This is a genomic window from Cyclobacterium salsum, assembly GCF_010119245.1.
Lineage (GTDB): Bacteria > Bacteroidota > Bacteroidia > Cytophagales > Cyclobacteriaceae > Cyclobacterium > Cyclobacterium salsum.
In genome coordinates this window covers 1-115,343 of sequence record NZ_WNKG01000009.1, presented here as the reverse complement: position 1 = coordinate 115,343, position 115,343 = coordinate 1, and the positions used below count along the sequence as shown (strand labels likewise).

General features: G+C 44.5%; 90 protein-coding genes and 1 tRNA gene (1 of these 91 running past the window's edge). 50 read left to right on the top strand and 41 right to left on the bottom strand.

The genetic code is table 11. The features are described 5' to 3' along the window. From GJS45_RS16810 to GJS45_RS16795, 4 genes are all read left to right on the top strand, one after another. Positions 1 to 751: the final stretch of a SusC/RagA family TonB-linked outer membrane protein gene (locus GJS45_RS16810; RefSeq protein WP_162343028.1), read on the top strand. It extends 2,420 nt beyond the left edge of the window; 751 of the gene's 3,171 nt are visible here — the last part of the coding sequence; its start codon lies off the left edge, out of view; its stop codon occupies positions 749 to 751. Between the two features lie 13 nt (positions 752 to 764). Further along, positions 765 to 2,534 (top strand): RagB/SusD family nutrient uptake outer membrane protein, encoded by a 1,770-nt coding sequence (locus GJS45_RS16805; RefSeq protein WP_162343027.1) that lies wholly within the window; start codon positions 765 to 767, stop codon positions 2,532 to 2,534. A gap of 249 nt (positions 2,535 to 2,783) precedes the next feature. Further along, positions 2,784 to 4,376, top strand: coding sequence for a neutral/alkaline non-lysosomal ceramidase N-terminal domain-containing protein (locus GJS45_RS16800; RefSeq protein WP_235954822.1), 1,593 nt, complete (start codon positions 2,784 to 2,786; stop codon positions 4,374 to 4,376). Between the two features lie 240 nt (positions 4,377 to 4,616). After that, positions 4,617 to 6,023 carry a neutral/alkaline non-lysosomal ceramidase N-terminal domain-containing protein gene (locus tag GJS45_RS16795; RefSeq protein WP_162343026.1) on the top strand — a complete coding sequence of 469 codons (1,407 nt, stop codon included), beginning with the start codon at positions 4,617 to 4,619 and terminating at the stop codon, positions 6,021 to 6,023. Between the two features lies 1 nt (position 6,024). Here GJS45_RS16795 and GJS45_RS16790 read toward each other — a convergent pair whose 3' ends face one another. After that, positions 6,025 to 7,083 (bottom strand): LacI family DNA-binding transcriptional regulator, encoded by a 1,059-nt coding sequence (locus GJS45_RS16790; RefSeq protein ID WP_162343025.1) that lies wholly within the window; start codon positions 7,081 to 7,083, stop codon positions 6,025 to 6,027. A gap of 282 nt (positions 7,084 to 7,365) precedes the next feature. Here GJS45_RS16790 and GJS45_RS16785 point away from each other — a divergent pair, with 282 nt between their 5' ends. From GJS45_RS16785 to GJS45_RS16775, 3 genes are all read left to right on the top strand, one after another. Then, positions 7,366 to 7,977 carry an RNA polymerase sigma factor gene (locus GJS45_RS16785; protein ID WP_162343024.1) on the top strand — a complete coding sequence of 204 codons (612 nt, stop codon included), beginning with the start codon at positions 7,366 to 7,368 and terminating at the stop codon, positions 7,975 to 7,977. After that, complete coding sequence (locus tag GJS45_RS16780) at positions 7,967 to 8,755, top strand: tetratricopeptide repeat protein (protein ID WP_162343023.1); 789 nt, start codon at positions 7,967 to 7,969, stop codon at positions 8,753 to 8,755. The genes GJS45_RS16785 and GJS45_RS16780 overlap by 11 nt, the downstream gene beginning before the upstream one ends. A 110-nt stretch (positions 8,756 to 8,865) precedes the next feature. Further along, positions 8,866 to 9,654 carry a hypothetical protein gene (locus tag GJS45_RS16775; RefSeq protein ID WP_235954821.1) on the top strand — a complete coding sequence of 263 codons (789 nt, stop codon included), beginning with the start codon at positions 8,866 to 8,868 and terminating at the stop codon, positions 9,652 to 9,654. A 27-nt stretch (positions 9,655 to 9,681) separates the two neighbouring features. On the opposite strand, the gene GJS45_RS16770 is transcribed toward GJS45_RS16775, so the two are convergent. Continuing rightward, complete coding sequence (locus tag GJS45_RS16770) at positions 9,682 to 12,507, bottom strand: CHAT domain-containing protein (protein WP_162343022.1); 2,826 nt, start codon at positions 12,505 to 12,507, stop codon at positions 9,682 to 9,684. Next, positions 12,504 to 13,403, bottom strand: coding sequence for a hypothetical protein (locus GJS45_RS23725; protein WP_202928109.1), 900 nt, complete (start codon positions 13,401 to 13,403; stop codon positions 12,504 to 12,506). The genes GJS45_RS16770 and GJS45_RS23725 overlap by 4 nt, the downstream gene beginning before the upstream one ends. A 203-nt stretch (positions 13,404 to 13,606) precedes the next feature. On the opposite strand from GJS45_RS23725, the gene GJS45_RS16755 reads away from it, so the two are divergent. Further along, positions 13,607 to 14,527: a mechanosensitive ion channel family protein gene (locus GJS45_RS16755; protein WP_162343020.1), complete on the top strand. Its 921-nt coding sequence runs from the start codon at positions 13,607 to 13,609 to the stop codon at positions 14,525 to 14,527. Between the two features lie 116 nt (positions 14,528 to 14,643). Here GJS45_RS16755 and GJS45_RS16750 read toward each other — a convergent pair whose 3' ends face one another. After that, a complete protein-coding gene (locus GJS45_RS16750) occupies positions 14,644 to 14,844 on the bottom strand; it encodes a CsbD family protein (protein WP_162343019.1) in 201 nt (66 codons plus the stop codon). 79 nt (positions 14,845 to 14,923) lie between these two features. On the opposite strand from GJS45_RS16750, the gene GJS45_RS16745 reads away from it, so the two are divergent. Together GJS45_RS16745 and GJS45_RS16740 are read left to right on the top strand one after the other, a co-directional pair. After that, positions 14,924 to 16,000 carry an AI-2E family transporter gene (locus GJS45_RS16745; RefSeq protein WP_162343018.1) on the top strand — a complete coding sequence of 359 codons (1,077 nt, stop codon included), beginning with the start codon at positions 14,924 to 14,926 and terminating at the stop codon, positions 15,998 to 16,000. Then, positions 15,997 to 16,920, top strand: a complete 924-nt coding sequence (locus tag GJS45_RS16740; protein ID WP_162343017.1) for a tetratricopeptide repeat protein — start codon at positions 15,997 to 15,999, stop codon at positions 16,918 to 16,920. The genes GJS45_RS16745 and GJS45_RS16740 overlap by 4 nt, the downstream gene beginning before the upstream one ends. A 59-nt stretch (positions 16,921 to 16,979) precedes the next feature. Here GJS45_RS16740 and GJS45_RS16735 read toward each other — a convergent pair whose 3' ends face one another. After that, the gene (locus tag GJS45_RS16735) at positions 16,980 to 19,244 is read right to left on the bottom strand and encodes an aconitate hydratase (protein WP_162343016.1); all 2,265 of its coding nucleotides are present in this window, start codon (positions 19,242 to 19,244) and stop codon (positions 16,980 to 16,982) included. 157 nt (positions 19,245 to 19,401) lie between these two features. Further along, complete coding sequence (locus tag GJS45_RS16730; protein ID WP_162343015.1) at positions 19,402 to 20,424, bottom strand: acyl-CoA reductase; 1,023 nt, start codon at positions 20,422 to 20,424, stop codon at positions 19,402 to 19,404. Positions 20,425 to 20,626: 202 nt separating this feature from the next. On the opposite strand from GJS45_RS16730, the gene GJS45_RS16725 reads away from it, so the two are divergent. The 5 genes from GJS45_RS16725 (at position 20,627) to cas6 (ending at position 24,838) form a co-directional block, all read left to right on the top strand. Beyond that, positions 20,627 to 20,974: a 4Fe-4S binding protein gene (locus tag GJS45_RS16725; RefSeq protein ID WP_162343014.1), complete on the top strand. Its 348-nt coding sequence runs from the start codon at positions 20,627 to 20,629 to the stop codon at positions 20,972 to 20,974. Positions 20,975 to 21,149: 175 nt separating this feature from the next. Continuing rightward, positions 21,150 to 21,509 (top strand): DUF3276 family protein, encoded by a 360-nt coding sequence (locus GJS45_RS16720; protein WP_162343013.1) that lies wholly within the window; start codon positions 21,150 to 21,152, stop codon positions 21,507 to 21,509. A 118-nt stretch (positions 21,510 to 21,627) separates the two neighbouring features. Continuing rightward, positions 21,628 to 22,719, top strand: a complete 1,092-nt coding sequence (locus tag GJS45_RS16715; RefSeq protein WP_162343012.1) for an AI-2E family transporter — start codon at positions 21,628 to 21,630, stop codon at positions 22,717 to 22,719. 5 nt (positions 22,720 to 22,724) lie between these two features. Continuing rightward, positions 22,725 to 23,822 carry a redox-regulated ATPase YchF gene (gene ychF / locus GJS45_RS16710; protein ID WP_162343011.1) on the top strand — a complete coding sequence of 366 codons (1,098 nt, stop codon included), beginning with the start codon at positions 22,725 to 22,727 and terminating at the stop codon, positions 23,820 to 23,822. A 110-nt stretch (positions 23,823 to 23,932) separates the two neighbouring features. Continuing rightward, positions 23,933 to 24,838 carry a CRISPR-associated endoribonuclease Cas6 gene (cas6, locus tag GJS45_RS16705; RefSeq protein ID WP_162343010.1) on the top strand — a complete coding sequence of 302 codons (906 nt, stop codon included), beginning with the start codon at positions 23,933 to 23,935 and terminating at the stop codon, positions 24,836 to 24,838. A gap of 54 nt (positions 24,839 to 24,892) precedes the next feature. Here the strand turns inward: cas6 and GJS45_RS16700 are convergent, their stop codons facing one another. The 9 genes from GJS45_RS16700 to GJS45_RS16665 all read right to left on the bottom strand — a co-directional run bounded on the left by GJS45_RS16700 (position 24,893) and on the right by GJS45_RS16665 (position 32,219). Then, positions 24,893 to 26,170, bottom strand: coding sequence for a type IX secretion system plug protein (locus GJS45_RS16700; RefSeq protein WP_162343009.1), 1,278 nt, complete (start codon positions 26,168 to 26,170; stop codon positions 24,893 to 24,895). A 23-nt stretch (positions 26,171 to 26,193) separates the two neighbouring features. Next, the gene (locus GJS45_RS16695) at positions 26,194 to 28,119 is read right to left on the bottom strand and encodes an ABC-F family ATP-binding cassette domain-containing protein (RefSeq protein WP_162343008.1); all 1,926 of its coding nucleotides are present in this window, start codon (positions 28,117 to 28,119) and stop codon (positions 26,194 to 26,196) included. A 69-nt stretch (positions 28,120 to 28,188) separates the two neighbouring features. Further along, on the bottom strand, positions 28,189 to 29,082 hold the full coding sequence (locus tag GJS45_RS16690) for an aldose 1-epimerase family protein (RefSeq protein ID WP_162343007.1): 894 nt from the start codon (positions 29,080 to 29,082) through the stop codon (positions 28,189 to 28,191). A gap of 65 nt (positions 29,083 to 29,147) precedes the next feature. Beyond that, positions 29,148 to 29,229 (bottom strand) — tRNA-Leu (locus GJS45_RS16685). 235 nt (positions 29,230 to 29,464) lie between these two features. Next, a complete protein-coding gene (locus GJS45_RS16680) occupies positions 29,465 to 29,806 on the bottom strand; it encodes a hypothetical protein (RefSeq protein ID WP_162343006.1) in 342 nt (113 codons plus the stop codon). Position 29,807: 1 nt separating this feature from the next. After that, positions 29,808 to 29,978, bottom strand: a complete 171-nt coding sequence (locus tag GJS45_RS23720; RefSeq protein ID WP_163386283.1) for a hypothetical protein — start codon at positions 29,976 to 29,978, stop codon at positions 29,808 to 29,810. Positions 29,979 to 30,253: 275 nt separating this feature from the next. After that, positions 30,254 to 30,715 (bottom strand): GNAT family N-acetyltransferase, encoded by a 462-nt coding sequence (locus GJS45_RS16675; RefSeq protein ID WP_162343005.1) that lies wholly within the window; start codon positions 30,713 to 30,715, stop codon positions 30,254 to 30,256. A 53-nt stretch (positions 30,716 to 30,768) separates the two neighbouring features. After that, positions 30,769 to 31,254, bottom strand: coding sequence for a methylated-DNA--[protein]-cysteine S-methyltransferase (locus tag GJS45_RS16670; RefSeq protein ID WP_162343004.1), 486 nt, complete (start codon positions 31,252 to 31,254; stop codon positions 30,769 to 30,771). Positions 31,255 to 31,523: 269 nt separating this feature from the next. Continuing rightward, positions 31,524 to 32,219, bottom strand: coding sequence for an XRE family transcriptional regulator (locus GJS45_RS16665; RefSeq protein ID WP_162343003.1), 696 nt, complete (start codon positions 32,217 to 32,219; stop codon positions 31,524 to 31,526). 88 nt (positions 32,220 to 32,307) lie between these two features. Between GJS45_RS16665 and dinB the strand changes: the two genes are divergently transcribed. Next, positions 32,308 to 33,525 carry a DNA polymerase IV gene (gene dinB / locus GJS45_RS16660; RefSeq protein ID WP_162343002.1) on the top strand — a complete coding sequence of 406 codons (1,218 nt, stop codon included), beginning with the start codon at positions 32,308 to 32,310 and terminating at the stop codon, positions 33,523 to 33,525. A 205-nt stretch (positions 33,526 to 33,730) separates the two neighbouring features. On the opposite strand, the gene GJS45_RS16655 is transcribed toward dinB, so the two are convergent. From GJS45_RS16655 to GJS45_RS16640, 4 genes are all read right to left on the bottom strand, one after another. Continuing rightward, positions 33,731 to 35,164, bottom strand: a complete 1,434-nt coding sequence (locus GJS45_RS16655) for an NADP-dependent isocitrate dehydrogenase (RefSeq protein ID WP_162343001.1) — start codon at positions 35,162 to 35,164, stop codon at positions 33,731 to 33,733. Positions 35,165 to 35,322: 158 nt separating this feature from the next. Then, positions 35,323 to 36,375: a 2-oxoacid:ferredoxin oxidoreductase subunit beta gene (locus GJS45_RS16650; RefSeq protein WP_162343000.1), complete on the bottom strand. Its 1,053-nt coding sequence runs from the start codon at positions 36,373 to 36,375 to the stop codon at positions 35,323 to 35,325. Next, complete coding sequence (locus GJS45_RS16645) at positions 36,350 to 38,215, bottom strand: 2-oxoacid:acceptor oxidoreductase subunit alpha (protein WP_162342999.1); 1,866 nt, start codon at positions 38,213 to 38,215, stop codon at positions 36,350 to 36,352. The genes GJS45_RS16650 and GJS45_RS16645 overlap by 26 nt, the downstream gene beginning before the upstream one ends. Continuing rightward, positions 38,212 to 39,993: an FAD-dependent oxidoreductase gene (locus tag GJS45_RS16640; protein ID WP_162342998.1), complete on the bottom strand. Its 1,782-nt coding sequence runs from the start codon at positions 39,991 to 39,993 to the stop codon at positions 38,212 to 38,214. Before GJS45_RS16640 ends, GJS45_RS16645 begins: the two co-directional genes overlap by 4 nt. Before the next feature lie 180 nt (positions 39,994 to 40,173). Between GJS45_RS16640 and GJS45_RS16635 the strand changes: the two genes are divergently transcribed. Then, positions 40,174 to 40,818 (top strand): SprT-like domain-containing protein, encoded by a 645-nt coding sequence (locus tag GJS45_RS16635; RefSeq protein WP_162342997.1) that lies wholly within the window; start codon positions 40,174 to 40,176, stop codon positions 40,816 to 40,818. On the opposite strand, the gene GJS45_RS16630 is transcribed toward GJS45_RS16635, so the two are convergent. The 3 genes from GJS45_RS16630 to GJS45_RS16620 are packed head-to-tail and all read right to left on the bottom strand — an operon-like array spanning position 40,815 to position 44,056. Further along, on the bottom strand, positions 40,815 to 42,056 hold the full coding sequence (locus GJS45_RS16630) for a DNA recombination protein RmuC (RefSeq protein WP_162342996.1): 1,242 nt from the start codon (positions 42,054 to 42,056) through the stop codon (positions 40,815 to 40,817). The two genes, GJS45_RS16635 and GJS45_RS16630, sit on opposite strands and share 4 nt — an antisense overlap. A gap of 12 nt (positions 42,057 to 42,068) precedes the next feature. Then, complete coding sequence (gene rlmB, locus GJS45_RS16625) at positions 42,069 to 42,860, bottom strand: 23S rRNA (guanosine(2251)-2'-O)-methyltransferase RlmB (RefSeq protein ID WP_162342995.1); 792 nt, start codon at positions 42,858 to 42,860, stop codon at positions 42,069 to 42,071. Then, positions 42,833 to 44,056 carry a GWxTD domain-containing protein gene (locus GJS45_RS16620; RefSeq protein WP_235954820.1) on the bottom strand — a complete coding sequence of 408 codons (1,224 nt, stop codon included), beginning with the start codon at positions 44,054 to 44,056 and terminating at the stop codon, positions 42,833 to 42,835. Before GJS45_RS16620 ends, rlmB begins: the two co-directional genes overlap by 28 nt. A 74-nt stretch (positions 44,057 to 44,130) precedes the next feature. Between GJS45_RS16620 and GJS45_RS16615 the strand changes: the two genes are divergently transcribed. Beyond that, the gene (locus GJS45_RS16615; protein ID WP_162342993.1) at positions 44,131 to 44,922 is read left to right on the top strand and encodes a class I SAM-dependent methyltransferase; all 792 of its coding nucleotides are present in this window, start codon (positions 44,131 to 44,133) and stop codon (positions 44,920 to 44,922) included. Positions 44,923 to 45,105: 183 nt separating this feature from the next. On the opposite strand, the gene GJS45_RS16610 is transcribed toward GJS45_RS16615, so the two are convergent. Next, positions 45,106 to 48,075, bottom strand: coding sequence for a glycosyltransferase family 117 protein (locus GJS45_RS16610; RefSeq protein WP_162342992.1), 2,970 nt, complete (start codon positions 48,073 to 48,075; stop codon positions 45,106 to 45,108). Between the two features lie 386 nt (positions 48,076 to 48,461). Between GJS45_RS16610 and GJS45_RS16605 the strand changes: the two genes are divergently transcribed. The 6 genes from GJS45_RS16605 (at position 48,462) to GJS45_RS16580 (ending at position 54,609) form a co-directional block, all read left to right on the top strand. Continuing rightward, positions 48,462 to 49,643 (top strand): NAD(P)-dependent oxidoreductase, encoded by a 1,182-nt coding sequence (locus tag GJS45_RS16605; RefSeq protein WP_162342991.1) that lies wholly within the window; start codon positions 48,462 to 48,464, stop codon positions 49,641 to 49,643. 404 nt (positions 49,644 to 50,047) lie between these two features. After that, positions 50,048 to 51,175 (top strand): tetratricopeptide repeat protein, encoded by a 1,128-nt coding sequence (locus GJS45_RS16600; RefSeq protein WP_394366599.1) that lies wholly within the window; start codon positions 50,048 to 50,050, stop codon positions 51,173 to 51,175. A gap of 210 nt (positions 51,176 to 51,385) precedes the next feature. Beyond that, the gene (locus GJS45_RS16595) at positions 51,386 to 51,868 is read left to right on the top strand and encodes an Lrp/AsnC family transcriptional regulator (RefSeq protein WP_162342989.1); all 483 of its coding nucleotides are present in this window, start codon (positions 51,386 to 51,388) and stop codon (positions 51,866 to 51,868) included. A gap of 58 nt (positions 51,869 to 51,926) precedes the next feature. Further along, the gene (locus GJS45_RS16590) at positions 51,927 to 52,469 is read left to right on the top strand and encodes an NUDIX domain-containing protein (RefSeq protein ID WP_162342988.1); all 543 of its coding nucleotides are present in this window, start codon (positions 51,927 to 51,929) and stop codon (positions 52,467 to 52,469) included. 9 nt (positions 52,470 to 52,478) lie between these two features. Continuing rightward, positions 52,479 to 53,849, top strand: a complete 1,371-nt coding sequence (locus tag GJS45_RS16585) for an MATE family efflux transporter (RefSeq protein WP_162342987.1) — start codon at positions 52,479 to 52,481, stop codon at positions 53,847 to 53,849. Positions 53,850 to 53,877: 28 nt separating this feature from the next. After that, complete coding sequence (locus tag GJS45_RS16580; RefSeq protein WP_162342986.1) at positions 53,878 to 54,609, top strand: SDR family NAD(P)-dependent oxidoreductase; 732 nt, start codon at positions 53,878 to 53,880, stop codon at positions 54,607 to 54,609. On the opposite strand, the gene GJS45_RS16575 is transcribed toward GJS45_RS16580, so the two are convergent. Further along, positions 54,596 to 55,099, bottom strand: a complete 504-nt coding sequence (locus tag GJS45_RS16575) for a SixA phosphatase family protein (RefSeq protein ID WP_162342985.1) — start codon at positions 55,097 to 55,099, stop codon at positions 54,596 to 54,598. The two genes, GJS45_RS16580 and GJS45_RS16575, sit on opposite strands and share 14 nt — an antisense overlap. Before the next feature lie 91 nt (positions 55,100 to 55,190). On the opposite strand from GJS45_RS16575, the gene GJS45_RS16570 reads away from it, so the two are divergent. Then, the gene (locus GJS45_RS16570) at positions 55,191 to 57,326 is read left to right on the top strand and encodes a pyrroloquinoline quinone-dependent dehydrogenase (protein WP_162342984.1); all 2,136 of its coding nucleotides are present in this window, start codon (positions 55,191 to 55,193) and stop codon (positions 57,324 to 57,326) included. Here GJS45_RS16570 and GJS45_RS16565 read toward each other — a convergent pair. The 5 genes from GJS45_RS16565 to sucD form a co-directional block, all read right to left on the bottom strand. Next, complete coding sequence (locus tag GJS45_RS16565) at positions 57,323 to 58,795, bottom strand: PhoPQ-activated pathogenicity-related family protein (protein WP_162342983.1); 1,473 nt, start codon at positions 58,793 to 58,795, stop codon at positions 57,323 to 57,325. The two genes, GJS45_RS16570 and GJS45_RS16565, sit on opposite strands and share 4 nt — an antisense overlap. A gap of 49 nt (positions 58,796 to 58,844) precedes the next feature. Then, the gene (locus GJS45_RS16560; RefSeq protein WP_235954819.1) at positions 58,845 to 60,344 is read right to left on the bottom strand and encodes a c-type cytochrome domain-containing protein; all 1,500 of its coding nucleotides are present in this window, start codon (positions 60,342 to 60,344) and stop codon (positions 58,845 to 58,847) included. 71 nt (positions 60,345 to 60,415) lie between these two features. Beyond that, positions 60,416 to 61,804: a DUF1552 domain-containing protein gene (locus GJS45_RS16555; protein ID WP_162342982.1), complete on the bottom strand. Its 1,389-nt coding sequence runs from the start codon at positions 61,802 to 61,804 to the stop codon at positions 60,416 to 60,418. 52 nt (positions 61,805 to 61,856) lie between these two features. Continuing rightward, the gene (locus GJS45_RS16550; protein ID WP_162342981.1) at positions 61,857 to 63,815 is read right to left on the bottom strand and encodes a DUF1592 domain-containing protein; all 1,959 of its coding nucleotides are present in this window, start codon (positions 63,813 to 63,815) and stop codon (positions 61,857 to 61,859) included. Between the two features lie 332 nt (positions 63,816 to 64,147). After that, on the bottom strand, positions 64,148 to 65,029 hold the full coding sequence (gene sucD / locus GJS45_RS16545) for a succinate--CoA ligase subunit alpha (protein WP_162342980.1): 882 nt from the start codon (positions 65,027 to 65,029) through the stop codon (positions 64,148 to 64,150). Between the two features lie 130 nt (positions 65,030 to 65,159). Here sucD and GJS45_RS16540 point away from each other — a divergent pair, with 130 nt between their 5' ends. Genes GJS45_RS16540 through GJS45_RS16520 form a run of 5 tightly spaced genes read left to right on the top strand, consistent with a single transcriptional unit; the run spans position 65,160 to position 72,120 of the window. Then, entirely contained in the window at positions 65,160 to 68,591 is a 3,432-nt protein-coding gene (locus GJS45_RS16540) for a sensor histidine kinase (RefSeq protein ID WP_162342979.1), read from the top strand. A 42-nt stretch (positions 68,592 to 68,633) separates the two neighbouring features. After that, entirely contained in the window at positions 68,634 to 69,812 is a 1,179-nt protein-coding gene (locus GJS45_RS16535; RefSeq protein WP_162343155.1) for a hybrid sensor histidine kinase/response regulator, read from the top strand. Positions 69,813 to 69,818: 6 nt separating this feature from the next. Then, the gene (locus GJS45_RS16530; protein WP_162342978.1) at positions 69,819 to 70,457 is read left to right on the top strand and encodes an ABC transporter ATP-binding protein; all 639 of its coding nucleotides are present in this window, start codon (positions 69,819 to 69,821) and stop codon (positions 70,455 to 70,457) included. Continuing rightward, positions 70,454 to 71,680, top strand: a complete 1,227-nt coding sequence (locus GJS45_RS16525; protein WP_162342977.1) for an ABC transporter permease — start codon at positions 70,454 to 70,456, stop codon at positions 71,678 to 71,680. The genes GJS45_RS16530 and GJS45_RS16525 overlap by 4 nt, the downstream gene beginning before the upstream one ends. A 14-nt stretch (positions 71,681 to 71,694) precedes the next feature. After that, a complete protein-coding gene (locus tag GJS45_RS16520) occupies positions 71,695 to 72,120 on the top strand; it encodes a hypothetical protein (RefSeq protein ID WP_162342976.1) in 426 nt (141 codons plus the stop codon). Between the two features lie 7 nt (positions 72,121 to 72,127). Here GJS45_RS16520 and GJS45_RS16515 read toward each other — a convergent pair whose 3' ends face one another. Further along, positions 72,128 to 72,973: an aminotransferase class IV gene (locus tag GJS45_RS16515; RefSeq protein ID WP_317165111.1), complete on the bottom strand. Its 846-nt coding sequence runs from the start codon at positions 72,971 to 72,973 to the stop codon at positions 72,128 to 72,130. A gap of 132 nt (positions 72,974 to 73,105) precedes the next feature. On the opposite strand from GJS45_RS16515, the gene GJS45_RS16510 reads away from it, so the two are divergent. Further along, a complete protein-coding gene (locus GJS45_RS16510; protein ID WP_162342975.1) occupies positions 73,106 to 73,531 on the top strand; it encodes a hypothetical protein in 426 nt (141 codons plus the stop codon). On the opposite strand, the gene GJS45_RS16505 is transcribed toward GJS45_RS16510, so the two are convergent. Genes GJS45_RS16505 through GJS45_RS16495 form a run of 3 tightly spaced genes read right to left on the bottom strand, consistent with a single transcriptional unit; the run spans position 73,511 to position 75,190 of the window. Then, positions 73,511 to 73,972 (bottom strand): c-type cytochrome, encoded by a 462-nt coding sequence (locus tag GJS45_RS16505; protein ID WP_162342974.1) that lies wholly within the window; start codon positions 73,970 to 73,972, stop codon positions 73,511 to 73,513. The two genes, GJS45_RS16510 and GJS45_RS16505, sit on opposite strands and share 21 nt — an antisense overlap. Continuing rightward, a complete protein-coding gene (locus GJS45_RS16500) occupies positions 73,959 to 74,624 on the bottom strand; it encodes an SCO family protein (protein ID WP_162342973.1) in 666 nt (221 codons plus the stop codon). Before GJS45_RS16500 ends, GJS45_RS16505 begins: the two co-directional genes overlap by 14 nt. A 29-nt stretch (positions 74,625 to 74,653) precedes the next feature. After that, complete coding sequence (locus tag GJS45_RS16495) at positions 74,654 to 75,190, bottom strand: CopD family protein (RefSeq protein WP_162342972.1); 537 nt, start codon at positions 75,188 to 75,190, stop codon at positions 74,654 to 74,656. 49 nt (positions 75,191 to 75,239) lie between these two features. Between GJS45_RS16495 and GJS45_RS16490 the strand changes: the two genes are divergently transcribed. Continuing rightward, entirely contained in the window at positions 75,240 to 75,662 is a 423-nt protein-coding gene (locus GJS45_RS16490; RefSeq protein WP_162342971.1) for a hypothetical protein, read from the top strand. A 57-nt stretch (positions 75,663 to 75,719) separates the two neighbouring features. On the opposite strand, the gene GJS45_RS16485 is transcribed toward GJS45_RS16490, so the two are convergent. From GJS45_RS16485 to GJS45_RS16475, 3 genes are all read right to left on the bottom strand, one after another. Beyond that, the gene (locus GJS45_RS16485) at positions 75,720 to 76,190 is read right to left on the bottom strand and encodes a hypothetical protein (protein WP_162342970.1); all 471 of its coding nucleotides are present in this window, start codon (positions 76,188 to 76,190) and stop codon (positions 75,720 to 75,722) included. Between the two features lie 97 nt (positions 76,191 to 76,287). Beyond that, the gene (locus GJS45_RS16480; RefSeq protein ID WP_235954818.1) at positions 76,288 to 77,361 is read right to left on the bottom strand and encodes a zinc-binding alcohol dehydrogenase family protein; all 1,074 of its coding nucleotides are present in this window, start codon (positions 77,359 to 77,361) and stop codon (positions 76,288 to 76,290) included. 29 nt (positions 77,362 to 77,390) lie between these two features. Then, positions 77,391 to 79,370 carry a DUF3857 domain-containing protein gene (locus GJS45_RS16475; protein WP_162342969.1) on the bottom strand — a complete coding sequence of 660 codons (1,980 nt, stop codon included), beginning with the start codon at positions 79,368 to 79,370 and terminating at the stop codon, positions 77,391 to 77,393. A 390-nt stretch (positions 79,371 to 79,760) separates the two neighbouring features. On the opposite strand from GJS45_RS16475, the gene yiaK reads away from it, so the two are divergent. From yiaK to GJS45_RS16460, 3 genes are read left to right on the top strand one after another with little or no spacing between them, the layout of a single operon-like run. Next, entirely contained in the window at positions 79,761 to 80,777 is a 1,017-nt protein-coding gene (gene yiaK, locus GJS45_RS16470; RefSeq protein WP_162342968.1) for a 3-dehydro-L-gulonate 2-dehydrogenase, read from the top strand. A 57-nt stretch (positions 80,778 to 80,834) separates the two neighbouring features. Then, positions 80,835 to 81,338: an AAA family ATPase gene (locus GJS45_RS16465; protein ID WP_162342967.1), complete on the top strand. Its 504-nt coding sequence runs from the start codon at positions 80,835 to 80,837 to the stop codon at positions 81,336 to 81,338. After that, positions 81,328 to 82,302, top strand: a complete 975-nt coding sequence (locus tag GJS45_RS16460; RefSeq protein ID WP_162342966.1) for a phosphotransferase — start codon at positions 81,328 to 81,330, stop codon at positions 82,300 to 82,302. Before GJS45_RS16465 ends, GJS45_RS16460 begins: the two co-directional genes overlap by 11 nt. Positions 82,303 to 82,362: 60 nt before the next feature. Here GJS45_RS16460 and GJS45_RS16455 read toward each other — a convergent pair whose 3' ends face one another. The 3 genes from GJS45_RS16455 to GJS45_RS16445 all read right to left on the bottom strand — a co-directional run bounded on the left by GJS45_RS16455 (position 82,363) and on the right by GJS45_RS16445 (position 84,824). Further along, complete coding sequence (locus GJS45_RS16455; protein WP_162342965.1) at positions 82,363 to 83,829, bottom strand: pyruvate kinase; 1,467 nt, start codon at positions 83,827 to 83,829, stop codon at positions 82,363 to 82,365. Between the two features lie 204 nt (positions 83,830 to 84,033). Beyond that, positions 84,034 to 84,435: a hypothetical protein gene (locus tag GJS45_RS16450; protein WP_162342964.1), complete on the bottom strand. Its 402-nt coding sequence runs from the start codon at positions 84,433 to 84,435 to the stop codon at positions 84,034 to 84,036. Further along, positions 84,432 to 84,824 (bottom strand): hypothetical protein, encoded by a 393-nt coding sequence (locus GJS45_RS16445; protein ID WP_162343152.1) that lies wholly within the window; start codon positions 84,822 to 84,824, stop codon positions 84,432 to 84,434. The genes GJS45_RS16450 and GJS45_RS16445 overlap by 4 nt, the downstream gene beginning before the upstream one ends. Positions 84,825 to 85,294: 470 nt before the next feature. On the opposite strand from GJS45_RS16445, the gene GJS45_RS16440 reads away from it, so the two are divergent. The 3 genes from GJS45_RS16440 to GJS45_RS16430 are packed head-to-tail and all read left to right on the top strand — an operon-like array spanning position 85,295 to position 94,224. Continuing rightward, the gene (locus GJS45_RS16440) at positions 85,295 to 89,767 is read left to right on the top strand and encodes a PAS domain S-box protein (protein ID WP_162342963.1); all 4,473 of its coding nucleotides are present in this window, start codon (positions 85,295 to 85,297) and stop codon (positions 89,765 to 89,767) included. 1 nt (position 89,768) lies between these two features. Beyond that, positions 89,769 to 93,776, top strand: a complete 4,008-nt coding sequence (locus tag GJS45_RS16435; protein WP_162342962.1) for a CheR family methyltransferase — start codon at positions 89,769 to 89,771, stop codon at positions 93,774 to 93,776. A gap of 7 nt (positions 93,777 to 93,783) precedes the next feature. Next, entirely contained in the window at positions 93,784 to 94,224 is a 441-nt protein-coding gene (locus GJS45_RS16430) for a response regulator (protein WP_235954816.1), read from the top strand. Positions 94,225 to 94,358: 134 nt separating this feature from the next. Here the strand turns inward: GJS45_RS16430 and GJS45_RS16425 are convergent, their stop codons facing one another. After that, positions 94,359 to 95,741, bottom strand: coding sequence for an MBL fold metallo-hydrolase (locus GJS45_RS16425; protein WP_162342961.1), 1,383 nt, complete (start codon positions 95,739 to 95,741; stop codon positions 94,359 to 94,361). A gap of 284 nt (positions 95,742 to 96,025) precedes the next feature. On the opposite strand from GJS45_RS16425, the gene GJS45_RS16420 reads away from it, so the two are divergent. The 4 genes from GJS45_RS16420 (at position 96,026) to GJS45_RS16405 (ending at position 99,219) form a co-directional block, all read left to right on the top strand. After that, positions 96,026 to 96,247 carry a FeoA family protein gene (locus GJS45_RS16420; protein WP_162342960.1) on the top strand — a complete coding sequence of 74 codons (222 nt, stop codon included), beginning with the start codon at positions 96,026 to 96,028 and terminating at the stop codon, positions 96,245 to 96,247. 3 nt (positions 96,248 to 96,250) lie between these two features. Further along, positions 96,251 to 98,362: a ferrous iron transport protein B gene (gene feoB, locus GJS45_RS16415; protein WP_162342959.1), complete on the top strand. Its 2,112-nt coding sequence runs from the start codon at positions 96,251 to 96,253 to the stop codon at positions 98,360 to 98,362. Positions 98,363 to 98,364: 2 nt separating this feature from the next. Further along, a complete protein-coding gene (locus GJS45_RS16410; RefSeq protein ID WP_162342958.1) occupies positions 98,365 to 98,487 on the top strand; it encodes a FeoB-associated Cys-rich membrane protein in 123 nt (40 codons plus the stop codon). 102 nt (positions 98,488 to 98,589) lie between these two features. Further along, the gene (locus GJS45_RS16405; protein ID WP_162342957.1) at positions 98,590 to 99,219 is read left to right on the top strand and encodes a hypothetical protein; all 630 of its coding nucleotides are present in this window, start codon (positions 98,590 to 98,592) and stop codon (positions 99,217 to 99,219) included. Between the two features lie 16 nt (positions 99,220 to 99,235). On the opposite strand, the gene GJS45_RS16400 is transcribed toward GJS45_RS16405, so the two are convergent. Beyond that, complete coding sequence (locus tag GJS45_RS16400; protein ID WP_162342956.1) at positions 99,236 to 100,258, bottom strand: LLM class flavin-dependent oxidoreductase; 1,023 nt, start codon at positions 100,256 to 100,258, stop codon at positions 99,236 to 99,238. A gap of 337 nt (positions 100,259 to 100,595) precedes the next feature. Here GJS45_RS16400 and GJS45_RS16395 point away from each other — a divergent pair, with 337 nt between their 5' ends. The 8 genes from GJS45_RS16395 to GJS45_RS16360 all read left to right on the top strand — a co-directional run. After that, positions 100,596 to 101,195, top strand: a complete 600-nt coding sequence (locus GJS45_RS16395) for an RNA polymerase sigma factor (protein ID WP_162342955.1) — start codon at positions 100,596 to 100,598, stop codon at positions 101,193 to 101,195. A gap of 133 nt (positions 101,196 to 101,328) precedes the next feature. Continuing rightward, on the top strand, positions 101,329 to 102,381 hold the full coding sequence (locus GJS45_RS16390) for a FecR family protein (protein WP_162342954.1): 1,053 nt from the start codon (positions 101,329 to 101,331) through the stop codon (positions 102,379 to 102,381). 151 nt (positions 102,382 to 102,532) lie between these two features. Continuing rightward, positions 102,533 to 105,883: a SusC/RagA family TonB-linked outer membrane protein gene (locus tag GJS45_RS16385; protein WP_162342953.1), complete on the top strand. Its 3,351-nt coding sequence runs from the start codon at positions 102,533 to 102,535 to the stop codon at positions 105,881 to 105,883. 10 nt (positions 105,884 to 105,893) lie between these two features. Continuing rightward, entirely contained in the window at positions 105,894 to 107,741 is a 1,848-nt protein-coding gene (locus GJS45_RS16380) for a RagB/SusD family nutrient uptake outer membrane protein (RefSeq protein ID WP_162342952.1), read from the top strand. A 335-nt stretch (positions 107,742 to 108,076) separates the two neighbouring features. Then, positions 108,077 to 111,271, top strand: a complete 3,195-nt coding sequence (locus tag GJS45_RS16375; RefSeq protein WP_202928108.1) for a VCBS repeat-containing protein — start codon at positions 108,077 to 108,079, stop codon at positions 111,269 to 111,271. Positions 111,272 to 111,321: 50 nt separating this feature from the next. Continuing rightward, complete coding sequence (locus tag GJS45_RS16370; RefSeq protein ID WP_162342950.1) at positions 111,322 to 113,433, top strand: thioredoxin domain-containing protein; 2,112 nt, start codon at positions 111,322 to 111,324, stop codon at positions 113,431 to 113,433. Then, a complete protein-coding gene (locus GJS45_RS16365) occupies positions 113,420 to 114,883 on the top strand; it encodes a vanadium-dependent haloperoxidase (RefSeq protein WP_162342949.1) in 1,464 nt (487 codons plus the stop codon). Before GJS45_RS16370 ends, GJS45_RS16365 begins: the two co-directional genes overlap by 14 nt. A 135-nt stretch (positions 114,884 to 115,018) precedes the next feature. Beyond that, on the top strand, positions 115,019 to 115,343 hold a 325-nt coding region (locus GJS45_RS16360; RefSeq protein ID WP_317165110.1), incomplete at its 3' end, for a c-type cytochrome domain-containing protein.

Below are 115,343 nucleotides of genomic sequence, written 5' to 3'. Positions count from 1 at the left end.
GACCAATATCAATTATTCCATGAACCGGAATGAAATCATTTCCCTGTTTGGGGATACCGGTGAATATACGTTACAGGGGCAAACCATCACCGGAGAAATACCCGATTTCGAAAATGAATGGTTTATCGGTCAGCCCATAGATGTGGTGTGGGATTATGATATTCTGGGTACCTGGCAGGTGGAAGAGGCTCAGGAAGCGGCTGAATATAATCTTGACCCTGGTGACATTAAAGCGGACGATTTGGATGATAACGGAGTTTATGAAGCCTTACAGGACAAAAAATTCATTGGGTTCAGCCAGCCCCGTCACAGGATTGGATTCCGAAATGATATTACTTTTTTAAGGGACTTTACGGCTTCTATCTTTATCCGGGCTGACCTGGGCCACATGAGGGCTTTTACTCCTTCGGTAGCCGGGTGGTCAACCTTTGACCGGAGAAGTACCGCCAACTACCCCTACTGGACACCGGATAACCGAACCAACGATTATCCACGGTTAAGTGTGAACGATTCTCCATTTGGTGGCGGGGTGATGCCTTATAAATCTTCCTCTTTTGTAAGAATTCAGGACCTTTCGCTTTCTTATAATTTGCCCACTGCCATGTCTCAAAGGTATAAAATGCAGAATTTTAGGATCTTTGGGTCCGTCAGAAACCTATACACTTTTTCCAGTTGGCCCGGTTGGGACCCCGAATCAGGACTCACGCCAATGCCTAGAATTGTTACTGTTGGTTTCAATTTAACACTTTAAAATTGCCAAAAAGATGAAACGATATATAAATGGATTGCTTTTGTTTTCGCTGCTGTTTTTTGTAACGGCAGCCTGTAATGAAGATTTTCTTGAGCCGCAGCCCTTGTCGTTCTTTACCACGGAGAACGTATTCGTAGACCGCGCAGGTTTTGAAGCACTTTTGGTGACCATGCGAAAGGATCTTACGAGGGAACAAACGGCACAAAAAAACTTCATGGCCCACCAATGGGCAGCCTCTGAAGCCGGAGTGCCCTGGCTCCAAATGGATTATACTGCCCTGACCCCGAATTCGGACAGGTACCAACAATTTGTCACTCAGATCAATGATATTTTTGAAATGGTGAAGAATGCCAATGTGGCCATTACGAGAATTGATGACCTGGAATGGACAGACCAGGAGGATCGAAACGAAGTGCTGGCGGAAGCCTTATGGCACCGGTCTTATTGGTATTACAGGCTAATTGGCAATTATGGCGATTTGCCCTTTTTAAAGGAAGAAGTAAGGGGAGTGCGATTGGATTTTCAGAGCCACAGCAGATGGGCCATCCTGGATCAGATCCAATCGGATATGGAATTTGCTGTACAGCACCTGCCTGTTTCCGCTGCACCCGGTATTCCGACAAAAGGTGCCGGGGATCACTTACTGTCTAAGATCTACCTGGCCAATATGGAATTTGATCAGGCCATTGCCGCAGCCAGCAGAGTGATCGACGGACCCTATGCCCTGATGACCGAACGTTTCGGGGTGGAAGCGGATGATCCTGCCAAAAACGTGATATGGGACCTTCATCGGCATGCCAACAAAAATAGTGGACAGAACACGGAAACCATATTGGCTTTTGTGGATAGATGGGAAGCACCTCCGACCGCCAGAACGCCCGGCTTGTTTACCATGCGGGTGTACAACTGTTCCTGGTGGCACTCCTCGATCGGTAAAGACAAAGACGGCAACCGGGGAACCATCGACAGGGGGCCTCTCTACGATTCGCTGGGAAGGGGCAACCCGGATGTGGCCTTAAGCGATTGGCACAGTTACGAGATTTGGGAAGAGGCCGGTTTCGACTATACCACTACCCCCGATTTGCGAAGGGCCGATATCAATTGGTTTGACCGAGAGGAACTGTATTACAACAATCCCGCTTCCTCCCAATACATGGAACCTTTCGACCCTGAAAATATGGATATTCCCTCCGAATATTGGGCCAGGGTGTATCCGTCTCCTTTTTACAAAACCTATTCGCCAAATGCGCCGGATCAAACCAGTGTTCCCATGGGAAGTAATGGAGATTGGTACATCTATCGATTGGCAGAAACCTACCTTATTAGAGCCGAAGCCTATTATTGGAAGGGAGATCTTGCAAGTGCTGCAGCAGACATCAATATCGTTCGGCAGCGAGCCAACGCTCCCGCAATAGGGCCAAACGACGTTACCATCGATTTCATTTTTGACGAAAGGGCCAGGGAGTTGTTTGCCGAAGAACCCCGGCAAAATGAATTGAACCGCGTGTCTTACATTATGGCTGCAAGGAACGAAGGGGGATACAGCCTGGAAACCCTTCATGAGAACAATTGGTATTACGATCGCGTGAGGAATCTGAATAACTTCTACGACCGGACAGATGAAATCATCCTTTTGGGTCAGCGGCCCAGAATCATGCCGTACCATTTTCAGTGGCCCATAGATGACGACATGGTCAATTCCAATACCTTGGGAAGGATCAATCAGAACCTGGGATATACCGGGTCTGCCAACAATGTCCCTCCGCTGGATGTGATCGAATAAAAAAACGAGGCATCCAAAAGAATACCCCCCCCCGCTGTATCCTGTCCGTTTGATAGGACAGGCAGTGGGGGATTTATTGGGTCTTGACTCGCTGAATTCCAAGCCCGGTTACTACCGGGTGTCATCCAAGACCATTCCAGCGATTGCAAAGGTAAAAAAAGGCTGGCCTATGGAAAGAGTCCCTACCGCTGGGTGAAGGCAATAGCCCCTCGCAGGCACGGTGGGATACACATATGGTTCAAAAAATTGATGCGGGGAGCCATTTTCCGATCGGTATCACTCCCGGATTCCAGCCTGGTAGAAATGAAACGAGCTGCTATCCATCGGAACCGGAGAAGAGGCGGAGGGCAGATTATTCCCTTCGGTTTAAGCGGCAATTTGTCAGACAAACAAACGATACCAGAAACCATAGAGCCTTTTCGGTCAATAAACCCAATGACAAACGAATACTACAACATGATGAAAACAATTACTCAGCTATTATCCCGCTGCCTTATCTGGACCCTCCCTTTTTTGGGAATCAACCAGGCTTCCTTTTCTCAACAGCCTTCTTCCGGCTGGAAAGCAGCCGTGTCGACTGTAGCCATTACTCCGCAGGAATCCATGTGGATGGCGGGTTATGCTGCGCGGGACCACCCCTCGGAAGGAGTACGGCATGCGATTTGGGCCAAGGCCCTGGTATTGGAAGATCGCTCCGGAAATCTGGCCGTACTGGTCACCACTGATCTGGTGGGTATTCGACAGGAACTGTCCCAACGGATACGCGATCGGCTGATGGATCAATATGGGCTATCCAGGGATCAGGTGATTTTGAATAGCTCCCATACCCATACCGGACCTGAAACCGATTACGCAAGGTACCAATTCCAACTCGACCAGGTACAATTGGATAAAATCAAAAGGTATGCGGAAAGCGTGGAGGATAAAATCGTCGATTTGGTCGGCAGTACCATGAAATCCTTGAAACCGGTTCAGCTGTTTGCTGAAAACGGGGTGACGCGTTTTCAAGTAAATCGGAGAAATAACAAAGAAGCCAGTTTGGTGCATCAGGAGAAGCTGAATGGCCCAAATGATTATGCCGTACCGGTACTGAAAATTACGGCGGAGCAGGGGGACATGATTGCCCTGGTTTTTGGCTATGCCTGCCACCCGACGGTACTTTCTGACTATTTCATTTCCGGCGATTACGCAGGATTTGCTCAGTTGGAATTGGAAGAGCGCTATCCTGGAACCGCTGCGCTGTTCTTTCAGGGCGCAGGTGCCGACCAGAATCCCTTGCCACGACGCACGGTTCCCCTGGCCCGGCAATACGGAAAGGAATTGGCCGCTGCGGTGGAACGGGTGCTTCACGAAGAAATGAGGCCATTGGACAGTGAATTGGCCACTGCCTATTCCGAAATTGACCTGAACTTTGCCAAGCCTTCGCCGAGCCGGGAGGAGTTAGTGGAAATTAAGGGAGAGGACTCCGGGTATCCGGACTACCTGAAGCAAAACGCCAAGGTGTTAATCGCCAAACTGGACAAAGGAGAATCGCTGATCACTTCCTATCCCTATCCCGTTCAGGTTTGGAGATTGGGGGACCAGGCCATTTTCTCCTTTGGCGGGGAATTATTGATCGGCTATGCGATCGCATTGAAACAACTATTTGGCCCGGATACCTTTGTGATGGGGTATTCCAACGATGTCATGGCCTACATTCCTACCAGGACCGTGTTGCAGGAAGGAGGTTACGAAGGGAGCCGTTCGCCCATTTTTACGAGTCCCTGGGCGTCTGATATCGAAGAACGCATATTGGCCGAGGCGTTGAAATTGGCAGAAACGGCCGGAATACCGACTCGGTAATACATCCTCATCGAACCATAACCCGGTAGAGAACGACCCCCCTCCGGTTTATTTTACACCGTGAAAAGTGGGTTTTAGGGTAAGAGGATCGTAGCGGTCTGTTTTCCATATAAAATGCGCTATTTGCCCTGTAGGCGAGAATTGGTTGACTTCACCCGGTAAGCAAAAAGAAAGGGAAGGCGATTCGAACCAGTTTCGGTAACGATCGAAGGAAAAAATAAACAGTTAAAAAATGAGACTATGAAAATATCCATTCTTCGTGTATTCACAATTATCATCGCGCTACTACTCCGTTTTACTAGCGGGTACGCCGGGGTAGCCCTGCAGCAGGATTCCATGCAATGGAAAGCTGGTGTATCCAAGATTGAAATCACACCGGAAGACCCAATATGGCTGGCCGGGTACGGCGGAAGGGACCATCCATCCGAACGCGTGCGACACCCCATTTGGATCAAAGCCCTCGCCCTGGAAGACCTTTCCGGAGAGCAAGTCGTTCTGATTACGGCGGACCTTCTGGCCATGCCTAAAGGCCTGTCCGACCAAATCCGATCCGGATTGAATGAAAGGCATGGACTTGAAAAGTCGCAGATCATCATCAATAGTTCCCATACCCACTCCGGACCGGTACTCGAAAATTCCCTCTCTGATATCTATCCCATGGATCCGGAACAGAAGGAGCGGGTAAGCCGCTACTCAGAGGACCTGGTCGCTGACATGTTCCAATTGGTGGCAGCAGCCCTGGCTTCGCTTCAACCGGCCCATTTGTTCGTGGAAAACGGTGTCACCCGGTTTCAGGTAAATCGAAGAAATAATGCAGAGAACAGCCTGCTGGGGCAAACCGAATTGCAGGGGCCAAACGATTACGCCGTACCGGTCATCAAGGTAGCCAATGCAGCGGGTGAGATTTTGGCCATTGCGTTTGGCTATGCCTGTCATCCCACGGTATTGGGGGACTATGCGATTTCAGGAGATTATCCGGGGTTTGCCCAGCTGGAACTAGAGAAAAATTATCCGGGAGCAGTGGCCCTCTTTTTTCAGGGCGCAGGGGCGGACCAAAATCCCCTCCCGCGAAGAACGGTTTTTCTTGCGCAACAATACGGAAAAAGTTTGGCTGCCGCTGTAGAACGGGTGTTGAGTGAGGCCATGAGAGCCTTAGTGCCACGTATCCAAACAGCGTATTCCGAAATTGATTTGGCGTTAACAGCTCCCCCTAGCATGGAGACGCTTACTACCTTTATTTCCACCGCTTCAGGTTATCAGAAACGATGGGCAAGCCGAATGAAGGAAGAGAGAAGCAAAGGTTTGGAAACGATAAAAACATATCCTTTCCCTGTTCAGGTTTGGAAGTTGGGAGACCAGCCCATAATCACTTTAGGAGGCGAAACCGTAGTAGGATACGCTGTTGAGCTGAAAAAGATTTTCGGACAACAGCTATTTGTTATGGGCTATTCTAATGATGTGATGGCTTATATCCCCACTGCTACCATTCTTAGAGAAGGAGGCTATGAGGGCGCTTCTTCCCAAATGGTATATGGCTTGCCCAGTACCTGGGCCTCAAACATCGAAGTTGATATCCTGCACGAGTGTATTCGACTTGCCGGTCAGGTGGGAGTTCCCCGGTTAGAAGCTAGTTTGATACCCGATTAATTCAGCGGTAAAAGTCCTGGTTTTCCTTAGTGACAATATCGATGGGCATGAAATACATTTCGTCCACCGGCAAATTAAGGGCAAGGTGATGGTAAAGACTCATGAGTCCCTTGTATCCTTGTTCTTCTGGCTTGTGGCATATTAGAAAATCTATCAGACCGTTTTTTAGGTAATTTTGGTTTTCTCTCGAAAAATCGTAGCCAACGAGATGAATCTGAGTGTATTTTTTTGATTGTAGAAACTGCGCTACCGAAAAAACCCTGGAATTGGTCACAAAAATGACTTCTATATCCGGATGTTGGATAAAAGCCTTTTCGAGGTTTCGAAACACCGATTCTTTTTCCGTATCTGTGATTGTCAGTTTGATAAGCTGGTGGTCTACATCATTTTCAAAAAAATAGTTTTTAAACCCTTCTTCAATCTTGGAATAGTTATACCTGTTTTTCTCCTTGGAGATGGTGATAAAAAGGATCTTTTTGGTGGTTTTCATGCCGAAGGTGCATAGACGGGCACCGAGAAATCCACTTTCGAAGAGGGGAGGACCGATGTAGGAAAGACTCCCATTTACCTCAATATTGCTATCGATAAAGACAAACGGGATCAATTGTTCCTGGCAATACCGAATAAATTTGATGGATTCTTTTACAAATGATGGTGCCATCAGGACCCCATCAAAGCGGTTTTGTTGTTTTATTCTTTCAGTGGACGCAATAAAGGTGCTTTTGTCGTTCAGGTCAAATAAAAAAGTGGCTACCGAAATTCCGTATTGCTTGATTTCTTCTTCCGCCCGTTTGATTCCATTGAGGGGGGCATCCCAGAAATCGGTCCTTTTTGATCCTCTGGGGATCAATACAGCTAGCCGATACACTTTACCCGAAGCCAGCCTGCTGGCTAAAATATTCGGTTGGTAATTGAGTTGCTTGATGATCGACTCTATTTTGGATCTGGTTTTGGCTGACACACCCGCCCGGTTGTGGATGACACGGTCAACAGTACCAATGGAAACATCAGCCAACCTGGCAATCTCTTTTACCCCAGATAACTTTCTATATTTCTTCATTCCAGATATAACCCAATAAAATAATTTTCTGTTGCAGCTATTAATTCGTTTGATTTAACCACGCTGGATCAAGTTAGGAAAATTAATTCAAAGTCCTCAGATTGAAAATTTGATCGATTCTTTTTTCTTCGTATCGACTAATAACGCTTGCCTTGAATAGGCAAGGGTGGAAAGATTCAAGGTTTCCATTTCTTCACCCTACCTGAAACGGGCCCCTACCCATTTTTTTTCTCAAATCTGGTTACATTGGTTACCTTTGGTTCTACTAACAAATGGTCACGTATGGGAAAAAGTACGGTTTGGACTGACAAGGAAATCCTGGAAGCAATTTCCGGCTCCAATCAGATTAACGAAGCCATACGCCAACTTTACGAAGGATATTATGGTGTATTGGAAAATTACATTCTACAAAACAGTGGTAACGAAGCCGATGCTGCAGATACCATACAGGAAACCATGCTGGTGTTTTTGAACTTAATAGAAACCAATCGGTTTCGGGGAGAGTCAAGTATCAATTCGGTATTGTATGGTATTAATCGTAATATCTGGTTAACGACGCTTAGAAAGCGAAAAAGCACCCTGAATCGGGATCAGCTCTATTCCACACAGCAAGAACGAGAAGTACCGGACATAAGTAAAACGCTGGAAGAAGTAGAAGGATACCAATTGATGATGAGTCTATTTGAGAAGTTAGGAAAGAAATGCAGGCAGTTATTACACTTATTTTATTATGAGAACCTGTCGATGAAAGAAATTGCAGCACAGGAAGGATATACCAACGATCAAATCGCCCGAAATACCAAATTAAAATGTATGAAGGAACTGATGAACCAGATTGAAGGGAATAAACATTTGAAGGATTTGGTAAAAAACGCATTGGGATATGGAAAATAAATACGATGATCGCTTCCTGCTACATTACCTGGACGGGATGTTAGATCCCAGTGAAAAGCAGTTGCTGGAGCAAGAGATGGAGAAAAGTCAGGTGATCCGGGAGAGGTTGTACCTGATGCGTTTTACGATCAGAGCTATTAAATTTAAGGGTTACAAGTCATCTGTAAACGAGATTCAGCACGATTTTTTGCAGCATCGAATTGAGAACAAATCGTTCACTTCTGTTTCTACACCGAAACTGGAAGGCAAGGAGCGTCCCATGCAGTTTTGGACAAAAATTGCGGCCTCATTGCTATTTCTGTGTACGTTGGGCTATGTACTGTGGCTATTCCAGGCTGATGGAGCGCAGTTATATGAATCCAACTTTATTTCCTATGAGATTGCGCTGGAAAGAGGTGCTGGCCTGCAGGAAAATCAATTGGAATCCCTGTATATCAATGGAGAATTTAAACAGATGTTTCAGGTAAGCGCGGAAAAGACGCTGGAGGAATTTGAATCTTTTGAACTTTTGCTTCTGGGTACGGCTGCGCTGGAATTAAATAACCCGGAGGAGGCGATTTGGTATTTGCAACAAATTGACTCGGATAATACCGAGAATCAGACCGATGATTACCAGGATGAGGTTGATTTTTTTATGGCCATGTCATATTTAAAGCAAGGAGCATACGAACAAGCCCTCCGTCTCGTTCAAAAAATGAGGTCCGAGGAGCAACATAAATACCATTCCAATTTTTCCTGGGCGGAGGAGTACTCTATTCGACTACAAAATATGCTTTAAGAAAGAAAAAAAGCGATACCCCACTGGAAATAATTTTTAATTTTCTTTCGCTGATTGGTTACAATTCGTGTCCGGACTTCGACAAAAGAGAAACTAAATAACAATTATTTATGATGCTTAGACAAAAATTAACTGCCGCAGCGACCCTACTCATGTTGGGTATTGGCTTTTCAAGTTGTACTACCGATGAGGACATGGTGCCAGGAACCGGAGAGGGTACTATCGGAATGTTGTTCAAACTTCAAAACGATGCCGGGTCTTCCGCCAGTTCCCGAACTTCTGCTCATGGGTTGAATTTTGTGGATGGGTTTATTCAGATTCAGGAATTAGAAATGGAACTGGAAGGTGATTTTAACCGGGAAGGTTTGAATCCTGCCGGTAGCTTCGACGATGACGATGATGATGGCGACGGAGAAGGAAGCGAGTGGGAATATGAAGTTGAATTTGATGAAGTAAAAAAAGTTACTTTTGACCAGTTCGATACGGACACCGATTTCTTTATTCAGATCCCGGAAGGATCCTATGAGGAAATTGAGATGGAAATCGACTTGATTGACTTCGGAAACGAACCCTCCATACAGTTGAATGGCACCTACTCCAACGATAGTGGAGAGGAAGTTCCATTTCGCTACGAGTATTATGGAGATGAGATTGATTTTGAAGTGGAAATTGAGGCAGATGATGCCCAATTTGTGGTAGACAGGGTAAATAATCCCTTGATCCTATTTGAATTGGTCCCTTCGCGTTGGTTTTCTGGTATCAGTGATATCGAACTGGAAAATGCGGATCTGGATGATGACGGGTTGATGTTAATTAATCAGGATAACAATCAATCGCTTTATCAAAAGATAAGTAATAGGATTGAGATGGATGCTGAAATAGAGATAGACATTGATTGAAAGTTGCTTAATTTAAAAAGGGAAAGCTCAGCCTTTCCCTTTTTTTGTCCACAAGTGCCAAATGGCCAAACTTGTCAAAATAGCCAATAGAAACCAAAATAGAGGAAACCCGAAAAAGGGAGTCGACTTTTTTGTTGGGTTACCTATAAAAACCAAATTAGCCCAAAAATAGGGATGGCGGTATTGTGCCATTTCGGGATCCTTCATAAGGCTATTTTTTGCTCGATGCAAGGCCTCGGGGTAGCCGTACCCCTTAGCGAGCCAGTGGTAGAAATCACGACTGATATAGGCAGTGGCTTTATCATTTGCTTTCCAGATGCTACTGACCACATTAGCGCATCCTGCATAGGAAAAGCCCCGGGAAAGACTTATTAGCCCCTCACTTCTCATCACGCTTCCGGTGTGCGTGTCACAAGCACTTAAAAAAACCAATGAAGTATTGGATAATGATAACTGGTACAACTCCTCATCATGCAGCAAATGATCTGGCTCGGAAGGAGAAAACACAATATAGGCATTGGTAGTGCTGTCCCGGTCCGTTACGGCATGCGTAGCCAGATGAATGAGAGAGGCGTCTTCCGAATGATCCAAAAAAGCTGTTTTGGTAGCGGATTTACCAGTAAAGACCCTTCCCTCCAGGGTTTGCATTTCTGATTCTGAATAGGGAAGCTGATTAAAAGTAATGGTATCTTCCGAAAAGGGGGCCAGGGTAAACGGAGCAAATCCCAGGGCCTGACGAGTACTCCGAACGGGATTCGGGTCCAATTGCAGCAATTTTCCGGAATACTGATAGGTAATCGCATGGTTTTCTACTAAATACGTTCCTTCTGTATCTATCAACATTTCAAAGGGCAAATGTACCAAAAACTGATCCGGTAAAATGACCCAGTTTGAATACGGTTTTAACTGCGGATAGGTATCGGCTACTAGTAGGTCATAGGCTGCCGAGGCCTGTTCTTCAAGTGTTTTCCGGTTTTTTCCTCCGGATTCAAGCAAGTTAGCTTGTATTGCCCTAATGGTCTCCCGGACAGCATTTTTATTCTCGGTGGCAGCGAATTTCAGGCCATCCGGGCTAAGCGTGAAGCAAATAACATTCTCATCAGCGATAAAATAACTAACGATGGCCAGGTTGCCGGAATCTACCAGAGCCTGAAGGCTGGAAAATGCGATTCTTTCTGCCGCCAATTTCTTGTTAAAATAAGTATCAAATCCATTATAAGAGGCATACAGCCTGCTAAGAGCTAATTTCTTATCTCGGACGGCTGTTTCCAGTGCTTCCGTTTTTTCAGGAGCAACGTTATCCATCAGCCTGCGGTTAGCCCGGGTCAGTTGAAACTTTAAGACCTTTTCTTCCTGTAAAAGTTCTTCTGGAATTCCGGCATTGTCTTTTATCCTGGTCTCATTTTTTGCAAGTTCCAGTGCGCTGGCTTTGCTTTCTTCTGCCCAGATAAAACCCTGTATCAAGTGGGCTGGTTGGTTGGTCTGCTCGTATCGGTCGAGGGCAGCCAATACGGCCGATTCATACCCACTACGAATCGCCTCGCCCAGAAAGAGTCGTGCTTCCTGATTATCGTACAAATTATTCATGTAAAAAACCAGGTCAAAAGCTACCTGAAAGGTCTCGAAGGTTAAATCGTAAAGACGAACATCGTTTGTTTCTTCCGCCAGTAACCGGGCACTTTTTGCTTTGAGCAACAGGGTTTCAAATAGATCGGTCATCCCCCAATTTACACTTCCCGGTGCTGGATTTTGAAAGATATCCGGCTGGGTAAAGCCTTCATCAAAATACAAAAGACCCTTATGAAAAGCATGCAGGGCCTTTTGGTATTCGCCTTTTTCGAGCCAGGCTTTGCCCAGTAATTGGTAGGATTTCCCTCCTCTGTAATGATAGGAGGCAGGTTCCGCTTGCGTTGGAGCAGCCCCTTCGTTGTTTTGCAAGGAGTCCAAAAGCCGGGTGACGTGCGTTGGCTTCCCTTTAAGTAAATAGATTTCGGCCAGGACGTTGTGATATAATAGATTATCAGTTTCGGAATTATTCCAGGCCCTTTGCAGGTAAAAAAGTGCCGTGTCGGGTTCTTCCTTTTTTACGTAGAGCGAGGCCAGTTTTTTTTCTATTTCCCGGGTTTCTATATGTAAGTCGAGTGCCTCGGCATACAAAGTAGCAGCTTTATCAAATTTTTTCAGATTGGCCCATGCTGCGGCTTCGTTGCTGAGTAAGCTCATTAGGGCATATTCGTTTTCGGGAACCGGTGCTGAGGCGGTGGAGGGCAGCAGCATTGACCTTGCCTTGGAAAAATAATTAACCGCCTGGGAAAAATTCCCTGATTCGTAATAAATGACTCCCAACGAATTATATAACCTACCCGTATCGGCTTTGTCCTTTTTATCCAACAGGGATTTCTCTGCCTGATTCAGAAAATAAAGGCTACTGTCAATCTGATTTTTTAAAAAAAAACTTTCTCCCAGGTACAGGTAAGAGGCAAATAACAGGGTATCTGACAAGACCCTTTCTTGTGTAAAACGAACCCCACGTTGGAGTTGTTGGATGCTTTGTTCCGGTTGATTCTGTATCAGGTATAAAATCCCCAATTTTTCATATGCGTCCAAGAGAAGGGTGTCAGGGATAAGATCATTGGGTTGGCTTTCGATGATTTCCGTAAGTAGTGCTGTCGCACTACTGTCAGTGTGAGCGGTCGGATTTTCCGCATTAAAGTAATTCAGGGCTGTTTCGTACTTCTTTATCCAAGATTCGTCCTGTCCTATAGCCAAATCCGGCATGATAAATAGCAAAAAGAACACATTTAATCCAAGATGATGAAAGCTATTCCTGATGATATAAGCTATACCGCTCATCTTGAAAACCGGGAAACCACCACCAGATAGGGCGGACGGGGCCTTCTGGTACTCGGCCGATCAAAATTCAGCCTTAAATTGTCATTGGCAGATTTGGTAGATAAAATTTGGTCCTGCTTTGCCTGTATTTCATCAATCAGGGTCTGGGGAACGTCTTCCATGGTCTCATAGTAAAAGAATTTCAATCCGATCGAATTTAGGGCGCGCATGCTCCCATCGTTAAGCCGGTAATATAGCGTTACATCTTTTTGCACGCCATTTTCTGGCTGGGGACCAAAGAAATTGTTTTGCAATGTCTGCTGCAGATCGATGGTACCGGTTGCATTCTCTACAATCAAACCCTGGTCAGCAAGCTGTTCTCCGCCAGGGCCTTCCTCATCAAATTCACATTCCTCATCATCATCATCGTCATCCGGATCATCGTCGTCGTCATCGTCGTCATCATCATCTTCATCGCAAGGAGGTAAAGCCGATTGGTTTCCATTGTAAACAGGCTGAATAAACGCCTCTCCCTGGTCGACTACAAAAATTCCATCCAGGTAATTGATACCGGCGATGGTCAGTCGAAATTGACATTCGTTTTCTCCCCGGGTAAAGCTGACTTCGTACTTTAAGCCGGTTTCACTTGCGTTTACATCTATAACACCGGTTTCAGGATCGATCGCCAATCCCTCCGGTTGGGCTGAAAAACTACCCGAACCCGAAATGCCAATAGGCTCAATCAGATTAGCAGTGGTATCGCTTATAAAAAACAAGGTGTCCGTGTAGGAAAATTCACTGCAATCTTGGTTTAGGGTAACGTCAGGACCATTATTTCCATTTTCTTCAACATTGCATGAAAATACAATTAGAGAAAACAGTAAAATACCAACATGAGGTTTTTTAAGATATGCCATCAGATGTGCGATTAATCGTTTCTTTTTAAGTTGCATCAATAATAGAATATGTAACACATTTTCCCCAAAAATGGTCATTATGATAAAATAATTGTAACGGTGATTTATTATTCCTAAGGTGAAAAGGCCAATTTACTGAAATTTACGCTTTTTTTGTACCTTTCGTTCTAAACGACAATTAATAGCGTAAACCAACTAACTCGATGGATACATCCAAAATTCTACAAACACTGCTGGAAAAATTAGAAGAATGGTTAATGGCCTTGGTAGGTTATTTACCCAATCTTATCCTGGCTTTAATCGTTTTTATTCTTTTTTTGTTTCTTTCCCGGTTTGCGGAAGGCTTTTCCAAAAAGCAACTGGTGAAGGTGCATTTAGATGAGACCATCAGTGGGTTTTTGAGCCGGCTCATATTTCTGGGCATTTTCCTGGCCGGGTTGATGCTGACATTGGCTATATTAAACCTGACGGGCACCGTGACATCGATCCTGGCAGGACTGGGAATCATTGGGCTGGCCTTGGGATTTGCATTTCAGGATACGGCTGCTAATTTTATGTCGGGTATTTACATTACCTTTCAGCAACCGTATGCCATAGGAGACGTGATTGAAACACATGATGGAATCATGGGAAATGTAGTAGACATAAACTTACGGGTCACCAAGGTAAAAACTTTTGATGGACCAATGGTTTACGTCCCTAACCGCTTTCTTTTTCAGGAAAATTTTACCAATTACACAGAAGAAGGCAGGAGAAGAATACGAATTGATTGTGGTGTCAGCTATGGGGAAGATTTAGAACTGGTAGAAAAAGTAGCCTTGGAGGCGGTAAAAGACGTGCCTGGAAAAATTGAAGAAGAAGATGTATCCCTCTTTTGGAAAGGGTTTGGAGACAGTTCCATCGATTTTTCCGTCAACATATGGTTGGAATATAGCCGGGAAAACAGAGCCTACATCATTGCCAAAAACCAGGCAGTCAAAAATATTAAAAAAGCATTCGATGAAAATGGGATTACCATTCCGTTCCCCATACGTACCTTGGATTTTGGGATCAAGGGTGGAGAGACCTTTCAGGAGCAAATGGCTAAAACGGAACTGCTGGTGCGAAGAAAGCCGGAGCAGTAGATTTTTATTCGCCGTATTTGAGATTGGATCCTATTCAGGGAAAAAATTAGCGGTTAAAAGAAAAAAGGGTTGCCCATTTTCTCGGTCAACCCTTTAGTCAATTTATTAAGAATGCCTTACTTGGCTTTTTCTTCCGTAAAGAGCATCTCTTTCAGTTCCTCTTTAGCAGCTCCCGTTTTTTGCTGGAGTTTTCCAACTAATTGATCCTCTTGCCCTTCGGAATAAGCCAGGTCGTCGTCTGTTAGTTCTCCATATTTGGCCTTCAATTTCCCTTTCAATTCGTTCCAGTTGCCTTTAAGCTTAAGATTAGTTGACATAATATAATTGGTTTAAGTGAAAAATTATTTTCTAATTTGTATTAAATTAATACAATAACTGTTCCAAAATGGGAAATTCATGACAACAATTAAACTTCCAGGTCATTTAAAGGCTCTGACTATCTTGCTACTGCTAATTGTTATTGTTTTTATTTTAATAATGGGAAGAAGTTTACTGATTCCCATTATTCTTGGTGGATACATTGCGATGCTATTGATACCTGCATGCAACTGGATGGAAACCAAAAGGGTTCCCCGCCCCGTGGCTGCATTGATATCGCTTTTAACTTCCCTTGCGGTCATTCTTGGACTGATTGCATTGGTCATTCTCCAAGTCAGGAGTTTTTCCAGGGACTTTGAAGATGTTACCGGGAGGCTGAATAGCTATTTGGCCGACCTGGATCAAATGGCAACCGAATTGTTTGGCGCAAATCTAGGTATAGAAAATGGCTTGGATAAGACCCAATTATTTGATCTGCTGGAATCTAATAGTGAAACCGTTTCTAATTTCTTATTATCTACAATTGGCTCTCTTTCCGGTGTGGTTTTACTCCCGGTTTTTATATTTTTTATGTTGCTTTATCGGGACCATCTGGCAAATTTTATCACCAAATTTTTTAATCAGGAAGAGGAAGAGAACGTGAAATCAAAAATAAGAGGCCTGCGAAAGGTAGTACAATATTACATCATTGGAATGGTTAAGGTCATGGGGATTCTCGCGGTACTTAACACGGCAGCATTGTATGGAATTGGTGTAAAACATGCCTTGTTTTTTGGGTTATTTGCGGCATTGTTGAACATCATCCCGTATTTGGGACCCTTTTTGGGTGCTATTCTTCCTTTTATATTCTCGTTTCTGACTATGGATGGCTTGATTTATCCCCTAATGGTCGTCATTACGTTTACGGCTATCCAGTTAATAGAAAGCAATTTTTTAACGCCGAAAATTGTTGGTGGAAATGTAAATTTGAATGCCTTGATGACGTTTTTAGGTTTGTTAATTGGAGGTGCTATCTGGGGAGTGATCGGTATGATTTTGATTATTCCGACCCTGGCCATATTAAAACGGATTTTTGAACTGAAAGATAGCACCAAACCTTACGCATATTTGTTTGGAGAAGAAGAGATTAAACCGCTATTAAAAAGAAAGAAATGAGTGGAAAATGGCCTTATTTCCTGCTGTTGATGACCTGTATCGTCGTTGCCTGTGATTCTGCCGAGAGTAAGAAGGGAAGATTTTTATTGAAAGGGAATAATGAATTGGCAGAAGGAAATGCCAAAGGAGCGATTTCCTATTATTCTGAGGCCATCGGTATTGATCCCGAATTTAAAGAAGTCTATTTCAACCGCGGAATGGCCTACTACCGGCAGTCCCGCTATCAGGAAGCCATTGCCGACTACTCTCAAGCCCTTTCGCTGGAGGATGATTATCGGGAAGCCCGGTTACAACGAGCAATGGCTCACCTGGACTTTGGTGAAAATTACAAAGCACTGGAAGATACCAAAATTTTGATCGGTAAAGATGATCAGGATAGTCAGGCGCATTTTGTTCAAGGCCTTATCCTATCGGCCTTGAAAAACTATACCGCTGCCAGGGAAGCCTTTGAAAGATCCCTGACACTTGACCCTGAAAATGTAGAACTTTATATCAACCTGGCTACCGTTAACTACCAAATGGGAGCTTGGGAAGCGGCTAGACAGGATTTATCCCAGGCCCAGCAACTTGACCCGGAGCACAGTATGATTTACAACCTCCAATCCTTGCTTCATTTCGAAAATCAAGAATACGAGAAAGCACTGTCTACCGTAGAAGCGGCCATCAAAATAGAAAAGGACCAGTCTTTTTATTACAACAACAGAGGATTGTATCACCTGTACCTTGGGAACCTGGAAGAAGGCCTAAAGGATATAAATTTTAGTTTGAAACAAAATAGCCAAAACCTGCATGCGCTGCGGAACAAGGGGATTTATTATTACAAAAAAGGGGATCAGGAGTTAGGAGAACGTTTTCTTAAAGAAGTCTACGAAAAGGACCCCACGATCGATTTGGTTGAAGAATACCTGAATGGAAACTAAAAAAAGCCACGAAAACGGGTTCGTGGCTTTTTCTAGTGATTACTTTTTTGATTTATTTACTATATGGCATTTTCTTTTACCAGGTTTAGTGCCGATCCCGCCTGAAACCACTTTATCTGGCCCTCATTATAGGTATGATTTACCTTGATTTCATCCTTGCTGCCGTCGCTGTGGTTCAGAATTACCGTCAACGATTGACCGGGTGAAAATTGATCCAGTCCAACAATATCCATAGAATCGTCTTCTTGTACTAGTTCATAATCAGCAGGATTATCGAACGTCAACGCGAGCATTCCTTGTTTTTTCAGGTTGGTTTCGTGAATTCGCGCAAAGGATTTTACCAGGATGGCCCGTACTCCTAAGAATCGAGGTTCCATGGCCGCATGTTCACGTGAGGATCCTTCACCATAGTTTTCGTCCCCTACTACCACCGAACCGATGTTGTGAAGTTTGTACTGCCTTTGCACGGCAGGAACTTCTCCATAGCTACCATCCAGCTGGTTTTTTACTTTATTGGTTTCTTCGGTGTAATAGTTGACTGCGCCGATCAGCAGGTTATTGGAAATGTTGTCCAGATGTCCTCTGTACCGTAGCCAGGGACCGGCCATGGAAATATGGTCGGTAGTACATTTTCCTTTCGCCTTAATGAGTAATTTCAGCCCTTTCAGGTCAGTACCTTCCCAGGGCAAAAAGGGTTCGAGTAGTTGCAGCCGCTCAGAGTCCGGTGCCACTTTTACCTCCACGGAAGAGCCGTCTTCCGCTGGAGCCTGGTAGCCGGCATCTTCCACCGCAAAGCCTTTTGTCGGCAATTCCAGACCTGCCGGCTCTTCTAATTTCACCTGTGCCCCGTCTACGTTAGTCAGGGTGTCGGTCATGGGATTAAATGTCAGGTCACCTGCGATGGCCATGGCCGTGACGATCTCAGGGGAGGCCACAAACGAGTGGGTATTGGGATTACCGTCGGCCCTTTTCGCAAAATTCCGGTTAAAAGAAGTGATAATAGAATTTTTTTCCTGTTTTTCGGCACCATGTCGGGCCCATTGTCCGATGCAGGGTCCGCAAGCATTGGCCAGCACCACACCGCCCATGTTTTCAAAAATACCCAAAAAGCCATCCCGTTCCACGGTAAATCGCACTTGTTCTGATCCGGGAGTAATGGTGAATTCGGACTTGGCATTTAATTTCTTATCCACCGCCTGAGCGGCCAGGGAAGCGGCGCGGGATATATCTTCGTAAGAAGAGTTGGTGCAGGAACCGATCAGTCCAACTTCCAGTTTCTGCGGCCAGTTATTTTCTTTGACGGCAGCAGCAAATTTGGAAAGGGGCCAGGCTAAATCTGGTGTAAACGGTCCGTTGATATGGGGTTCGAGTTCGGACAGGTTGATTTCGATGATCTCGTCGAAATAATCTCCCGGCGTAGCATATACTTCGTCATCACCGGTCAGGTGTTCTTTGATTCCATTGGCCAGGTCGGCTATTTCTGAGCGGTCGGTTCCCCTTAGGTAGGCTTCGGATTTTTCGTCATAGCCGAAGATGGAGGTGGTAGCTCCAATTTCAGCACCCATGTTGCAAATGGTACCTTTGCCGGTTGCCGATAAAGAACGGGCTCCTTCTCCGAAATATTCCACAATGCATCCGGTTCCGCCTTTAACGGTCAGGATACCAGCCACTTTTAAAATGACATCTTTTGCGGCGGTCCATCCGGAAAGCTTCCCGGTAAGTTTTACACCAATAAGTTTGGGAAATTTCAATTCCCAGGGAAGTCCTGCCATCACGTCACAGGCATCCGCTCCGCCTACGCCAATGGCGACCATTCCTAAACCACCAGCATTGGGTGTATGTGAGTCGGTGCCAATCATCATTCCGCCAGGAAAAGCATAGTTTTCCAGTACCACCTGGTGAATAATACCTGCACCGGGTTTCCAAAATCCCAATCCGTATTTATTAGACACCGAAGATAAAAAATCGTATACCTCCCGGTTTTTGTCTTTGGCCCTTGCCAGGTCTTTATTGGCACCTATTTCGGCCTGTATAAGGTGATCACAATGCACGGTAGAAGGAACCGCCACCTGAGACCTGCCGGCCTGCATGAATTGCAGTAATGCCATTTGAGCAGTGGCATCCTGCATGGCCACCCGGTCCGGTTTGAAATCTACGTAGGAGCCTCCCCGATCATACGCTTTAGCAGCTTCCCCACCAGAAAGGTGAGCATAAAGGATTTTTTCGGTAAGGGTGAGCGGTTTGCCCACTGCTTTTCGGGCTGCAGCGATACGTTTTGGGTATGCGGCGTAGACCGACTTGATCATGTCTATATCAAAAACCATGGATGATAAAATTATACTAAGTTTATAAATTGAATGTTAAATTAAAGGGCAAAGATACGAAAATCACCTGTTAATCGGCCAAAATGCCCCTTACAATCTGCTTATTTATAAAGGATTTAAAACAGGTAGGTGTTGATCGTTCCTTTAATAGACAGGTTTACTTTAAGTCCAGCAGAAATTGTAGGGTATCCACTTTATCGGCATAATCGTCTAGTTGGGGTGATTGAGCGGTCCCAAGGGGGATGCTACCCTTCCACCAGCCATTTCTGGAAACGATGCATTGAATTTTGTCTTCCTGAGTCGTAAGCGTTGCCTGCAATTGCGATTTATCGGTGTACAATTCGTAATAGATTACCGAGATAGGGGAAACCAACTCCTCGCTTTCCACCAGAAGCAGGTGGCCATTGTCCAGGTGAGGACTTCGATTCACCAGGTACTTGGATTTATTGTATTCGTAATTATTTAGGTATTTATGGTGGTTGATGACCTGGCTGGCCGGGTCCATTCCCTTCATAAACGCCTGAATCTGTTCCTTATCTGTAAAAAATACCTTGGAAACGTTCCTACAGCCTAGTCCATAATAGCGAAAAATATCTTCCGAAAGCAGGTTCCATTCCTGCTGGTCCTCCCGCCCGTCCAGGATGGCCACCGAGGTCCTGTTTTTTCGAATGATATGCGGGTATTTGCCAAAATAATAGTCAAAATAACGGGCCGAGTTATCACTACCTGTAGCAATGTAGGCATCCCTACCTACCAGCCGCTCTTCAAATGAAACGGCTTTGGCCAGGGTAGGGTCTATTTCGCTGAGCTGATCGGCCAGCCAGGGGATGATTACCTGGTCGGAAGTGCTTAGTTTCACACAGGCTCGGTGACCGGCCACCAAAACGCATAAAAGATCGTGGAAACCTACCCCGGGAATGTTGCCAGCCATAATAAGGCCGATGTTTTTAGAAAGAAAGGATTCGTTTTTCTCAAAAGTATACTGGCTTGTCCACCTTTGAAGGTGATCAGGCCTGAGGTAAGCGATGATCCCCTTCAATGCATGGCGGGACTGTTCGGGAGTAAACCAGCTATTTTGGTTCTGCATCTGATCAAATAAGGCTACCAACTCCATTTCTGGCAGGTTATTGAGGTGCTCATGAAGGGCGGAAAGGGCAGACAGTCTTTGATTAATATCCATAGGTATGCGGATCGGAATCGGGTAGTGAGTAGGATTAATTTTTGAAATCAGGCAAAGATAAAGAAACCGAAACAAAGGGAAAAGGAAGTAGTTAGTATAACAATTAATGTAGGCGAATTAAAATTAGCTAAAGGGGAATCTTTTTGCTTGTGAGATTGTATTTTGGTTAGTAGTTTTGCGAACAAACAAAAATGGAATAACAATGGCAATAATGATAACGGACGAATGCATCAATTGTGGTGCCTGTGAACCTGAATGCCCGAATACCGCTATTTATGAAGGAGGTATCGAATGGACTTGGGGTGGTGGCACCGAATTGAAGGAAGTGACGCTAGAAGACGGAACAGTAGTCAGTGGGGAAGAAAAGCAAGAGCCTGTATCCGACGAATTTTATTACATCGTGACACAAAAATGTACGGAGTGTACGGGGTTCCATGAAGAGCCGCAGTGCGCTGCAGTCTGTCCGGTGGATTGCTGTGTGGATGATCCCGATCATCGGGAGTCTGAAGAAGAGTTGCTGGCGAAAAAGCAATATCTCCATGGAGAATAGGGGGATTGTAAGAAAAAACAGTCTTTTGTAGTCATAAAATTGTCTTTTCCAATAGGTAATTTGAAGATTATCACAAGTTTTGGAAAAAAAAACGGGCAATAACTTGAATTTAATAGTTGAATTGATTTAACTTGGCATTAAATCGATTTTTACAAAAAATTAAAATGTTTGGATAGTGGAAAATAACAAGGATTACGAAAGAGATGAAATTTTCACCAAAAGGGTAAAGGCCGGAAAGAGAACCTATTTTTTTGATGTGAAATCTACCCGCTCCAATGACTATTACCTGACCATCACGGAGAGCAAGCGGAAAATCAAGGATGATAATTTTTTCTACGAAAAGCATAAAATTTTCTTATACAAAGAAGATTTTGCGAAATTCGTTGAAGCCCTTCAGGATGCTGTGGATCATGTGAAAAATGACCTGATGGCTGACTTTGATTTTTCCCAATTTGATGTGGAGCCGGAGGCCTCAGAAAGTGACAACAATAATAATAATAATAATAAGTTTGGTGAAGACCTGAAGTGGGAATAGTTTGATTGTAGCCCTGGTTTCATCCAGATTGAAAGCGTTTATAAGCGAATTTTGGGACAATTTGTTGGAAAGCAACAAATACTATCCCCTAATTCGTTTTTTTTGTTATTTTTGATCCATGCTCAAAGTAATCCTTACGGCGACCGTTTTTACGCTGCTTGTCTTTTTATTGGGTTGGTATTTTTCAGACATCAGCTTGTATTTCATGTTTTCATTGGTATTAGCAGCTGCGCTGCGCCCGTTGACGAATAAGATCAACAATCTGTATGTAATGGGGCGGCACATACCCCGAGTCTTTGCCATCATTTTGTCTTTCCTGGCAGTGATTTTAGTAGCCTTCTTTTTGGTCTTGCTTTTTTTACCACTTCTTCGGTCTCAGATAGAACTACTTACCGATCTGGACATTACCTACCTTTACGATCAGATTCAAAGGCCCATCGACAATCTGGAGGCGATATTGATTCAACTTAACCTGATCAATAACGAACCGGGATATCTGATAGGACTGGTAAAAGAAAACCTGATCAGTAGTCTAAACGAGGTGAACATTCAAGGTTTCATAAACAGGGTAATATCCACCACCAGTACCTTTTTTATAAGTATTTTGGCCGTCGGGTTCATCACTTTTTTTCTATTGTTGGAAAATGGGTTACTTCGCAGAAATTTGCTGAATTTTATTCCTAATAAGTATTTTGAACTTTCGGTAGCTACTTTTCATAAAGTGGAGCACCTGCTTTCCAATTACCTGTTGGGATTGCTAATTCAGATTTCAGTGATATTTTCAATAGCTTCGATCGGGCTGACCATCGCTGGCGTGGAATATGCCATGACCATAGCGGTGTTTGCCGCGGTGGCTAATTTGATTCCCTATGCCGGGCCTTTGCTGGGGGCTATATTTGGGGTTTTGGTCGGGCTTTCTACGGGAGAGTTTAGTGCTGCCAGTGAGGTGTATTTTTTCCTATTTAAGGTATTAGCCGTGTTTTCAGTGGTACAATTAAGTGATAATGTCGTGTTACAGCCATTTATTTTTTCTAAATCCGTAAAAGCCCATCCCCTTGAGATATTTGTTATTATCTTTGTGGGTGCAAAAATTGCGGGAGTTTTAGGGATGATTTTTGCGATCCCCGTGTATACCATTTTCAGGGTTTCTATCCAGGAGTTTTACAAGGGATACAGGGAATACAGAATATTTAAAATTGATAAGATATAACGTTCATGGGATTAAAATGTGGGATTGTTGGCCTGCCCAACGTGGGGAAATCAACTTTATTCAATGCCTTATCCAGTGCAAAAGCGGAAGCTGCAAACTTTCCTTTTTGCACCATTGAGCCCAATGTGGGTGTCGTCACCGTTCCGGATAAGCGATTACAAATTTTGGAAGGTCTGGTCCATCCACAGAAAGTGATACCGACAGTGATTGAATTTGTAGATATTGCCGGTTTGGTAAAGGGAGCCAGTAAAGGAGAAGGACTTGGGAATAAATTTCTGGCAAATATTCGCGAAGTAGATGCCGTCATTCACGTGATCCGGTGCTTTGAAGATCCCAATGTAGTCCATGTAGCCGGTTCGGTAGACCCAGTATTTGACAAGGAGGTCATCGATACCGAACTGCAGCTCAAAGACCTGGAATCCGTTGAGAAGAAAATCATCCGGATAGAAAAAGTAGCAAAGAGTGGCGATGCCAAGGCCAAAAAAGCCATGGAAAGCCTGCTTAAATTCAAGGAAGCACTAAAGGCTGGGAAAAATGCCCGTGCAGTGGAGGCTGATTCGGATGACCTGGAGGCACTTCAAGATATTCACCTACTGACGATCAAGCCGGTACTGTACGTGGCCAATGTGGATGAGAATAGTATTCAGCAGGGGAATGATCACGTCACTAAGCTGAAAGAAGAGGTAGGCAAAGAGAATGCGGAAGTCATCGTACTATGTGCCGCATTGGAAGCCCAGATAGCTGAGTTTGAGGAAGTGGAAGAAAAGAACATGTTTTTGGCTGAGTACGGGCTGGAGGAAAGTGGGCTAAACCGATTGATAGCTGCTGCGTATAAACTATTGAACCTGATTACCTATTTTACCGCTGGAGTCCAGGAGGTACGGGCCTGGACCATCAAAAATGGATGGAAGGCACCTGCTGCTGCCGGTGTGATTCATACCGATTTTGAAAAGGGATTCATCAAAGCTGAAGTGATCAAATTGGAGGATTATAAGCAGTACAAAACCGAGGCGGTTTGCCGTGAAAACGGAAAAATTGCAGTTGAAGGTAAAGAATATGTAGTTTGTGACGGAGATATCATGCATTTTAGGTTCAATGTGTAAATAAATTGAAATTTTATTATTATGTTTGTGGCAACTTATTTACCCATAAATTAGTTATTTCTGTTGTAATGATGTAATGAATTATTGTTTAACTTTTCATTTTTAATGTCGTGAGAATAAGATTAATATTTTCTTTAAAGAACAAAGGTGCTTACTTACCCTTTCACCACCAGTACATTTTGGCTCAATTTCTCAAAGGTCTGATCGTTAAGGGAGGACAAGAAGCGTTTTTTAACTACAATTACTTCAACTTTTCTGGCCTGAAAGGTCAGACTAAAGTAAGTAGAAGCGGGCTACACTATTACTCCAGCTTAGTTACTCTGGTTGTATCCGCTCCTGATGAATCGTTTATCGATTACTTATTGGAGCAGGTGTTTAAAACCCCTAAAATTGAGTTGGGAAACCTTATTTTGTCTCCTGAATACACGGAAAAAGAGATTGAACCGCCCTTGGAAACGTCCAACAAATTCGTCTGTATCTCTCCTTTGGTGTTGTTGATGCCTACCTTTGATGATGAATCCGGGAAAAGGTTTATTAATCCGGACACCGATGAATTTTCAGACCTGCTTTACGAATCCACCCTTACCCGAATGGAAAAATCGGGATGGTTTAATCAGGAGCAGATGGAATCTTTCTACAAATTTCAAGTAGTACCGGACATGAATTACGTAAACAAACTGCGGGAACAGCAGAAAAAGTTTGCGAGAATTTATTCGGTGTATGACATGGACGTAAAATACGAAGTGAGGGGATATACCCTTCCCTTTACCTTGTACGCAGCGGAAGAAGTGCAGGATTTCGTGTTTAAATGTGGTTTGGGTGCTTTTACCCACAAAGGTTTTGGTATGTTGGATCTGGCCAATAATATGCCCAGTCAACGAACCGAGCCGTACAAGTTTAAGCGGGAGGGATTTATACCTTATCGCTCGCAATCCCAATCACACGAGCCCAGAAGAAATGACGAAAGGGCCGAAGGTGATAAAGACAGTTCCGATTCTCCGGAATCAGAGGATTAAAAAAAATAAAAAACCCAGAAAATCATCTGGGTTTTTTTTATATCTTCATCTTCGTCAAAACCTTCTTTTGTTGGGGTTTACGACACCGTAGCCGATCAGTTCATCGTATCGGGATCCCATATCCCGGTAATAGAAAAAGAGCTCGTATTCGTTTTCGGTTTGAAAATGATTGCCTTCAAAAGGCTCGGTATCCCAACCTTCTTCATCCGAAATGCCGTAAAGGTAGTCATACCAACCTTGCTTTAGAAATAAGGAGGCCTGATACCTTCCTTCTTCAGAATCATAGACCATTTTGGACTCGGGTTTATTCCCCCATTGACTTAATGCCCCCAGCACGTATGGGGGAACTGGAAGTTCTTTCGATTCCAGATTAAAGGTGAGTAATACGTATTCGCTTTCCAGATCGTGGTTTTGCCGTTCAACATTAAAAACCCCAAATTGCCCGTTGATATCCAGGTATTCCAAATAACCCTGCCCGTTTCTACTTTGATCCATACCTGCTTCTGCAAATACGGCATCGTCTTCCATGGTGATGCCAGCGATGTTTCTGCCTCTGGTTCGAACGTAGCGGAGGTCTACAAATCGAAACTCATTGCCTGCTGAAAAAGTATTGGATCCGTCAAAATGGTTGTACTGCAACTGTTTCAGATCTTCGCGAATTTGGGTGAAATTCAATCCATAAATCGCGTTGTCCCAACGTTGGTTTTGCCGAATGACCAGGACCGTTTGGTTCCTGGGGTCTACTAATTCCCGATTACCATAATTGACCGTTACATCCAGCTGTTGGCGGGTCCTTCGGTTTTCATTCCGACTGGCAGGCACGACCTCGGCTCCGATGCTTACCTGATTTTGGTAGACCATAAAACGTTTGGTAAAAATCGTTTTGGATTCATCCCTGCCCCGGTATACTTTGATAATGTAATTTCCGCTACGGTTTACTCTTGGGATCTGAAAGGTGTAATGGATATACGGAATACGGGTATTAATACTGTATTCGTAGGAATTGACATTGTACTCGTTGTACTGCTCGAGAAAATCGGCATCTCTCAAGCCTGATTGGGTCCAGTCGGCATTGCAATGAATCAGCTTGGCAGAATACCGGTCTGCTTCGTAAGCAATGTCATCAAACTGAAGCACCAAAGGCGTTGGACTGCTCAGGGAAATCACCGGAGCGGTCATTTGAGCTTGAAAATCTCCGGAAGCCGGAAACAGTTGAACGGTATGAATATTAGTATCAAATACACGGTCTTGGTATACTTCCTGTGCTACCAGTCTCGGAGCGGGGACGAATAGGCAGAGCCAAAGGAGCAGGTTTAAAAAAAGATATTTCATCGCTTGGAATTTCAGATAAACCATCAATCCGTTGGGTTTTCGATTTGTTCTGCCAGATCCTCCCATTTTTTATTCAGGCGGGCTTCCTGATTCAGGAGCACGGCGTATTCTGCCTGTAGTTCCTGCATTCGTTCTTCATTTTCATAAGCGGCAGGAGCAGCCATTTCATTTTCCAGGGCTGATTTTTTATTTTCCAAGACCGTAATATCTTCTTCCAGTTTTTCCAGAGCGATGGCTTTTTCCCGGATACGCTTTTTCTGCCCGGCATCTTGCCGGTCGGTGTTGGATTTACCATTGGTAGGCTGGCTTTCTTTTTTCGAAACGGGGGCAGTAGTAGCCTTTTCTTCTTTAGGAGCCTGCAGGGAACGCCAGTAGACGTACTCATCATAGGTGCCCGGGTACTCCTTGATTTTATGATCTTCGATATACCAGATCTTATTTGCTACTTCTTTAATAAAAAGCCGGTCGTGGGATACGGTGACAAAGGTCCCTTCATATTGCTGCAGGGCCTGGGTTAGAATGTTGACCGATTGAATATCCAGGTGATTGGTAGGCTCATCCAGAAGTAAAAAATTAGCCTCAGAGATCAAGGTCTTGGCCAGGGCCACACGGGATTTTTCTCCTCCTGAGAGTACCTTGATTTTTTTGAAAACATCGTCATTGGTAAACAAAAAGCAACCCAATACATTTCGGAGTTCCGTTTCTGTTTTTTTACTACCTGCCTGAGCCAACTCCTGAAGAATTTCATTATTGATTCCAAGGGCTTCCAACTGATGCTGGGCAAAAAAGGATTTGATCACATTGTACCCTTCCTCTCTGCGCCCTTCTATGGGTTCGGAACCATCAATGATCCGTAATACGGTGGATTTACCCTTTCCGTTCGCACCGATCAGGGCAATTTTATCTCCCCGCTCGATACGTGCATGGGTATTATCCAGGATTTGTAGCGCTCCGAAAGACTTGGAAACCCCATCCAACACGACCACATCCCTGCCTGATTTTTGGGAGAACTTGAATTTAAAATTGACGGACACCTCATCCCGGACCACCTCCGAAACCCGGTCTAGCCGGTCCAGGGCCTTGACCCGTGACTGAACCTGGTTGGACTTGGTAGCCTTGGCACGGAATCGCTCAATAAAGCGTTCCGTTTGTTTGATCATCTGCTGTTGGTTCTCGTAGGCATTTTGCTGAATTTCCTCCCGTGCCACCTTTTCCTTTTTGTAAAAAGCGTAATTACCGGCGTAGCTGGTCAGATTTCCCTGTGATACCTCCACGGTAGTTTCGGTACAGTTGTTTAGAAAGGTCTGATCGTGGGACACCACCATTACAGCTCCCTCATATGCCTTCAGGTAATTTTCTACCCATTGAATGGAAGGTAAATCCAGGTGGTTGGTAGGCTCATCCAGCATTAGCAGTGCTGGCTTTTCCAATAGAAGCTTGGACAACATGACTCGCATTCTCCATCCCCCGGAAAAAGTTTTGAGCGGCCGGCTCAGGTCTGCTGTTTGAAAACCAATACCTTCCAGTACTTCTTCTGCCTTGGCTTTGATGGTATAACCTTCATTGGCCTCAAACCGTTCTTGCAAATGCGCCAGCTTTTGTAGGATCTGATCCGAATAGTCCGTTTCCATCTGTTTCAATACCCTGTCGATTTCCTCTTGCAAGGAAAGGGTTTCCTTAAAAGCTTCCAGGGCCACATCCAGGATGCTGTCATCCGACTGGAATGAAAGCAAGTCCTGGTTCAAAAAACCAACACTGCAGTCTTTCGCCTTTTGTATTTCACCGCTGCTTGGCTGCAAATCCCCATCGATGATTTTGAGCAGGGTGGATTTACCAGTTCCGTTTAAGCCTACCAGTCCAATTTTGTCTTTCGGCTTGATATGTAAGGAAGCATTTTCATACAGGGGGCGACCCCCAATGTAATAGGATAGATTATTGATGGATAACATGCTGCAAAATTAAGAAATCTATGTGGTAAATGGCAGCAATGCAAAAAAGGATTTTACACCGCAGTATTTTTAGTGGAATAAAGTCAACTCAAAGCCCACGTTATCTACCCCTTTTGGAGGAAGGGATTGAATGCCCACTTTTTCCTGAAAATTACCATTGTGCGTGAGGGTATCTGCAATTCCGTTCCAGGGTTCTATACAGACAAACCCCGCATCCTGCTGTTTGGTCCAAAGACCGAGCCAGCGAAACTCCTCAAATTCCATCGCATATCCTTTTCCTGTTTTTCGGCTGCGTATGGAAACGGAAGTCACCGGACCCACGTCTGCAATTAAGGCATCGTTTTGAAACCATCCCCAATCTAGATTCAGTTTTCCATTTTGGAGTGGGAGTGTTTTTCTCTCGGAACCGATCAATCCCTTTTCGAGGACATACAGGGATAGGGAAGAAAGGTCTTGTTGCCCAAAATCCAGTTGGTAGTCTTCAAGGGATTCTTTTTGGGGTTCGAGCGGACAAGCAAATCCTGGGTGAGCCCCAATGCTGTACCAAAGTGCCTCATCAGCGGAGGGATTAATGACCCGGTAATCTACCCGCATACCAGTATCGCTGAGGGTGTACCTGATTTGTAGTTCGAAAGCAAAGGGATAGACTTGCAGGCTGGTTGCATCCGATTTTAGGGATAATAGCAGGCTATCCTGAGATTGGTCCAGCAGCGAAAACACCCGGTCCCTGGCAAAACCATGCTGCGTTAGCGAATAGGACTTGCCACGAAAGGTATACCGATCGTCCTGAAGTCGCCCCACGATAGGAAAAAGTACCGGGGAATGCCTGCCCCAAATGGAGGGATTAGCTTGCCAAAGGTATTCAAGCCCTTGAAAGCAGAGTGAGGTACACTCGGCACCTAAGCTGGAAAACCGGGCTTCTACGGACCCTTTTTTTAGGTAAAACGATTTAGGGGAAGTCATGAGCTGGTTAAAATCGTAAATTTTCTGTTCAAAAAAAAACCTTTCCTGAAAAAGGAAAGGTAGGGTGCGCACGAGAAGATTCGAACTTCCACACCCGAAGGCACCACCCCCTCAAGATGGCGTGTCTACCAGTTTCACCACGTGCGCAAATTGGAGATGCAAAACTAGTAAGATATCGCTATCGTTGCAAACAAATGGGAAGACAAATTTAATGAGCCAGTACGGTGAATTTTTGGTGTTCGGTGCAATACCTGCACCTTCAACCCGGTTCCAAATGGAAATCGGAAAATGCTATATCGGAAATGGAGACCCATTTAAGGGAGGTAAGGAAATTGAAGGGTAGGGATTATCCATTTATTGGATATTGAAAACGGGGAGGAAATTACTTCTTATTCTGATCCTTATCTTCAGCTCTTTTTTTTGATTTTCGCTCTTTTTGAGGCTTTTTTTTATTTTCATCGAAATGTACCCCATCGGTTTCCATATCGGAGATGCTGCGCTTAATGGGACCCTTTCGTTTTTTATTTTTTTTTGTCGGGTAGTCTGCTTCCTCAAGCAATGAACTGAGCGCATTGAACAAGGCCGCTCGGGTAGGACCAGAGGCCGGTTCATATTCATAGGGTTCTTCCTCCATGCGACTGAATTCCCGAACAGAGGTGACTATAAAAACCACAAAGGAGATCACCACTACGATTGTCAATATGATTACGTCTGCGTTTTCCATTTTATCTTTTCATATTAAATAGTATCAAAAAACCCAATATGGTCGGGCACCACAACCCTATGAAAATGGCTTTGAGGGGTTCTCCGACAATGAGGAAGTAGTATTCCGATACGCCGATCAGAATCACCACCAATACCATCAGTACTATTTCAGATTTTTTAAACTTCTTCATGAATTTTATTATTGCTTAACAGAGTTGCCGATTACTGAAAAAAATGGCCTGCGGTGCTACGAACGTTCAGACCATTCACTGAAACATTGATAAGAATCAATGTCATCAATTTGATTATCCATGTGACGTTAACACGTTAAACAGCAGAAAGTTTATAGGAGACTGTTTTTGTGCGTTTCGCAATAGCTGTTTGCAGGATAGCTGATCCGAATCGGATTGCTACTGGTGGTCGGTTAAACCTACCTAAAAATTGAAATCTGGCTGGCATTCATACGTTAAAACAAGTACTCCATTTTCACATCACAGCGCTGATAGGTGCCCGGTTCCATGGGTATGTTCCCAAAACCTAACTTTCGGTACAAGGAAATGGCCGGTACAAGGATGGAATTGCTGTATAGCAACACTTTTTGAGCTCCTTTTTCTTTAGCCCAGTCCAGAGCAGCTTGTCCCAGCAGCAGTCCGACCTTTTGGCCGCGGGCTTTGGGAAGTACCCCCATTTTGATCAGTTCGTACTGCCGGTCACCGGTCTTTTTAAGGCCGACCGTGCCTACGATTTCACCCTGCCACTGCGCAAAGAGCACCGCTCCACCCTGGTCGATCAGGGTTTCGCGAGGAGATTGCAGCTGCGCCACATCAAATGGCTCCATGCAAAAATAATGTTCGATCCACTCCCGGTTGATGGATAGAAAATAGGGTGCTAAAGCATCGCTAAAAGGGAGAATTTTGACCGTTTCCATGATCAAAAGTAAGGAAGTTGGATAGCAAAATAAAGTAACTGCCCGGCAGAAATCTAAAAACCCAGATCAAATTGATTGCCGGGCTTGTCTTTGGACTCCAGTTGCAGCAATTTCAATTTTCGCCACAAGCCTCCGGCATAGCCGGTAAGCTCCCCGGTACTGGCAATAATCCGATGGCAGGGGATAATAACCAGAAGCGGGTTGACACCGATGGCCGCTCCTACCGCGCGAACAGCCGTGGGCTTGGCCAGTGATTTAGCAATGTCATGGTATGAAACGGTGTGTCCAAAGGGTACTTTGTTTACTTCCATCCAGACTAATTTCTGGAATGCGGTTCCACCGATTCCCACAGGGATATCAAAAACGGTAAGTTTCCCCTTGAAATAAGCTTCCAGTTGGGCCATGATGTCTAGAAAAAAGGGGGAATCGGCTTTTTCAGACACCTCGTCTTCCGTGAAATGAGAGGACAAGAGAAAACCCTCCTCGGCAATGAGACGGATATTACCTAAGGGAGATGCCATTACCACTGTTTCTTTCATATCCTCTACAACTTTAAAACCAAAAACAAGGTTTAACCCTAACTGAGGCAGCGACCTGCTGCTGTACTTTCCAATGAGATAATCGTTGCCCTGCCCTGTTTAGATTAAAAATACATGCGTCTATCGATGCATATACGATATGACACCGGGATTAGGGATGAGCATTTTTAACAGGTTTCGGCAGAAAATGTTGCCGGAAATTAATCATCGATGGGTTTTCGATGACGTAAAGGTAGGTTTAATTTCAATTTATACCAACTAATCGGACATCATACCATCATCATGCGGTACTTCCATACTTCCCGCACGGCATCGGCGGCGACCTCGAAAGGTTTGTAAAGAGGGTTACTAGAACAGAGTAGGAGTTGCCTTTTTTCTCTTAATAGGTTATAAGCCAGTTTGAAGGTAACGCCGTCCTGGGCCGTGACCACTACGTATTTCTCTCCATCCCGGATCTCGGTCCAGTCATCCATGTACTCACAAACAATCCAGGATCCGTCAGGAATAGGCTCCATGGAGTCTCCATCTACCTGAAATACCCGGTATTTTTTATCCTGGGGCAAGAAAGGGAGTTGAAACCTGGGCAGCTCCCCAATAAAATCCGGATCCGAAAAACCGGCCAAATAGCTAGCCTTCGCTTTCTGGGAAACCACCTCTATCAGCTCCCTTCCGCTGGCATCCACCGTGGTCGCTAAAATCCGTAATTCCCGGCCTTTCAGGTAACGGCTTGTTTCCAACACTTCCATGAGGCGGTGGGCCGTATATTTTTCGAGGTTTTCTTTCAGCATCAGATCCACGGATACTTCCAGGTATTCACAAATGCGAACCAGCGTATCCAGCGGCGGGCTCACGTTCAGCTCATACCCTGCCAGCTTCGAACGGCTAATACCCAAGCCTTCGGCCATGATGGATTGGGTCAGCCCTTTTCTTTTGCGCAGGAATTTGATATTCACATGCAGGTACATGGGTAAATTTTTTAAGCCAGGGATGAACAAATATAAAACATTATGTTTAAATTATAAACATAAAATTGTCAATAATATTAACATTTCAATGCTGGTAAAGAAAGGGGAAGAGGATACGGGAAATAAGCGGAATATTGTGCACCTGGACCTGGACAGTTTTTTTGTATCAGTAGAGCGGTTGTATGACAATCGCTTAGAAGGAAAACCTATTTTGATCGGTGGTTCGGGAGACAGGGGTGTGGTGGCTTCCTGCAGCTATGAAGCCAGGAGGTTTGGGATCCACTCGGCCATGCCCATGCGTACCGCCCGGCAACTATGTCCGGAGGCATTACTGGTTCGGGGTGATTTTGCCCGGTACAGTCAAAAGTCACATGAAATCACTCACATCATACGTGAAAGCGTACCGCTTTTTGAAAAGGCGTCTATCGACGAGTTTTATGTGGACTATACCGGCATGGACCGGTATTTTGGTTGCTTTAGAATGGCCAGCGAATTACGACAAAGAATCATTCAAGAAAGTGGTCTGCCCATTTCGCTCGGGCTTTCAGCCAATAAAACCGTATCCAAAGTGGCTACGGGAGAGGCCAAGCCCAACAACGAAAAACAGGTACTCCACGGCGAGGAAAAGCCCTTTCTGGCTCCCCTTTCAGTGCGTAAGATTCCGATGATTGGGCGGCAGACTTCACATAGCCTGTACAATATGGGCGTAAAAAAAATCCATACGCTACAGGCCATGCCAGCCGAACTATTGGAATCGGCGTTTGGCAAAAACGGGCTGCTCATCTGGGAAAAGGCAAACGGCATCGACCGCTCTATCATAAGGCCTTATTCGGAGGCCAAATCCATCTCCTCTGAAAATACCTTCGAAACCGATACCATCGATTTAGGCGTGCTGGAAGCCACGCTGACGGCCATGACCGAGCAGCTTACCGGTAAATTACGCCGGCAGCAAAAACTCGCTTCTACCGTGGCTGTCAAGATCCGCTACTCAGACTTTGACACGCATACGGTGCAGCGTCAGGTGCCCTATACCGCAGCAGACCACAGTCTGCTTCCGGTGGTCAAAGCCCTTTTTCACCAATTGTACCAGCGGCGTTTGTTGATCCGCCTGATAGGCCTGCGCTTCAGCGGCCTGGTTCACGGAAACTACCAGATTAACCTGTTTGAGGACACCCAAGAGCGCATATCCCTTTATCAGGCGCTTGATCGAATCAATGGAAAATACGGGGATAAAACCGTTTGCCGGGCAGTAGGCATGCAGGTGGGAAGCAGGCGGTTTAATCCGTTTAACGGAAAGGAAATTTGAATGATTGGGATTTTTGATTTTAATATTACCGGCTTCATCCCGGTCCCCATCGGTCGATAAAAGCATTCTTGCCGAAAAAATAATTCCCAATTAGCAACCGGTTGTCCCTGTCGATGGTTTTGGAAAAACGCTGAGAAAATACGCTCCATTTATCGACGCTGAAATAAAAATCGCCGTCACCGATCCGGTGACGGCGTCAAAAATGCTATTGACCTTGTCCCAGGGAATAGGCCTTTTGCCCGTCGAAGGCATAGAGGTTTTCGGTTTTGATTACTTCCACGTCTTTTTGGATGGCATGGATTAGTAGCTCGGCTATTCCAATCGCGGATTTGGCGGTAGCTGCTATCAGTTCAAAACGGCATCTCCAATGATCTGTGCAAAAGGTTTCTTCAAAACCCTCAGGCCATACCTTTACACCCCGGTTGGTGATCATCGTGAGTTGGTAGGCGGGATGTAGCTCCTGTATTTTAGCCGCCAGTTCGTCGGGATCGCTGCCCTTCCAATCAATAAAGAGGTCTACCCCCTGTAGTGTTTTTTTGCCCGCGGCCATTCGTTGGTAAGGAGGAAGTTGGATCCTTACCTCTTTGGCATAGGAAACCGGCTTGAGTTGTTTGGGCGATTTCCCCAATCTTTCGATCACCGCCCTACCAAAGTCGCGGGTGCCGACTTTTTGTTTACTTAGCCCGGGACGGAAGATTTCCTCTGTGTGTATACCTTCCTCCAGGGTACAGGACCAGGCATTTTTGATGGTTTCGGCTACTTCCGACTGTCCGATGTGATTGAGCATGAGAATCGCACCGCGCAATAGTCCGGAGGGATTTGCCAGATTCTTGCCCGCCAGTGGGGGAGCCGAACCGTGTATGGCCTCAAACAGGGCGCATTTTTCCCCGATATTAGCCGATCCTGCCAGACCGACGGAACCCGATAATTGAGCGGTGATGTCGGATACCACATCGCCATACAGGTTGGGCATGACCAGTACGTCAAACATTTCCGGTGTATCGGCGAGCTGGGCAGCTCCGATATCGATGATCCAATTGTCGGATTCGATGTCCGGATATTCCAGGGCGATTTCTTTGAACAGACGGTGAAACAATCCGTCGGTCAGTTTCATAATGTTGTCCTTGGTGAAGCAACTTACTTTCTTGCGCTGATAGTGCCGGGCGTATTCGAAGGCATACCGGATAATGCGTTCGCATCCGGGGCGGGTAATGAGTTTCAGGCATTGAACCACCTCGTCTGTTTGCTGATGCTCAATGCCCGCGTAGAGATCCTCTTCGTTTTCACGAATTACCACCAAGTCCAGCTCCGGGTGTTTGGTAGGAACGAAGGGATGAAAACTTTTACAGGGCCTGACGTTGGCAAAAAGTCCCAGGCTTTTGCGAAGGGTAACATTCAGGCTTTTGTACCCGCCTCCCTGTGGCGTGGTCATCGGAGCTTTAAGAAGCACCTTGTTTTTGCGGATACTTTCCCAGGCTGCCTTGCCAATACCGCTGCTGTTTCCGGCCAGGTACTCCTTTTCGCCCATTTCTACCGATTCCCACTTTACTTTTGCTCCTGCCGCCTGCAATACTTGCAGGGTGGCCTCCATGATTTCCGGTCCAATACCGTCTCCATGGGCGACACTAATTGATTGCATGTGCGTTTATTTTTGATCCGGCACAAAAGTAAAGCGGAATATTTATTAATTTTTATTTATGTTTATTATAAAAAGCATAATTTAAATTTATATTTAAATCACCGTTCCCTGCATATGACCGGGAAATTTTGGCGTTCAGCACTGAAAGAAATGACGGATTAGCGTAGGCCTGCGTTGATGGTATCCAGTGTTTTTTGACCCGGGCAAAGGCTTTTTTCGTTCAGGCGGTTCAATGCCGTATCCGTCGTGTTCAGGATTTTGTGCAAATCCCCATATCCGGTATGAATGTACAGCAAACCGGTGAGGATTTCGTTTTTCGCACGTGCCTGCTGCATGGCATTAACGGCGGAAAGCCGGTCTTCGGGGTCCCAATCCGGAGCCAGCTTGTGGAGACTCATGACTGACCCATCGTGAAGCGTTACTGCCGTGTCCGTTCCCTCGGCATAGCTTGCTTGAATGGATTTTTCCTGGGGTACAAAGTCCGTCTTTCCCGTGGCATGCATGTGCTCCCTCACGTAATCGTAGGATTTGGTGGATCCGGGATTATTGTTGAAGGTGACACAGGGCGACATCACGTTGATAAAGGCCAGTCCCTGGTGTTGGATGGCGGCTTTGATGAGAGGAACCAGTTGCTGTTTGTCTCCGCTGAAACTTTGGGCAACGAAGGTGGCACCTAAATCCACCGCCAGGCTGGCGAGATCTACCGGCTGAAAGGGGTTGATGTGGCCAGATTTACTAGCCGACCCCACGTCTGCCGTGGCCGAATCCTGTCCTTTGGTCAGGCCGTAGCAGCCGTTATTCATCACGATATACACCATGTTCAGATTTCGGCGGATGGCATGGACGAACTGGCCCATCCCGATCGAGGCGGTGTCCCCATCACCGGAAACGCCAAAGTACACCATGTTTTTATTGGCCATATTGGCTCCGGTGGCTACGGACGGCATTCTTCCATGCACGGAATTAAACCCGTGGGAATTTCCCAGAAAATAAGCAGGGGTTTTGGAAGAGCAGCCGATTCCGGAGATTTTTGCTACCAGATGGGGTTCAATGGCCAATTCGAAACAGGCCTGCACGATGGTAGCGCTGATGCTATCATGTCCGCACCCGGCACATAGGGTGGAAATGCCGCCCTCATATTCTTTGAGGGTGTACCCCAGTTTGTTTTTAGGTAAGCGGGGATGTCTAAATAAGGGTTTCAGATAGGTCATGGGGCACAGCGTTTTTTTGTTTTAAATAATCGGCGATTTTCAGAGCGATCTGGTCGGCAGTAATGGGCATGCCATCGTAATTCAGAATCGATACCAGCCGATGGGGATCGTGTTGCATCTCCTGAATGAGCAGACTGCGCATTTGTCCGTCCCGGTTTTGTTCGATGACAAATACCAGTTGGTGGGAGTGGATAAAGGCCTCCGTTTCTTTTCCGAAGGGGAATGCCTTGATGCGCAGGGCATCCAATGGGATTTCCCTGGCGGCCAGCAGGTCACGTGCCTCTTCTGAAGAGAAGGCAGACGTTCCAAAAAACAACATGCCCCAATCGCTTTGGTTTGTTTCCTGATACAGTTGAGGTTTCGGTACGAGTGATTTGGCGGTTTCCCATTTTACCAGCAATCGGTCCATATTTCTCTTGTAGGCCGCACTGTCCTCGGTATAGACGGCATACTCGTCCCGGGAGGTTCCCCGGGTGGTAAAAGCACCTTTGGTGGGGTGGGTGCCCGGATACGTGCGGTAGGGAATCCCATCTCCTTCCTGGTCCAGGTAACGGCCATAACGGCCCATGGCATCCAGCTCTTCTTTATTCAGTACCTTTCCCCGGTCGTATTTCCGGTCCTTTTCCCATTGAAAGGGTTCACTCATGTGGTCGTTCATACCCAGGTCCAGGTCAGTCATCAGGATGATGGGCGTTTGAAGGCGATCTGCCAGGTCAAAGCATTCCGCTGTCATCTCGAAACATTCCTTTGGGGTGGAGGGAAAAAGCAGGGGATGTTTGCTGTCCCCGTGCGATGCATTGGCAGCAAGGGTGATATCCGATTGTTGGGTTCGCGTGGGCATACCCGTACTAGGGCCTGCTCGTTGCACGTCTATAAGTACGGCAGGCACTTCGGCAAAATAAGCCAGACCGATGAATTCGTTCATCAGGGAAACCCCAGGTCCGCTGGTAGCGGTAAGCGCCCTCGCTCCATTCCAGTTAGCCCCGATTACCATACCCATGGCGGCTAGTTCATCCTCCGCCTGCACCACGGCGTATTGGTTTTTGCCTGTTATCGGATCGACCCGGTACTTGGAAGCATATTTTTCGAAGGCTTCTGCAACCGAAGTGGAAGGTGTAATGGGATACCAGGCCATCACCGTGGCACCGCCATAAACGGCACCCAGACCGCAGGCGGTATTGCCATCCACCATGATTTTATTTCCGATCAAATCCCGTCTCTCCAGATAAAAATCCAGGGGGTAATCAAAATGCTCCCGGGCATAGTCCATGCCCAGCTTCAGAGCCTTCAGATTGGGGGCAATGAGTTTTTCCTTACCGGCAAACTGTTCTTTCAATAGGGTTTCCAATACCGAAAACTCGATTTGCAGTAAAACCGCCAATGCGCCTACGTAAATAATATTCTTAAATAATTGTCGCTGCCTGGGGTTGCTGAATTGTTCATTGGCTAGTTCCATCATGGGTACACCCAGGTAATGAATGTCATCCCGGATTAGGTCCGGAGCCAGTTTTTTGGTGCTGTCGTACATCAGGTAACCCCCTTCGCGCACACTGGTAATGTCCTGTTTCATGCTTTGGGCGTTTACGGCCACCAGCAGATCGATTCCTTCCCTTCGTCCCAGGTATCCTTTTTCGCTTACCCGTACCTCATACCAGGTTGGTAATCCCTGAATGTTGGAAGGGAAGATATTTTTGGGAGTGACGGGGATGCCCATTCGAAAGATGGCCTTGGCAAATAGAAAATTGGCACTGGCCGACCCGGTTCCGTTGACATTGGCAAATCGGGCTACAAAATCATTTACCCGCGCCTCCGGTCGGGGGAGAGAACTGGAAATAGTCATACGTTTTCTGCTTTGGTAACACTATAGAAAAATTGCTGCATGTCCCAGGCAGAGGTGGGACACCTTTCGGCGCAAAGGCCGCAATGCAGGCAAACGTCCTCATCCTTTACCATTACCCTTCCTGTTTTTAAGGTTTCGGAGACCAGAATGTCCTGGGATTTATTCTCGGCGGGAACAAGGAGCTTTTCCCGGAGTCGGTCTTCATCCGCTTCATTTCCGGTAAAAGTAATGCAGGAAGTGGGACAGATGTCCATACAGGCATCGCACTCAATGCAACGGTCGGCAGTAAAATCGGTTTGCACATCGCAGTTCAGACAGCGTTGGGCTTCTTTGTAGCCAGTAGGAGGGTCAAATCCCAATTCCACCTCTTTTCGTCTATCTACTAACGTGATGGATTTTTGGGCCTGAGGAACCAGGTAGCGCTGGTCTATGGTAACCGGACTGTCGTAGCTCCATTCGTGAATGCCCATCTTGGTACTGAATAGGTTGGTGTAGGGAGCTGGTCTTTGGTGAAGGTCTTTTTGCTGACAAAACTGGTGCATGGATACGGCTGCCTGATGGCCATGAGCCACGGCCGTGATTACATTTTCCGGCCCAAAAGCTGCGTCTCCGCCAAAAAACACCTTGGGATGGGTTGACTGAAAGGTGACCTTATCCACGACGGGCATTTCCCATTCGTCAAATTCCAATCCTATATCCCGTTCGATCCAGGGAAAGCTGTTTTCCTGGCCGATGGCGATTAACACCTCATCCGCTTCGATAAATACATCCGGTTCTCCGGTAGGTATGAGTTTTCGTTTACCCTTATCGTCGTAATGGGCCTTTACTCGTTGGAATTTCATTCCGGTTAGTTTTCCGTTTTCCACTTCAAAACTCAGCGGCACGTGGTTGTCCAGAATGGCTACGTCCTCGTGTTGGGCATCTTCTTTTTCCCAGGGGGAAGCTTTCATGTCTTTAAAAGGGCTTCTTACGACCACTTTCACGTGTTCGCCCCCCAGCCTTCTGGAAGTGCGGCAGCAGTCCATGGCTGTATTGCCGCCTCCCAATACGATTACTTTTTTGCCAATTTTATCTACATGCTCGAAGGCCACGCTGGCAAGCCATTCAATACCAATGTGAATGAACGCATCCCCTTCTTTTCTGCCGGGCAGTTTCGGTAAATCCCTTCCTCTGGGAGCACCGGTGCCCACAAAGACCGCATCGTAATTTTGGTCCAATACTTCTTTCAGACTTTCTACATAGGTCATAAATTGGGTGTGAATACCCAACTTTAGAATATACCCCACCTCCTCGTTTAGCACTTCTTCAGGTAGGCGGAAAGCAGGGATCTGACTGCGCATCATGCCTCCACCGGCAATTTGTTCGTCAAATAGATGGATTTCATATCCCAATGGTGCCAGGTCCCGGGCAACGGTCAGGGAAGCAGGCCCTCCTCCAATCAGGGCAATTTTCTTTCCGTTTGCCGGAAAGGGTGCATGTGGCATGAGGGATAGCACGTCCCCTTTTTGGTCGGCGGCTACTCGTTTCAGGCGGCAGATGGCTACCGGTTCTTCTTCCACCCGGCCCCGCCTACAGGCTGGCTCGCAGGGGCGGTCACAGGTTCGGCCCAGAATTCCCGGGAACACATTGGATTCCCAATTGATCATATAGGCTTCGGTGTACTTTTCTGCGGCAATTTTACGGATGTACTCCGGCACCGGGGTGTGCGCCGGACAAGCGTACTGGCAGTCCACCACTTTGTGGTAATACTCCGGATCGCGGGTATCGGTAGGTTTCATGGCATTCTGGGTTTATTCTTCTTTCTACTTATCGCAGAATAATTTTGTAAAATAAAGTCATCAAAACAAATGAATGACCAAATAATTTGTTCAGACTCCTAATTGACGGGTGTGAGGGCTGATTTTTTATTTTATAACTTCCTTAAAAAGGACTAATTTTGGCTGGCAGAAAAATGGCATATGACGCTGGATAATTGGAATCAGAAACTGGGCAGTAAATTGCCCGCCGGATCGGTAGCTTATTGCTTTTCGTTGTGGAAAGAAGATCCATTTGAACTGGTAATTAGCCGGTCCAGGTCTTCCAAATTGGGAGATTTCCGGTATAGAAAGGACCAAAAGACTCAAAAGATCACGATCAATCACGATCTGAATCCCTATCAATTTTTGATTACCCTGATTCATGAAATTGCCCATCATCGCGTATTTCGAAACTTTGAGCGTCGGGGAATCAAGCCTCATGGTCCGGAGTGGAAGCGGACTTTTCGGCTTTTGATGGAACCCATGCTTGAAATTACCGTTTTTCCCAGAGATGTTTTAATACCTCTTCGACTGCATCTGAAAAATCCTAAAGCCAGCACCGGTGCCGATTACTTTTTGATGAAAGAATTAAAAAAGTATGATACGCTTCCCGGTAAGGTTCCGGGGCTACTCCTGGGGGACCTGAAGCCGGGAACTACTTTTGGGTTAAAACGAAGGGTTTTTGAAAAGTTGGAAACCAAGCGAAGCAGGGTGCTGTGTCTGGAGCGGTCCACAGGGAGAAAATACCTGATCTCCCGTCATGCCGAAGTGACCCTGGTGGAGGAAGGTCCGGAGGAGCCCTTTTAGTCCTGCCGGCTGCCGGGCAGTTGGTTTCGGGCATTGATGCCCAGGGTTTTTAATTTTTCCGCCTGAGAAACCAGGTTTCCTTTGCCGGTTTTTAGTTGCTTCAGGGCAGTCTGGTAACTTTCCTGCGAGCGGTCCAGGTGGCGTCCGATTTCTTCCAGGCTCTTAAGAAAGGAGGCAAATTTATCAAACATTCGTCCTCCTCTTTCAGCGATTTCCAGGGCATTTTTCGTTTGGTCATCCCGGATCCAAAGATCTTTTATTAGTTTCAGTGCCGCGATCAGGTTACTGCTACTGATGAGCAATACCCGCTTTTTGTAGGCATATTCCCAAAGGCGCTCATCGGCCTGTATGGCAACCATGTAGGCCGCTTCCAGTGGAACAAACATGATTACGAAATCCAGTGCCCGGGCATAAGCTTCGTATTGTTTGGCTGCCAATTGATCAATGTGTGTTTTGATGGCTTTCACATGTTGGTTCAGGAGGCTCTGTTGATCCGCTTCCTTGTCTTCGCTACAGTATTGCTCGTAGGCTAGCAGGGAGACCTTGCTATCGATGATGACCTTTTTGTCATCCGGATAGTGGATGATCACATCGGGCTGCATTTTTTTGCCGTCCATGCCCAGGAGGGGATTGCCCGCCTCATCCCTCAGAAATTCCTGTACGCTATAGTGCCGGTTTTTTTCTAATCCCGAGTTTTGTAATATGGTTTCGAGTATGGCTTCTCCCCAGTTTCCCCTGAGTTTGGAATTTCCTTTCAGGGCGTTGGTCAGGTTTTGGGCTTCCTGGCTGATTTTTTGGTTCAGTTGGGCTAACTCCCGAACCCGGTTTTCGAGTGAAAAGCGCTCCTTAGCCTCCTGGGTGTAGGTCTCCTGCACCTGTTTGCGAAAGGCTTCCAGGTCTTTGCTTAGGGGCTGTAGGATACGGGTAATGTTTTCCTGGTTCTGAAAGGTGAACTTTTTTGATTTTTCTTCCAGTATTCTGTTGGATAGCAATTCAAATTCCTGTTGGAATCGCTTTCCCATCTTTTCCATTTCGGTTTCCTGAAACTGAAGTTTTTCCTGAAGTAGCTTGGCCTGATTGTCCTGGTGTTTTTTTTCCAATTCCTGTTCCAGTTGTTGCCGCTCCATCAGCCTCAGACGTTCTTCCAGTGCTTTGTTTTTGGCGGTAGCTTTGAATAGCAGCCAGGAAAGAACTCCTACTCCGGCCAGACAAAGGAACAACAGGTTTGAAGTTTCCATTATCAGGCTGATTTAGACCTGCGGATCGGGCAAGCTCCGTTGCCGGATGGCTTCGTAAATAGCCACCCCTGCCGCTACGGACACGTTGAGGCTGGCAACCTGACCCAACACAGGTATTTTTACAAATTCATCACAAAGGCCTAATAATTCATCGGATATCCCGTCTTCTTCAGAGCCCATGACCAGTGCAGTTGGTGCCGAAAAATCGGCTTGATAGATCGTTCGGTGAGTTTTTTCCGTGACTCCGACCACGTTTAAGCCCAATTTTTTCAGGTCTTTGAGGGTATAGTACAGGTTTCTGACCCGACTCACAGGGAGAAAATTCAGCGCGCCGGCAGAAGTTTTCACGGCATCCGAACTTATCTGAGCACTACTTTTTTCGGGGATGATGATTCCATGTACCCCGGCGACTTCTGCCGTACGGGCGATGGCACCGAAATTTCTAACATCCGTAATGCGATCCAATAGCAGGATCAGGGGTGCCTGGCCTTTATTGTAGCAGGCATCTACCACATTCTCCCAGGAAGCATAGGAAATGGCACCCATGTAAGCAATTACTCCCTGGTGATTTTTTCGGGTAATCCGATTGAGTTTGGTTTCCGGCACCTTTGTGATGGGGACGTTTTTTTCCCGGGCCAGTGTCACTACTTCCTTTAAAAGGTCACCTTTCAGTTCTTTGTTTACCAGTAATTTATCGATTTCCTGACCGGCGTGAAAGGCTTCCAATATCGGCCTGATTCCAAAAATGTAATCTTTAGGGTTTTCATCTCGGTTGATCAGAAAACCATCCTTCCGTTTCTCCATGCTGTAATGGTTTTGAACCAGATGGGCTGATAGGCCCTTGACCGGTTCAATGTATAATAATTGGGGGTTAACATATTTTTTACTCGCGCAAAGGTAAAGGTTATTTTTGAATTTGAATCCTGTGCCTGATAAACCCAGCTTTCTTTATCCACATCAAAGTACACCTCCTGCGGCGGCCCCATGACGATGTATACCATGCCCCTGTCGGTGGCCCAGCCTTCCTTAAAATCAGTAAATAGGATATTGGCAAACTCCACCTGTCGAAAGTATTCTTTAATCAAGGTTTTGGCAGTTTCCTCATCCCGGGTCATCCGTATCCAGTATTCGTCCAGTGCTGTTTTTTTGTTTTCGGCTTCCAGCAAGGTCTCGTGCTCCTTTCGGGTGGATATGTAGGTGACCATTTCGATCATTTCTTCCCAGGTAGCTACCCGGGGAAAGGTCTTGTTAACCGTCTTTATTAGCAGGCCCGTCGGCGAACTGGTATCTCCCTGGATGAAGTAATATCCGGACTTATCGAAAGGAACGGGCACATTCACCAAAAAACTACCTTCGTCCATTACTTCTGTTTCTCTGGGCACTTCGGGAGCTTTGGTTTCCATGGGAGGCAAGGGAAGTGGGAATTCCTGAGGATAGTAATACCGATGTAAGTTGACACCCTGTTCTTTCCTGAATAACAAGGACTCGTCTACATTCAGAAAATTCTGATCAAAGGGGATGTCATTCCCAAAATAAGCACCAAAATCAGGCTGCTCGGGCACAAATGGACTTATAAGGTCGGCGTGATAGACGTATTGGTCCTCTTGCCGGGTATCCTGCGCCTGGAACACTACGTAGGCTGCTTCCTGAGAAGCAGGTATTTCCACGGTTTCTTCAAAGTAGAAATGCCGGTCTGTATCGGCTTTTAGCAGGTCCCTGTCCAAGGCAATGATCTGTTCGTCCGAAATCTCCTGTTCGAATCCCCCGACAATAGCATACGAAAACAAGTAATCCTCAAAATTGGGTTCTTCCTCAATTTTTTCAACGACCATTTGTAGGGTATAGGTTCTTTCGGCCGTTTTTATGGGGATTACTTTTAATGAAATCCGGGAATACCTGGAATACCGTAGGCTTTGGTTAATACTTTGAAGGTTGTTTTGTGCATGTGCGGAGAGGGTGAAGAAGCAACATACAGCCAAACATGCAATAATGTTTCTCATGAGCAATGACTTTGTTATTTCCATAGTTGGTTTAAAAATTAACCTTAATTTTGTTCAAAATAAAGAAATTTTAAATGGCTACCTATACAACGGAAATTACTTCCGATAAGTTGATAAGTGATAACCCCATACATCAACGCCTATTCAAAGCCTACATTGTGGCCAAATCCTACGTTTCCGGCCATTTGCTGGAAATCGGATGCGGTGAAGGCAGGGGAGTGGCGGCCCTGGGACCCTTGGTCGATACGTATCATGGGATTGACAAGATAGGAGAAATTTTAGACAGGTTAAAAAAGAAATATCCTGATTATACCTTTGAGCAAGCCCATTTGCCTCCCCTTTCCACTTTGCAGGATGCTTCCTTTGATTCGGTAGTCAGTTTTCAGGTCATTGAACACATTGAGGATGACCGCTGGTACCTGGAAGAAATATACCGTGTGTTGAAGCCAGGCGGTCGGGCCTTGATTTCGACCCCTAATATTCGATTTTCCCTTTCCAGAAACCCCTGGCATATCCGAGAATACACGCCGGACCAATTAAAGGAACGCTGTGCGGCGATATTCGATGTGGTGGAGGCCAAAGGCATTGGAGGAAATGATAAGGTTTGGCAGTATTACGATGCCAATAAAAACTCCGTAGAAAAGATCACCCGTTGGGACTTCCTTAACCTTCAATACCGTTTGCCAGCCAGCCTTTTGAAAATTCCGTACGAACTAGCTAACCGGTTTAACCGAAACAAATTGCACCAAAGTCAAGGGAAAGCGGTGGAAGAGATTAGCCATGAAGATTACCTATTGGTAGACGATCCGGAAAAGGCGTTGGATCTTTTTTATATCCTTTATAAAAAGCCGAAAACGGAAAGCTAGGCGATGCCTTTTTTACAAACAGAGTAAACCGGTACAGTCACTTTCCGCGTGTAATCCTATGAGTCGTTTCAATACCACAAAGGGAAGGGCTATCTGCCCTTCCCTTTGTGCTTATTATCAAATAGAGCACTTTATTGCCCTCACCTCATTGCATCTGAAGCAGCAGTCGAATGGAGCCTATCGTTACCTTCGCTGCAGGCGGTTGCTATCATTTCCAAAGAGCCGTTCAAATTCCACCTGAAGTTGATCCGCTTTTTCCTCATATCCCTGTTCCCTAAGAAGGCGGATAAAATAGTTGAGCATCTCCATGGAAATAGACGCTTCCCGGTCCATAGCTCTTTCGGTTTCCTGATAAAAATCCAACATTTCTATGGATCGTTTAGCCATTTCATTGACCACATGTAAGGCTTCTTCCTCCATTCCCAATTCTAACAGAAGTGGTACGGACTGCCCGCTGGCCAGGTCATAAGGAATGGCCTCATGCGGAAATTTTTCCAGGCTTAATCGCATAATGTCCTCTGCTCTTTGCAAGTCCTTTTCATCCATTAAGGCAATGGTGATGCTGTTTAACACACTCCGGTGATTGGAGGTAAAGCGTCGGAACTCATCATCGAAATAGTTATCGGGATTATTCATACCCCGGAAGGCAAAATTCTCCATGACATTTTCATAGGCCAGTTCCGTATTTACCAGTTCTTCCTGATTATCTGGTTTTTGGATGGGTAGAAGCCGATAGGTAAGTCCTTCCATGACCACATGCTGGCTCATGTCAAAGCCGATCGTGGCCAGGGAGGTGTTGTTAAAGTAAATGGGGCGTTCCCAGTTATTTGTGGCAATCAGATCGAGCAGCATAAGTGTACCTTTGGTGACATAATTGCCGCGAAGCCGAATATTTAGCTGGGGGATCCTCAGGTTTCTAAATGCTTCCGGAACGACATCCAGTGAATCTACCCGATTCTGGTTGATGGGTAGGGTCAGGTTTCGGGAAGGCACGGTATTGATGTTGCTTGCTCGACTATTGGAAAGTTTAAGCAATTCGCTATTATTTTTCAGCAATTTCAGATAGTCCACCAATGGTAAACTTTCCAGACGATCGGTAATGTAGAGGACATCATTCGTGCCTTTTTTGTAATTATCAAATTGCAGGGTAAAGTCCAGTGCTGCAGATTCATTAACTGGCCGGGCCATCTGCTTCACGTACCAATCCGTGTCAAAATAACTTAGTACAATGACCCGCACATCTGTTCTGAATCCTTCTACCTCCTGTACGTACCACAGGGGAAAGGTGTCATTGTCGCCACCGGTAAATAGAATGGCATTCGGCTCACAAGAAGCCAGAAAATTTCTGGCAGCATCTACGGAGAAATACCTATCAGAGCGATCATGGTCGTTCCAATTTTCTCCGGCCATCAAAATGGGTATCGGCAAGGTGATCAGTGCCGCATACATGCCAGCCATTGCCAGGCCTTTTTTCAGTTTCAGTAACTGTTGCCGGATGGCCAGTACCCCAAAACCCATCCAAATGGCAAATGCATAGAACGAGCCCACGTAAATATAATCCCTTTCCCGCGGTTCTACCGGAGGGGAATTAAGGTAAAGGACCAGTACCGCCCCCATCATCAGAAAGAGCATTAGGGTAAGGTAAAAGGATTTGGGATCCATTCTGGCCTGAAAAAACATGCCGATCAGCCCTAATAATAAGGGAAGCATGTAATAGTTGTTATGCGCCTTGTTGTTTTGTATGTATTCGGGAAAATCCGTCTGAATACTGGAAAAGATACTCAAATAGGGAGCATCACTGAAGTCACTCTCCCGGCCACTGAAATTCCACATAAAATACCGCCAGTACATATGGCCCAGCTGGTGGTCTATCATAAAATAGATATTGTCAAAAAAGGTAGGATCCTCGCCTTCTCTCAAACCAAGCTTCGAGCGATAGAGCTGCTTGTGCCGTTCCTGGGTAGAATAAATTCGGGGCAGGATGGTTTTTTTCTCCGGTTCGTAAATGTTTTCCAATTGATAATCGACGACCTCGTATTTTTCATCTCCTTTCGCATAGACGGGTTCTCCCTCGACCTGATCGATGACTTCTGCTGTGAAATATTGCCCGTGAAGCAGTGGCCGGTAACCATATTGCTCCCTTTTGAGGTAGCTGACAAAACTGATGATATCCCGGGGGTCATTTTCGTTGATAACGGTATCAGCGTTAGCCCTAATGACGATCAGGGCATAGGACCCGTATCCGATAAGGATAAAAGTCAGGGAAATCAAAATAGTATTTAAAATTACCTTTTCTCGCTTATAAGAATAGAGTAGGGCATAGGTCAATCCACCTAGAAACAAAATCGTAAAGAAAATAATCCCGGATCCGAATGGCAGGCCAAGACTGTTCACAAAAAATATTTCGATGGACCCCGCAATGCTGGGTAGTCCGGGAATAATAATATTATTAATGATAACCAGGGCCACTCCTCCAAGGAGAAAGGCGATAATACCTCCCTTTAAGGTGTGCTGCTTGTATTTTTTGAAATAGACTACCAGCGCCAGTGCAGGTAGGGTGACCAGGTTTAGTAGATGGACACCAATGGATAGACCCACCAGGTAGGCAATGAAGATCATGTACTGGTTTTCTGCCCTTGGATCCCTGATCACGTCCCATTTTAGAAAAGCCCAGATGACTATCGCGGTAAAAAAGGAAGACATCGCATATACCTCTGCTTCTACCGCGGAAAACCAAAAGCTGTCTGAAAAGGTATAAGCAAGGGCACCAATCAATCCAGCACCCATTAAAGCGATTGTTTGTTCTTTAGCCGGTTCGGTTTCTGCAGAAATCCCGTACAGCTTTCTTCCCAGAAGGGTAATTGTCCAAAAAAGAAATAAAATGGTAAATGCAGAAAAAAGCGCACTTCCCACATTCATCCAATAGGCCACATCCAAGCCCTCTCCAAAAGCCAAAAATCCGAACATGCGGTAAATTAGCAGGAAAAAGGGAGCACCCGGGGGGTGCGGAACCTGGAGTTTATACGCCACAGCGATGAATTCACCTGGATCCCAAAAACTTGCCGTTTCCTCTATGGTTAACAAGTAGGTGATAAATGCAATCAGGAAGGCGGTCCAGCCCGTTAGGTTATTTACCTTGGAATATGTAGGCATGTGAATGGTTTGTATTTGAAAAGCGAAAATAAAAAATTTATCAGTAATAAAGGATGATTTAACTTAATTTAAAGATTTGAGCGGTGCGCGGACCTCTCTATTGATGGTGTATCCGATCAAAAAATAAAATATTTTATTTTATTTTGATGGCTACGATTCCAAATAAAATTTTATAATTAGGTGTTTTTTTAAGTTATTAACACTTAAAATATAGAAAATTCCGGCTGAAAAGTTAGTAGAAACGCATGGCTCGGCTGATTGCTCCTATTTAAAAATACAGATTTTTAAAATATTTTTTATGTATTTTAAATACAATAAAATGATTTTTAAATTTTTTTATTTACCTTTACATCATCATAAAAAAAGCAGCAGAAAATTTTTGTTTTATGAAAAAAAAGAACAGCAAAAAATTAAAAATAGGAATTGTCGGTACGGGAGGTATCGGCAGAGGACTAGCGAAACTGATTTCCCGCAGAGAGGACATGGTACTCTCCGGAGTTTTGACGAGGAGAAGCGGGACGATCGATGATCTTGGGGTCAGTCAGGACTTTTTGACATTGGTTCCTGAAAAGCTTCTGGAATCTTCCGATCTTATCGTTGTTAGCACAGGGGATCCCGTTTATTCTACGGAGGTTATTGACAAAGCGTTTCAATTTGGGTTACCTGTGGTAACCATGGATGCGGACACGCAGGTAGTGACCGGTTCCTGGCTTTCCAAAAGAGGTGTCATTACGGAGGCAAATGGCGACCAGCCGGGTTGTTTGGCAGCCCTGAACAAAGAAGTGGTACAAATGGGTTTTGCGCCGTTGGTCTACGGAAATATAAAAGGGTTTTTAAACCAGAATCCTTCCCTGGAAGACATGTTGTTTTGGGGTCAGAAGCAGGGGTACAGTCTTAGTTCAGTTACTTCCTTTACCGATGGAACGAAATTGCAAATTGAGCAGGCCTTGATTGCCAATGGTTTAGGGCTGGATATAATCCAGCAAGGGCTGGTAGGATACGAAACTTCGGACTTTGAAAAAGGTGCTTTCGCATTGGGAGAAATCGCCCAAAAGGAAAATAAAATTATTAGCGACTACATTATTTCCAGGGAATCCCCTCCGGGTGTATTCATTACTGCCACCCATCAGGAAGACCTGGCCGCTGAGCTGAAAACCTACAAGATGGGTGAGGGGCCTTTCTATTTGTTGTACAAGCCCATGCACCTTTGCTTTTTTGAGATACCAAATAGCATTCTTAATTTGGTCAATCACGATGAAATTTTGCTGGACAATGGGGTGGCACCTACTATTAGCGTGGGAGCGATCGCGAAAAAGGATTTAACCTCAGGTTCGGTAATAGATAAGGGCATTGGTAGCATGGAAGTACGGGGAGAAGCGCTAAAAATCAAAGACTGCCCGGAGCATGTGCCTATCGGCTTACTCAGTAAAGTTCAACTGAAAAGGAATGTTGAACAAGGAGAATTAATCACTTTTGACGATATCAATATACCGGATTCCCTGGCATTGACTGCCTGGAAAAGTACCCTGGCAGAACAGGGTGCCCACAAGGAGCCGGTTAGAAGGTAAGCTGTTAATTTTTTTATCTTATTGCTGTTTACAGATCCATTGGCCAGGATTGCATTTCATGTGATTTTGGTCTAATGGGTCTGTTTTTTCAGCAGTCATTTTTGACACCGTTTTGTTGGTATCATAACAACCTATTCGTTTTTTTAACCGTTTTTGAAAAGAGCGGGCGGTCTTTATGAAAGAGCTCCTTTTTCCGGAATCAAGGGCTTTGTGTTTGCACGCATAAAAAAAATAACCGATTCGAAATTAATTGGAGTTGGCTTTTGTTTACCCTCTTGTGTATACCTGTATGTATTCAGAGCGCATTTGTTAAAATTATCCTGAAATTGAAAGTTTACCCTATTTACCTTACCATAGTCTTGTTGTCAACTGCTTTGCTGTTCGCCTCTCCGGTGCGGGCGCAGATGGAAGCCTTGACTCAAATCGGAGAGCCAAAAAGTTCTTACTTGTTGCTGGATAGGGGCCTGCAATTCCGCATTACAGATGCTGTCAACAGCATGTATAATTTTGACTTTGAGCGTGCTGAGCGCGGTTTTCAGGTGATGCGTTACACCTACCCTGAACACCCGCTGCCCTATTTCCTTATGGGGCTTAGTCAGTGGTGGAAGATTGCGGTGGCCACTGAAAACAAAAGCCACGATGCGCTTTTTCTGGAATACATGGACCGAACTATTGAGAAAGCCGAAGCATTGTTGGATGAGGAGCCGGAAAACAAGGAGGCAGCCTTTTTCCTCGCAGCGGCTTACGGTTTTCAGGGAAGGCTGTATAGCGAAAGGAGGAATTGGACGAGTGCTGCTTTTGCCGGGAAAAATGCCCTTAATTACCTTGAGATGAGCAGAGGGGAAGAGGAGTTGAATCCTGAATTGCTCCTGGGTGATGCCCTGTTCAACTATTTTTCTGTTTGGATACCCGAAAATTATCCCCTGTTAAGACCGGTCATGTTGTTGTTTCCCAAGGGAGATCAGGAGTTGGGGCTGCAACAACTGGAGGAAGTGGCTGAGAATTCGTTTTATGCCAGGGTAGAGGCGCAATATTTCCTTTTCCGCCTGTATGCTTCTGAAGAGAAGGAGCCTTTCAAAGCGCTGGAAATTACTTCCTATTTACACGAAAAATATCCCAACAACCCCTATTTCCATCGTTTTTTTGCCCGACAGCTCTATGCTGTCGGAAGAGCAAAAGAGGCGATGGAAGTTTCCCTGAAAATCCTGGAACGCATAGAAGCAGGCTGGACCGGCTACGAGGCCAACAGCGGTCGGTATGCTTCTTTTTTTGCGGCACAATATTTGGATAGAATGGGGCAGTACGCTACCGCCAAAAAATATTACCTGCAAACAGTGGCCTATGGAGAAGAACTCGATTTTCAGGAAAGTGGATATTATTTGTTTGCCTTGTTGCAATTGGGTAAGATCTCCCTAGAGCAGGGCAACAACTCGGACGCAAAGGGGTTTTTACAATCCGTCAAGCAACATGCGAAACGGAAGCATCCTGCGCATAAGGAGGCAAGAGCCTTATTGAAAAAGAATAAACTTTGACGGTGACTAAACCGTTCTTAACATGACTATTCGAGAGGAACGTTATCTTTTTTAAGGAATTGCAAAACACTGAGAGCAATAATTTTAATTAGATCGATAATTTACTAACAATATTTCGTCCGTACCTACGTTTTTTTCGTAAATGTCTTTAAAATAAATTTAAATTGGATTACCTTTGTACCACATATAATTCGGTAAATTCTTTATAATATGGATAATAGCATTAAAGTTAAATTTGACAAAATCGACCGTAAGATTTTAGAGATCCTTCAAGCGAATGCAAAAATTACGAATGCACAGCTTTCAAAAGATATAGGTTTGTCTCCCGCACCCACGTTGGAGCGGGTAAAAAAGTTGGAGCAATCCGGGATAATTAAAAGCTATCACGCAAAATTGGATCCTGAAAAAATCGGATTGGGAGTAAGTACATTCGTGCTGGTTGGGCTGATAGGTCATAATAAAGGCAATATTGATGCCTTTATGAAAGAAATCGATCAAATCCCTGAGGTGATTGAATGTCACCACATTACGGGAACAGGAGATTTCATTTTGAAAATCATTTCCAAAGACATCAATTCCTATCAGAAGCTGATGTTAGAACAGGTGAGTGAAATCAAAGAAGTAGATTCCATGCAGTCCATGGTTATTCTTTCTACATTCAAGGATAGCAAAGTACTGCCAATTCCTGCATAAGTATTTATTTCACACAAAAATAGACGAAGGGTGGCTAAAGGTCACCCTTTTTTTCATTATGAAAAATCCCTGGACTAAAATTTCGGCGGTAGAAGTATATGACAATCCCTGGATGCAGGTAGAGGAGCATCAGGTACTGGCACCGACGGGTGCCGAAGGCATTTACGGACGGGTGCATTTTAAAAATAGGGCAATTGGGATTCTGCCCCTCGATCAGGATAATCATACCTGGCTGGTAGGGCAATTTCGTTACACACTGGACGAATATTCCTGGGAAATCCCCATGGGAGGAGGACCACTGGAAGAAGATATCCTGGAAAGTGCCAGGCGTGAATTAAAAGAAGAAACCGGCCTTACTGCAGGTAAATGGACCGAACTGATGAAAATCCATACGTCTAATTCCATTACCGATGAGGTAGGGTTTGTATTTATCGCCGAGAATTTAACTGTAGGGGAAACGGAGTTTGATGCCACTGAGGACCTACAGGTTCGCCGGCTACCCTTTAAGGAGGCACTCCAACTGGTAATGCAGGGTGATATTACCGATGCTATCAGTGTTTCCGCCATATTAAAGACGGCAATTCGGTTAAAAATGATTTAGAATTACCAGATGCGTTTGCAGGAATTTAAAGCGGATTTTAGTACGACCTTTTCCCTGGCCTATCCCGTGATGCTAAGTCAATTGGGGCAAGTCATGGTCGGTGTTGCAGATAACATCATGGTAGGGAGGCTGGGTGCTATTCCCCTGGCAGCTGCCTCCCTCGCCAATAGTATCTTTTTCCTGATGCTAATGTTTGGAATAGGGATTTCCATGGCGGTCACGCCCATGGTGGCAGCTGCGGATGGGGAAGGGAAAATAGGAAAAATCGGACGGTTTCTCAGCCATGGGTTTGTTATCAATGGCGTTTCTTCTCTGGTACTGTTTTTGGTCATTTTAGGGCTCTCTCCAGGATTGAGGTGGTTGGGCCAGCCAGAGGAGGTGGTTACGTTGGCCATTCCTTACCTGTTGATCATAACTTTTTCGCTGGTTCCGTTTATGTTTTTTCAGACCTACAAGCAATTTATTGAAGGCCTCTCTCAGACCAAACAGGCTATGTACATTACGGTCTTTTTCAATTTATTCAATGTGGGCTTAAACTGGTTGTTAATATACGGGTACTGGGGCTTTCCTGCGTTGGGACTGAATGGTGCGGGCTGGGCCACGCTGATTTCCCGCATCCTGATGGCAGTGGCCATTTACCTGTACGTGACCCGGTCTGAAAGGTATGCCCGTTTTCTGATGGGTTTTAGTCTGAAAAATCTACGTTTTTCCATCCTAAAACGAATGCTTCGTATAGGCATCCCAACGGGTTTGCAATTCGTATTTGAGGTAGGTGCGTTTAGCACGGCGGCCATCATGATGGGGTGGATTGGTGTTAACGCCCTGGCTGCCCATCAAATTGCCATTAATCTGGCATCCATTAGTTACATGATGGCTTCCGGCTTGTCCGCGGCCGCCATGGTTCGCGTGGGCAATCAGCTGGGAAGGCGGGATATCGGAAAACTGCGACAAGTCGGCTTTTCCATTTTCGGGATGGTTGCGGTTTTTATGCTTTTATTTGGATTGACCTTTCTGCTATTCAGAAATTACCTGCCTCTTTTGTATATTGAGGAGCAGGGAGTGGTGGAAATGGCCGCTAGCCTTTTGGTAGTGGCTGCTTTCTTTCAAATTTCAGATGGCCTGCAGGTAGTAGGGCTTGGTGCGTTGAGAGGGCTTTCCGATGTGAAAGTCCCCACGCTGGTCACCCTGGTAGCCTATTGGGTAATTGGATTGCCGCTGGGTTATTTTCTGTCCTTTCATCTGGGATGGAATGAACTGGGTATCTGGACGGGGCTTTTGACAGGCCTCACCTTGACTGCTGCCATGCTGATTTACCGGTTTCATTCCCTAAGTTTGCGATTGTACCGTCAATCGCAAAGCAAACTTTCCGAATTTGTATAATTCAGAAACCTATAACCTCACATTGTTTATGCAAGCTACTCATTGTTACATTATTACCGGAACGAGTAAAGGCCTCGGTAAAGCATTGGCTGAACGGTTGGCCCGGGATAAGAAAAATTTGGTCATAGGCGTAGCCAGAACTCCTGTGAGCTCAGCAGGAAATTTTCATAGTTTGACCCTGGATCTTTCAGACGCAGACGCCATCTTGGAAAACGAAGCGGCGCTATTTCCGGAGGGTTCCTTTGAAAAAATTTGCCTGATCAATAATGCTGGCTGGATTGGGGATATTGCGCATACCGGATACATAGATCCGGATGCCATCAGCCAAATACATAAGGTAAATGTGATCGCACCTGCGCTGTTAATGAATGCATTTATGAATAAATACGACCGATATCCGGGAGATAAATTGATTGTCAATATAAGTTCGGGAGCGGCCGGAAAGGTAATGGATGGCTGGTCAGGCTATAGCGCTTCCAAAGCGGCCTTGAATCAAATGACGCTGATCGCTCAGGAAGAGTCTGATTTAAAGAAAAGGGGCTTTACCGTTTATGCCCTGTCCCCCGGAATCATTGACACGCCCATGCAGGAAACCATCCGATCGGCCGGAAAAGAGAATTTCAGTAACCTGGAGAAATTTCAGTCCTTCAAGTCTGAGGGAAGCCTCAGTTCACCCGAAGATATTGCCAAAAAAGTAATCTATTTGATGGACCACTTTCGGGAATTTCCAGCGGTACTGCAAGATGTCAGGGAATTTTAGGATCCTTATTTTTCGGGAAATCGTAGAGCCAGAAGGAAGCATTTCCGGATTGAATATTCATCCAGCGGTCAGTTTTGAAATAAAACCCAAAAACGGCTGCGGTAGGAAGGTTTTCCAAATCCTCCCCCAGTTGGTTTATCAAATCGGTAAATCCAGGGTTATGACCAAATACAAAGAGGGTTTTTATCCGGTCGGGAGTTTGTTGGATGTTTTCCAGGATTGCCCTGGCAGAGGCATGATAGAGACCGGGGGTTTTTTCGAATTCCGGTCCCTCCTTAACGAATACATCCAGGTAGCTTTCGGCAGTTTGAACGGCGCGAACAGCGTTTGAGGTAAGGATCTTTTCCGGGATTATCCGGTTTGCATGCATCCTTTTAGCCATGCGTGGAGCATCTCTTTCTCCTCTTTTTGCCAGTGGGCGTAGGTGATCTGCTAGTAAGGGATGGTCCCAGGAGGATTTGGCATGGCGGCATAGAAGTAATTTTTTCATTTGTTGTACCGTTCTTTTTTATCGTAAAACTTTTACAAGGTACCTTTGGTCAAAAATGATATATTTGTCAGGAACCAGTAACCTAATTTAAATGAATATTTTGATTTTACGAAAGCCAGCCTTTTGGGTAATGGGTTGGTTTCTGATAAGTTCCTGCCAATCCATTTCTGACGATCAAGAGGCAGCGGGTGCCGATTGGCCAGTCTACCTGGGGAATAAGGGAAGTTCCCAATACTCGTCTCTGGACCAGATTAACAAAGAAAATATAGGCAATCTGAGACTAGCCTGGGAATTTCGTACGGGAGACCTGTCAGGTAGGGGGAACACTCAGATTCAGTGCAATCCCCTGGTAATTGATGGGGTTCTTTTCGGCACCAGCCCCAGCCTGAAAGCGTTTGCTGTTGATGCTGCTACCGGTGAGCTCGTTTGGGAATTTGATCCACACGAAGATTTTGAGATTGGAGGAAGTGTAAACCGGGGCTTAATGTATTGGAATTCGGAGCAGCAATCCCGGCTTTTTTATTCGGCAGGACCGTATCTATTTGCCCTTGACCCGGAAACGGGGCAACTGATAGCTGGATTTGGTGATGGGGGGAAAGTAGCCCTGACCAAAGGGCTGGGAGATTGGGCACAGGATCGCTATGTGATTTCAACGACCCCTGGGGTTATTTATAAGAATAGATTGATCTTGGGGACGCGGGTATCCGAAAATTCCGATGCAGCACCAGGTTACATACGTGCATTTGACGTGATTAGCGGAGAGATTGATTGGGTTTTTCATACCATTCCTAAACCGGGGGAATATGGATACGACACCTGGCCCGAAGATGCTTATTTGTCGGCTGGAGGAGCTAATAGCTGGGCAGGGATGAGCCTGGACGAAGCCACTGGTATTGTCTACATTCCCACCGGATCTGCGGCATTTGATTTTTGGGGAGGAAATCGCAAGGGAGAAAACCTTTTCGCTAATTCATTGCTGGCATTGAATGCCGAAAACGGAGCGCGTATCTGGCATTATCAAACGGTGAGACACGATGTGTGGGATCGGGATTTACCCGCTCCCCCTAATCTGGTTACGATAGAAAAGGAAGGTAAAACCATACAGGCAGTGGCTCAAATTACCAAAACAGGAAGGGTCTTTATTTTCGACCGGGAGACCGGGGAGCCGGTTTATCCCATTAAGGAAGTGGAAGTACCGCCCTCCAGTCTTGAAGGAGAGGAAGTATGGCCCAGGCAGCCTTTGCCTCAGGTTCCGCCCCCATTTTCCAGGCAGGTTTTTACAGAGGCCGAGGTCACTGATATCTCTCCGGAATCAGAAGCTTATGTTCGAGAGAAGATCCAGGGCCTGAAATTCGGCCATACCTTTATGCCTCCCAGCAGTGAGGGTACCGTTATCTTCCCCGGCTTTGATGGAGGAGGAGAATGGGGTGGTGCCGCATACGATGAGGAGACAGGTTTACTTTACGTGAATGCCAACGAAATGCCCTGGATATTGACCATGGTTCCCACGAGTGGTGGTAAAGTTTCACCAGGTAAATCTGCCTATTTTACTCATTGTGGCATGTGTCATGGTTTGGATAAAAAGGGAGATCCATCCGGTACGTTTCCTTCGCTCATGGAAGTCGGCCAGCGCTTAAATGAAAACGAAATACTCGGTATTATTGGTAAGGGAAAGGGTAGGATGCCCGCTTTTCAGCACCTCAAGCCGGAAACCAGGGAAGCCTTGGTCAATTACCTGTTGAAACCAGAAGGAGATCAGGATGCGCATACGATCGGCGAAGATTCCAATCTTTCGGCTGTTCCCTATACCACGACGGGATATAACCGATTTTTTGATCAGGAGGGGTATCCTGCGGTCAAACCTCCCTGGGGAACCTTAAACGCCATTGACCTCAATAAGGGGCAAATTGCCTGGTTGGTGCCTTTGGGAGAATATCCCGAGTTGACGGCCAGGGGAATTCCTCAAACAGGAACGGAGAATTATGGAGGACCTGTAGTGACCGCGGGAGGGCTGGTTTTCATCGGTGCCTCAAAAGACGAATACTTCCGGGCCTTCGATAAAGAAACGGGTGAGGAGCTTTGGAAATACAAGCTCCCCGCAGGTGGATACGCCACACCAGCAGTCTATGCGGTGAATGGCAAACAATACGTTGTAATTGCTGCAGGAGGGGGTAAAATGGGCACCTCCTCCGGAGATTACTACCTGGCGTTCAGTCTGGAAAATTAAGGTTCGTTTGCTACCGGTGTGCCTTTGGGTGTTTTGGGGGTAAAAGCCTCATGAGCATAGGTCTCCGGAAGGATTTTTACGCCGGTAGTAAATTTTAACGGGGCGTTTCCAGCGTATATTATCTCCGCAAAATGGCCAGTCCATCCCTTTTCCGGTGTTTCAAGGGGTATCCGATAGGTGCCGTCTTCCTCCTGTGGAATGGTGATTGCCGTCCATTCAGGTCCCAGTTCATCGATTCTGAAATCTCTTTTGGAGGGATTATTGGCCGTCCATAATTTGATGGATACCGGTGGGTTTTCCGGATCCGTCCGGATCTCTATGGTCTCGTCAGTCACCTCCCAATCGTAGGAAGGGCGTTTTTGATCGGCCAAAATGTGGGAATAAAAACCGAGCATTACCTGAACGGCATCGGAACCGTCCAGAGAGTGCCCGGTATTGGGAATGTAAGCCAGATGCTTTTCCCCGGGAAGCGCATCCCAGTAAAATTTCCAGCTATCCGGCAGGAAAAACTGATCGCCAGTGGCGTTGATCAACAATTTAGGTATTTCCTCGTATTCTTCCAGGAATTGATACGGTTCTACAATTTCCATCAAACGATCAAATTCCCGGCTGTCCATCCAATTGAAAATACCTTCACGGGTATAATCCTTCACCGCAGGAGCCCAGAAGCCGTACGTTTGCCAGTGATGTTTAAAGGAAGGTTTCAAATTCAGCATGTCAATCACAATGGGTATCATACCCACTACCCGGTCATCTACCGCTGCGGTGGTCCAGGTAGTCCAACCTCTTTTGGATGCTCCCGCTACCACGTAATCATTCAACTCCAGGTCCAGTTTTTCGCCGGCAAAGGCCACCACCGCATCCATGGCCGAAACCACCGCTTCGGTCATCGGAAACCGGGCCAGCCAGATGGCATCTTCGTCGCTAGCTCCCCGCTCCATAAATTCCCGCCAACCGTAGGCTATCAACCCATCTTCTGTTCTTTTCTCCAGACTGTCCCCTTTGTATTGCACTGGCTGAAATGGAACGTTGTGTACTTTAATTACCGGAGAACCCGTAGCCAAAGCCCCTTCCAAAATCAGTTCGTCCGGAGATTCGGGTAATTCGCTACCGCTGCTGCCCCCGCTGATGATCATTAAAGCGGTCTCGTATTTTAGATCGTCCGGAATAACAAAGGACACCCAGTGCCACCAGGTACCCGGTTCTACCGCTTCCTTACCTAACCAGTTTTGAGAGGTCATTTTCAGTACATAATAGGTATACGCCTCCCCCCGGCTTTCGTGAACCAATTCGTAGTCAAATTCCTTCTGGTTTTCGGCAACATAGGCTTTCAATAAATCAATACCTTTGGTCGAAGAAACAGCGACATCCGTATCCGTTTTAGACTGGCACTGAAATAAGAGAAAGGCAACTAACAGATAAGCCAGGGAAATGAAAGGGCTGGCAAGGTAGAAATGAAATACGCGCATAATGTCTGAATTTATCGATTATAATACCCAAAAAACGAAAAAAAGACCATCAGTAAAAAGGACCTTCTTCCAAAATTAGCTCCAGGTTCGGACGGTGTTTTTGTACCGCTTCGATAACCTCATTGTTCAGGGATGTGCCAAAGAGGTATACCTTTTTAAGGCTTTGGAAAGAAAGCAGGTGTAAAAGACTGGCATCATCCAGCGATGTAAAGGAAAGGTTAAGCTCTTCCAGTAGAGGCAAATCCTTCAAATAAGGCAAACCATTTCCTTTGATGGCTGTTTTCTGCAACACCAGCCGCCGGAGTTGTGTCATTTTTCCCAGATAATAAAGGTCGTCGTCTGTTATGGCACTGGAAGCCAGTGAAACCCTGGAGAAATAGGGGAAGTAGGCAGAAAATTCCTGAAGTTCCCTGCTGCCTATGGGGGCAGGAGGAAATTTCATCTTCAGCCCAAAATACTTCCCGTTGGCTCGCTCATCGGGAACGATTTCGACTTCCATTTCCGAAGCCATACCCTGTAATGCTTTTAGTGCTTCCTCGAAGGCCTCTTTTTCTTCCAGAATTTTAAATTGTGCCTGCTGAATTTCAGGCATCATCTGCTCGAGTTCTGCCAATACGGATTTCTCCTGAACTTCTCCTTTGGTTATTTCTTCGGAGGCACCTGTCTCAATCCAAAATCGCAAAATGCTGATTTCGCTTTCTGTTAACCCGGGTTTTCCTTCCGGAGGCATCCGATCGTCGTGTTCTTCCGGCAGCAGTACTCTTACCATCAATTCACTGGCATTGGCATCTCCCGGTATTACTGCCGGGTTTTCACTTTTTCCTGCTTTAAGGATAGCGGAGTGGCTCGTGAGCAATAAATCTCCCTTGGACTTGTTTTCATTGTGACAATTAGCACATCGGGTTTCCAGGATGGTAGCTACGATATCTGAATAGAGTAGCATGTCTTCCGGTGCTTTGTTGGGTTTTTTGGCAGGCAATATTGCCGCAATGGGTTCCGATAAATAACTTTCTCCGTGGGTCAAAGATCCGCCCAGGTGGCTCGTATACGCCAGCGATGCATTGGTCAGGAAGAGAAAACCAAAGAAGAACACGGTAGCTAATCTGCCGGAAATTGGGCGCAGCTCGTAGCATATAGCACTGATGGAGAGGCAGGAACCGGTAATCAGGGCTCCGTAAAAATGATTGCTAACCAAGGACCCGGAATAGGCTTCTGATAGGTAAAGAACATAACCGGCGCCTATAGCAAACATAGCGGCTATCACTGACACGCCCAGCAAGGCTCGGATAAGGGAGGAATCAATGATCCCCGGCTTTAGCTGGGCCAGTATAATCCCGGCGGTGACCAACAAAATCAGGACGATTGGAAAATGAAGCACCAATGGGTGAAACCTACCCAGCAATACCCAAAGTGGATTTCCTTCGTCCAACGAAATGGGAACCAGCAGAAGCATCACATAAAGGATCAAGGTTAGAATGGAGATTCCTACCAGCACCCATGAGGATAGTGGGGTTTCCTGGATTAATTTAAACCGTGTCGTTTTATTCATAAATAGTCCTGCAAACAAGGGCTTGTTTTCCTGCTGATGGTGCGGAAATGATCATAAAAAGCAATGAATTATCAGGCCATGATATTGGAAAGTGGACCGGTGCTGTCGGCAAACGTTTCCTGCTCCAGGCCTACGGTTTGCATCCAACTGGTGTACAAGTTGGCCAACGGGGTGTTTTCCTCATAAATCAGGTTTCGGCCGGTTTTGATTTTATTTCCCCCATGGCCACCAAGAACGATGGGCAAATTCCGGGGAGAATGCCGGTTTCCATCCCGTAGTCCAGAAGCAAACATTACCAGTGAGTTATCCAGCAGGGTTCCATCTCCTTCTTTTATTCCCTTTAACTTGTCCAAAAAGTAGGCGTATTGTTCCAGGTGCCAGCGTGTGATCCGGTCATATTGTTCCATTTTTTCCGGGTGATTCATATGATGCGAGATGGAATGATGCGCACCACTCACCCCCTCAAGAAAGGAGAAATTTCGATTGCTAACCGAATTTCCAAACATAAAAGTGGCTACCCGGCTGGCATCACTCCAAAAGGCTAGTGCCATGATGTCAAACATGAGTCGGGTTTTTTCGGTAATATTTACGCCTCCATATACCTCTACATACTCGTCAATATCCTGGTTGACACGTACGAGTTCTTTCTTAATGTCGGGGGTAATGTTACTGGCAAAATCCTTCAGGTTGGAGGGGTTATTGACTCTTTTTTCGATGGACCGGATGGATTCCAGGTATTCTTCCAGTTTATCCTGATCAGAACGGCCTAGATTATTCTTTAATGATTTGGCATCCTGTAAAACAGCATCCAAAATGCTGCTCTTGTGCGGGTTTTCCTGGGAGGAATTACCCGGGACAAAGGACTTGAATAACCTGTCAAAGGCCAGGCGAGGATCAATCTCCTTGGAAAGGGGAGTGGTAGCATTTTTCCATGATATGCTACTGGCATATAGCCGGGTAAACCCTACATTGATATCCACTCCGGTCTGGATCCGGTCAAGTCCGTATTCTAATGAAGGAAAAAGGGTTTCGTTTTTAAAATGATTGGCAAGAATCTGATCCACCGATATTCCTCCACTATTGATGTTGTCTCCGGCGGTTTTTTGTATGGGCAAACAGGTTAAGAGGTTGGCTGTTTTGGCGTAATGACCATCCGCACCCTGAAAAATGGAATGCTTATTCATAAGTTGCCCCAGAATCAAAATATCGTCCTTTAAGTGGGTTAGCGGAGAGAGCGTAGGAGAAAGCATAAACTCCCTTCCAATGCCCTCCGGTGTCCACCTGCCCGGATGCACTCCATTGGGCATAAACATGAATGCGGAACGAATAGGGAATCCATCCTTGCCGAAGTTGCCTCCCCTGCTTAGTGGTGAAGCCATGGCCTCTAAAAACGGTAAAGCGATGGCAGCACCTACTCCTTTGAGCATTTTTCTTCTGGAAATTTGCCACTTTTTATTCATAATCAGTAATTTATGGATATTTTTCGCTTAAAGTCAGTTATTTTTAAACTTTTCAATCGATTTCATTTACTCTTTTTTGAAAATCCTTAATTTTCATTCGAAACGGATAGCTATGAACCAATTCGGCAATGAATTGATCCGGATTAAACTGATGCTCCATTAGCGAGGTAGTCAAATCCCGGATGGCCATTTCATCCGTAAAAGTCATCCCCCGGCCTATGGCAAAGGATAGTGCTTTTTTGGATAGATTACGCGCAAACTTTTCTTTTTCCTGTAGCAGCAGTTTTTTTAATTCCGCCGGACCTTCAAAGGCTTCACCAGTAGCTAAAACCCCCGAAGGATCGATAGGGGTATTGCCATAACTTTCTCGCCATTTTCCATCTGCGTCAAAATTTTCCAGGCCCAATCCCAACGGATCCATTTTTTCATGGCAGGATTGGCAGGCAGGATCTGAGCGGTGTTTTTCGAGCAAGGCTTTCAACCCAAGATCTTCATGCAGACGCTCGTCTTCCGGAAGTTCGGCCACATCAGGTGGAGGGGGAGGAGGAGAGGTTCCCAAGATCTCTTCCAGGACCCATTTTCCCCTCAGAACCGGACTGGTGCGTGTCGGTAGGGAAGTGACTGCTTGTACACTTCCCATACCCAAAAATCCACCCCGGTTGGTATTGGTCAGCATCACTTTTTGGAATTCATTTCCCTTCACGCCCTCAATTCCATAGTAATTGGCCAGCGGTTCGTTCAGAATGGAATAGTCGCTGTTAATAAGGTCTAGAAAATTCTTGCTTTCGGTGAGTACATGGTGAAAAAAAGCCGTCGTTTCCCGAAACATGGCGTCTCGTATGGACGGTGTAAAACCCGGAAATTTTGCCTGATCTGCCAGCGGGGCGTTCGGATCTTTTAATTTGGTGATCCCCAGCCATTGGCTGACGAAAGATTCCGAAAATCGAATGGCCTTGGGATCATCCAACATCCGATTTACCTGCCCTTCCAATACCTTTTGATCCTGAAGTTTGCCAGCGACGGCGAGTTGAAACAGGCTGTCGTCCGGCATGCTAGACCACAAAAAATAGGATAGGCGGCTGGCCAGTTCGAAATCTCCCAATTTAACCGGTTCATTCCCAGTTGGCTCTTCTTCCATTTTGTACAAAAAAGAGGGGGAAATCAGAATGGCTTTAACTACCTCCGCCACCGATTGGTTGAAGCGAGTCGGGTCGGGTTTTTCGGGCATGGATTCATATATCCTGGAAAAAAGGTCCAGAAAGTGTTCCTTTTCCTCCACCTTTATCAGCCGACGGAAAGCCTTGCTGGCAAACGGAAAAATAACCCGTTCGGCCGCTTTTTCAGGCGGATTGAGGGGCGTAAAATCGGATGAAAATTTGGGCATCAACCAATTGATAAATCGTTGCCAGATAGTTTGTCGGTAACGATCCGGAACCAGTTTTGCCCATTTTAACGGATCGTCCAATGTCCTGGATACAATCTCTTCGGCAGCATCATAGTATCGCTCCATTTTTAGCGGAGTGAAAAATAAGGATCCGCCCTGATTGTCAAAACCGCCTCCACCGGAGCCATCTGCAGGAAAACGTCCGTCAGCATCGTACGAAACACCCATTAAGTCCAATATGGTGTAATGGTACTCGGTATGGCTGAGTCTTCGGATGACCACCTTGCCGGGGGTTTTCTTTTCCAAGGATTTGAGGAGTATGCCGTTGATCCCCTCTACTAAAACATGATACTCATTTTCATTAAGGGCGGGTTTATTGGAAGGAGGCATTTCTTTGGTTTTTACCTGATCCACCACTTTGAGCCAAAGTTGACCATCTTTGACGATTCTTCCCTCTTCTTCGTACTTTTCCAGATTTACCCCGCCCTTTGGGTTGCCCACATTATGGCAGGTATAGCAATTATCCCGGAGAACAGGGATGATTTCCGTTGGGTAATCCAGGGTTTCCTGGGCGCGACCTTCTGAAACCAACAGGCAAAATAAAAAAAGCCATATAGGAGCTTTCATCAGTGAAGTTGTTGTTCTTTGGGCATATTGATCAAAAATCAGTTAAAAGTAAATGAATATTATCAATAATTCCAATTACATTTTGATAGATGGTCCCTCAAGCATATTTCTGCCCTTGAAAACGAGAAACTTTTTTTGACTAAAGGAGCGAAAGAGTATCGAACTGAAAAAAAGGGGGGAAGTGGGTTTGCAATTAAAGAAATCCTGTCTGGTAGCTAGGATGGCATTTTTGACCTATTTGTATTGAAGTAAAATGGCCCAAAAAAAAGGAAACTCAATTAGAGTTTCCTTTTAAAATGTTTTATCAGGTACTAACGGTTCGAATCAGGAATTCAGGCATCAACGCCCAACGCCTTAGCCATAACTTCACCGATTTCGGCAGGAGATTCCGCGACATAGATGCCATTGTCTTTCATAATGCGCATTTTGGCAATGGCCGTATCATCTTTTCCACCGATGATCGCTCCTGCATGGCCCATTCTTCGGCCGGGAGGGGCTGTTTGACCGGCAATAAAGCCCACGACTGGTTTTTTGTTTCCGTTTTCTTTGATCCATTTGGCTGCTTCTGCTTCGTAATTCCCACCAATTTCACCAATCATAACGATGGCATCTGTTTCGGGATCTTCCATTAGCATCTGTACGGCTTCTTTGGTGGAGGTACCAATAATCGGGTCTCCCCCAATGCCTATGGCGGTAGAAACGCCAAGTCCTGCTTTCGTGATTTGATCAGCAGCTTCGTAAGTCAGGGTTCCGGATTTAGATACCACCCCTACTCTTCCAGGTTTAAAAACAAACCCCGGCATGATACCAACTTTTGCTTCTCCCGGAGTTATGACTCCTGGACAATTAGGCCCTACCAAAATGGCCCCTTTCTTTTTGACATAGGGTTTGGCTTTCATCATATCCTTGACAGGAATACCTTCTGTAATCGTAATGATTACCTTAATCCCCGCATCCGCTGCTTCCATGATGGCATCCGCTGCAAATGCCGGTGGAACAAAAATGATCGTCGTATCCGCTCCTTTGGATTTAACGGCTTCCTCTACGGTATTGAACACAGGCTTGCCCAAATGGGTACTTCCCCCTTTGCCGGGCGTTACTCCTCCTACCAGGTTGGTTCCGTATTCGATCATTTGCTGGGCATGAAAGGAACCCTCCGTGCCAGTGAACCCCTGTACGATGACTTTAGAATTTTTATTTACCAATACACTCATATGTCTGCTTTAATTATTTCGCTACAAAAATAGAAGATAAAGGGCGATCACAAAAAGAATTGGCAAACAATATCATTTTAATTTAGACTATAAATAACTTTTTATATTTTTAGCAACAGTTTGACAAAGTATGAACAAATTCTTTACCTTGGTTTTCTTGCTGCTATCCCATCATTGGGTCTTGGGTCAAACATTCAAGTTTAATAAGCAGATAAGAGGTTTCGGGGAAATCCCTCATCAAATTTACTCCATAGCCCAGGATCAAAAAGGATTTATATGGGTAGCTACTAACCAGGGGGTGAAGTTTTCTGACGGAATTGTGTCAGAATTCCTGCCGGATAGCATCCAAAATTCCTTTGATTCCGAGCAGAAAATCTGGGTAGACGAAGACGGGCAGGTTTGGGTGTACCAGCAGAGCGGAAGCCCTACGGTGTATCAATACACCATGAAATCGTGGGAGAAACCTGAAAAATTGCTGGATCCGGTAGATACGACGGCATTTTTCGGTTCCATAAACCTTTTTACCCTCGGAAGGAAAGAAGACCGGCAGGTTTTTATGGTGATGGATGGTCAAATCGTTTACCAGAAAAAACCAGTGGAAGATCCCAGGGTGCTGAACACCGAAGGTTTGGGTGATTTTTATTCCCATTTCGTATCTGAAACAGACACCTTATTTCTTTTCAAAAAGGGGGTATACCGTTTTGAAAAGGATCGTCTCCGGCCAGAGACACGGATGACATTTGGTTCGGAAGCCGATCCTCTGGTAAAAATGGCTTACCTGCCGCGGGATCAATCTTATTATTTCTTGACCCGCAATAATCTGTATAACGGAAATACCCCCTATTCACAATCAGATACGGTATATCGAATTTCTCCAGGCGTGCCGATAGGGCCAAAGGACAGGTTTGATCTTTTCGTTAGAAACGAAAAGGTTTACTTTTTTTATAATTCACAACTTATCCAGCTGAACGTGGAAACGCGCCGGAGGTTTGTGCTTTCGGCATACGATGACCTCCGCATCAAAATAATAAATACCGCCATGGTGGATCGGGAAGGAATCATATGGATTGGTACTTTTCGTGGAATGGCCAATCTGGCCAGCACTCGGTTTCAGAATTTTGATGGCCGTACCGGGGTTCCCAGTCCGGATATATCTGCAGCCATCATGTATGATAGGCAGAAGTACCTGGTAGGGTTTGAAAACGGCATTCAGGCGTGGAGAGGAGGAGACCCGGTTAAAACACACCTGATTTCCAAGGATAGTAACTCGTATCGGCGGGACAGGGTTCTGAATTTTAGCAAAGATACCAGGGGAAATGTGTGGTTCTCAGCCTATGAAAACGGATTAGGCTTTTTTAATTCCAAGACCATGGAAATGGAGCTCTTTTCGTTGCCGAATGATCAGTTGGCTTCTTATGTTTGGGCAGATGGTGACGACCTTTGGGTGGCTGGTCAGGGGCGTATTTACCATGCAAAATTACCTGTTCCTGGCGCAGGCCCATCCCTACAGGAGAGGGATATCGGATTTCCTTCCGGGGAACGTATTGGCTTTATTAGAAAGCTGGGCCGCTTGAAGGATGGTAAATGGATTGTTTTGGCGTCGGGAGGCGCGGCACCTAACGAGGAAGTAAAGATTTTTCCCAATCTGATGAAACTTCAGGGGTATGATTTTCTGGAGACGAATGATACCTTGTTTGTTGGGACAGAAAATGGCTACTTTTCCCTTCAAAATGACTCACTAAGACCAGCTCCGATTTTAGGTCAGGACATTGAGCATCCTGTTTACAGTATTTTGAAAGATGAGAACGGAAAAATCTGGCTCGGGACAGATTCAGGAGTGATCGTTCAGGAAGAGGATAAAGTACGGGTTTTTACCGAAAACACCGGGCTAATCGGTAATGATGTGGCACGGGGAGCATTGGTTCAGGCTGACAAGGGAAGAATTCTGATAGGGACCCAAAACGGTGTATCAGTTTATTATCCAGAGGAAGACCAGGAAGCTCTTGCAGGTCCGTTGGTTTTTCTGGAAAATGTTTCCGTATTGGACCCGGACCCGGTGGAGACGGAGTTTCCCAACATCCCCTATCGGCTCAACAACATTGCCTGTTCTTTTGGTGCGGTTAGTTTTAGCAATTCACCCGATCTGATCGTAAGTTACCTGCTAGAGGGATTTCATTCGGAATGGCAAAAATTGGAAAATCCCCGGACGAATCAATTGTATTTCAATAATCTTCCTCCCGGTAATTACAGATTGGCACTTAAGGCATCCCTGGCTGGATTTCCTGAGTCTGAAACCATATATTCTAAGGAGTTTCAAATAGACTATCCGGTTTACCTTCAGTTTTGGTTTATTTTGTTGCTTATTGCCTTTTTGATTGCGCTGGGCTATGGAATTAGCACCTTATACCGGCAGGCCAAGAACCAAGGCTTGTTACGCCATACCTTAAACGAAAAAACCTTGGAAATTGCCAACCGGGAAGATCGGTTTCGCAATGTTTGGAATAACTCTCAGGACGGTCTGGTGCTCTCCGTTCAGGGGGGGAGGGTGATAGCAGCCAACCCTACCCTATGTGAAATGGCTTCTGTTTCGGAAAAGGAGCTACAGGCCCATGGAATCACTTATCTGTTTTCTGATGCCGCATTCTACCCCAACGTTCGGGAGAAGATAGGGGAAGATTTGCAAAAAATCGATGGTAAGGGCTTAACGCTGGAACTTGAAATGCCCTTTCGGAGCGGTAGGAAAGAGATCGAGCTTTTAATTTCCCGAATGAAGGAAGATTTTGAAGGCAAACCCCTTTATATCAACGTATTCCGGGATATTTCCAGGAAAAAGGCCTTTGAACAGGGCTTAAAGATCGCAAAAGATAAGGCCGAAGAGGTCAGTCAACTAAAAAGCAATATTATTTCCAACATGAGCCATGAAATAAGGACTCCTTTAAATGGTATTTTAGGTAGCGCAGAACACCTCATGCAATGCAGGTCGGAAGATGGGGAATTGCTCGGGCATCTGGAGATTATCAAGGAAAGTGGCGAACGCCTGCTTCAAACGATGACCAATATCCTGGACCTGTCTGAAATTGAATCAGACCGGGTGAATTTTACCTTGGAAAATACTAATATTAACGATTTTATTTCAAAAATTTTGGTAAAACATAAATCTACAGGGATAAAAAAAGGTATCTTAGTCACTTCAAAGTTTCCGACCAAGCCATTTTATGGAAATGTGGAAAGGAAATACCTGGAAATTATTGTAAATAACATCGTTGGTAATTCGGTTAAATATTCAGAGAAAGGCACGATTCAGGTTTGGGTGGAGAAGATCGACCAGCAGCTCGCCATTCAAGTACAGGATCAAGGTGTGGGAATGAGTAAAGACTACCTATCCAAATTGTTTTACCCCTTTGAACAGGAAAGTAAAGGTTTTAACCGTAAATTTGAGGGATCGGGGATAGGGTTGGCCATTTCCAAGCATTTGGTCGAACGCCTGGATGGAACCATTCACATAGAAAGTGAAAAGGGTAAAGGTACCCTGGTTAAAATTTTCTTACCTCTCGACAGCTAAACCTATCTTATGGAAATGAGTGATTTTACTAATTCCGAACGGATGTTTTCCTTAAAAATATTAATTACGGAAGACGATACTGTTTCTGCACTTTTACTTAAAAAAGCCCTTGAAAAAAACCACCATCAGATCATCGGGATGGCTGATTCCGGGGAAATGGCACTGGAGATCCTGAAAGATAACCGGGCGGATATTGTCATGATGGATATCAATCTTTCCGGTAAACTGGATGGGATAAAAACCACCGAAATCATCAATGAAAAATACAACATTCCGGTCGTTTACCTGACCGCAAGCTCGGATTCCGAAACCCTGCAAAAGGTGGCCGTAACCAATCCCAGTGCTTATGTAATCAAACCTTTTAATATCCGGGAGTTAAACATGGTGATCGAATTGGCCATTTTTAAGGATAAGAAAGAAAAGGAACTCCAAAACCTTAACAATGAGCTGGAGGAAAAAGTAAAAAAACGGACCGCTGATCTCAACGAAGCCAATAAAGAACTGCAAAAGGCGCTGGAAAAAGAAAGGGAATTGAGCGAATTAAAATCCCGGATCGTTCAGAATGTGTCTCATGGTTTTAAAACACCACTCACCTCCATTCTTAGTTCGGCTCAGTTATTAAAACTTTATGCTGAAAAAGACCACCCTTTCAAGGTGAAAATTGTAAAACATGCCTCCAAAATCGAAAACTCGGTTCGGAATCTCAATAGTCTATTGACCAGCGTACTCTTCTTCGGGAAGGCGGATGCGGATAAAATGAATTACAAACCAGTCCGAATCTATACCTCTGCTTTCTTAAATGAAGTCGTAGACATGGTTAAGGCAGGCGTTGAAAACGATGTGAAGATCATCACTAATTTTGAGAAACTTCCAAAAATGATCACTTCAGACATGGATCTGCTCTACCAAATACTTGAAAACCTGCTGTCGAATGCAGTAAAGTATTCAAAAGACGGTGGAACGGTCACCTTTAGGGTAAATCATGAGGATGATTTGTTGAAATTATACATCAAGGATGAGGGAATAGGAATTTCCGATGCCGAACAGTCTCAGTTGTATGACCGGTTTTTCCGAGCAAAAAACGTGGGCCTCCGGGAAGGATCCGGGCTGGGGCTCTCCATCGTAAAAAAATGCATCGAAGTAATCGGAGGTAAAATCAGCTTTACAAGCAAAATCAATAAAGGAACGGAGTTTAAAATCGAAATTCCGGCAAAAAAATAAGCAGAAATGATATCGGTTGATTCCATTCAATTTGCCTACCATAAAGACCAGACATTCTTAATTCCGGATTTTACCATTAAAGGCGGTGAAGCCTTATTGGTGCTTGGAAAATCGGGCAGTGGAAAAACCACCCTGCTAAACATCATGGGCGGCTTGCTGGCTCCTCACCAGGGGCAGGTCTTTATTGACGGGGTGTCGCTTTATTCGCTGAAGGGAAATGAACGGGATACGTTTCGCGGCAAACATATTGGCATTATTTTCCAAAAACCCCATATTCTAGCTCCCCTTACCGTAGAAGAAAACATTTCCCTGCCTCGGTTTTTTGTGAACAAATCCTCCCCCTCGCGGGTGGATCATTTTCTGGAGGAGCTGGATATTTTGGATAAGAAACGTGCTACTATTGAAACGCTAAGTGAAGGAGAGGCCCAGCGGGTGTCCATCGCCAGGGCACTGGTAAATGAACCGAAAATTATTCTTGCAGACGAGCCCACGGCTAGTCTGGACGATGAGAATGCCAATATAGTAGTCAATCTTCTGAAAGAACAGGCTGCTAAACTCAATGCCGCCCTGCTTATCGTCACCCACGACCAGCGGATTAAAGATCAAATAGAACAACGCATAACCATTACGCGGAAGGACTTATGAACATGTTTAAGCTTGGCTGGAAATATCTGATGGTAAAGCCCTGGAATACGGGATTGAACATCCTTCTACTGGCCCTGGGACTTTCTATCATTACGGTCCTGATCCTGATTCAGGATCAGTTTGAAAACAAAATGAACCGGGATGCTGCCGGTATTGACCTGGTGGTTGGAGCCAAAGGCAGTCCCTTGCAATTAGTACTTTCATCGGTATATCATATCGATTTTCCCACCGGAAATATCCCCCTTGATGAAGCCGACCAGCTTTCTGCCAACCGGTTAATTAAAAACACCATTCCCATGGGATTGGGAGACAACTACCAGGGATACCGGATAGTGGGAACCAACCACGATTACCTGAAATTGTACGAAACCGAATTTGCCAGTGGCGATGCCTGGCTGCGGCCTTTTGACGTGGTGATAGGCAATGTGGTAGCGGAAAAATTGGAATTGGAGGTCGGAGACACCTTTGTGGGATCTCATGGGATAGCCGCAGCCAGCCACGAACACGACGAACATCCCTATAAAGTGGTGGGAGTCTTGGCATCCGGGGGAAACGTGGTGGATCAGTTGATTCTGACCAGCATCGAATCAGTATGGTATTCCCATGATGAAGAACACGATCACGATAAAATGGAGCAGGAGGTGGCTACAACCGGCCTTCCTGAAATTTCTGCGGAGGAAACCCGCGAAATCACCACTCTATTGGTTCAATATAGAAACCCTATCGCTGCCGTTCAGTTACCCAGAATGGTTAACAGCCGAACGTCCTTGCAGGCGGCATCTCCCTCCTTTGAAATTTCCCGGCTATTTGAACTGCTGGGAGTGGGCATTTCCCTGATCAGAGGGTTGGCTTTGGTCATCGTCTCTATTGCCGCGCTGGGAATATTTATTGCCTTGTACAATTCCTTGAAAGAAAGGAAATATGACTTGGCCGTTATGCGGGCCATTGGCGCATCTAAAGGGCAACTGTTTTTTCTGATAATTCTGGAGGGTTTGATGCTTACTTTTTTGGGGGCCTTATTTGGCATACTGATCGGACACTTTTTTCTGTTCGTTTTGGTTATGCTTAATGAACAAGGGGTAATGTCCGGACTTACCGCTACTGTATTTCTTAGCAGGGAGTGGTGGATACTTGTCTACGCCCTGGTGGTAGGGGTGATGGCCTCACTGATACCAGCATGGAATGCGTATCGAACCGATATTGCCTCGCAGTTAACCAAGTAAATATTGAACTATCTATGAAATACCTTATTATCTTATTGACGTTTTTTTCATTTTCGGCGCTGGCGCAGCAAAACAGCGTGTGGAAAGACCTGTCCAAGGTAACTTATGAAATTGGGGAGGATGAATTTGGAGAACTTTACCTGCCCGTTTTTGATGAAAAAGTCAGGGGGCTCGAAGGAAAAGAAGTCACTGCAGATGGATATATTATTCCTTTCGAAGGGATGTTCAAACCAGAGCATATCATTCTTTCCTCTCTTCCGCTGGCAGAATGCTTTTTTTGTGGATCAGGAGGTCCTGAAACAGTGATGGAAGTAATGCTCGAAGACCCCATTAAGTATACTTCCAAGAAGGTCCAAGTGAAAGGAACCCTGGTACTGAACGCCAAGGATCCCGAGAAATTAATGTACATTCTGACCGATGCTCAGTTAATTTCTCCCTGATAAGGTTCTAATATCCTGAAGCTGCTGATGTTGCGGTTTCGGTTTCGAGGGCTAAAAACGATTGCATCAGATTTCTAGTGAGTGGTCCGGGCATGCCATCACCTATCCGAACCTGATCGATTTGGGTTACCGGTAAAATTCTTTTCGTCGTAGAGCTAATAAACACCTCATCTGCCGCCATGAGATCCTCCAAACTAAAATCGGTAAAGCTGACATCTTTTGCCAATCGAATCACCTTATCCCGTGTGATTCCCCATAGTATATCGCGTTGGGGAGTGTAAAGGAGCCCATGTTTGACCATGAAAATATTACTGCGGGAGCTTTCCGAAACCCTTCCTTCGTAATGATAAACCACGTCCTCCGCTCCTTGTGCTTTCCAGTCCAGGCTAAGGTAGCAAGGGAGGGTGTAATTAGTTGTTTTGATAGCCGGCATCGGTCGCACATAACTAGTGCTAAGCAGTTTAACCCCTTTTTGGTATTTTTCTTCGCCGGGCAATTGCAGCGCTTCACAAAAAATAAATACCTGACCCCGCGCCGGTAAAAAGTGATTATCCGAGAGGCCTCCGGTAAGAATCATACGGACTCCTCCGTCCTCATGCTCGTTTTTCGCTATTAGTGCGTATATGATTTCTTTTAATTCCTGCATGCTGTAATCCAGGGGAAGCCCTGCCTTAGCAGCTGAATCGGTGAAACGTTTGAGGTATTCCTCTAGAAAAAGGGGATGCCTGCCCACTGTACGGAAGAAATCAAATATGGCATAACCTCGAATCAATCCTATATCCAGCGGATGCAGGCTGGCCTGATTACTTTCGATGATTTTATCCCTGGCAAAACAAAATGGCTTCATATTCATTTTTATTATCTTTTTAGAATAGAATTTTTTATTGCTAGTAAAAAATCGGTAATTTTCATTTCTTTATAAAGGTTTTTTATAAAGTTTACCTGAAAGATAATAAACTCTCAAAAATTCCAGAAACAATAGGACATGAAATTAAAACCTTTTCCTTTAATTATGGTGTTTTTCACGCTACTATTTTCTTGTAGTGACGGAAAAAATGAAAATCAGGCGTTAAAAGACCGCGTTATTTCTGTCCACGACGAGGTAATGCCTGAAATAGGTAAGCTAAAAAGTCTTCAAAACAAACTCAGGGAACAAGGTGATTCCCTGGAGCAGGTGTCTGCTGCTGCTGAAAGCCATTTGCAGTCCCTGGAAGCTGCTGCCCAATCCTGCGAACGAGCATATGATGGCATGTTCGTCTGGATGCGGCAGTTTGAGAGCGACTACGAGGATATGACAGAAGAAGAAACGAAGTCCTATCTGGAAGAGCAATTAAAAAAGGTAGAAAAGGTAAGGGACGATATCAAATCGGCACTTTCGGTTTCCGATTCTTTATTGAACGTCCAAATCTGATTGGTCCGATAATGCCTCTTTCACCTGATTGGAAGAAATGATTCCTTTCTGATGACCCCAGACATTATAAATATAGGTGCTGATTTGAGCGATTTCCAAGGGGGTTAATTGGGGGTTTCCAGGCATGGGTTGGTTGTACACCAGTCCGTTTACCGTCATTTCACCTTGCGCCCCGTAATGGATAATACGAATGGTGCGAGCAATATCCTCCAACATATAATCGGATTCACGAAGGGGAGGAATGAGGCGTTTCAGCCCACTTCCATCTTCCTGGTGGCAATTACTGCAATAGGTTAAGTAAAGTTGCTGCCCCTGAATGGCATACTGTTTGGTTTTTAGATCCTGTATTTCCTGGATTCCAGGAACTTTTTCCTCCGTTGAAGCACTGCAGGCAAGGAAAACCAGAAGGATAGGAAGGGTTAATAATTCAACTGCTTTCATCCGGTAAGGCAAGAAGCTTGGGGATGTCGTTGATCAGACGATCTACTTGTGTGGCTTTGGTGCCATCATACACCCCGCGGATCCTACCCTGCTGATCAATAAGGACGAAGGCACCGCTGTGCAGATAGCCACCAGGTTCGTTTTTATCGGACATGGCCGTGGTTAAATAGGAAGTTTGTCCTATTTCAAAAATCTTTTCCTGATCTCCGGTGAGAAAATTCCAGGTATCGGCATTTTCTACTCCCAGTCTGGCGGCATAGTCTTTAAGTAAGGCCACCGTATCGTACTCAGGATCTATGGTATGACTGAGGATTTTGAAGTCAGACTCCTCTTTAAATGCCTCGTAAACCCGAAGCATTTCCTTTTTCATAATGGGGCAAATCGTAGGGCAACTCGTAAAAAAGAAATCGGCGACGTATACTTTTCCTGCCACATCGACATTTGAAACCGTATCCCCTTCCTGATTCAGAAAAGCAAAATCAGCAATGGTATGGTAAACGGTATCTGTATGGGTTCGGCCGTTTACCGTTAGCTCCTCCGCATGGCGGTTTCCAAGGATTGGGAGTTTATCCGAGCTGGAAGGGCTCTGGCAGGCGGCCAGGAGACCCAGTAGTACCACTTGGTAGATTTTTGAAGAAAGAATGGTTTTCATATTTTTTATAAGACAGCGGGAAAGTGGAATTAGTTCCGTTCCCGTACTTTTTTGTACCATTTGGTCGCCAGCATCAGTAAGACTCCGAGCACAAGTAATCCGACCATACCCCAAACCATGTTGAGCAGGTTTTTGAGGACGATCAGGAATACAATCGCAAAAAGCAGGAGGGTAGCGAGTTCGTTCCATAAGCGGAGCCGGGTACTGCTCCAGACCACCCGGTCTTTTTGAAGGGACAGGTAAATACGGTGACAGCCCAGGTGATAGGCGTAAAGCAAAACGACAAATCCCAGTTTGGCATGCATAAAGGGCAGTTGAAGGTAGCCAGGACGGTAAAGCAAAACGGCAATTCCCAGCATCAGTGTCAGTACTGCCGATGGCCAGGCGATGATGGTCCAAAGCCTCCGGGTCATCAGGTCCAATTGAGGCTTAAGGACACTGCGTTCTGCCTCTGGCCGTTGCAGCGCTTCTGTTTGGTAAATAAAAAGCCGGACCACATAAAACAATCCGGCAAACCAGGTAACTACGAAAATGATATGAAGGGCTTTTAGGTATTCGAATGCCATTGTTATTAATTTGTGCTAAATTAAGGGTTTCCTATTGGTTATTTATAAAATGAAAACAAATTATTGGTTTTACCTGATTGCAGGCTTCGTAGGGATTTTGGTGCTGCTGATGCTGGTCGACAGTTTCACTCAGCCTGGTGTACAGGATTTGAAGGGAGACTATCAGGAACTGGCCCAGTATCGAAACGAAAATAATACCGGTCCAGTGATCCGGGTTTTTGCGGTATATTCGGATGAGCAGCTTTGGGATGACATGCAATCCTATGGAGACTACATGCCGCATACCAAATACGGAAACACCCGTGTATTCTTTTTTGACAGGCCTTTGGAAGAACTGCGTTTGTTTCCGGAATCACCCTATTTTGACGAAAAATGGCAATCCTACTGTGTCGCTTCCTACGAAAAAACAGCTATGGGGCAGGTGAAATGGCAGCGGTATCCATTCCAAACAAATGAAGATTCTCTGGAGTGAGAAAAACGTTAAAAAAACTGTCCTTGCGTCCCTATTCCCCGATCTTTTTAAAGCCTGTTAATATTGATAAAGCGGAATGTACCAGGAGATATATTGATCTTCGAACTTGGGCAGGCAGCTTTCATTCTCCACGATTCTAATTTTTCTGCGAATCGCTTTTTCCAATTGCCTAAAATCCACCCCGTGCTTTTCAGGATCACTTTCACAGATGAAATACAAATCTTTAACTTCTCCTTGAATATCTACGTATATACGTGCTTGCGCTTTGATATTCCTGAAAATGGTTCTTGAGTCTTCATCAAAATAAGAGGAGATCTTTTCGAAATTCAATTCCCGACTTAGTAGGGCAGAAGAACAGTCAAGGCTTAACACTTCTGTATTGATTCGGGTGTAGTCTTTTGCCTCGGTTTTGACGACATAAGCGTTATTGGTTTTTAATATCTTATAATCGCTTCTGGATTGGCTCTTTACGGTTTCAGGTAAGCAAGAAAAGGCCAAAATAATAAATGTAAGCAATAAGGAATGCATAAACTGGATTTAATTGCTGCCTCAATCTTGTGAATAATTTTAGAAAAACACAAAGACCAATCCACAATTGGCGATAAGCATTTATCAATGGTAATTGTCACGATAATTTTACCATCGCTTTGATGACCTGATTGGAGGGCATCGTCAGTTCATTGAATTTATTGGGGATTTCTTCAAAATTTAGTGTGTGGGTATGGTATGCTTCGGTTGGGAACTGTTTATTCTCCAGGGTTTGGATAACCCTGAGAAAGTCCTCTTTGGTAGCGTTTCGACTACATAGGAGACTCAGTTCTTTGGCATGAATGGACGGATGGTGAAAAGATAAATTCTCTTTGTAGAGACCTACCAAGACGTATTTGCCGCCATGGCAGGCATAAAAAGGTCCTGATTCCATGGCTTGTTTGTTTCCGGTGGCATCAAATACGACCTGGTACTTGCTTTTATGGACAGGATTTTGGGACCGGGTGTCCCCTTCCTTGACGGGAGATAAGATATGGTCGGCTGAAAAGCTGGACTTGGCAACATTCAACCGCTCTAAGTTCAGGTCCATAGCCGTTACCGTAGCGCCGGCAATTTTTGAAAAAACCATCGTAGCCAATCCAATGGGGCCGCAGCCCATTACCAACACCTGATCTCTTTTTTTAACATTAGCCCTTTTGACGGCATGGGCGGCAACCGACAGCGGTTCCACCATGGCCATTTCGGTCCAGGTCAATTGTGGCGTGGGAATAAGAAGCCCTTCCGGCACGGCCAGGAATTCCTGCATGGCCCCGTCCGTATGTACTCCCAATACCTGAAGGGTTTCGCAACAATTGGTTTTGCCCGATTGGCAGGCGATGCAGCTGCCACAATGGATGTATGGAATGACGACCACTTTTTCTCCCTCTGAAATGGCACTTCCATTTGCCTGGCTGACAGCGGCAGCTATTTCGTGACCCAGAATTCGGGGATAAGAGAAAAAAGCTTGATTACCTGCATAAGCATGTAAATCTGTACCGCAAATTCCAATCTGTTTGATTTTTAGTTGTACTTCACCCGTTCTTAATGGAGGCACGTTGATGATTCGATTTACGAATGAGCCAGGTTGCTCACAACTGATGGCCTTCATTTGTTTTGGTTGTCTTAGTTCCATGTTACCCGTAAAAATAGAAAAAGCATACCTAATAGCCATGTAACTTCTAAATTAAACCAGTCAGGGAGTTACGGTGCATTAGAAGTATCGGGCATATTTGGAGAAAAATTTTCGTTTTTTTGAATGATTATCGGGGAAGTTAATTTACTGGATATGATTTCAATGAGGTATTTTAGAGCCGCATAATCACTTGCAGCAATGACATGATTTTTGACAGATAAAACGGCGTTTACAGTTACTATATTCTCAATCAAAGAAACCATATAAGAAAACGTTATTGACCCATCAGGAAGGGAAACCGATATTTCTTCTGGAAAATCGTCTAGAATATACCCTTGAGGCATTTCTATTTTAGCTGATAATCTGTCTGTGAAGTTGTAATTAAAGTCTACCGGAAAAGTCCTAGCGGTAGCCGTAAAGGGATTGGATTTCCATCTGTTGAGCAAAAACGGGATAATATACACATCTCCGCCATTCTTAATCTCTTTGATGGTATGAAGGGTAATTGTCATTTTGTCAATACCTTTCTGATCTAAAGAATGATTGATGAATAGTATTTTTTCCTGATCATCTAAAAGAAAATCCGGTTGTTTTTTTTCTAAATCTGAGGGTTCAATCCTGCTGACAGGAGGTTTTACAAAGTAGTCATAATTTATTAGTTTTAGGGATGTTTCGCGGAGCAAATTTTTATTGTCCTTAAAACGGATGTTTGTAAATTGATGCATTCCTGATTTATGGGGAAGCTGAACATCCATTAAACCGCTGTTTTCTTTCATTAGAATAAATCCCTGGCCAACATGAAAATCCAATGGTAAATATCCCATAGGAATGTCTGGATTGGTAGCATCCATAAAGATAAATTCCTCGCCTATTTCAGCCACAGCAATCAGTTGGTTAAATTGGTCCGCAAACGGAAAAGCAACCAGCATGGACCTGCCATTTCCCTTACTACTGATCATTAACGGATGTGCTTTGATACCGTTTGCTTTTAAATGCCTGATGAGGGCGAGGTTTATTTCAGCTCTATTTCCCCTCTTTTGAAAGGCTGTTTCTGAAAAAGGTTGCGTCGGAATAATTCCGGATTCTCCATTAAAACTAAAATTTTCACAAATAAAGTCATAAATAGCCCTGGCTTTCAGTATCGGATCATTGTTTTCAGGATCTAGGTGTATCGTGAGTACATCCTCATAATTTTCATTAAAAAAGGTGTCGGTTGGTTTATGATCAATAAAAAAATCGGCCAGATCCTGCCAGGTTTCAAACATTTTCTTGTAGTCACTGAAACTCTCCCCAAATACATGGTTATTTCTGTACGAGTACCCATCTAGTTGAAAAGCTACTTTTTCCAGATAATCAGCAACGTAATTCATATGGGGTTCTTCTTTTATAGATCTGAGTTCGTTTATTTCCCACCTGTAAACCCCTTTTCTATTGGTTTTGAAATCATAGGAGACGGTATTTACTCCCTGGCTCAATAATTTATAGTCCAGGTATTCCGGAATATCAATTGAATAAATTGATTTCATGGTAGGGATTTGATTTTGAAAGACCCAACCTTCCAAAAAAAGGATTCCTTTATCGATCAATTGATACTCATATTCTATGATGGACCCAATTTGAATATTCGGGAAAGTGAAACGCACCTCCATCCATCCGTTTCCCTCATCCACCTCAAAAAAATCATTTTTTGATAGTTTTGTAATGCTTTCATTTCCATTTTCAAAATTTACAGTTTGTGCTTTCAGTTTACTGATTTTTTGAATTTCATCCTCACCCTTAAAATACCGGATGGCTATGTCTCCGTTTTTCTTTCCACTTTCTTTTAAAATTTTTATCCTTCGATGGACAGTACTGTGTAATGCCGCTCCAAAAAAAAGGTTTATACACTTTTCCTGTATAACCACAGCTTCAGCTTCAGGTTCAAACGAAACGGTACTCAAACTGACTTCAAATGGTTCGTATTTCCCATAATTAAGATCCTGTGAAAAATTCTCAAATCCCCGCAGAAAGAATGTCATTAAGCTAAGAAGAATGAAAATTGGTCTCATTTTAAACTCATTTTATTTAAGTCTTTGTTATCAAATTTCTTGAAAATGACCCGCTGTCGCCGGTAATTATTCGAAACTGGAAGTCATCAATGGAGGTAAACGTATCCATCGTGTAATAAAAACCGCTATGATTTAATCCTTTCGGGTCATGAATTACCATTTTTTGATTAATTTGAGTTTCATAAAAAATGTTATCCAGAATGGTGGCTCTAGGATGCCTATCTGGAGGGAAGAGCAAATTCATTTCGAAAAGACAGTATGTATGCAGACCTGACATAGGAAAAATCGAAAACAATTTAAGATACTGTTTTTTGGAATAAAATGAAATAACGATTGGCTTATTTAGCATGAAAATTTATTCGAATCCGTTTTATCAGAATAACTAAATAAATGAATGACAATATTCGCATACCTTATAAACAATTGGAATCTACCCTGCAGGCAATCCTCATAAAATCAGGATTTGATGCTGAAAAAGCCGCTGTCTGTGCCTCACTTTTTGCCAGGGCAAGTTTGGATGGGGTAGCTTCCCATGGCTTAAATCGATTCCCCTCCTTTTTGGAGCAGGTCAGAAAAGGGCATGTGAAGGCCGGTGCCATGCCGGAAAAGGAGTATTCCTTGCCGGTGATGGAGCGCTGGAATGGAAACTTTGGTCCTGGCATGTATAACGCCCATTTTGCCATGAATAGAGCTATCGACATGGCTGCCGAAAATGGAATTGGCTGTGTGGCCATGAACCGTACCAACCATTGGATGAGGGCTGGAAATTATGGTTGGCAAGCAGCAGCGGCCGGTTGTATTGGAATTTGTTTTACCAATACCATACCGAATATGCCTGCCTGGGGAGGCAGTGAACCCAAATTGGGTAATAATCCGTTGGTAATTTCCATACCCTTTGGAAAGGAAGCGGTGGTGCTGGACATGGCCATGACACAATATTCTTATGGCAAAATGAGTATTTTCGAGAAAGAAAATAGGCCCATGCCCCATCATGCGGGGTTTGATCAACAGGGCGACCTGACCAAAGATCCGGTACATGTGTTGGCGGAGCAATTGGCCTTACCGATAGGCTTATGGAAAGGAGCAGGACTCTCGATGATGTTGGATTTAATGGCTGCCGGACTTTCCAAAGGTAAATCCACCCGGGAAATAGGCCTGCAAGGGGAGGAATACGGTATCTCTCAACTCTTTTTCTGTTTTCATCTGGAAAAGTTGGGAATAGATCCTTTGGAGATGGAGCGCAAAGTAGCTGGAGTGCTGGAGGATTTAAAGGCTTCGGCCGTTTTTAAAGGAATGGAGGTAAGCTATCCGGGGGAAAAATCCTATGAACGTAGGAAGGAAAACCTTGCCTCAGGGATTCCTGTAGATGGTGAAATCTGGAATACCGTGCTACAGATGCGGGAATAGGGATCAGGAAAGGCTGATGATGGATCTTGTTGAAGCAACTTTAATTGAATCTAAATCATGTTGGTATTGGTAATGGGATTGCCGGGAACCGGGAAAAGTTTTTTTGCCAAACGGCTGGCTGAAATGTCGGAAATGGTCTATCTTAATAGCGATCAGGTACGGATTGAATTGGGGTTGAGAGGACGGTACAGCAGTGATGATCGGCAAAAGGTATATGCAGCCCTGGTAGGCCAAACAAAAGGGTTGTTAAATGATAAAAAATCGGTTTTAGTGGATGCTACCTTTCAACGTAAAAAGAACCGAAGGGAATTTCAGGGGCTTGCTAAAAAACTGAATTGTCCGATTGCCTTCATTCGGGTTTGGGCCGAAGAAGGCCTGGTAGAAAAGCGGCTGGCGATTGAGCGGGAGGAAAGCGATGCGGATTTTTCGGTTTACCAAAAACTAAAGTTGGACTTTGACCCACTGGAAGGCGACTACCTGGATATCCGGTCTGAGGATGGGAAGATTGACCGAATGATACAGCAAGCGTTAGATTACCTGAAACTGGCGTATGAAGACTGAAGAGGTTCACAAATTAGCCAATGAAGGGCTTTATTTGGGTCACCGAATGGACGGAACGGTGCTGGAAACCCATATTTCCTGGATCATTTTAACCGGTAAATGGGCCTTCAAAATCAAGAAACCTGTCACGCTTTCTTTTCTGGACTATTCTGCCCTTGCATCAAGAGGCCATTTTTGCAAAGAAGAAATTTTGTTAAATAGCCGTTTTTCATCCATCTATGTCCGTTGCTGCCCGATTACCTGGGTCGAAGGAAACTGGGTTATGGATGGTAAAAGAGGCACAGTTCATGACTATGCGGTACTCATGAGACGAGTACCGGAAGCCTACCGGATGGATAAAATGTTGCAGGACGGAGAAGGATCGGAGGTGCTTATTGAAAAGCTGGCAAAGAAGGTAGCCGTTTTTCACCGGAAGCAGCCAGCAGAGGAGAGCCCATTTGATCTAAATCAAGCCAAAGAGATTTTTAGCGATATTTTGGATCCTTCGATTAGGTATACAAGCAGCCAACGGAAATTCCTTGAGAAGGCCGTTCGGTGGAGCAATGCGTTTCTGGAAGCGAACAGCGAGCGGTTTTCGGAAAGAGCTCGCCTGGGTTGGGTGCGGGACCTGCATGGAGACTTGCACGCAGGTAATATTTTTCTGACGGATCCTCCGGTAATTTTTGATTGTATCGAATTCAGTAAATCGATTCGTACCATTGACCTGTTATACGAGGTGGCTTTTCTTTGCATGGATTTGGAGCGGTATGGCAAAGCCGATTGGTCCGCCTTGTTTTTAAAAACGTACCTTCATCGGATTCCCGTACTGGATTACGAGCGGGATGGTCCCATTTTTAACTATTATAAGTGTTTGAGGGCCAATGTGCGGGCGAAGGTGTTGGGTTTGGACCCATCCGATAGTGCGGAGAAACAGGAACAGCAGCAAGCCTACTTTCGGCTGATGGAAAGATACATGCAGCAGTAAGCAGGCATGTTCCAGCCCAAGGACTCAAAATTGGAGGCTTTCGGTGATACCGGCTTCCTTTTAACGTAATTCGATAAAATTTTTTGCAATAGACAAATGTCCCAGCGTAAACCTTTTTTTATGCCTGTGGACACTGGTTCGCTGAATGATTTCCTTCAGGGTTTTCATGACGGATAGGGTGTGCTTTCCCTTATTGATCATGATACATTCTGCTAGTGAAGCCTGACCTGCATCGGTTATTTCGGATCGGGTGGGCATACCCAGCTTGTGGAGGTTTTCGAGTACCTGGGTAGCCCATACCACGGGCACTTGAGCAGATTCGCAAATCCAGAGGATTTCCTCCTGTATTTCCCCCATGCGTTCGAAGCCAATTTCAACGGCCAAATCACCCCTGGCGATCATGACCCCAAACGGCGGGGACTTCATGCCTTCCAGAATCAAGGCGGGCAAATTTGCCACCGAATCAGGTGTTTCGATCTTGTAAACAATGTCCGGCATTGGGCCTTTGATTCGCTGTAATTCGTTGTGCAAATTCTGAATATCCTGAGGTGTTTTTACGAAGGAATATCCCAGAATATTGGCGTGGCGACATATAAAGGGAAGGCAGCGTTTGTCAAAATCCGTTAGTGAGGGAATGCTGAGGTGGGTGTCCGGGAAATTAATTCCTTTGCCCGATTTGATGCGTCCCTTTTTGGAAGAAACCCTATCCAGGGTAACTGCCGCTTTTCCTTTTTCGGTCTGGGTGACCCTGCCGCTGATTTCCCCATCGTCAATGAATACCCGATGTCCTGGTGCCAGCGAGGCAATAATACCTTTTTCATTGGGGTCCAACACCACGAATTCTTCCTTCAAATTGTCCATGGATTCGGAAAGCCAGATCGTTTCCCCAACAGCTACCTTTACCTTCCCTTTCTTTTTACCTTTACCCAGTAGCACGGTTCGGATTTTTGGCCCCGCCAGGTCCAGGTGGATTTTGCAGCTTTTTCCCGTCCTTTTTTCGGCTTCCCTGATTTGATCCACCATGGATTTCCAAACGGACTCATCATCGTGGGCACAATTTATCCGCGCTACGTTCATGCCCTGAAGCAAAAGGTCTTCTATCATACCCCTGTCCTCGGCAAAAGCACTGTCAAAAGTGACCATCACCGAAGGCATTCCCGGGATTTCAGTTGGGCCGAACAGTTCCTGACTGTTAGCAGTCAATTGGTTTTGACTATCCGTGAAAGTGCAGGAGTTGAGTTCTTCTGCCAAATAGTGATGCCCCAGGCGTTGCCGGATGGTCTGAATTTGCCGGTGGATATGGTTTTCGGAATTGGACAGGGCGGAAAGCCCGTATAAATGCAGCTTTTCCTGCAGCGATTTCCTGTCCTCACTTCGAAAGTAAAGGTATTGGACAAGGTTCCGCGCAGCGGGCAAGTACCTTTCCGGTAGTTGTTCCAGTTGGTGCTGGTGATCCTGGTTGGCTTCCAACAGCCCCTGCTCCAGCGCACCCAGTTCCTGATTTAGTTGATCCAATTCGTCTTCCATCAGGAGTAAATATAAGAGATATTTTGGGGATTCTATTTGGTAAAAGCTGGCAGTTAGGTCGGAGATACTGTATTTTATCGCAGCGAGTGGATGTAGGCAGATAAAGAAGAAATGGGTCTAAGGGATTTCGCAGTGCTTGATAAGTGGATGATCGTGTTTTTCGGCTAAATTTGCCTAAACCTGCCTGCAGTTTTGGCATAGCTGCTATTGATACTGCGGCCAGGCCCGGTAGGCCAGGATGCCGCCTGATACCAGCAACAGTACCTGTAAAAACAAACTGGGGGCTGTTTCCAGATTTCTTCCAATGACAAAAAGTAGAAAAACCATGGAGAAAAAGGCCAGCAATCCGGTTACTTCCTTTTCTTGCTCGCCGACTTTTCGGTTGTAAAAAATCTTGGCTACCAGTCCGCCATAGAGAAAGGTAAACCAAATCAACCGGTGTCTGAGATTTTTCACCACGTAGCTAAAGGTGGGAAAATCCTTTCCTTCCAGGGTTACGAGCACAAGATCAATAAGCACCATCAATCCCAGCATGGCTGCCACAACGATTTTGACTGTTCGGATTTCCGACAAATGCCTTTTTAGAAAACGGTTTAGTTTTTTCATGGTGTCTCCAAATAATTCATAGACCAAAAAAAGTGACCATACAATACACCGGCTAGTAAAAGCCCCATCAGGAAGGTCCTGGATTTCTTAAACGAGACCTTGAAACCAATCAGTGCCATGACTATCGCGAGGCCAAATAGGATTAAAACCGGAAACATCCCATTTGACATTTTAAAGGCCTCATTGGTGGTGCCTAGAAACAGGTGTCCGGCAATTGCGCCCAGTGCAAAGGGAATAAAGAAGGCGCGGCCCTGTGACCATTCGAGTAATAGAATATTGGAGGTGTCATTGTCAATGTCATTGATATTCAAGAAAATTTCAACGATCAGGTAGGCAACAACCAAACCAATCATTACATAGATTACCAATAAATACTGCGCACCTTCCATATTCAAATTAGAAAATTCAACTTAATTTAATGGTTTTTTTGGCAAATTGAAATGGATGAGCCCACTAATTTTAATTACCTATGGGTCGTAAGACTACTGTCTATAAGGGGGATGCGCTCATTCCGGGTTGGTCTTGTTAGCAGCCAACCTAATTCTGACCCCCTCGATTTCCAGGGGAAGGGCTTGTAAGGTGAGAAAAGTACTGTATGCACCATTTCCTTTTTTTACGAAGTAATTTTGACAGTGCCTTATTGGTTCGCACCCGATTGACGTTAAATAACTTATTTCCCAGCCGAAGACTTCATGAGAATACACCTGTTACCTTTACACAATAAAATAAGCAGTACATACCTTTTTTAGTATTTTTTGTACTCAAATAGCTATAGAGCTCATAGAAGTCAGGCGTCGGATAGTCAATTCCAATAAAATGGTGCTAAATTTAAATATTTGAAAAGTGATAAATTTGATACATGAGTGAAAATCAATATAGCGACCTATTGCTTGACCAAACCAAAGATCTCATTTGGGCAGTGGATAATAATTTATACCTGGTCTACGCCAACAGAGCCTATCTAAACTTGATGAAGGAAGTAACAGGAGTAGAGAAAGAGCTAAACCGGCCCGTCTTGGTGGAAGGTTTTGGGGAGGGCTATATTGAAAAATGGAAGGCCTATTACCGACGTGCACTTTCAGGAACCTATTTTGAAATCGAAGAGCATTTTTATAACCCGGAAACCAAAGAGATTCAGTACGGCCAAATTTCCTTTTCCCCTATTCATAATGAAGAAGGTGAAATTCTGACGGTCGCCTGCCGAAATACCGACATCACCCCGGTCATCAAGCAAAAAGATCACGCAAGCCGGTTGATGGACGCTTCGCTGGACGTTTTCTGTACCATAGATGAGGCGGGAAATTTTGTATTTGTAAGTGCTGCTTCCACTAAGCATTGGGGCTATCCTCCTGAAGAGCTGATAGGTAAGCCCTACAGAGAGCTGATTATAGAGGAAGATCTGGAAAAAACAGACCGGGTCGCCGCTGAAATCATGGCAGGGAGGGAATTCAGAACTTTCTCCAATCGATTTCGGATGAAACAGGGGGGAATCGCTTATAATTTATGGTCAGCTCGTTGGGATCATGAATCCAAATGGATGTATTGTGTAGCCAGAGACGCGAAGGAAAAAATTGAAGAAGAAGCAGAAAAGGAGTTGCACAGCCAGATTAGCCTTAGTTTCAATACGGAAGAAGAATTGATATCGGCCGCCAACCGTCTTTGCAAGAATCTATATGGCTTCGGCAAGTTTGATTTGATAGAACTCTGGTGCCCAAATATGGAGCGAACACAGATTCAGCTAATGGGGTACAGCACTCACAACCAGGAATTTTATGAGTTGGAGCCATCCGCAGCTTCATTTCAGAAGAATGAAGGATTGCCGGGAAAAGTTTGGGAAAATGGCAAACAGTTCTTTTGGGATGAAAAACAGATCCAGATAGATTTCATCAGGAAAAATGGAGCCTCCCACCTGGGGTTGCAAGCCATACTTGGGATACCCTTAACCTTTAATGAGGAATTGGTAGGTGTACTGCTTATTGGAACCCGGCGGGAGCCGGATTATTTGCAGCAGTACCGCCCGGTTTTAGGCCGACTGGAAAAATTTATTGGTTCAGAAATCAACCGGAAGCGATTGGAGGATGACCTTAAGCACCTGTATCAAGCCATTCCGGACATTCTCTGTATGGCAGATTTTAATGGCCGATTCTTGAAAATGAATCCGGCCGGTTGTGATTTATTGGGTTATAAAGAAGAAGAAATCCTATTTCATTCCTTTGATGAATTTGTCCATCCTGAAGACAAGGATATTTCTACCAATGAAGTGAAGCAGCTTGAAAAGGGGGCAACCACCTTTCAATTTGAAAACAGGTACCTTACCAAAGCGGGCAAAATTATTTGGCTGAGCTGGAGTTGTAATTCTTCTATCCAAGAAGGCTTAATTTATGCTTCCGCAAAAAACATTACCGCGGAGGTTCAATTAAGAGAGCTAAACGCCCAAGCCGGATCGATGGCAAAAATTGGCTCCTGGGAAGTTAATGTAGAGAAAAATACCGTTTTCTGGTCTAAAATGGTTCATCAGCTGCATGAAACCGATCCCGATTCTTTTTTCCCCGATTTAGAGACGAGTATTAATTTTTATCGGGAGGATTTCAGGCCACTGGTTCAAAGCCATATTGAAAAAAGTATCGCTACGGGGGAGGGGTTTGATTTTGAAGCTGTGATTATCACCAAGAAGCTCAAAGAAAGGTGGGTACGGGCCATTGGTACGGTGGAAATCATGGATGGAAAAGCTATAAGGTTTTATGGTAGCTTTCAGGATATCACCGATAGAAAAGCGTTTGAGTTACGATTGCAATCATTCGCCAACAACCTGCCGGGGGTAGCCTTTCAGTATTTTATCTATCCTGATGGGACTGACAAATTGAAATTTGTAACCGAGGGGGCGCAGAAGGTATGGGGCTTTGATGCGGATAGCGTGACGAAAGACAATAACCTTGTCTGGAAGCAAATTGAGTTGGGAGGGGAGTTAGATGCGGTAAAGAAGAGCATCAGGAATTCGGTAGAGACCAAATCAGAATGGAAGGCTCAGTGGCGGTATGTCCTGCCGACCAATGAACTTCGCATACATACCGGATATGGATCACTAGCTTTTCTTCCTGATGGCACCACCGTTTTTAATTCATTAATATTGGATATAACGGATGAATTTAGAAGTGAAGAACTGCTTAAACAAGCTTCTGAAATGGCAAAAATCGGGAGTTGGGAGCTGAACCTGGTTGATCAGGATAATGACAGCATGTACTGGTCACCGATGACTCGGGAAGTTTTGGAGGTAAATGAGAGCTATAATCCATCGTTGACAGGTGGTTTTGAGTTCTATTTCGGTGAAAATAAGGAGAAGATTCAAACAGCGGTTGATCTGTTGGTGGAAAAGGGACAGGATTTTGACCTGGAATTGCTCATCACCACTGTGGATGGAAAAGAAAAATGGATACGGTGTATCGGCAAAGGGGAATGGGTAAACGATACCTGCACAAAAATATACGGCAGTTTTCAGGACATTCATGCAGCCAAATCCAATGAGCTTCGGTTGAAGGAAATTCTCGATAGTATCTCAGATGCCTTTTATGCCGTAGATGCTCATTGGAATTTTACCTATTTTAATAAGGAAGCCGAAAATCTATTAAAGAAAAGTGCAGACGAGGTGTTGGGCAGAAACTTATGGGAAATTTTTTATCCAGCCAAGGGGACTTTTCTGGAGGAGGTGTACAGGCATGTAGCTTCAACCGGCCAATCTGAAAACTTTGAGTACCAATATCCAGGAAATGGGGCATGGTATGAAATCACGACTTATCCCTCAAGTGGAGGCATTTCCTCTTATTTTAAAAATATTGATGAACGCAAGAAGGCCGCCCAAGAGCTTGAAAAAGCCTATAGGGAGAGGAATGAAATTCTGGAAAGTATTAGTGATGCGTTTTTTGCCGTAAATGAGTCCTGGACCGTAACCTACTGGAACAAGCAAGCGGAAACGGTTTTAGGAAAGGAAAAAAAAGAGATGGTGGGCAAAAACCTATGGGAAGAATATCCCGATGCCATTGACACCGATTTTTATAGGCAATACCACCAGGCGATGGATAGCGGTGAAACCGTCAGGTTTGAGGAATATTATCCCACCCAGGACCTATGGGTAGATGTGACAGTTTATCCCTCCGGAAACGGCTTGTCCCTATACTTCAAAGACATCACCCTGAGGAAAGCAGCGGATATCCGATTAGTAAATGCCAATGAGCGGTTTGAATTGGCGACACAAGCCACCAACGATGCTATTTGGGATTGGGATATAGACAATGATACGTTTGTCAGGTCTACAAACATTTCTAAATTTTTTGGAAATACCACTGCTACCGAAATGAATAGTAGGCAGTTTTGGCAGGACAATTTTCATCATGATGACCTTGCCGAATTGAAGGATAGTATTCAACGGTCGCTTGATAGCCCGGATGTGCTGCGTTGGGAGATGGAGTACCGAATCCTAAATGAGCAACAAGATATTATCTATGTAAAAGATAGAGGAGTGATCGTTCGGGATGAAAATGGAAAGCCGAGACGAATGGTGGGGGCAATGACAGATCTGACTCGACAAAAGAAGCTGCAAACGGAGCTCTACCAGATCAATGAATCCCTAAAAATCTATGCGAAAGAACTGGAGCGCTCCAATGAGGAGTTAGAGCAATTCGCCTTTATCACCTCACACGATTTGCAAGAGCCTTTGCGGATGATTTCTAGTTTCATGGACCAGTTAAAACGGAAATATGCCGATCAATTGGATGATAAGGCACTCCAGTATATTCATTATGCAACGGATGGTGCCAAACGGATGAAACAGATTATTCTCGATTTATTGCTTTATTCCAGAGCGAATAAGCTTATTGACGAGATGGAAGAAGTAAATCTGAATAGAGTACTTTCGGATTACAGGCATTTGAGAAGGAAACTTATTGCCGAGAAAAGCGCATCGTTCAATTCGGATGACTTGCCCGTCTTGAAAACATACAAGGCTCCACTGGCCCAAATCTTTCATTCGTTGCTCGATAATTCCTTAAAATATGCAAAGGACAATGTGCCTTCTCAAATCGAGATACAGGTGAATGAAAATGAAAAGGAATGGGAATTTGCTATTAAGGACAATGGAATAGGGATTGAGGAAAAATTCTTCGACAAGATCTTTGTCATTTTCCAAAGGCTGCATAATAGAGAACAATACGAGGGAACGGGTATTGGATTATCAATAGTAAAGAAGACGGTGACCTTTCTGGGAGGAAAGGTTTGGCTGGAATCTACCGTCGGTGAAGGCACAACCTTCTATTTTACCATTGCAAAAAATAAGAAGTAATATGAACATTAACTTTCCGGTTATCGCCCTTGGAGCATCTGCCGGGGGGCTTGAGCCATTAGAGCTTTTCTTTGAAAACACGAACAAAAAATCGAAATATGCTTATGTGATTATTCAACATCTTGCCCCCAACCATAAAAGTTTGATGGATGAGTTGCTCTCCCGCCATACCAAGCTTCCGATAAAAAAAATCGAGCACGGAATGCCGATAGAAAGAGGGAACATCTACCTCAACCCTCCCAAAAAATTTGTTGAGATAAAGGCCGGGAAGTTTTTTCTGAGCGAGAAGGAGGATCGGACGTTAAGCTTTCCCATAAGCGATTTCTTTAGTTCCCAGGCAGAAAACATGCAGGAAAAAGCCTGCGCCATTGTCCTATCGGGTACGGGAAGTGATGGTTCCAAAGGAGTAAAGTTTGTCAAAGAAAAAGGAGGGTTGGTATTGGTGCAAGATCCACAGCAGGCTAAATTTAACGGAATGCCCAATAATGCCATCTACACCGGAGTGGTGGATAAGGTCTGCCGGGTAGAGATGATGCATGAGGAGATTGATCGGTTTTTCGAAAATCGGGATACCATTTCTCAAAATTATGGCAATTCGTCAAAAGCAAACTCCGTCATCACGGATATATTAAAAAGCATCGAAGAACAGATTAACGTCGATTTTACAGGGTATAAGTACACCACCGTATCCCGAAGAATCAGCAGGAGAATGAGTATTCTGGATTACACCAAAATGGATGCGTATTTCAACTATCTGCAAGATAATCAGAATGAAGCGCAACTTTTGGCCAAAGAATTGCTAATTGGTGTCACGCGCTTTTTTAGAGACGAGGATGCTTTCAACGCACTTAAAACCCAGGTGATTCCCAAATTGATGGAAGAAAACAGTGATTCGAAATCCATACGGGTATGGGTTCCGGGTTGTTCATCCGGGGAAGAAGCGTACTCCATTGCCCTATTGATCAAAGACTACCTGAGGGCCAATAAGTTACAGTATGAGGTGAATATTTTTGCAACCGATTTAGATAAAGAAGCCATTAAAAGGGCTGCAAACCGGGTTTTTTCCAAAAACATCAGTGCTGAAATCCCTGCTGAGTACCTAAATACTTATTTTGTAACTCAAAAAAACGGGTATGCCATCGCCAAAGAGATTCGCGAAATGATCGTGTTTTCAGTACATAATGTGATTCAGGATCCTCCGTTTAATAAAATAGACCTGATTAGTTGCAGAAATCTCTTGATCTATCTTACCGATTCAGTTCAACAGCAGCTTTTTACCATATTCCAGTACTCGCTTAAATCAAATGGCGTATTATTCTTAGGTTCAAGTGAGACCTTGGGAACTGCCCGTGATGAATTTTCCGAGTTGAATAAACAGTCCAATATTTTCCTTAACAAGGAAAACAAGAAGTTTGTCCAACGACTGCATTCAATTAAAAAAAGGTATCCTGCCAGCAGCGACCACCTACCAACAAACGACGCTGACAGCAAACCACCTATTTTACAGGCAAATAAAAAAGGTCTTTTAAACGAAATTCAGCATTCGCTTATTCAAGAGTATGTTCCGGATTCGTTGGTTGTAGACGAGCATTTTAACTTGCTTCATAGCTCCGGCAATGCCCACCGGCTTTTGACCTTGCCTTCGGGTGAGATAAGTTCCAATATTTTCAGGATGCTACCCGAGTCCCTTTCCGTTCCGTTGGAGGTGGTTGCCAATAAAGTTTTGCAAACCGGTAAATTGGTAACCTTGGCGGATATTAAAATACCCGAAGAATTGAAAGCTATCTTTGGTTCCAATCTTTTTTTAAGTATCAAGGTTCGAAAAAAAGAACTGTTTGATGGCATGGATTACCTGTTTATCACCTTTGAATCCTCCTCGATAAGGCTTACCGAAAAATCACCCTCAGAGAATGTAACGATCAATACGGTCTCCCAGGAAAAAATCCATATTCTTGAAAGGGAGCTTAGAATCAATCGGGAGACACTGCAAACTACCATTGAAGAACTGGAATCAAGCAATGAGGAATTGCAAGCCACCAATGAAGAACTGCAAAGCTCTAATGAAGAGCTGGAATCGGTCAATGAAGAGCTATATACCGTAAATGCGGAATACGAACAGAAAAACCAGGAACTTTCTCAGTCCAATGATGATTTAAACAACCTAATTCGCAGTACCGAATTAGCCATTTTATTTTTAGATGCTAATCTGAACATCCGCAAATTCACCCCGGCGATTAAAAAGATTTTGGACCTGGTACCCCATGATATCGGTAGAAATATCAGTCAGTTCAGGGCAAAAATACAATTAGATAACTTCCTTGAACACATCGAATCGGTGGTGGCAGAATCGGTTTCCTATGAATTTACCATAGAGGACATCAAGGGTAAAGAATACCTTCTAAAAATCGCACCTTTCAAATCCCATAAAAAGGAAGTGAGGGGAATTACATTGGTATTTGTAGACCTGACCCAAGCCAATAAACTTAAGAAGGCCATTGAGGTCTCGGAAAAAGCCTTGTCCGACCTGGAGCTGAAGCATGAAAACCAAGATGAAATTTTCAAGTTGATTTCCAACAACCTACGTGACATGGTGTGCATCGTTTCTCCGGATGGAACCATTGAATACTGCAGCCCATCAGGAGCAAAAATCACCGGATATTCGCTTGAAAAGCTCTACCACATCAATTTATTGGATCAAATAGTTGATGAAAACCATCGGAACATCTTTCAGAAAGCGTTTTCAAGTGCAAACAAGAATCAAGATCCCGGATTGATAGAATTTGAGTTTAAAAGACCTGAGGACAACAGCAGGTGGTTGGAGGCCAGTATCAAACCCATTTTGCAAAAGAAATCAGAGGAACAAAAATTCTTGTTGATCATCAGGGATATTCATCAAAGAAAATTAAACGAGTTTGAATTCACGAAAAACGCGTTGATTGCCGAACAAACCAGTAGTGCAGTGCTTATTACGGATATTTCCGGAGCGATAAGTTTTGCCAATGACGCTTTTGAAAAAATGAGCGGATATCATGAACATGAAATTTTAGGTAAGAAGCCAGGAAGCTTTTTGCAGGGCTCCGAATCTGACCCTGAGCTTATTCAATTGATGTCTAGATCCTTAGAGGAGAGAAAGCCCTTTAATGTAGACATTACCAATTATGGCAAGTCAGGATATAAATATATCGTCAATATAAAAGCAGAACCGCTCAAAGACAAAGAAGGAGATTTAATTGGCTTTTTCTCCATACAGAATGATATTACCGACCAACAAGACCGAATCAATCAGATACATAAATTGAATGCCATTGTTAAAGAACAGTTTCGCAAGTTAAAGGAGGTAAACAAATCCTTGGAAGATTTTGCCTACATTGCCTCACATGATTTGAAGGCACCCATACGTAATATCAAAGGGCTTTTGGGCATCATCAGAAAAAAAGGGGATGCATTAGGAGAGGAGAAAAGGAAGAAATATTTTGACGTGATCGTTTCTTCATCAAATGAAATGGATCAGATGATCAATAATTTACTTGAGTATTCACGGACTGGTGTATCCAATGAGAAATGGGAGCTGGTGAAAATTCCGGAACTATTCCGAGAAGTAGTTCAGCTTTTTCGATCCGATTTGGATAAAATAAAGGGAAAAGTCATTTACGATTTTGCGGTAGCTGAAGCGCCTGTATACCCCATTCTCTTTAAACGGTTAGTCAGTAATTTGATCAGCAATGCGATTAAATACAGAAGGGAACAAGATCTGATAATTCATCTCAAAAATAAGAGGGTTGCAAATGGGATTTTATTCGAAATTTCGGATAACGGAGTAGGGATTCCCCATGAAGAATCCGAAACTATTTTTAAGATGTTCAAATCGTTGAAACCGGATAAAGAAAGTAACGGAATTGGTTTGTCTGTCTGTAAGAAAATAGTCGAGTTACATGAGGGAACGATTTGGGTAGCATCAGAAGAAGCCAAAGGTTCCACCTTCTCCTTTACAATTGCGGAAAATTTATAATCCTAATATGAACGAAAATAAACTGAAGTTAGCACATATTTTACTCATAGAGGACAATGAAGGTGATATTCTCCTTACACTTGATGCCTTTGAGGAATGCAAGTTAGGTACTCAGGTTAGTGTGGCACGGAACGGGCAGGAAGCACTGGATTTTTTGAATAAAAAAGGAGCATTTACAGATGTGGAAAGGCCCGATTTGATTTTATTGGACATCAATATTCCGATTTATAATGGGCATGAGGTGTTGGAAGAGATTAAACGGGATAGGAGCCTCAGAAAAATTCCCGTTATCATGCTTACGACCTCTTCAAACGAGAATGACATCGAAAGAGCATACAAAAGTCACTGTAATAGTTATATTCAAAAGCCCTTGAACATGGATGATTTCCTGAAAGTTATTCAAAAAATCGAGGAGTTTTGGTTGCAGCTTTCTGTTTTGCCTAAGTAATTGAGGACTGAAATAGTACATCGCGCTCCCGGAAGATTCTGAAATATCAAATGCTGTAACCATTAGCCACCTTTGTATAGGTGCTAAAAATAAAAAACGAGACAGTCTCAGGCTGTCCCGTTTTTATGCTTTCGTTATTTTTTGCTCCAATCTTCCCAGCCACCGGCATAGTTCGATACGTTTTCGAAGCCATTGGCCCTCAGCAGGGAGTAGGCAATGGCCGCCCGGCCGCCACTCTGGCAATGGACGATCACCGGCTTGTCTTTGGAGACCTTGTCCAGGTTTTTATCCAGTTTGCCGACAAAGAGGTTGTCTGCCCCTTCAATATGACCTTTTTTGTATTCAGATGCTCCCCGCACATCAATTACCTGTGCGGTTCCTTTGTCCAATTGCTCTTTGACTTCTTTTTTATCGATGGCCTGGTACCTTTCAAGTTCCTTGCCTTCAAAATCGGACAATTGACTAGGGGTAATGTATCCCAGGATATTGTCCAAACCGATGCGCATCAGTTTGCGTGTCAGGTCTTCCACTTCGTTTTCGCTGGCGATCAGAACAAAGGATTCCTCGTAGTCCATGTACCAGCCCATCCAGGTGGAGAAGGTGTTGGTATTTGGGATATTCAGTGCTCCTTTTAGAAAGCCTTTGGAAAATGCCTCCGGCGTTCGGGTATCGATGATCTTCAGTTCCTCTTTTTTAGCCTGTTCGAAGGCTTTTTGGGAAAGATTTTTTACCTCTGGCACCTCGGTCAGCAGTTTCCGGTCTACCTTGTTGAGCTTTTTCATCATGGCAAAATACCGCGGTGGTTCGGGCTGGTCCGCCAGCAGTTCCTTGCCAAAGGCCGCCTTGTCATCCAACATCTGCAATGCCCAGTTGCGAATTTTTTCGTAGCCGATGGTGGATAAGGGCACTGCACCCAGGGATTTACCGCAAGCCGAACCGGCACCGTGCCCCGGCCATACCTGAATGAAATCCTGAAGTTTATTGAATTCCTGCAGGGAGTCAAACATCTGTGCCGCTCCGATTTCCTGGGTTCCTTTCAGTCCAGCCGCTTGTTCCAATAAATCAGGCCTTCCGACATCCCCGACAAAAACGAAATCACCGGTAAACAGCATGACGGGTTCCTGCGTAGCAGGTTTATCTGTGAGAAGGAAACTGATACTTTCAGGGGTATGACCCGGGGTATGCAGCACTTCAAAATTCAGGTTGCCCAATTTGACATGATCTCCGTGTTTAAGCTTGTTGTGCGGGAATTCGTATTTCCAATCTTTATCTCCCATATCAGAGAGGTACATTTCGGCACCTGTCAATTCGGCAAGCTCCCTGGAACCACACAGAAAGTCTGCGTGAATGTGCGTTTCCAAAATATGTGTAATTTTCAAATTATTGGCTTTGGCAATTTCCAGGTAGGTGTCCACATCTCTTTTCGGATCAATAACCGCCGCCACTCCGGCTGCCTGACACCCTATTACATAACTGGCCTGAGCCAGACTCTTATCATATACGAGTTCGAAAAACATGTTTTTTTATTTTTGTTATTACGTTATTTCACAATTTGGATAAAACATTTTGTATCACCCAATTCTTTTACAATGTTACGGATACTTTGTGTCTTGGCATGTGATAATTATTACCTAAGCGTAAAATGGATTACTTGTCGGAAATTGCTCCAGGAAAGCGGAAAGGATGGTGATTTTATTTATTCAATCTAAATAAAGGCTTGATTTTTTACTATTTCGGGAAAAATGTAGTAAAATTGCGCTTGTAAATCCTATGGAGGGATTGGGAAATTAGACATGTCCTCATGACTGCAGCCAAACTAAAACCCAGACAAACGTACGAAATTGACAGCCTTTCTGTCACGCCCCTGTTGGTTAGAATGATGGAAATGGGCATTCTACCCGGGAAAAAAATCAGCTTATTCAAAAAAGCACCATTTAACGGTCCCATGGCTTTTTTGATAGATGGCAACATCATTGCGCTGAGGATAGAAGAAGCAGACCTGATACAAATAAAAGAAGCCTAACGCATGGAAGTCGCCGAAAAGAAGGCCCTGAAAAGCATCGCCATCATAGGAAATCCCAATGTCGGAAAATCCAGTATTTTCAATCAATTAACCGGGTTAAACCAGAAGATCGGTAATTACCCCGGCATGACGGTGGATAAAATGGTGGGGCAGGTTCATGTGGGCGAAAAGCATTTTGAGCTGATCGATTTGCCAGGAACCTATAGTTTGTATCCCAAATCTGAGGATGAGATCATTGCACACAAAGTGTTGAATGGGCTGGGAGTAGAAAAGCCGGATGCGGCACTGGTGGTATTGGATGCCTGTAATCTGGAAAGAAGCTTACTTCTGGGTACGCAGGTAATTGATTTGGGTATTCCCCTGGCTTTTGTAATCAATATGAAAGACCTGGCTGAAAAGCGCGGGGTGAACATACACACATTTGCCTTGTATCAGCAACTCGGCGTGCCGCTGGTAATGACAGATGCCAGAAACAATCAGGGCATGGAAGCGGTTCGGGATCTCTTTCAAAAGGAGAATTTTGAAGTGGGTAAGCCCTTTCATAAGATGGGATTCCCCGACTTACTGGATGAAGTAAAAAGGGAATTTAAATTAGCAACCGACTACCAGGCCTTCCAGCAATTGATTTTTGCTGATTTTGATCCCTTGCTGCCATTGGATCAGCAGAAATGGCTGAAAGACCAGGCCAAAGCCCATGGTTTTGACGGCATGGAACAGCAAGCCCGGGAGACCGAACAGCGTTTGAGCCAGATTAAAGCATTGCTTTCCAGTACAGACTCTTCGGGAAAGGGAATCCCTAAAAAATTTCACGCCGCCCTGGATGCGGTTTTTATGCATCCGGTTTGGGGCTACCTTACCTTTTTGGCTATTATGCTGATCATATTTCAGGCTATTTTTGCCTGGGCAGAAACGCCCATGGACCTGATAGATGGTGCCTTTGCGGCAGCTAGTGGATGGGTTTCGGAAACATTCCCTCCAGGGGTGCTGACAGACCTGCTTTCAGAGGGCATCATTACAGGTATTGGTGGCGTGGTCATATTCATTCCTCAAATAGCCTTGCTTTTTGGTTTTTTGGCATTTTTGGAGGATACGGGTTATTTTTCCCGTGTGGTGTATTTGATGGACCGTATGATGCGGCCTTTTGGCTTGCATGGAAAGAGTGTGGTTCCCCTGATCTCGGGCATGGCCTGCGCCATTCCGGGGATTATGGCTACCCGAAACATCAGCAACACGAAAGAGCGGTTGATTACCATTTTGGTGACCCCCTGGATGAGTTGTTCGGCCCGACTTCCGGTATATATTATCTTGATTGGATTGACCGTTCCGGACCAATCCTGGATGGGGATCAACCTGCAGGCATTGGCCTTGCTTTTTATGTACTTATTAGGTACGGCATTTACGTTATTGGGTGCCCTGGCCTTGAAATATGTGTTGCGGACAAAGGAGAAAAGTTTTCTTATGACGGATCTGCCCATCTACCGCCTACCGCGTTGGCAGACCGTGTTGCTGACCATGTACAACAAATCCAAAGTATTCGTTCTGGAGGCTGGAAAAGTAATTCTGGCCATCTCGATCGTTTTATGGGTGCTGGCCAGTTATGGTCCCTCAGGCCAGATGGAAGCATTGGAAGTGGAAAAGGAACGCGCACTTGAAGCAGCCACCGACAATCAGAAACACGAACTGGCTTCTGAATTTGCGTCCAAACAGTTGGAAGCTTCCTATATAGGGATATTGGGAAAGGCGATCGAACCAGCCATTCGGCCCTTAGGGTATGATTGGAAGATAGGGATCGCTTTATTGACCTCTTTTGCGGCCAGGGAGGTCTTCGTGGCTACCGTGGCCACTATTTACAGTGTGGGGGAGGATGTCGAAGACGAACTTACGATAAGAGAGAAGCTGGATAAACAAGTACATGCGGATACGGGGGAGAAGGTTTTTAATCGGGCTACCGGATTTTCGTTGATGGTTTTTTATGCCTTGGCCATGCAATGCATGAGCACGGTAGCGGTAGTTTATCGGGAAACCAAAAGTTGGAAATGGCCCCTGATTCAAACGATTGGAATGACTATTGTGGCTTATTTGGGGGCGTTGGTCACCTATCAAATATTTATTTAATCATGTTACAGGAAGTCATTGTTGCAATTTTATTTGCGGGGGTATTGGTTTATTGGGGTATCCGCATTTGGCGTAAAAAATCCGCTAAAAACCAAAACGGTTGTGGTTGTGAAAAATGCGGTTAATTTTTTGTTGTTTTTATATCATTTTTATCGTTTTTCCCATTAGCTTTGATGCTAAAATTTTGTCAAATACCGTAGTTGGTATCCGAAAAAGCTAACGATACAATGAAATGGACCTACAGTGTTAAACATAAAATTACAGCCGCTTCGCTGCTTTTAGGCGTAATTGTCCTGGTAATGATTACCAACATCAATCAACGCAATCAAATAGAGGAGTTAGAATCCGCATTTGAAGCGATTTATAGGGACCGGTTGGTCGCGGAGAGCTACATTCTGGATTTTTCGGAAAAACTCCATAACCTGCAAGTAGCGATCAACGACCCGGCTAGTTCCTTATCCCAAAAACAACGGATTGCCGCGCAGCTTTTAACAGAAATAGATACCCTGAATCAGCTGTACCAGGCAACCCGACTGACGGAAGAGGAGGCCAGGTATTTTTTGCATTTTACCGGACTGACGGAGGAAATCGATTTAAGGCTCAAACAGGGTGATCTGGAAAGCGAGGAAGTGATGATTAAATCTGCGTTGATGGACTTGCATTCCCTTTCCCAAATCCAGTTAACAGAGGCGGATAAATTAAAATCAAAAACAGATCGCATTTTTCATATGGGTAGCATTATTTCCCAATTTGAACTCGTAGTCCTGATTGTCATTGGCCTGATAATACAAGTACTTTTATTTGCCTCCCGAACGACCATGCCGGCAAAGTGGTCAAAAAATACAGGGTTGAATTGATTTTTTAGGAATGGTCTCAGCCGACAGGTTGGTTTTTTCTAGAAATGGATTGAATGGCCTTTGCGGTGAGCTCAAAAGAGGCCAGCCTTTTTTGATGATCGTAAATATTGGTGGTGATCATCAGTTCGTTCAGGTGATTTTCGGCCAGGAATTTTTCTAAGCCTTGCTTTACAGTTTCATAACTCCCCACGAACGTATAGGCCATCATGTTTTGAAGGGCAGCAGCCTCATGCGGTGCCCAAATAGCATTCATATCCGATACAGGAGCTGGTAAAGGGTAGGAGCGACCTCGAATTATCCCCAGGGCCATCTGGTAGAAAGAAGTGGCAAGGAACTGGGCTTCTTCATCGGTTTCGGCCACCACCACATTGATGCAGGCAATCAGGTAGGGCTTTCGGGAAGTTGCTGAAGCTTGAAAATGGTTTTGGTAGTACCTGCTGGCTTGATGAAAATAGGTGGGAGCAAAATGACTGGCAAACACGTATGGTAAGCCCCGGGCTGCTGCCAGGTAGGCACTATCCATGCTGGATCCCAGCAGGTAAATGGGTACGTTTAAGCCTTCTGCCGGAAACGCCCTCACAGGAGCATCCAGGATGTCCTCCGAAAAATAGCCCTGCAACTCTTCCAGGTCCTGTGGAAACTCCTGAACAGACTCCATTCTTCCCCTACGTAAAACGGAAGCAGTGCGTTGGTCAGTGCCCGGTGCCCTGCCTAATCCCAGGTCAATTCTACCGGGATAGAGGGTTTCCAGGGTGCCAATTTGCTCGGCAACTATCAGCGGGCTGTGGTTGGGTAGCATGATGCCTCCCGAGCCCACACGGATACGCTCGGTTCCTTGGGCAATGTATCCCATCAGTACCGTAGGAGCAGCACTTCCCACATGGGGCATATTATGGTGTTCTGCCAGCCAAAACCGTGTATACCCCCAATTTTCAGCATGTTGAGCAAGATCCAGGCTTCTGCGGTAGGCATCACCCGCATCCTGATCTTTTTTGATAATGGCCAGGTCAAGAATGGAAAATGGGACTTCTGTTTGCATAGGTAGTTTAAACTCCCCCTGGAATTTTTTGGTTCCAGGTGGTTTGGTTGATTTTAATGAAGGTAATCGCTGTTTGTTTACCAATCTTACCTTGGAATGTTTTAAAGGACATGTTTAAAGCGTCATTAGGTAGAAAAGGCAAACGTAAAATGGAATATTTAAAGAAGTACTGAAATAGTTTTATAACTATATTTACTTTAATATTAAATTAAGATATTGCATTTCCATAGTGTAAAAATCTTTTCATTTGTATTTGGTTTGTTTTTCGTAATTATCGTATGTTTGGTATATATATTTACCTGTTCTTCCCTTATATACCCAAATAATCTGATGTCCAATGGAATTCCACACACTAAAAGACGTTGAACTTTGGCAATTGGTGGCCAATGGTGATCAAAAGGCCTTTGATCATATTTACCTTTCCCATTCCAAAGACTTGTATAAATACGGTTTTCGTTTCACTCAGGACACAGAATTGATTAAAGATGTTATCCAAGATGTTTTTATCCATATATGGGAGTCCAGAAATATGCTTTTCATTCAGAAGTCCATAAAATTTTATCTATTCTCAGCATTCAGAAGGGATATTATTAAGCGTGTTAGCGCAGCTTGTAACTACGAAAGTATCGAAGATTATCATTTTAAAATTTCCTGGGAGGTATCATTTCAGGAAATTCTAGAGGAAAACCAGATTAGTCTGGATTCTACCCATAAACTTAGCCGGGCTATTGATGCGCTACCTCTCAGGCAGAAGGAGGCAATTTATCTTCGGTATCTTCAGGGGCTGACCTATGATGAGATTTCGGAGTTGATGGGGGTACAGATACCCTCTATTTACAATTTAATATTTAAAGGCATTAAGTCTTTAAAGGCGGTTCTGGCACCTTCTGATTTCTCGACCAAAGTTTTGGTTTTATTCTTGTTCTTTTTGTTTTAACAATATTTTGAATCGAAGGATGGCTGATAAGTAACAAGGTTTATCTTTCCGGCAAAAAAAATCAATTTTTTATTTCATTTGGAGATGAGATTTCATAAAAAATTATCTCTTTAGAATATAACTGACCCAATTCATGAAAACCTATACCATCATAGAAGATTTTTTGGAAGACAAGTCTTTCGTAGAATGGGTTTTGCATTCGGATTCGGCTGCCAATAGCGATTTTTGGACAGAAATGGCCTCCAATAAAATAAAGGGACTGCCACTCAATCAGGCGAGGTTAATAATAGAGGAGTTGAATGCGGCAGGGGAGGAATGGGAAAAACAAGAGGAATTACTGGTGCTTTCTAAAATTCATCAACACATCAGAAAAGCCGAGGAGCCTGTCTATCCATCTCGGGTTAGAAAGGTACATTTCAACTATTGGAATATGACTCAGAAGGTTTTCTTCGTGTTGTTTGCTTCGTTGCTTACATTCCTTGCAGTAGATGTGGTGCAGAAAAATCGCTCAACAGAGCCGGAAATTGTTGAAAACCCAGTTTATTGGATCAGTAAGGCAAATCCCAAGGGGCAAAAATCCGAGATTCATTTGCCTGACGGTAGTTCTGTAATCATCAATGCTGAAAGTGAAATCAGGTATAAAAGTGATTTCGGAGTTACGAACCGCGAAATTCGTTTAGTAGGAGAATCTTTTTTTGAGGTAGCTCCGGATAGTTTGTTGCCGTTTCGGGTAATTTCAGGAAATATTACCACCACTGCGCTAGGAACTTCATTTAATATCAATTCGTACAACCCCGATCAAATCAATGTACAGTTGGCAACAGGCATAGTGGAGGTTGTAAACGATTCAAAGGAAAACCAATCCATTTATTTGAAGCCAGGTGAGGAAGCAATCTCGGTAGGGACTGAAAGAATAATAAAGGGCCAGTTTAACCCCAAAAAGGCATTTTTATGGAAATCTGGGATCTTGCTTTTTGACAATCTTTCAGTTGAGGAGTTTATTCGTACCCTTGAGCGCTGGTATGGAGTAGAGATAGCGCTGGAAAATAGCCCCCAATCTGGGTTGGAAATTTCAGGAAAATTTAAAGACACCTATTTGAGTAATGTACTGGAATCTATCGGATACGCGTATGGATTCGATTATAAAATTGACCAAAAAAAAGTTAAGCTAGTTTTTACACCCTAAATGAACTGGATGGGGAAAAAAAATCAATCAAAATAAGCAAAGCCAATGAGGATTCATTGACTTTGCCCGGCGAATAGGAAGGGTTATCAGGCACTTCCTATTTGCGCCTCTTGATTTACTGCGGATTAGTCACAATAAAACATGCAAATTTATGAAAAAAATATTACATGCCCTATGTATGATAGGAAAATACTACCTCTATGGATTCCTATTCCAGATGCTTTTTTTACCATTGATTTATGCGGCGCCTTCGAATGCTCAGGGATCACTGGATATTAAGAAAGTAGTCCTGAGTTTAGATTTAGAAAATGCATCTCTATCAGAGACATTTTCCGAAATAAATAAGTTAACGGAGTTTTCATTTATCTATGACAAACACCTGCTCGAAGATGCGGAGCTGGTGAATATCCATGTTAAGGAGCAAACTCTGGAGACTGTTTTATTAGCAATTTCGTCTTCCCACCGGCTGTCGTTCAAGCAGGTAGACGATAAAATCAGTGTCAGACTTTCCAAAAAAAGGAATATAGCAAATACGGTGCTTGTGGAGGTGACGGTTTCCGGTACAGTGGTAGATGCAAATGGGGATCCCATTCCAGGCGTAACTGTCTTTGTACCCGGTTCCAATTCAGGAACAGCCACGGATATGGATGGAAAGTATTCCATTGTAGTTCCTGAGGGCTCATCGCTGGTTTTTTCCTTTATCGGTTTTGAATCAAAGACCGTAGAGGTAGGAAATCAAACTACAATTGACATCACCCTGGAGCAAAGTGCACAGGCATTAGATGAGGTTATCGTTCTGGGTTATGGCACACAAAAGAAATCTGAACTTACCAATGCAGTAGTCCAAACTTCCGGTGAGGAAGTGAAGAAATCATCGGCTGTTTCCTTATCCAATGCGCTATCCGGAAGGCTTGCAGGTCTTTATGTTAACCAGCGAAGTGCGGTTCCCGGTTTTGACGATGCTCAGATTCTTGTTAGAGGATTCAATACTACTAGAAACAATTCAGCCCTAATTGTCATCGATGGAGTGGCCAATGCAGACCCCGATGGTTTGAATCGACTGGATCCCAATGATATTGAGTCTATTTCCGTGTTAAAAGATGCTTCAGCTGCCATTTATGGTGCCCAATCTGCTGGTGGAGTTATTTTGGTAACCACCAAACGTGGACAAACAGGGAAGCCATCGTTCAACTTTTCCAGTTCCCACCTGTTTCAGTCGCCGACAATGAAAGTAAAGTCGGCCGGTGTTTTTGACTACATGGATGTTCTCAATCGGAATAGAGTACTTGAGGGTGCTGGTCCGGTTTTTCCGGATGATCTAGTGGAATCTTTTCGGAACGGAGACAGACGAGCGGAAGATTGGTGGGATGCGTTGGTAGATCCACCTGCCACCATTTCCAGGCAGTCATTAACCATGCGGGGAGGTTCGGACCGTATTCGGTACTTTACCTCTGTAGGCATGGTGAATCAAGGCGGCATTCTGCGGGCAGATGATATCACCAAACTCAAACAATACAACGTTCGTGCAAACCTGGATGTAACGGTCACGGATGATTTGGAGGTTGGTATTGATTTATCGATTCGCCAAAAATTCACCCAATCTCCTCAAGGTGGGTCGGGTGCCATTGGGGCATTTGCTTCCACCAGCCCTTTACAGGAAGCCTACATCGGGGGGGATTACAGGTATCCAGGCGAAGGTTGGTCTCATTTAAATCCCGCCGCCCGGCTATTGAGTCCGGGGTATAGAAGAAATACCGGGGATGTTGCCAATGGTACTTTTAGGTATAAATACCAGATTCCATTTGTCGAGGGCTTATCTGTAGACGGTTTTGCCTCTATTGTCAAGACGTTCAACTATAATAAATCCTTTGATTATGTATGGGACTATTACGAGCGGAACGCAACAGGAGATATTGTAAAAAGAACATCCAGAACGGTGGAAGACATTGGGCTAAGGGAAGATTTTTCTCAAAGCACCATGATTACCTTAAATTCAAAAATTGCCTATGACAAAATTATCAATACGGATCATAGGGTAAGTGGATTTGTCGCGTACGAACAAATGACCTATGATGATAATTTCTTTTGGGCGCAACGGCTTGGATTTGACTCCCCGCAAATTGACCAACTTTTTGCAGGCAGTGAAAACAGGAGTCAATGGAACAATAGTGGAGGTGCCAGCCAAAATGCCCGGCAAAATTATTTCGGGCGACTGAATTACGAATTCAGTAATAAATACTTGTTCGGATTTAATTTTAGGTATGATGGCTCCCCTATATTTCCAAAAGAAACGAGGTGGGGTTTTTTCCCCGGCTTATCAGCAGGATGGGTGGTTAGTGAAGAGGCATTTATGTCTGACAATCTATTCAGCAATATGAAACTGAGAGCATCTTGGGGTAAATTAGGAAATGACCGGGTAGACCCTTTCCAATATATTGGTCGCTTTGGTTATGGGGCCGGTTGGGTAGTAAATGGAAACGACGTGCGGGGGATAGCGGCATTGACTACACCAAATCCAAACATTACCTGGGAAGTATCCGAATCGACGGATATCGGACTGGAACTTGGCTTTATGCAGGACAGGTTATCTTTCGAAATGGATGTATACAGAACGTATACAACCAATATTTTGGGTAGGAGACAAGCATCTATCCCTGGATATACAGGACTAATCTTACCGGATGAGAATATCGGGGAGATGAAAAGTCACGGAATTGAGTTTCAGTTGGGATTCAGGGAGAATATCGGTCTGCTTAATTACCGGATAAATGCCAATTACTCCTTTAACGACAATGAGATCATCTTTTTTGATGAAGTACCTCAGGCAGAACCCTATCAAAACCTGGAAGGTAGGCCAATAGGTTCTGAATTAGTGTATAATGCCATTGGCATTTATCGCACGCAGGATGATTTGGATTCTTATGTCAGTTACCCTAATGCCACATTAGGTAGCCTTATTTTTAATGATTTAAACGATGATGGAGTTATTGACGGAAATGACCGGTATCGGTACAATATTAACGCATTTCCGAGATCTCAATTTGGAATGACCATTGGGTTTGATTTTAAAAACTTTGATCTGACGATGTTGCTTCAGGGTCAAGACGGGGGCAAGTTCAGGCTTGATAATGGATTTGATACGGGAGCCAACGGAAATGGGCTTGCCTATGTCGCCAACAATACCTACGATCTGGAAAATGTCGATGCCATTCTTCCAAGAATTCGCCCGGTAGGGTTTGCTGCAGAAAACAATGATTTCTGGTATCATAATTCAAGGTGGGTTCGGTTTAAATCCGCTGAATTGGGATATAATTTACCGGGTGATCTCATGGAAAGAATCGGTATTTCGGGTTTACGAATTTATTTGTCAGGAGAAAATTTATTCATGATTTATAATAATCTGGCAGAATTTGGTGCGGGGGATCCTGAGTTCCTTAGCGGAAAAGGTGGAACGTATCCGAATATGAGAACATTGGGTTTTGGTCTTAATCTTTCTTTTTAAAAAAAAAGTTATGAAAAACAGAATTGAAAAAAGCAACCTGATGAAAACGTTATTTTCCCTGCTTTTGATTGGGTCTATATTCTTTTCCTGCAACGAAGATCTCCTGGAGGTTACACCTTTGGATGCGATATCTGAGGAAAACGTGTTTACGGATCCTACCTTTCTTCAGAATTACGTGTACAACATGTATAATGGAATTAAGCCACACTGGAGCCCTGGAAGCGGTGGCTACATTGGAATGACAGATATCGCCGTTTCTGCCCCAGATACACACAACCGGTCTGCTGGAATACGGCAATATCTGGAAGGAAATAGCACCCCGGATAACATCACCCAATTGACGAATATATGGGCTGAGGAATACGATTTCATACGGAGAGCCAATATTTTCTTTGAAAAAATAGAAGGATCAACCATCGATCAAGAGGTATTAGATGGAATGAGGGGTGAAGTCCATTTCCTCCGAGCATGGATGTATTTTGAACTGGTCAGAACCTTTGGAGGGGTGCCGTTAATCACTGAAAGCTTTAGCTTAAGTGACGAGTCCTTTGATGTTTCCAGAAACAGTTACGAAGAATGTGCTCAGTTTGTATTGGATGAAGCAGAACTGGCAATTAATCTATTGGATGGTGCAACACCCGCTGCCGGAAAAGTAAGTAAAGAAGCCGCAATGGGCTTAAAAGCCCGGATGTTGCTTTACATGGCCAGTCCACTTAATAACCCAACCAATGACATGAGTAGATGGCAGGCAGCCGCTACGGCCACAAAAGCCGTAATCGATGCGGGTTTTACCTTGCACCCAACTCACGAGGAATTGTTTCTGCAGCCTCTGGAAACGAACGAAACCATTTTTGGCAGGACCTATACGGCTGGATCAAGGATTCCTGACTGGGGCTATAATTACGATTATTGGCCAAGCGGTTTTGATGCCAGACAACGTTTGATGCCCACCCAGCATTTTATTAATATGTTTCAAATGGAAAATGGAGAATATCCTTATTTACCGGACGGAATGACTGTTAACCCTTCTTCCGGTTACGATGAGCAAAATCCAAATGTAAACAGGGATCCAAGGTATTACAGCTATATTTTATATCCTGGGGCTGGTCCAGTAAATATCATCGATGGGTCCAAAAGTACCCAGCGATTGTATGAATATTGGGAGGATGCTAATCCCAATCCCGATAACCAACCGCCCTATGAAAACCCAAATAAAATAGATCCGATAAATAATCAGACCCTTTTTGATTTTGGACGGGATTCAAAAACGTATTGGGTGAAAGGACTGACACCGTTTCACTGGAGAGTCCAGACAGGCTATACGTTTAAAAAATTGTTGGACTTTCAAGGACCTAGAGCAAGTTTCGATTTTGATTACAGCCAAACTACCGTATTCATGCGTCTGGCTGAGTTCTACTTGAATTACGCAGAAATTCAAATTGCATTGGGTAATGAAGATTTGGCAAGAGAATATATAAATAGGGTGCGGCAAAGACCGTCAGTGAATATGCCCGATATTACCAGCTCAGGCGATGATTTGATCCGGGACTACAGAAACGAGCGTGCCATCGAATTACATTTGGAGGACATGCGTTTTTGGGACCTGTTACGATGGAAAGCCGCCCCTGGAAATATCGATATGAACCCAATAAGGGGACTTAGCAGTGTTACGATGGATTGGTCCACCGCAGAGGAAGGGGATTTAATGGGTACCCTGCACTATACCTATGGAGAGGTTATTGAGTCAGACCCGCGTTTCCCATGGCCTGGAGATTATTACTATCGCTTTCCGATTCCAAGAGAAGAGATTCAACGTAGCAATAATAATATTCAGCAAAACCCGGGATACGGAGATTGATCGTCTGGTTTAATTAGAACTGACTTTTTTCCACAGAGATATGAAAGGGATACCGGCTTTTCTATCTCTGTGGAAATTTTGCATAAATAGTTGAAAAAGGTCTTATTCAAAAAATGCTATTTTAAATGAAAAACGGCTTGTCTACCAGGTGCTCAGAGGATAAAATAGTCCGTAAAACGAGGAATTTATTACCAGTTGCCTTACTGTGTTTACTAGGGGGATGTGGTAGTTCTACCGATGAACGAACATTATTCAATGAACTCCACTCAAATGCCACAGGAATCGACTTCTCGAACGAGCTGACCGAAAATGATTCAATAAACTATTTTAACTACATGTATATCTACATGGGAGGGGGAGTAGCTGTAGGGGATTTTAACAATGACGGTTTACAAGACCTCTATTTTACAGGGAATATGGTTCCTAATAAACTATACCTCAATAAAGGTGATTTGAAATTTGAAGACGTAACGGAGCTTGCCGGAGTAGCCGGCGACGATAGGTGGATGACCGGAGTAACCGTGGGTGATGCCAATCAGGATGGATGGTTGGATATTTATGTGAGCGTTTCCGGTAAATGGGAGACAACAAAAAACCTCCTATTCATTAACGATGCCAAGGAAGGGGATATCCCCTCATTTACTGAAATGGGAGAAGCCTACGGTCTTGCCGATGAAGGGAATAGCACGCAGGCTGTTTTTTTTGACTACGACGGGGATGGGCTACAGGATCTGTATGTCATCAATTATCCGATTGTGCCATCTCGTACCAGTATGGTAGAATACCTGACCTACCAGTATGCGGCACCCTATCACCGGAGCGACCGGCTTTATAGAAATGAGGGAAATGGAAACTTCACAAATAAGACAAGGGAAGCCGGACTTGATAAATATGGCTTGTCATTGGGCGTGTCTGTGGGAGACTTTAATCAGGATGGTTGGCAAGATCTGTACGTATCCAATGATTTTAGTACACCTGATTTTTTCTATATCAATAATCAGGATGGTACATTCACGGATTTTAATCTGGACCTAACCAATCATACCTCCTATTTTGGAATGGGAACGGATGCAGCGGATTTCAATAATGACGGTTACCTGGATATCTATCAGGTGGATATGATGCCAAAAAGCTACCGCAGGGCAAAGGAAAATATGGATAGCATGGATCCGGAGCGGTTTTATTCTATGGTCAAAAACGACATGCATCATCAATATTCCATAAATACACTCCAACTGCACATGGGCAATGATGGCAACGGTCTGCCTCGGTTTGGAGACATAGGTAAAATGGCCGGGGTGTCCTCAACAGACTGGAGCTGGGCTTCTCTTTTCGCTGATTTTGATAATGACGGTTTTAAGGATATTTATGTTACCAATGGAGTAAGAAGGGATATTAACAACAGTGATTATTTTAGGAGTGATGAGGTTCAAAATTTTGAAGAAGGGAATTCGCTTGATTTAACCAAAAAAATACCATCTGAAAAAATCAAGAATTTCGCCTTTCAAAACAAGGGAGATCTAACCTTTACCGATGTATCCGAAAACTGGGGAATTAATTTTAACGGGTTTTCAAACGGTGTAGCTTACGCGGACCTGGATAACGATGGGGATTTAGATTTAGTGATCAATAACCTGGATGATCAGGCAAGCATTTATGAAAATGAAGCCAATAAATTGGCAACTGCTAATTTTTTACAAATTGAGCTAAAAGGGAATGTTACGAATCCTTTGGGGCTTGGCGCGAAAATTTGGCTGGAAACGGATTCGATGACGCAATACCAGGAACTCACCTTGACGAGGGGTTTTCAATCCTCTGTGGATCCTACTATTCATTTTGGCGTGGGGAAGGCGGTCTCGGTAAATCGAATAAAGGTCCTTTGGCCCAACGGCCTTCAAAGTAGTATGGATGATGTGCCCGTAAATCAGAAAATAACGATTAACGCATCCGATGCGGTAGAAGTCTTGGATGCTGAAGCAGAGCTGCCGCCTACTTTTTTTAAGGACATTACTTCGGACATATCATTGGATCACAAACATTCTGAAAACACGTTTAACGATTTTCACTATCAGGTTTTGCTCCCTCACAAGATTTCGGAATATGGCCCTGCACTCGCAGTGGACGATATAAATAACGATGGATTGGATGATTTTTACATAGGGGGATCCAGTGGTGATGCAGGGAAAATGTATACCCAAAACCCGAATGGGACCTTTACCGAGATACTCCCGGAATTGTGGAAAGCGGACAGGTTTCAGGAAGATGTCGGGGCGTTGTTTTTTGATGCGAATGGAGACGGATTGCCCGATCTTTATGTTGTGTGTGGAGGAAATGAGCTAAGAGCAGGGGATGAGTTTTATCAAGATAAATTTTATTTAAATAAGGGTGACGGGGTATTTGAGAAGGTAGAATCGGCACTTCCGATTTTGAGAGAAAGTGGCTCAGTGGTAGTTGCTTCGGATATAGATCAGGATGGTGATTTGGACCTTTTCGTGGGAGGTAGAGTAACACCCAGAAATTATCCACATACACCAAAAAGTCGTATTTTAAAAAATAATAGTAGTAAGGATGAAGTAAAATTTGTAGATGTCACCGAAGAAGTCGCTCCAGATTTACTGAATTTGGGAATGGTGACCCAGGCAGATTGGGTAGATGTGGATGGAGATAATTTGGATGACCTCATGTTGGTTGGTGAATGGATGGGGATTACCTACCTACAAAATAAAGGTGGTAAATTTATTAACCGGTCCGAAGCCTCGGGGTTGGGGGATACTAACGGCTGGTGGTTTGGTCTACATGCGGCGGATTTTGATCAGGATGGTGATATGGATTTTATCGTCGGGAATCTTGGAAAAAATTACAAATACCAGGCAAGTGAAGCGTCTCCTTTTAGCCTATATGTGTATGATTATGATAATGATAGCAGGGATGATCTTGTATTAAGTTATTTGAACCAGGGAGTTAGGGTTCCGGTACGTGGGAGAGAATGCTCTTCCCAACAGATTCCAGCCATTAAAGCAAAATTTAAAGATTATAAATCCTATGCTTCCGCCAGTTTGGAGCAGATTTATACTTCTGAAGATCTCGAGAAATCGTTGCATTTTGAGGTAAAAAGTTTTGAACATCAGTACCTGGAAAACCTGGGAGATGGCACTTTTAAGATTACCCCCTTACCTTTTTTCTCTCAAATATCATCCATAAATTCCTTTGTTTCATTAGATATTAATGAAGACGGATACCTGGATATTCTTTACGCTGGAAATCTTTATGGATCGGAAGTAGAGACGCCAAGAAATGATTCTAGTTATGGAGGGGTATTGCTAGGAGACGGGAATGGTGGTTTCAAAAGCCAAATGCCCTATCAGAGCGGTTTGATGATACGGGGAGAAGTAAAATCAGCCAAAAAGATGAAATTGGCCGATGGTAACGAGGGCGTTTTATTTGCCAAAAACAATGACTTCCTTCAACTTATCCGGATTGAAAGAAAGCAAAACTTGAATTTTGCGGCTATTTCTCCGATTAATCCATAACTTCTGCTGGTAAATCCTTGCTTTCCAAAAAGGCCTTGAACACCCAAAACATGAAGGAGTACACCATTCTATATTATTTGTTTTTCGCTTTATTTATTGCTTTGACAGCTTGCAATAAAGGAAAGCGAGCAGAGACTGTCCGTTCGGGCTCCAATGCATTGATCCACGAAACCAGCCCCTATTTGCTGCAACATGCCAATAATCCGGTTAATTGGGTGCCATGGAGTAATGAAGCCTTGGAGCAAGCTAAATCTGAAGGAAAGCTTATATTGGTCAGTATTGGATATTCTTCCTGTCATTGGTGTCACGTAATGGAATCCGAAACTTTCGAAAATGAGGAAGTTGCTGAGCTAATGAATACACATTTTATTAATATTAAAGTCGACAGGGAGGAGCGACCCGATATTGATAACGTATACATGACTGCTCTTCAATTAATCACAGGTAGCGGGGGCTGGCCGCTCAATGTGATCACATTGCCTAATGGAAATCCATTGTACGGAGGAACGTATCATACGCGTGAGCAGTGGACCCAGGTTTTGCTTGATGTAAACAAATTTTACACGGAAGAACCCCAAAAAGCAACGGAATATGGAGAAATGCTGGCAAAGGGTATTCAGGAAACAAATAAAATAATTCCAGTATCCAATTCTGACGGTACCGACGCAGCCAGTTTGGAGGAAAGTGTAATTAAGTGGAAAAATTCTTGGGATGTGGATTGGGGCGGAGATAGGGGAGATGAAAAATTCATGATGCCCACAAACCTTTCTTTTCTGTTGAATTATTCGAGGCTACTGAAGAATAAGGAATACAAGGACCATGTCCGAAACACCTTGGACAAGATGGCTTTTGGTGGAATTTATGATCAGGTGGGGGGAGGATTTTTTAGATATAGCACAGATACTTATTGGAAGGTGCCGCATTTTGAAAAAATGCTTTACGACAATGCGCAGATGCTTCGTGTGTATTCTACTGCTTATAAGGTATTTAAGGAGGGAAACTATCGGGAAATCGTGGTAGGGATCAGTGATTTTTTGGAACGTGAAATGAAACACCCCGCCGGAGGATACTATGCGGCATTGGATGCAGATTCAGAGGGAGTTGAAGGAAAATACTATGTATGGGAAGAACGTGAACTGAAATCTATCTTGACTGATGATTATGATGTGTTTGCGTCCTATTATTCAATTCCATCGCAACGCGTATTGGGCGATAGTTCTCTGATTCTTTTCCGGAATAAATCAGATACTTTCTTTGCATCGGATCAGGGAATACCGTTTAAGGAGCTTGCGACTATGCGAACGAAATGGAATTCACTGCTGCTGAATGCGCGACAAAAACGTACGTTTCCTAGAAAAGACGATAAGGTCATCACTTCCTGGAATGCCCTGCTAATGATCGGTTTCCTGGATGCTTATGCAGCCTTAGGAGATGAAAGCTATTTGAATAAATCACTTGAAATTCTTGATTTTCTTCAAACCAATAGCCTCCGGGGAAACCAACTAATTCACTCCTATAAAGAAGGCGGAGATCATGTACCGGGATTTCTGGAAGATTACGCGTTTCTCATTGAGGCATTAATAAAGTTATATGGTGCGACTACGAATCAAGATCACTTGGATCTTGCCGTGGCCTTAAATTCCTATGTGATTAGAACATTTTCGGATGAGACCACAGGTATGTTCCGATTTAATCAGAAAGAGGAAATGATATCCCCGCTTGTACTTACTCATGACGGCGTTTTACCCTCTCCCAATGCTTCTATGGCACTGAACTTATTCCATCTCGGCCATCTTTTGGGTGATAAAGCCTTTTTGGATAGGTCCAAAAATATGGTAGCTTCAATGGTACCAAATATCCTTTCTGATGGACAGGCCTATGGGAAATGGAATGAATTGCTGATGCATATTTCTCACCCCTACATGGAGGTAGCAGTAGTGGGAGAAAATTCGAAAGCCTTAATTCAGCGTTTGAACAAAATACACCTGCCCAACACCTTGATAGTTGGCGCTGCAGAAGAAAGTAATCTTCCGTTATTTACTAATAGGCTGGTTTCGGATAAGACCCTCATTTATGTCTGTAAAAATAATACCTGTAAACTTCCGGTTGCTTTACCAGAGCAAGCCATTGACTTAATCAATACTTCCTATGAAGAGCAGTAAGCTATTTTCCTTGTTTCTAGTTATTTATTTGGGATTAATTGCTGGTTGTGGTAGTAACTCTTCAGCAAATTTAGGTGACAACCCCTTAGGAGAAGATAACCTAGCTTATAAATGGGCTCACATTGCTTTGGAAGCTACCGCAAATGATACCGAGAGATTTAACCCCCGGCCTACAGTAACTTCCCGCTATCTGGCCTTGATTTTTGTTTCTATCTTTGACGCCTGGTCTGTTTATGACAACAAAGCAGTACCCGTCTATTTGAAAAATGTATCCAAGCAGACCCTAGCGGAAAGAACGTTGAAAAAAAAGGAAGTTGCTATTAGTTATGCAGCTTACCGTACACTTTTGGAATATTACCCTGCTGATAGCTTGCTTTTTACAGATTTCATGTTGAGTTTGGGTTTGGATCCCACAAATGTTTCCAAAGATCCTGAATCTCCCGAAGGAGTCGGAAATTTGGCAGCGTTCCAGGTAATAGCTTCCCGGATGGGAGATGGTTCTAATCACTATGGTGAGGAGCCTGGTTCTTCGCAAACACCCTATTTTAATTATACCGGATACAAACCCACCAATTCAGCCGATGAAAATGTAGACCTTGGCAGGTGGCAACCCAAATATTTTTCTGATGGCAAGGGAGGTAGGTTTGCGCCTGAATGCTTGACTCCTTTTTGGGATAGCGTCAAACCAATTGGGCTCAAATCAGCAGACCAATTTCGTCCTGTTCCCCCTCCCGAAATAGGGTCTGAAAAATTAAGGATAGAAATTCAGGAAGTAGTAGAAGTTCAGTCCAATCTGACAGATTATCAAAAGGCATTGGTCGAGTACATGCGGGATGGACCCCAATCCGTCCAGCAGGCAGGGCATTGGCTTAGGTTTGCGCAGGATGTTTCGAAACGGGACAATCATACCTTGGATCAAGATGTGAAAATGTATTTTTATAATCAGGTAGTAGCGATGGATGCGTTTATAGCTGCCTGGGATTCTAAGATGTTTTACGATTATGCCAGGCCCTTTGCATTGGTCCATGAAATTTTTGGAGACCAAATGATCCATGGTTGGGGTGGTGAAAAAGTAGGTATGACTAAGATGTTGGGTACTAAATGGCGTCCTTATTCTCCGGAAGTTTTCCTATGTCCGCCATTCCCAAGTTATGTGTCAGGACACAGTGCCGTAAGTGGTGCCTGCGCAGAGGCACTTAGGTTGTGGACAGGTAGCGATGATTTTGGAAAAAATGTTACCTTGATTGCCGGAGCCATGACTGAACCCGATTTTTTGGGAGATACCGTGGTGTTAAATTTTCCAACCTTCACTGAAACTGCTGAAATGGCCGGTATTTCCAGAGTTTTGGGGGGCTATCACATCCAGTCTGATAATCTGGAAGGCCTTGAACTCGGTCGAAATGTTGCCAATGAAGTATGGACTTTTTATAAAGCCCATACAGGAGATTAGCTTGGTTGGTTTAAGGATGAAAACGAATTACTTAAGTGATTTTTGTGGGAAATTTCCGAATAGATTTCATCGGGGCAAGATGAGATTCACCTCGTATTTATCTCTTCTTAGTAATAAAGTTTATTTCTGCAATCAATGAGGATAATTAGTAGTTTAATTTTAATAGTTCTTATATCTGGATGTCAAACGAGCGAACGGAATCAGGAATTACTTGATACTTCAGACCAGATCAGCTATAATTTCCATGTTCGCCCGCTTCTTTCGGACAATTGTTATGCCTGCCATGGGCCGGACGAAAACAAGCGGGAAGCTGGACTGCGACTGGACCTGGCCGAGAGTGCTTACGCGGCGTTAAAGGAAAACCCCGAAGCCCATGCCATTGTACCCGGCAAGCCCAACGCGTCCGAAGTGATCAAAAGACTGGAGAGCAGCGACGAATCCGAAATGATGCCCCCTCCGG

Bases quoted from the DNA above. Each gene is read 5' to 3' on its own strand.
- GJS45_RS16755 (WP_162343020.1), top strand. From the start codon at position 13,607: ATGGATACATCCAAAATTCTACAAACACTGCTGGAAAAATTAGAAGAA.
- GJS45_RS16435 (WP_162342962.1), top strand. From the start codon at position 89,769: ATGAACATTAACTTTCCGGTTATCGCCCTTGGAGCATCTGCCGGGGGG.
- GJS45_RS16520 (WP_162342976.1), top strand. From the start codon at position 71,695: ATGAAATACCTTATTATCTTATTGACGTTTTTTTCATTTTCGGCGCTG.
- GJS45_RS16370 (WP_162342950.1), top strand. From the start codon at position 111,322: ATGAAGGAGTACACCATTCTATATTATTTGTTTTTCGCTTTATTTATT.
- GJS45_RS23725 (WP_202928109.1), bottom strand. From the start codon at position 13,403: ATGGCATATCTTAAAAAACCTCATGTTGGTATTTTACTGTTTTCTCTA.
- GJS45_RS16500 (WP_162342973.1), bottom strand. From the start codon at position 74,624: ATGAAAACCATTCTTTCTTCAAAAATCTACCAAGTGGTACTACTGGGT.
- GJS45_RS16745 (WP_162343018.1), top strand. From the start codon at position 14,924: ATGACAACAATTAAACTTCCAGGTCATTTAAAGGCTCTGACTATCTTG.
- GJS45_RS16385 (WP_162342953.1), top strand. From the start codon at position 102,533: ATGAAAAAAATATTACATGCCCTATGTATGATAGGAAAATACTACCTC.
- GJS45_RS16475 (WP_162342969.1), bottom strand. From the start codon at position 79,370: ATGAGACCAATTTTCATTCTTCTTAGCTTAATGACATTCTTTCTGCGG.
- GJS45_RS16790 (WP_162343025.1), bottom strand. From the start codon at position 7,083: ATGAAGAAATATAGAAAGTTATCTGGGGTAAAAGAGATTGCCAGGTTG.
- GJS45_RS16575 (WP_162342985.1), bottom strand. From the start codon at position 55,099: ATGAAAAAATTACTTCTATGCCGCCATGCCAAATCCTCCTGGGACCAT.
- GJS45_RS16655 (WP_162343001.1), bottom strand. From the start codon at position 35,164: ATGCAATCAATTAGTGTCGCCCATGGAGACGGTATTGGACCGGAAATC.
- GJS45_RS16665 (WP_162343003.1), bottom strand. From the start codon at position 32,219: ATGTACCTGCATGTGAATATCAAATTCCTGCGCAAAAGAAAAGGGCTG.
- GJS45_RS16395 (WP_162342955.1), top strand. From the start codon at position 100,596: ATGGAATTCCACACACTAAAAGACGTTGAACTTTGGCAATTGGTGGCC.
- GJS45_RS16700 (WP_162343009.1), bottom strand. From the start codon at position 26,170: ATGAAATATCTTTTTTTAAACCTGCTCCTTTGGCTCTGCCTATTCGTC.
- GJS45_RS16585 (WP_162342987.1), top strand. From the start codon at position 52,479: ATGCGTTTGCAGGAATTTAAAGCGGATTTTAGTACGACCTTTTCCCTG.
- GJS45_RS16540 (WP_162342979.1), top strand. From the start codon at position 65,160: ATGAACAAATTCTTTACCTTGGTTTTCTTGCTGCTATCCCATCATTGG.
- GJS45_RS16795 (WP_162343026.1), top strand. From the start codon at position 4,617: ATGAAAATATCCATTCTTCGTGTATTCACAATTATCATCGCGCTACTA.
- GJS45_RS16645 (WP_162342999.1), bottom strand. From the start codon at position 38,215: ATGACTATTTCCAGTTCTCTCCCCCGACCGGAGGCGCGGGTAAATGAT.
- GJS45_RS16650 (WP_162343000.1), bottom strand. From the start codon at position 36,375: ATGACCTATCTGAAACCCTTATTTAGACATCCCCGCTTACCTAAAAAC.
- GJS45_RS16530 (WP_162342978.1), top strand. From the start codon at position 69,819: ATGATATCGGTTGATTCCATTCAATTTGCCTACCATAAAGACCAGACA.
- GJS45_RS16680 (WP_162343006.1), bottom strand. From the start codon at position 29,806: ATGGAAAACGCAGACGTAATCATATTGACAATCGTAGTGGTGATCTCC.
- GJS45_RS16675 (WP_162343005.1), bottom strand. From the start codon at position 30,715: ATGGAAACGGTCAAAATTCTCCCTTTTAGCGATGCTTTAGCACCCTAT.
- GJS45_RS16505 (WP_162342974.1), bottom strand. From the start codon at position 73,972: ATGAAAGCAGTTGAATTATTAACCCTTCCTATCCTTCTGGTTTTCCTT.
- GJS45_RS16570 (WP_162342984.1), top strand. From the start codon at position 55,191: ATGAATATTTTGATTTTACGAAAGCCAGCCTTTTGGGTAATGGGTTGG.
- yiaK (WP_162342968.1), top strand. From the start codon at position 79,761: ATGAATGACAATATTCGCATACCTTATAAACAATTGGAATCTACCCTG.
- GJS45_RS16560 (WP_235954819.1), bottom strand. From the start codon at position 60,344: ATGAATAAAACGACACGGTTTAAATTAATCCAGGAAACCCCACTATCC.
- GJS45_RS16485 (WP_162342970.1), bottom strand. From the start codon at position 76,190: ATGCATTCCTTATTGCTTACATTTATTATTTTGGCCTTTTCTTGCTTA.
- GJS45_RS16430 (WP_235954816.1), top strand. From the start codon at position 93,784: ATGAACGAAAATAAACTGAAGTTAGCACATATTTTACTCATAGAGGAC.
- feoB (WP_162342959.1), top strand. From the start codon at position 96,251: ATGGAAGTCGCCGAAAAGAAGGCCCTGAAAAGCATCGCCATCATAGGA.
- GJS45_RS16440 (WP_162342963.1), top strand. From the start codon at position 85,295: ATGAGTGAAAATCAATATAGCGACCTATTGCTTGACCAAACCAAAGAT.
- GJS45_RS16495 (WP_162342972.1), bottom strand. From the start codon at position 75,190: ATGGCATTCGAATACCTAAAAGCCCTTCATATCATTTTCGTAGTTACC.
- GJS45_RS23720 (WP_163386283.1), bottom strand. From the start codon at position 29,978: ATGAAGAAGTTTAAAAAATCTGAAATAGTACTGATGGTATTGGTGGTG.
- GJS45_RS16555 (WP_162342982.1), bottom strand. From the start codon at position 61,804: ATGAATAAAAAGTGGCAAATTTCCAGAAGAAAAATGCTCAAAGGAGTA.
- GJS45_RS16490 (WP_162342971.1), top strand. From the start codon at position 75,240: ATGAAAACAAATTATTGGTTTTACCTGATTGCAGGCTTCGTAGGGATT.
- GJS45_RS16600 (WP_394366599.1), top strand. From the start codon at position 50,048: ATGGAAGCCTTGACTCAAATCGGAGAGCCAAAAAGTTCTTACTTGTTG.
- GJS45_RS16785 (WP_162343024.1), top strand. From the start codon at position 7,366: ATGGGAAAAAGTACGGTTTGGACTGACAAGGAAATCCTGGAAGCAATT.
- GJS45_RS16695 (WP_162343008.1), bottom strand. From the start codon at position 28,119: ATGTTATCCATCAATAATCTATCCTATTACATTGGGGGTCGCCCCCTG.
- GJS45_RS16730 (WP_162343015.1), bottom strand. From the start codon at position 20,424: ATGGATATTAATCAAAGACTGTCTGCCCTTTCCGCCCTTCATGAGCAC.
- GJS45_RS16365 (WP_162342949.1), top strand. From the start codon at position 113,420: ATGAAGAGCAGTAAGCTATTTTCCTTGTTTCTAGTTATTTATTTGGGA.
- GJS45_RS16805 (WP_162343027.1), top strand. From the start codon at position 765: ATGAAACGATATATAAATGGATTGCTTTTGTTTTCGCTGCTGTTTTTT.
- GJS45_RS16620 (WP_235954820.1), bottom strand. From the start codon at position 44,056: ATGAGAAACATTATTGCATGTTTGGCTGTATGTTGCTTCTTCACCCTC.
- GJS45_RS16740 (WP_162343017.1), top strand. From the start codon at position 15,997: ATGAGTGGAAAATGGCCTTATTTCCTGCTGTTGATGACCTGTATCGTC.
- GJS45_RS16635 (WP_162342997.1), top strand. From the start codon at position 40,174: ATGACGCTGGATAATTGGAATCAGAAACTGGGCAGTAAATTGCCCGCC.
- GJS45_RS16775 (WP_235954821.1), top strand. From the start codon at position 8,866: ATGATGCTTAGACAAAAATTAACTGCCGCAGCGACCCTACTCATGTTG.
- GJS45_RS16400 (WP_162342956.1), bottom strand. From the start codon at position 100,258: ATGCAAACAGAAGTCCCATTTTCCATTCTTGACCTGGCCATTATCAAA.
- GJS45_RS16380 (WP_162342952.1), top strand. From the start codon at position 105,894: ATGAAAAACAGAATTGAAAAAAGCAACCTGATGAAAACGTTATTTTCC.
- rlmB (WP_162342995.1), bottom strand. From the start codon at position 42,860: ATGGAGAAACGGAAGGATGGTTTTCTGATCAACCGAGATGAAAACCCT.
- GJS45_RS16480 (WP_235954818.1), bottom strand. From the start codon at position 77,361: ATGGCTATTAGGTATGCTTTTTCTATTTTTACGGGTAACATGGAACTA.
- ychF (WP_162343011.1), top strand. From the start codon at position 22,725: ATGGGATTAAAATGTGGGATTGTTGGCCTGCCCAACGTGGGGAAATCA.
- GJS45_RS16405 (WP_162342957.1), top strand. From the start codon at position 98,590: ATGAAATGGACCTACAGTGTTAAACATAAAATTACAGCCGCTTCGCTG.
- GJS45_RS16565 (WP_162342983.1), bottom strand. From the start codon at position 58,795: ATGCGCGTATTTCATTTCTACCTTGCCAGCCCTTTCATTTCCCTGGCT.
- GJS45_RS16715 (WP_162343012.1), top strand. From the start codon at position 21,628: ATGCTCAAAGTAATCCTTACGGCGACCGTTTTTACGCTGCTTGTCTTT.
- GJS45_RS16510 (WP_162342975.1), top strand. From the start codon at position 73,106: ATGAAATTAAAACCTTTTCCTTTAATTATGGTGTTTTTCACGCTACTA.
- GJS45_RS16410 (WP_162342958.1), top strand. From the start codon at position 98,365: ATGTTACAGGAAGTCATTGTTGCAATTTTATTTGCGGGGGTATTGGTT.
- GJS45_RS16390 (WP_162342954.1), top strand. From the start codon at position 101,329: ATGAAAACCTATACCATCATAGAAGATTTTTTGGAAGACAAGTCTTTC.
- dinB (WP_162343002.1), top strand. From the start codon at position 32,308: ATGCTGGTAAAGAAAGGGGAAGAGGATACGGGAAATAAGCGGAATATT.
- GJS45_RS16690 (WP_162343007.1), bottom strand. From the start codon at position 29,082: ATGACTTCCCCTAAATCGTTTTACCTAAAAAAAGGGTCCGTAGAAGCC.
- GJS45_RS16420 (WP_162342960.1), top strand. From the start codon at position 96,026: ATGACTGCAGCCAAACTAAAACCCAGACAAACGTACGAAATTGACAGC.
- GJS45_RS16455 (WP_162342965.1), bottom strand. From the start codon at position 83,829: ATGGAAGACGAATTGGATCAACTAAATCAGGAACTGGGTGCGCTGGAG.
- GJS45_RS16800 (WP_235954822.1), top strand. From the start codon at position 2,784: ATGCGGGGAGCCATTTTCCGATCGGTATCACTCCCGGATTCCAGCCTG.
- GJS45_RS16550 (WP_162342981.1), bottom strand. From the start codon at position 63,815: ATGAAAGCTCCTATATGGCTTTTTTTATTTTGCCTGTTGGTTTCAGAA.
- GJS45_RS16640 (WP_162342998.1), bottom strand. From the start codon at position 39,993: ATGAAACCTACCGATACCCGCGATCCGGAGTATTACCACAAAGTGGTG.
- sucD (WP_162342980.1), bottom strand. From the start codon at position 65,029: ATGAGTGTATTGGTAAATAAAAATTCTAAAGTCATCGTACAGGGGTTC.
- GJS45_RS16770 (WP_162343022.1), bottom strand. From the start codon at position 12,507: ATGAGCGGTATAGCTTATATCATCAGGAATAGCTTTCATCATCTTGGA.
- GJS45_RS16590 (WP_162342988.1), top strand. From the start codon at position 51,927: ATGAAAAATCCCTGGACTAAAATTTCGGCGGTAGAAGTATATGACAAT.
- GJS45_RS16725 (WP_162343014.1), top strand. From the start codon at position 20,627: ATGGCAATAATGATAACGGACGAATGCATCAATTGTGGTGCCTGTGAA.
- GJS45_RS16460 (WP_162342966.1), top strand. From the start codon at position 81,328: ATGAAGACTGAAGAGGTTCACAAATTAGCCAATGAAGGGCTTTATTTG.
- GJS45_RS16735 (WP_162343016.1), bottom strand. From the start codon at position 19,244: ATGGTTTTTGATATAGACATGATCAAGTCGGTCTACGCCGCATACCCA.
- GJS45_RS16515 (WP_317165111.1), bottom strand. From the start codon at position 72,973: ATGAATATGAAGCCATTTTGTTTTGCCAGGGATAAAATCATCGAAAGT.
- GJS45_RS16535 (WP_162343155.1), top strand. From the start codon at position 68,634: ATGTTTTCCTTAAAAATATTAATTACGGAAGACGATACTGTTTCTGCA.
- GJS45_RS16630 (WP_162342996.1), bottom strand. From the start codon at position 42,056: ATGGAAACTTCAAACCTGTTGTTCCTTTGTCTGGCCGGAGTAGGAGTT.
- GJS45_RS16450 (WP_162342964.1), bottom strand. From the start codon at position 84,435: ATGAAAAAACTAAACCGTTTTCTAAAAAGGCATTTGTCGGAAATCCGA.
- GJS45_RS16750 (WP_162343019.1), bottom strand. From the start codon at position 14,844: ATGTCAACTAATCTTAAGCTTAAAGGCAACTGGAACGAATTGAAAGGG.
- GJS45_RS16610 (WP_162342992.1), bottom strand. From the start codon at position 48,075: ATGCCTACATATTCCAAGGTAAATAACCTAACGGGCTGGACCGCCTTC.
- GJS45_RS16525 (WP_162342977.1), top strand. From the start codon at position 70,454: ATGAACATGTTTAAGCTTGGCTGGAAATATCTGATGGTAAAGCCCTGG.
- GJS45_RS16465 (WP_162342967.1), top strand. From the start codon at position 80,835: ATGTTGGTATTGGTAATGGGATTGCCGGGAACCGGGAAAAGTTTTTTT.
- GJS45_RS16445 (WP_162343152.1), bottom strand. From the start codon at position 84,824: ATGGAAGGTGCGCAGTATTTATTGGTAATCTATGTAATGATTGGTTTG.
- GJS45_RS16425 (WP_162342961.1), bottom strand. From the start codon at position 95,741: ATGTTTTTCGAACTCGTATATGATAAGAGTCTGGCTCAGGCCAGTTAT.
- GJS45_RS16580 (WP_162342986.1), top strand. From the start codon at position 53,878: ATGCAAGCTACTCATTGTTACATTATTACCGGAACGAGTAAAGGCCTC.
- GJS45_RS16780 (WP_162343023.1), top strand. From the start codon at position 7,967: ATGGAAAATAAATACGATGATCGCTTCCTGCTACATTACCTGGACGGG.
- GJS45_RS16595 (WP_162342989.1), top strand. From the start codon at position 51,386: ATGGATAATAGCATTAAAGTTAAATTTGACAAAATCGACCGTAAGATT.
- GJS45_RS16375 (WP_202928108.1), top strand. From the start codon at position 108,077: ATGTATATCTACATGGGAGGGGGAGTAGCTGTAGGGGATTTTAACAAT.
- GJS45_RS16615 (WP_162342993.1), top strand. From the start codon at position 44,131: ATGGCTACCTATACAACGGAAATTACTTCCGATAAGTTGATAAGTGAT.
- GJS45_RS16605 (WP_162342991.1), top strand. From the start codon at position 48,462: ATGAAAAAAAAGAACAGCAAAAAATTAAAAATAGGAATTGTCGGTACG.
- GJS45_RS16670 (WP_162343004.1), bottom strand. From the start codon at position 31,254: ATGAAAGAAACAGTGGTAATGGCATCTCCCTTAGGTAATATCCGTCTC.